At 70.4% G+C, this 110,590-nt stretch carries 114 protein-coding genes and 1 tRNA gene (2 of these 115 cut by a window edge); 76 read left to right on the forward strand and 39 right to left on the reverse strand.

The features are described 5' to 3' along the window. Both ACYVJS_RS07890 and ACYVJS_RS07895 read right to left on the reverse strand, forming a co-directional pair. Positions 1–371, reverse strand: partial view of a helix-turn-helix transcriptional regulator gene (locus ACYVJS_RS07890; RefSeq protein ID WP_460739338.1) — the 5' portion only. It extends 52 nt beyond the left edge of the window; 371 of the gene's 423 nt are visible here — the first part of the coding sequence; it begins with the start codon at positions 369–371; the stop codon falls past the left edge of the window. Between the two features lie 20 nt (positions 372–391). Next, complete coding sequence (locus tag ACYVJS_RS07895) at positions 392–1,264, reverse strand: DMT family transporter (RefSeq protein WP_460739340.1); 873 nt, start codon at positions 1,262–1,264, stop codon at positions 392–394. Between the two features lie 100 nt (positions 1,265–1,364). On the opposite strand from ACYVJS_RS07895, the gene ACYVJS_RS07900 reads away from it, so the two are divergent. Next, positions 1,365–1,712 (forward strand): iron chaperone, encoded by a 348-nt coding sequence (locus tag ACYVJS_RS07900; protein ID WP_460739342.1) that lies wholly within the window; start codon positions 1,365–1,367, stop codon positions 1,710–1,712. 4 nt (positions 1,713–1,716) lie between these two features. Here the strand turns inward: ACYVJS_RS07900 and ACYVJS_RS07905 are convergent, their stop codons facing one another. Next, complete coding sequence (locus tag ACYVJS_RS07905) at positions 1,717–2,529, reverse strand: shikimate 5-dehydrogenase (RefSeq protein ID WP_460739344.1); 813 nt, start codon at positions 2,527–2,529, stop codon at positions 1,717–1,719. Between the two features lie 114 nt (positions 2,530–2,643). On the opposite strand from ACYVJS_RS07905, the gene ACYVJS_RS07910 reads away from it, so the two are divergent. Further along, positions 2,644–3,279 (forward strand): acyl-CoA synthetase, encoded by a 636-nt coding sequence (locus ACYVJS_RS07910; RefSeq protein WP_460739346.1) that lies wholly within the window; start codon positions 2,644–2,646, stop codon positions 3,277–3,279. Beyond that, entirely contained in the window at positions 3,276–3,626 is a 351-nt protein-coding gene (locus ACYVJS_RS07915; protein ID WP_460739348.1) for an amino acid transporter, read from the forward strand. Before ACYVJS_RS07910 ends, ACYVJS_RS07915 begins: the two co-directional genes overlap by 4 nt. A 518-nt stretch (positions 3,627–4,144) precedes the next feature. Here the strand turns inward: ACYVJS_RS07915 and purB are convergent. Beyond that, positions 4,145–5,560, reverse strand: a complete 1,416-nt coding sequence (gene purB, locus ACYVJS_RS07920) for an adenylosuccinate lyase (RefSeq protein ID WP_460739350.1) — start codon at positions 5,558–5,560, stop codon at positions 4,145–4,147. Further along, complete coding sequence (locus ACYVJS_RS07925) at positions 5,557–6,060, reverse strand: low molecular weight protein-tyrosine-phosphatase (RefSeq protein ID WP_460739352.1); 504 nt, start codon at positions 6,058–6,060, stop codon at positions 5,557–5,559. Before ACYVJS_RS07925 ends, purB begins: the two co-directional genes overlap by 4 nt. A 114-nt stretch (positions 6,061–6,174) precedes the next feature. Here ACYVJS_RS07925 and ACYVJS_RS07930 point away from each other — a divergent pair, with 114 nt between their 5' ends. Continuing rightward, positions 6,175–6,465 carry a hypothetical protein gene (locus ACYVJS_RS07930; RefSeq protein ID WP_460739354.1) on the forward strand — a complete coding sequence of 97 codons (291 nt, stop codon included), beginning with the start codon at positions 6,175–6,177 and terminating at the stop codon, positions 6,463–6,465. Next, the gene (locus ACYVJS_RS07935) at positions 6,450–7,772 is read left to right on the forward strand and encodes a hypothetical protein (protein WP_460739356.1); all 1,323 of its coding nucleotides are present in this window, start codon (positions 6,450–6,452) and stop codon (positions 7,770–7,772) included. The genes ACYVJS_RS07930 and ACYVJS_RS07935 overlap by 16 nt, the downstream gene beginning before the upstream one ends. On the opposite strand, the gene ACYVJS_RS07940 is transcribed toward ACYVJS_RS07935, so the two are convergent. Further along, on the reverse strand, positions 7,744–8,136 hold the full coding sequence (locus ACYVJS_RS07940; RefSeq protein WP_460739358.1) for a phage holin family protein: 393 nt from the start codon (positions 8,134–8,136) through the stop codon (positions 7,744–7,746). The genes ACYVJS_RS07935 and ACYVJS_RS07940 overlap by 29 nt on opposite strands. Before the next feature lie 48 nt (positions 8,137–8,184). On the opposite strand from ACYVJS_RS07940, the gene ACYVJS_RS07945 reads away from it, so the two are divergent. The 4 genes from ACYVJS_RS07945 (at position 8,185) to ACYVJS_RS07960 (ending at position 12,943) form a co-directional block, all read left to right on the forward strand. After that, positions 8,185–9,282 carry a histidinol-phosphate transaminase gene (locus tag ACYVJS_RS07945; protein ID WP_460739360.1) on the forward strand — a complete coding sequence of 366 codons (1,098 nt, stop codon included), beginning with the start codon at positions 8,185–8,187 and terminating at the stop codon, positions 9,280–9,282. 55 nt (positions 9,283–9,337) lie between these two features. After that, positions 9,338–10,444: a thiamine pyrophosphate-dependent enzyme gene (locus tag ACYVJS_RS07950; RefSeq protein ID WP_460739877.1), complete on the forward strand. Its 1,107-nt coding sequence runs from the start codon at positions 9,338–9,340 to the stop codon at positions 10,442–10,444. After that, a complete protein-coding gene (locus ACYVJS_RS07955) occupies positions 10,441–11,424 on the forward strand; it encodes an alpha-ketoacid dehydrogenase subunit beta (protein ID WP_460739362.1) in 984 nt (327 codons plus the stop codon). The genes ACYVJS_RS07950 and ACYVJS_RS07955 overlap by 4 nt, the downstream gene beginning before the upstream one ends. A gap of 199 nt (positions 11,425–11,623) precedes the next feature. Further along, complete coding sequence (locus ACYVJS_RS07960) at positions 11,624–12,943, forward strand: dihydrolipoamide acetyltransferase family protein (protein WP_460739364.1); 1,320 nt, start codon at positions 11,624–11,626, stop codon at positions 12,941–12,943. Between the two features lie 59 nt (positions 12,944–13,002). Here the strand turns inward: ACYVJS_RS07960 and ACYVJS_RS07965 are convergent, their stop codons facing one another. After that, positions 13,003–13,824 (reverse strand): ornithine carbamoyltransferase, encoded by an 822-nt coding sequence (locus ACYVJS_RS07965; protein WP_460739366.1) that lies wholly within the window; start codon positions 13,822–13,824, stop codon positions 13,003–13,005. A gap of 249 nt (positions 13,825–14,073) precedes the next feature. On the opposite strand from ACYVJS_RS07965, the gene ACYVJS_RS07970 reads away from it, so the two are divergent. Genes ACYVJS_RS07970 through ACYVJS_RS08005 form a run of 8 tightly spaced genes read left to right on the forward strand, consistent with a single transcriptional unit; the run spans position 14,074 to position 21,070 of the window. Then, the gene (locus ACYVJS_RS07970) at positions 14,074–15,069 is read left to right on the forward strand and encodes a metal ABC transporter solute-binding protein, Zn/Mn family (RefSeq protein ID WP_460739368.1); all 996 of its coding nucleotides are present in this window, start codon (positions 14,074–14,076) and stop codon (positions 15,067–15,069) included. Further along, positions 15,066–15,887 carry a metal ABC transporter ATP-binding protein gene (locus tag ACYVJS_RS07975; protein ID WP_460739370.1) on the forward strand — a complete coding sequence of 274 codons (822 nt, stop codon included), beginning with the start codon at positions 15,066–15,068 and terminating at the stop codon, positions 15,885–15,887. Before ACYVJS_RS07970 ends, ACYVJS_RS07975 begins: the two co-directional genes overlap by 4 nt. Then, a complete protein-coding gene (locus ACYVJS_RS07980; protein ID WP_460739372.1) occupies positions 15,884–16,744 on the forward strand; it encodes a metal ABC transporter permease in 861 nt (286 codons plus the stop codon). Before ACYVJS_RS07975 ends, ACYVJS_RS07980 begins: the two co-directional genes overlap by 4 nt. Before the next feature lie 46 nt (positions 16,745–16,790). Next, positions 16,791–17,201 (forward strand): Fur family transcriptional regulator, encoded by a 411-nt coding sequence (locus ACYVJS_RS07985; RefSeq protein WP_309734003.1) that lies wholly within the window; start codon positions 16,791–16,793, stop codon positions 17,199–17,201. Next, positions 17,185–18,225 carry a permease gene (locus ACYVJS_RS07990; protein ID WP_460739375.1) on the forward strand — a complete coding sequence of 347 codons (1,041 nt, stop codon included), beginning with the start codon at positions 17,185–17,187 and terminating at the stop codon, positions 18,223–18,225. The genes ACYVJS_RS07985 and ACYVJS_RS07990 overlap by 17 nt, the downstream gene beginning before the upstream one ends. Beyond that, positions 18,218–18,982, forward strand: coding sequence for a TIGR03943 family putative permease subunit (locus ACYVJS_RS07995; protein ID WP_460739377.1), 765 nt, complete (start codon positions 18,218–18,220; stop codon positions 18,980–18,982). Before ACYVJS_RS07990 ends, ACYVJS_RS07995 begins: the two co-directional genes overlap by 8 nt. Then, positions 18,972–20,390 carry a hypothetical protein gene (locus tag ACYVJS_RS08000; RefSeq protein WP_460739379.1) on the forward strand — a complete coding sequence of 473 codons (1,419 nt, stop codon included), beginning with the start codon at positions 18,972–18,974 and terminating at the stop codon, positions 20,388–20,390. The genes ACYVJS_RS07995 and ACYVJS_RS08000 overlap by 11 nt, the downstream gene beginning before the upstream one ends. After that, positions 20,387–21,070, forward strand: a complete 684-nt coding sequence (locus tag ACYVJS_RS08005; protein ID WP_460739381.1) for a DNA-3-methyladenine glycosylase — start codon at positions 20,387–20,389, stop codon at positions 21,068–21,070. Before ACYVJS_RS08000 ends, ACYVJS_RS08005 begins: the two co-directional genes overlap by 4 nt. Here ACYVJS_RS08005 and ACYVJS_RS08010 read toward each other — a convergent pair. After that, complete coding sequence (locus ACYVJS_RS08010; protein ID WP_460739383.1) at positions 21,054–25,928, reverse strand: SCO7613 C-terminal domain-containing membrane protein; 4,875 nt, start codon at positions 25,926–25,928, stop codon at positions 21,054–21,056. The genes ACYVJS_RS08005 and ACYVJS_RS08010 overlap by 17 nt on opposite strands. A gap of 206 nt (positions 25,929–26,134) precedes the next feature. On the opposite strand from ACYVJS_RS08010, the gene rpmB reads away from it, so the two are divergent. The 5 genes from rpmB (at position 26,135) to ACYVJS_RS08035 (ending at position 29,524) form a co-directional block, all read left to right on the forward strand. Then, positions 26,135–26,371 (forward strand): 50S ribosomal protein L28, encoded by a 237-nt coding sequence (gene rpmB / locus ACYVJS_RS08015; RefSeq protein ID WP_137418587.1) that lies wholly within the window; start codon positions 26,135–26,137, stop codon positions 26,369–26,371. Beyond that, positions 26,371–26,541 (forward strand): 50S ribosomal protein L33, encoded by a 171-nt coding sequence (gene rpmG / locus ACYVJS_RS08020; RefSeq protein WP_005051772.1) that lies wholly within the window; start codon positions 26,371–26,373, stop codon positions 26,539–26,541. Before rpmB ends, rpmG begins: the two co-directional genes overlap by 1 nt. A gap of 3 nt (positions 26,542–26,544) precedes the next feature. Further along, positions 26,545–26,850 carry a 30S ribosomal protein S14 gene (gene rpsN, locus ACYVJS_RS08025; RefSeq protein ID WP_137418588.1) on the forward strand — a complete coding sequence of 102 codons (306 nt, stop codon included), beginning with the start codon at positions 26,545–26,547 and terminating at the stop codon, positions 26,848–26,850. Between the two features lie 258 nt (positions 26,851–27,108). Next, entirely contained in the window at positions 27,109–27,396 is a 288-nt protein-coding gene (locus ACYVJS_RS08030) for an HU family DNA-binding protein (RefSeq protein ID WP_137418589.1), read from the forward strand. Positions 27,397–27,490: 94 nt separating this feature from the next. Further along, on the forward strand, positions 27,491–29,524 hold the full coding sequence (locus ACYVJS_RS08035) for a cytochrome c oxidase assembly protein (protein WP_460739385.1): 2,034 nt from the start codon (positions 27,491–27,493) through the stop codon (positions 29,522–29,524). A 1-nt stretch (position 29,525) separates the two neighbouring features. On the opposite strand, the gene ACYVJS_RS08040 is transcribed toward ACYVJS_RS08035, so the two are convergent. Then, positions 29,526–30,590, reverse strand: coding sequence for a hypothetical protein (locus tag ACYVJS_RS08040; RefSeq protein WP_460739387.1), 1,065 nt, complete (start codon positions 30,588–30,590; stop codon positions 29,526–29,528). Positions 30,591–30,676: 86 nt separating this feature from the next. Here ACYVJS_RS08040 and ACYVJS_RS08045 point away from each other — a divergent pair, with 86 nt between their 5' ends. Continuing rightward, positions 30,677–32,023, forward strand: coding sequence for an ATP-dependent DNA helicase (locus ACYVJS_RS08045; protein ID WP_460739389.1), 1,347 nt, complete (start codon positions 30,677–30,679; stop codon positions 32,021–32,023). Between the two features lie 28 nt (positions 32,024–32,051). On the opposite strand, the gene ACYVJS_RS08050 is transcribed toward ACYVJS_RS08045, so the two are convergent. Both ACYVJS_RS08050 and ACYVJS_RS08055 read right to left on the reverse strand, forming a co-directional pair. Continuing rightward, entirely contained in the window at positions 32,052–32,705 is a 654-nt protein-coding gene (locus ACYVJS_RS08050; protein WP_243226374.1) for a biliverdin-producing heme oxygenase, read from the reverse strand. A 66-nt stretch (positions 32,706–32,771) separates the two neighbouring features. Then, positions 32,772–33,080, reverse strand: a complete 309-nt coding sequence (locus ACYVJS_RS08055) for a DUF2470 domain-containing protein (RefSeq protein ID WP_460739391.1) — start codon at positions 33,078–33,080, stop codon at positions 32,772–32,774. A gap of 76 nt (positions 33,081–33,156) precedes the next feature. On the opposite strand from ACYVJS_RS08055, the gene ACYVJS_RS08060 reads away from it, so the two are divergent. Both ACYVJS_RS08060 and ACYVJS_RS08065 read left to right on the forward strand, forming a co-directional pair. Further along, positions 33,157–34,407 (forward strand): serine hydrolase domain-containing protein, encoded by a 1,251-nt coding sequence (locus ACYVJS_RS08060; RefSeq protein ID WP_460739393.1) that lies wholly within the window; start codon positions 33,157–33,159, stop codon positions 34,405–34,407. After that, positions 34,404–35,276: an EamA family transporter gene (locus tag ACYVJS_RS08065; protein ID WP_460739395.1), complete on the forward strand. Its 873-nt coding sequence runs from the start codon at positions 34,404–34,406 to the stop codon at positions 35,274–35,276. The genes ACYVJS_RS08060 and ACYVJS_RS08065 overlap by 4 nt, the downstream gene beginning before the upstream one ends. Positions 35,277–35,280: 4 nt before the next feature. Here the strand turns inward: ACYVJS_RS08065 and ACYVJS_RS08070 are convergent, their stop codons facing one another. Continuing rightward, a complete protein-coding gene (locus tag ACYVJS_RS08070; RefSeq protein WP_460739397.1) occupies positions 35,281–36,234 on the reverse strand; it encodes a nucleoside hydrolase in 954 nt (317 codons plus the stop codon). Positions 36,235–36,344: 110 nt separating this feature from the next. Here ACYVJS_RS08070 and ACYVJS_RS08075 point away from each other — a divergent pair, with 110 nt between their 5' ends. The 5 genes from ACYVJS_RS08075 (at position 36,345) to ACYVJS_RS08095 (ending at position 40,573) form a co-directional block, all read left to right on the forward strand. Next, on the forward strand, positions 36,345–37,169 hold the full coding sequence (locus ACYVJS_RS08075) for a ribokinase (RefSeq protein ID WP_460739399.1): 825 nt from the start codon (positions 36,345–36,347) through the stop codon (positions 37,167–37,169). Positions 37,170–37,336: 167 nt separating this feature from the next. After that, the gene (locus tag ACYVJS_RS08080) at positions 37,337–38,173 is read left to right on the forward strand and encodes an alpha/beta fold hydrolase (RefSeq protein ID WP_460739401.1); all 837 of its coding nucleotides are present in this window, start codon (positions 37,337–37,339) and stop codon (positions 38,171–38,173) included. 110 nt (positions 38,174–38,283) lie between these two features. Then, the gene (locus ACYVJS_RS08085; RefSeq protein WP_460739403.1) at positions 38,284–39,324 is read left to right on the forward strand and encodes an aldo/keto reductase; all 1,041 of its coding nucleotides are present in this window, start codon (positions 38,284–38,286) and stop codon (positions 39,322–39,324) included. A gap of 71 nt (positions 39,325–39,395) precedes the next feature. Then, positions 39,396–39,683 carry a hypothetical protein gene (locus tag ACYVJS_RS08090; protein ID WP_344227622.1) on the forward strand — a complete coding sequence of 96 codons (288 nt, stop codon included), beginning with the start codon at positions 39,396–39,398 and terminating at the stop codon, positions 39,681–39,683. After that, a complete protein-coding gene (locus ACYVJS_RS08095; RefSeq protein ID WP_460739405.1) occupies positions 39,680–40,573 on the forward strand; it encodes an ROK family protein in 894 nt (297 codons plus the stop codon). The genes ACYVJS_RS08090 and ACYVJS_RS08095 overlap by 4 nt, the downstream gene beginning before the upstream one ends. Before the next feature lie 92 nt (positions 40,574–40,665). On the opposite strand, the gene ACYVJS_RS08100 is transcribed toward ACYVJS_RS08095, so the two are convergent. Continuing rightward, complete coding sequence (locus ACYVJS_RS08100; protein ID WP_460739407.1) at positions 40,666–41,592, reverse strand: DUF368 domain-containing protein; 927 nt, start codon at positions 41,590–41,592, stop codon at positions 40,666–40,668. Between the two features lie 87 nt (positions 41,593–41,679). Here ACYVJS_RS08100 and ACYVJS_RS08105 point away from each other — a divergent pair, with 87 nt between their 5' ends. Next, positions 41,680–43,167, forward strand: coding sequence for an SDR family NAD(P)-dependent oxidoreductase (locus ACYVJS_RS08105; protein WP_460739409.1), 1,488 nt, complete (start codon positions 41,680–41,682; stop codon positions 43,165–43,167). Positions 43,168–43,474: 307 nt separating this feature from the next. Here ACYVJS_RS08105 and ACYVJS_RS08110 read toward each other — a convergent pair. Beyond that, positions 43,475–43,545, reverse strand: a tRNA-Gly gene (locus ACYVJS_RS08110). A gap of 50 nt (positions 43,546–43,595) precedes the next feature. On the opposite strand from ACYVJS_RS08110, the gene dcd reads away from it, so the two are divergent. Beyond that, positions 43,596–44,201: a dCTP deaminase gene (dcd, locus tag ACYVJS_RS08115; protein WP_137418612.1), complete on the forward strand. Its 606-nt coding sequence runs from the start codon at positions 43,596–43,598 to the stop codon at positions 44,199–44,201. A gap of 6 nt (positions 44,202–44,207) precedes the next feature. Here dcd and ACYVJS_RS08120 read toward each other — a convergent pair whose 3' ends face one another. Then, on the reverse strand, positions 44,208–46,757 hold the full coding sequence (locus tag ACYVJS_RS08120; protein ID WP_460739411.1) for a phosphatidylglycerol lysyltransferase domain-containing protein: 2,550 nt from the start codon (positions 46,755–46,757) through the stop codon (positions 44,208–44,210). Positions 46,758–46,862: 105 nt separating this feature from the next. Between ACYVJS_RS08120 and ACYVJS_RS08125 the strand changes: the two genes are divergently transcribed. The 4 genes from ACYVJS_RS08125 (at position 46,863) to ACYVJS_RS08140 (ending at position 50,920) form a co-directional block, all read left to right on the forward strand. Next, the gene (locus ACYVJS_RS08125) at positions 46,863–48,044 is read left to right on the forward strand and encodes a sensor histidine kinase (protein ID WP_460739413.1); all 1,182 of its coding nucleotides are present in this window, start codon (positions 46,863–46,865) and stop codon (positions 48,042–48,044) included. A gap of 73 nt (positions 48,045–48,117) precedes the next feature. Then, complete coding sequence (locus ACYVJS_RS08130; protein WP_460739415.1) at positions 48,118–49,791, forward strand: BCCT family transporter; 1,674 nt, start codon at positions 48,118–48,120, stop codon at positions 49,789–49,791. Then, positions 49,788–50,246, forward strand: coding sequence for a GNAT family N-acetyltransferase (locus tag ACYVJS_RS08135; protein WP_460739417.1), 459 nt, complete (start codon positions 49,788–49,790; stop codon positions 50,244–50,246). Before ACYVJS_RS08130 ends, ACYVJS_RS08135 begins: the two co-directional genes overlap by 4 nt. A gap of 38 nt (positions 50,247–50,284) precedes the next feature. Further along, positions 50,285–50,920 carry an NADPH-dependent F420 reductase gene (locus tag ACYVJS_RS08140; protein ID WP_460739419.1) on the forward strand — a complete coding sequence of 212 codons (636 nt, stop codon included), beginning with the start codon at positions 50,285–50,287 and terminating at the stop codon, positions 50,918–50,920. Positions 50,921–51,035: 115 nt separating this feature from the next. On the opposite strand, the gene ACYVJS_RS08145 is transcribed toward ACYVJS_RS08140, so the two are convergent. Continuing rightward, on the reverse strand, positions 51,036–52,400 hold the full coding sequence (locus tag ACYVJS_RS08145) for an MFS transporter (protein ID WP_460739421.1): 1,365 nt from the start codon (positions 52,398–52,400) through the stop codon (positions 51,036–51,038). A 261-nt stretch (positions 52,401–52,661) separates the two neighbouring features. Here ACYVJS_RS08145 and dnaK point away from each other — a divergent pair, with 261 nt between their 5' ends. The 16 genes from dnaK (at position 52,662) to ACYVJS_RS08225 (ending at position 70,666) form a co-directional block, all read left to right on the forward strand. After that, positions 52,662–54,533 (forward strand): molecular chaperone DnaK, encoded by a 1,872-nt coding sequence (gene dnaK / locus ACYVJS_RS08150; RefSeq protein WP_460739423.1) that lies wholly within the window; start codon positions 52,662–52,664, stop codon positions 54,531–54,533. 11 nt (positions 54,534–54,544) lie between these two features. Beyond that, positions 54,545–55,117 (forward strand): nucleotide exchange factor GrpE, encoded by a 573-nt coding sequence (locus ACYVJS_RS08155; RefSeq protein ID WP_234073985.1) that lies wholly within the window; start codon positions 54,545–54,547, stop codon positions 55,115–55,117. 9 nt (positions 55,118–55,126) lie between these two features. Beyond that, positions 55,127–56,119: a DnaJ C-terminal domain-containing protein gene (locus ACYVJS_RS08160; protein ID WP_234073984.1), complete on the forward strand. Its 993-nt coding sequence runs from the start codon at positions 55,127–55,129 to the stop codon at positions 56,117–56,119. Between the two features lie 81 nt (positions 56,120–56,200). Then, complete coding sequence (locus tag ACYVJS_RS08165; protein WP_460739426.1) at positions 56,201–56,644, forward strand: heat shock protein transcriptional repressor HspR; 444 nt, start codon at positions 56,201–56,203, stop codon at positions 56,642–56,644. Between the two features lie 76 nt (positions 56,645–56,720). Next, positions 56,721–57,380, forward strand: a complete 660-nt coding sequence (locus ACYVJS_RS08170; RefSeq protein ID WP_137418626.1) for a GntR family transcriptional regulator — start codon at positions 56,721–56,723, stop codon at positions 57,378–57,380. Positions 57,381–57,528: 148 nt separating this feature from the next. Next, complete coding sequence (locus tag ACYVJS_RS08175; RefSeq protein ID WP_460739428.1) at positions 57,529–58,521, forward strand: phosphoglycerate dehydrogenase; 993 nt, start codon at positions 57,529–57,531, stop codon at positions 58,519–58,521. A 41-nt stretch (positions 58,522–58,562) separates the two neighbouring features. Continuing rightward, a complete protein-coding gene (locus tag ACYVJS_RS08180) occupies positions 58,563–59,870 on the forward strand; it encodes an ABC transporter substrate-binding protein (RefSeq protein WP_460739430.1) in 1,308 nt (435 codons plus the stop codon). A gap of 56 nt (positions 59,871–59,926) precedes the next feature. Next, positions 59,927–60,853 (forward strand): carbohydrate ABC transporter permease, encoded by a 927-nt coding sequence (locus ACYVJS_RS08185; RefSeq protein ID WP_460739432.1) that lies wholly within the window; start codon positions 59,927–59,929, stop codon positions 60,851–60,853. Further along, positions 60,850–61,743 carry a carbohydrate ABC transporter permease gene (locus ACYVJS_RS08190; RefSeq protein WP_234073979.1) on the forward strand — a complete coding sequence of 298 codons (894 nt, stop codon included), beginning with the start codon at positions 60,850–60,852 and terminating at the stop codon, positions 61,741–61,743. Before ACYVJS_RS08185 ends, ACYVJS_RS08190 begins: the two co-directional genes overlap by 4 nt. A gap of 1 nt (position 61,744) precedes the next feature. Further along, positions 61,745–62,482, forward strand: a complete 738-nt coding sequence (locus ACYVJS_RS08195; protein WP_460739435.1) for an SDR family oxidoreductase — start codon at positions 61,745–61,747, stop codon at positions 62,480–62,482. Positions 62,483–62,516: 34 nt separating this feature from the next. Then, the gene (locus tag ACYVJS_RS08200; RefSeq protein ID WP_460739437.1) at positions 62,517–63,386 is read left to right on the forward strand and encodes a dihydrodipicolinate synthase family protein; all 870 of its coding nucleotides are present in this window, start codon (positions 62,517–62,519) and stop codon (positions 63,384–63,386) included. Positions 63,387–63,393: 7 nt separating this feature from the next. Continuing rightward, entirely contained in the window at positions 63,394–64,299 is a 906-nt protein-coding gene (locus ACYVJS_RS08205) for a ribokinase (protein WP_460739439.1), read from the forward strand. Continuing rightward, complete coding sequence (locus ACYVJS_RS08210) at positions 64,296–65,927, forward strand: fucose isomerase (protein WP_460739441.1); 1,632 nt, start codon at positions 64,296–64,298, stop codon at positions 65,925–65,927. Before ACYVJS_RS08205 ends, ACYVJS_RS08210 begins: the two co-directional genes overlap by 4 nt. A gap of 29 nt (positions 65,928–65,956) precedes the next feature. Further along, positions 65,957–66,733, forward strand: a complete 777-nt coding sequence (locus ACYVJS_RS08215; RefSeq protein ID WP_460739443.1) for a potassium channel family protein — start codon at positions 65,957–65,959, stop codon at positions 66,731–66,733. A 91-nt stretch (positions 66,734–66,824) separates the two neighbouring features. Continuing rightward, positions 66,825–68,552, forward strand: a complete 1,728-nt coding sequence (locus ACYVJS_RS08220; RefSeq protein ID WP_460739445.1) for an ABC transporter ATP-binding protein — start codon at positions 66,825–66,827, stop codon at positions 68,550–68,552. Continuing rightward, positions 68,549–70,666 carry an ABC transporter ATP-binding protein gene (locus tag ACYVJS_RS08225; protein WP_460739447.1) on the forward strand — a complete coding sequence of 706 codons (2,118 nt, stop codon included), beginning with the start codon at positions 68,549–68,551 and terminating at the stop codon, positions 70,664–70,666. Before ACYVJS_RS08220 ends, ACYVJS_RS08225 begins: the two co-directional genes overlap by 4 nt. 32 nt (positions 70,667–70,698) lie before the next feature. Here the strand turns inward: ACYVJS_RS08225 and ACYVJS_RS08230 are convergent, their stop codons facing one another. Then, positions 70,699–71,292 carry a hypothetical protein gene (locus ACYVJS_RS08230; protein ID WP_460739449.1) on the reverse strand — a complete coding sequence of 198 codons (594 nt, stop codon included), beginning with the start codon at positions 71,290–71,292 and terminating at the stop codon, positions 70,699–70,701. A 109-nt stretch (positions 71,293–71,401) separates the two neighbouring features. Between ACYVJS_RS08230 and ACYVJS_RS08235 the strand changes: the two genes are divergently transcribed. Then, complete coding sequence (locus ACYVJS_RS08235) at positions 71,402–72,619, forward strand: glycosyltransferase (RefSeq protein ID WP_460739451.1); 1,218 nt, start codon at positions 71,402–71,404, stop codon at positions 72,617–72,619. Next, complete coding sequence (locus ACYVJS_RS08240) at positions 72,616–73,749, forward strand: glycosyltransferase family 4 protein (RefSeq protein ID WP_460739453.1); 1,134 nt, start codon at positions 72,616–72,618, stop codon at positions 73,747–73,749. Before ACYVJS_RS08235 ends, ACYVJS_RS08240 begins: the two co-directional genes overlap by 4 nt. A gap of 48 nt (positions 73,750–73,797) precedes the next feature. On the opposite strand, the gene ACYVJS_RS08245 is transcribed toward ACYVJS_RS08240, so the two are convergent. After that, positions 73,798–74,100, reverse strand: a complete 303-nt coding sequence (locus ACYVJS_RS08245) for a hypothetical protein (RefSeq protein WP_460739455.1) — start codon at positions 74,098–74,100, stop codon at positions 73,798–73,800. Positions 74,101–74,186: 86 nt separating this feature from the next. On the opposite strand from ACYVJS_RS08245, the gene ACYVJS_RS08250 reads away from it, so the two are divergent. Continuing rightward, entirely contained in the window at positions 74,187–75,164 is a 978-nt protein-coding gene (locus ACYVJS_RS08250) for a helix-turn-helix domain-containing protein (RefSeq protein ID WP_460739457.1), read from the forward strand. Here the strand turns inward: ACYVJS_RS08250 and ACYVJS_RS08255 are convergent. After that, complete coding sequence (locus ACYVJS_RS08255; RefSeq protein WP_460739459.1) at positions 75,110–75,412, reverse strand: DUF4870 domain-containing protein; 303 nt, start codon at positions 75,410–75,412, stop codon at positions 75,110–75,112. The genes ACYVJS_RS08250 and ACYVJS_RS08255 overlap by 55 nt on opposite strands. A gap of 222 nt (positions 75,413–75,634) precedes the next feature. Between ACYVJS_RS08255 and ACYVJS_RS08260 the strand changes: the two genes are divergently transcribed. Continuing rightward, positions 75,635–76,312 carry a TetR/AcrR family transcriptional regulator gene (locus ACYVJS_RS08260; protein ID WP_460739461.1) on the forward strand — a complete coding sequence of 226 codons (678 nt, stop codon included), beginning with the start codon at positions 75,635–75,637 and terminating at the stop codon, positions 76,310–76,312. On the opposite strand, the gene ACYVJS_RS08265 is transcribed toward ACYVJS_RS08260, so the two are convergent. Next, positions 76,264–76,851 (reverse strand): ECF transporter S component, encoded by a 588-nt coding sequence (locus ACYVJS_RS08265; RefSeq protein ID WP_460739463.1) that lies wholly within the window; start codon positions 76,849–76,851, stop codon positions 76,264–76,266. The two genes, ACYVJS_RS08260 and ACYVJS_RS08265, sit on opposite strands and share 49 nt — an antisense overlap. A 146-nt stretch (positions 76,852–76,997) precedes the next feature. On the opposite strand from ACYVJS_RS08265, the gene ACYVJS_RS08270 reads away from it, so the two are divergent. After that, complete coding sequence (locus tag ACYVJS_RS08270; RefSeq protein ID WP_460739465.1) at positions 76,998–79,205, forward strand: ATP-dependent Clp protease ATP-binding subunit; 2,208 nt, start codon at positions 76,998–77,000, stop codon at positions 79,203–79,205. A 51-nt stretch (positions 79,206–79,256) separates the two neighbouring features. Here the strand turns inward: ACYVJS_RS08270 and ACYVJS_RS08275 are convergent, their stop codons facing one another. Beyond that, complete coding sequence (locus ACYVJS_RS08275; RefSeq protein ID WP_460739467.1) at positions 79,257–79,763, reverse strand: small multidrug efflux protein; 507 nt, start codon at positions 79,761–79,763, stop codon at positions 79,257–79,259. Between the two features lie 150 nt (positions 79,764–79,913). Here ACYVJS_RS08275 and ACYVJS_RS08280 point away from each other — a divergent pair, with 150 nt between their 5' ends. From ACYVJS_RS08280 to ACYVJS_RS08300, 5 genes are all read left to right on the forward strand, one after another. Further along, positions 79,914–81,086, forward strand: a complete 1,173-nt coding sequence (locus ACYVJS_RS08280; RefSeq protein WP_460739468.1) for a sensor histidine kinase — start codon at positions 79,914–79,916, stop codon at positions 81,084–81,086. After that, entirely contained in the window at positions 81,083–81,685 is a 603-nt protein-coding gene (locus ACYVJS_RS08285; RefSeq protein ID WP_460739470.1) for a response regulator, read from the forward strand. The genes ACYVJS_RS08280 and ACYVJS_RS08285 overlap by 4 nt, the downstream gene beginning before the upstream one ends. Before the next feature lie 95 nt (positions 81,686–81,780). Next, on the forward strand, positions 81,781–82,383 hold the full coding sequence (locus tag ACYVJS_RS08290) for a class I SAM-dependent DNA methyltransferase (RefSeq protein ID WP_460739472.1): 603 nt from the start codon (positions 81,781–81,783) through the stop codon (positions 82,381–82,383). 9 nt (positions 82,384–82,392) lie between these two features. Next, positions 82,393–82,926 (forward strand): putative immunity protein, encoded by a 534-nt coding sequence (locus tag ACYVJS_RS08295; RefSeq protein WP_460739474.1) that lies wholly within the window; start codon positions 82,393–82,395, stop codon positions 82,924–82,926. 58 nt (positions 82,927–82,984) lie between these two features. Continuing rightward, positions 82,985–83,830, forward strand: coding sequence for a UbiA family prenyltransferase (locus ACYVJS_RS08300; protein WP_460739476.1), 846 nt, complete (start codon positions 82,985–82,987; stop codon positions 83,828–83,830). Between the two features lie 6 nt (positions 83,831–83,836). Here ACYVJS_RS08300 and ACYVJS_RS08305 read toward each other — a convergent pair whose 3' ends face one another. The 5 genes from ACYVJS_RS08305 to ACYVJS_RS08325 all read right to left on the reverse strand — a co-directional run bounded on the left by ACYVJS_RS08305 (position 83,837) and on the right by ACYVJS_RS08325 (position 88,151). Further along, the gene (locus ACYVJS_RS08305) at positions 83,837–84,349 is read right to left on the reverse strand and encodes a hypothetical protein (protein WP_460739878.1); all 513 of its coding nucleotides are present in this window, start codon (positions 84,347–84,349) and stop codon (positions 83,837–83,839) included. 57 nt (positions 84,350–84,406) lie between these two features. Continuing rightward, a complete protein-coding gene (locus ACYVJS_RS08310) occupies positions 84,407–85,537 on the reverse strand; it encodes an FAD-dependent oxidoreductase (protein ID WP_460739478.1) in 1,131 nt (376 codons plus the stop codon). Beyond that, positions 85,530–86,222, reverse strand: coding sequence for a methyltransferase domain-containing protein (locus tag ACYVJS_RS08315; RefSeq protein ID WP_460739480.1), 693 nt, complete (start codon positions 86,220–86,222; stop codon positions 85,530–85,532). Before ACYVJS_RS08315 ends, ACYVJS_RS08310 begins: the two co-directional genes overlap by 8 nt. Then, entirely contained in the window at positions 86,219–87,301 is a 1,083-nt protein-coding gene (locus ACYVJS_RS08320) for a type III polyketide synthase (protein WP_460739482.1), read from the reverse strand. Before ACYVJS_RS08320 ends, ACYVJS_RS08315 begins: the two co-directional genes overlap by 4 nt. 268 nt (positions 87,302–87,569) lie before the next feature. Continuing rightward, positions 87,570–88,151: a nitroreductase family protein gene (locus tag ACYVJS_RS08325; RefSeq protein WP_460739484.1), complete on the reverse strand. Its 582-nt coding sequence runs from the start codon at positions 88,149–88,151 to the stop codon at positions 87,570–87,572. Positions 88,152–88,316: 165 nt separating this feature from the next. On the opposite strand from ACYVJS_RS08325, the gene rraA reads away from it, so the two are divergent. Then, positions 88,317–88,784, forward strand: a complete 468-nt coding sequence (rraA, locus tag ACYVJS_RS08330; RefSeq protein WP_460739486.1) for a ribonuclease E activity regulator RraA — start codon at positions 88,317–88,319, stop codon at positions 88,782–88,784. A gap of 68 nt (positions 88,785–88,852) precedes the next feature. Next, a complete protein-coding gene (locus ACYVJS_RS08335; RefSeq protein WP_460739487.1) occupies positions 88,853–89,236 on the forward strand; it encodes a VOC family protein in 384 nt (127 codons plus the stop codon). Between the two features lie 7 nt (positions 89,237–89,243). Here ACYVJS_RS08335 and ACYVJS_RS08340 read toward each other — a convergent pair whose 3' ends face one another. Then, complete coding sequence (locus tag ACYVJS_RS08340) at positions 89,244–90,608, reverse strand: glucose-6-phosphate dehydrogenase (RefSeq protein ID WP_460739488.1); 1,365 nt, start codon at positions 90,606–90,608, stop codon at positions 89,244–89,246. A gap of 76 nt (positions 90,609–90,684) precedes the next feature. Here ACYVJS_RS08340 and ACYVJS_RS08345 point away from each other — a divergent pair, with 76 nt between their 5' ends. Further along, positions 90,685–92,478 carry a glycoside hydrolase family 15 protein gene (locus tag ACYVJS_RS08345; RefSeq protein ID WP_460739489.1) on the forward strand — a complete coding sequence of 598 codons (1,794 nt, stop codon included), beginning with the start codon at positions 90,685–90,687 and terminating at the stop codon, positions 92,476–92,478. A 119-nt stretch (positions 92,479–92,597) separates the two neighbouring features. Here ACYVJS_RS08345 and ACYVJS_RS08350 read toward each other — a convergent pair whose 3' ends face one another. From ACYVJS_RS08350 to ACYVJS_RS08365, 4 genes are all read right to left on the reverse strand, one after another. After that, complete coding sequence (locus ACYVJS_RS08350; protein ID WP_460739490.1) at positions 92,598–93,719, reverse strand: ABC transporter permease; 1,122 nt, start codon at positions 93,717–93,719, stop codon at positions 92,598–92,600. Beyond that, positions 93,716–94,597 (reverse strand): ABC transporter ATP-binding protein, encoded by an 882-nt coding sequence (locus ACYVJS_RS08355; protein WP_460739491.1) that lies wholly within the window; start codon positions 94,595–94,597, stop codon positions 93,716–93,718. The genes ACYVJS_RS08350 and ACYVJS_RS08355 overlap by 4 nt, the downstream gene beginning before the upstream one ends. 376 nt (positions 94,598–94,973) lie before the next feature. Then, the gene (locus tag ACYVJS_RS08360) at positions 94,974–95,636 is read right to left on the reverse strand and encodes a response regulator (protein ID WP_460739492.1); all 663 of its coding nucleotides are present in this window, start codon (positions 95,634–95,636) and stop codon (positions 94,974–94,976) included. Continuing rightward, positions 95,633–96,874 carry a sensor histidine kinase gene (locus ACYVJS_RS08365; RefSeq protein WP_460739493.1) on the reverse strand — a complete coding sequence of 414 codons (1,242 nt, stop codon included), beginning with the start codon at positions 96,872–96,874 and terminating at the stop codon, positions 95,633–95,635. Before ACYVJS_RS08365 ends, ACYVJS_RS08360 begins: the two co-directional genes overlap by 4 nt. A gap of 129 nt (positions 96,875–97,003) precedes the next feature. Here ACYVJS_RS08365 and ACYVJS_RS08370 point away from each other — a divergent pair, with 129 nt between their 5' ends. Further along, positions 97,004–97,405 carry a VOC family protein gene (locus ACYVJS_RS08370; protein WP_460739494.1) on the forward strand — a complete coding sequence of 134 codons (402 nt, stop codon included), beginning with the start codon at positions 97,004–97,006 and terminating at the stop codon, positions 97,403–97,405. A gap of 61 nt (positions 97,406–97,466) precedes the next feature. Here ACYVJS_RS08370 and ACYVJS_RS08375 read toward each other — a convergent pair whose 3' ends face one another. Next, entirely contained in the window at positions 97,467–98,312 is an 846-nt protein-coding gene (locus ACYVJS_RS08375; protein WP_460739495.1) for an exodeoxyribonuclease III, read from the reverse strand. A gap of 119 nt (positions 98,313–98,431) precedes the next feature. Between ACYVJS_RS08375 and ACYVJS_RS08380 the strand changes: the two genes are divergently transcribed. Together ACYVJS_RS08380 and ACYVJS_RS08385 are read left to right on the forward strand one after the other, a co-directional pair. After that, complete coding sequence (locus tag ACYVJS_RS08380; protein ID WP_460739496.1) at positions 98,432–98,914, forward strand: hypothetical protein; 483 nt, start codon at positions 98,432–98,434, stop codon at positions 98,912–98,914. A 57-nt stretch (positions 98,915–98,971) separates the two neighbouring features. Beyond that, positions 98,972–99,316 carry a DUF4190 domain-containing protein gene (locus tag ACYVJS_RS08385; protein ID WP_460739497.1) on the forward strand — a complete coding sequence of 115 codons (345 nt, stop codon included), beginning with the start codon at positions 98,972–98,974 and terminating at the stop codon, positions 99,314–99,316. Between the two features lie 33 nt (positions 99,317–99,349). On the opposite strand, the gene ACYVJS_RS08390 is transcribed toward ACYVJS_RS08385, so the two are convergent. Further along, on the reverse strand, positions 99,350–99,742 hold the full coding sequence (locus ACYVJS_RS08390) for a GNAT family N-acetyltransferase (protein WP_460739498.1): 393 nt from the start codon (positions 99,740–99,742) through the stop codon (positions 99,350–99,352). 79 nt (positions 99,743–99,821) lie between these two features. Here ACYVJS_RS08390 and ACYVJS_RS08395 point away from each other — a divergent pair, with 79 nt between their 5' ends. The 4 genes from ACYVJS_RS08395 to ACYVJS_RS08410 all read left to right on the forward strand — a co-directional run bounded on the left by ACYVJS_RS08395 (position 99,822) and on the right by ACYVJS_RS08410 (position 101,884). Then, positions 99,822–100,262: a hypothetical protein gene (locus ACYVJS_RS08395; RefSeq protein WP_460739499.1), complete on the forward strand. Its 441-nt coding sequence runs from the start codon at positions 99,822–99,824 to the stop codon at positions 100,260–100,262. A gap of 10 nt (positions 100,263–100,272) precedes the next feature. Beyond that, on the forward strand, positions 100,273–100,851 hold the full coding sequence (gene pyrE, locus ACYVJS_RS08400; RefSeq protein ID WP_243226451.1) for an orotate phosphoribosyltransferase: 579 nt from the start codon (positions 100,273–100,275) through the stop codon (positions 100,849–100,851). A 198-nt stretch (positions 100,852–101,049) separates the two neighbouring features. Continuing rightward, entirely contained in the window at positions 101,050–101,310 is a 261-nt protein-coding gene (locus ACYVJS_RS08405; protein WP_460739500.1) for a hypothetical protein, read from the forward strand. A gap of 130 nt (positions 101,311–101,440) precedes the next feature. Further along, complete coding sequence (locus tag ACYVJS_RS08410) at positions 101,441–101,884, forward strand: HTH domain-containing protein (RefSeq protein ID WP_460739501.1); 444 nt, start codon at positions 101,441–101,443, stop codon at positions 101,882–101,884. A 21-nt stretch (positions 101,885–101,905) separates the two neighbouring features. Here the strand turns inward: ACYVJS_RS08410 and ACYVJS_RS08415 are convergent, their stop codons facing one another. Continuing rightward, the gene (locus tag ACYVJS_RS08415) at positions 101,906–102,715 is read right to left on the reverse strand and encodes an HAD-IIA family hydrolase (protein WP_137418668.1); all 810 of its coding nucleotides are present in this window, start codon (positions 102,713–102,715) and stop codon (positions 101,906–101,908) included. 146 nt (positions 102,716–102,861) lie between these two features. On the opposite strand from ACYVJS_RS08415, the gene ACYVJS_RS08420 reads away from it, so the two are divergent. Continuing rightward, positions 102,862–103,815 carry an SDR family NAD(P)-dependent oxidoreductase gene (locus ACYVJS_RS08420; protein WP_460739502.1) on the forward strand — a complete coding sequence of 318 codons (954 nt, stop codon included), beginning with the start codon at positions 102,862–102,864 and terminating at the stop codon, positions 103,813–103,815. Between the two features lie 27 nt (positions 103,816–103,842). Here ACYVJS_RS08420 and ACYVJS_RS08425 read toward each other — a convergent pair whose 3' ends face one another. Then, positions 103,843–104,490: a metal-dependent transcriptional regulator gene (locus tag ACYVJS_RS08425; RefSeq protein WP_460739503.1), complete on the reverse strand. Its 648-nt coding sequence runs from the start codon at positions 104,488–104,490 to the stop codon at positions 103,843–103,845. Between the two features lie 9 nt (positions 104,491–104,499). Continuing rightward, positions 104,500–105,753: an Nramp family divalent metal transporter gene (locus tag ACYVJS_RS08430; RefSeq protein ID WP_460739504.1), complete on the reverse strand. Its 1,254-nt coding sequence runs from the start codon at positions 105,751–105,753 to the stop codon at positions 104,500–104,502. 87 nt (positions 105,754–105,840) lie between these two features. Between ACYVJS_RS08430 and ACYVJS_RS08435 the strand changes: the two genes are divergently transcribed. Continuing rightward, positions 105,841–106,482, forward strand: coding sequence for a TrmH family RNA methyltransferase (locus ACYVJS_RS08435; RefSeq protein ID WP_460739505.1), 642 nt, complete (start codon positions 105,841–105,843; stop codon positions 106,480–106,482). 62 nt (positions 106,483–106,544) lie between these two features. After that, positions 106,545–106,970, forward strand: coding sequence for a VanZ family protein (locus ACYVJS_RS08440; protein WP_460739506.1), 426 nt, complete (start codon positions 106,545–106,547; stop codon positions 106,968–106,970). Here ACYVJS_RS08440 and ACYVJS_RS08445 read toward each other — a convergent pair. Both ACYVJS_RS08445 and ACYVJS_RS08450 read right to left on the reverse strand, forming a co-directional pair. Next, on the reverse strand, positions 106,955–108,028 hold the full coding sequence (locus ACYVJS_RS08445; protein WP_460739507.1) for a sensor histidine kinase: 1,074 nt from the start codon (positions 108,026–108,028) through the stop codon (positions 106,955–106,957). The genes ACYVJS_RS08440 and ACYVJS_RS08445 overlap by 16 nt on opposite strands. Continuing rightward, a complete protein-coding gene (locus ACYVJS_RS08450; RefSeq protein ID WP_460739508.1) occupies positions 108,025–108,684 on the reverse strand; it encodes a response regulator transcription factor in 660 nt (219 codons plus the stop codon). The genes ACYVJS_RS08445 and ACYVJS_RS08450 overlap by 4 nt, the downstream gene beginning before the upstream one ends. 86 nt (positions 108,685–108,770) lie before the next feature. Between ACYVJS_RS08450 and ACYVJS_RS08455 the strand changes: the two genes are divergently transcribed. Beyond that, positions 108,771–109,364, forward strand: a complete 594-nt coding sequence (locus ACYVJS_RS08455; protein ID WP_460739509.1) for a M15 family metallopeptidase — start codon at positions 108,771–108,773, stop codon at positions 109,362–109,364. A 314-nt stretch (positions 109,365–109,678) separates the two neighbouring features. On the opposite strand, the gene ACYVJS_RS08460 is transcribed toward ACYVJS_RS08455, so the two are convergent. Then, a protein-coding gene (locus tag ACYVJS_RS08460; protein ID WP_460739510.1) for an MATE family efflux transporter crosses the window boundary here: on the reverse strand, positions 109,679–110,590 show its 3' portion. The gene runs 405 nt beyond the window's last position; the window shows 912 of its 1,317 coding nt (coding positions 406–1,317); its start codon lies off the right edge, out of view — the gene reads right to left on this strand; it ends in the stop codon at positions 109,679–109,681.

Raw genomic sequence — 110,590 nt, forward strand, 5'->3', positions numbered from 1 at the left:
AGCATCCCCTCGCGAAACGGCGGGTCCTGCGTGCGATACACGCTGGGAGGCACGCCGACGAGCTCGGTGAAACGCGTGCTGAAGGTGCCCAGCGACGAGAAGCCGACCGCGAAGCAGATCTCGGTCACGCTCAGATCGCCTCGACGCAGCAGCGTCATCGATCTCTCGATGCGCCGCGTCATCAGGTACTGGTACGGCGACTCGCCGAACAGTCGACGGAACTGCCTGCTGAAGTGACCGGCCGACATCAGGATGCTGCGCGCCAGCGCTTCGACGTCGAGCGGCTTCGCGTAGTCGCGGTCCATGCGGTCGCGCGCTCGCCGCAGCTGCGCGATCGTCGCCAGATCCGGACCCTCGACGCGTGTCGCCACGAGGCGATCATGCCAGCCGGTCAGCGCGCGCGGCTACGCACGGCGCCGGCCGCGCACAGGATCACGGCAGCTCCTCCGACCGCGGTCGCCCAGGTCAACGGCTCGCCCAGGATCAGCGCCGCCCACACGATCGAGAGCACCGGCTGTACCAGTTGCAGCTGGCTGACCCGCGTGATGGGCCCGATCGCGAGCCCGCAGTACCAGGCGAAGAAGCCGAGGAACATGCTCACCACCGCGAGATAGCCGAATGCCGCCCACTGGCCGGGCGTCGCCGTCGGCGGATCCGCGACCGCCGAAACCGCCGTCAGCGCCGCCATCACCGGAGCCGCCACCACGAGGGCCCACGAGATCGTCTGCCACGAGCCGAGCTCGCGCGCCAGCAGCGCCCCTTCCGCGTAGCCGATCGCGGCGGCCGCGACCGCGCCGAGCAGCAGCAGGTCCGACCAGTGGAAGCCGCCCCATCCGCCGCCGATGACCGCGAACACCGTCGCGGCGACGGCGCCCGCGGCGGTGAGAAGCCAGAACGTCCGTCCGGGCCGCTCGCCGGCGCGCAGCACCGCGGCGACCGCGGTCGCGGCGGGCAGGAGCGCGATCACGACGGCACCGTGGCTGGCCGGTGCGACCGTGAGCGCGTAGGACGTCAGCAGCGGGAAGCCCGCGACCACACCGCCGGCGACGACGACGAGCCGCATCCACTGTCCGCCGCGCGGGAGGCGCGACCGGGTCGCGGCCAGGGCGATGGCTGCGAGGGCGGCGGCCACGACCGCACGCCCCGACCCGACGAACAGCGGCGACAGCGAGGCGACGGCGACGCGGGTGAAGATCACCGTGAACGAGAACGCCAGCACGCCGAGCGCTCCCCAGAGCAGTCCGGATGCGGCGGATCGCGTCATTCCCCGAGTCTGCCCGCGCGCGGCTTGTCGTCACGGGGTCCAATCCGCAGCGCGTGGCCGCCTCCTTCCGCGCGCGTGCGGCGGCTGCCAGCATGGCGGCATGGACGACGACGCCACCGACATCGATGGCTTCCCGCCGGAAGTCGCGACGCGGATGCGGCAGATCCGCTTCGCGCTCCTGGATGCGGTGGGAGCGGACGCGGAGGAACGGATGCGGTACGGCATCGCCGCGGTCATGCTCGGCGGACGGTACGCCCTGCACTACGCCGGGTGGAAGAAGCACATCGGCCTGTACCCCGTGCCGTCGCTCGCGGAACCGCTCGAGAGCGAGGTTGCCCCGTTGCGCTCCGGTAAGGACTCCCTGGTTCTGCCGCACGCGCGGGAGCTGCCGCTCGAGCTCATTTCGCGCGTCGCCGCAGCGATCGTATCGATGCGCCGGGAGGCGTGAGGACTCAGGCGCGGGAGAACTCCGACGCCCGGGCGACCTGTTCTGGCGTGGGTGTGACGCCCGTGTAGCGCGCGAACTGTCGTGCCGCCTGGAGCGCGATGACCTCGGCGCCGGTGATGACCGCGACGCCGCGTTCCCGCGCGGTGCGGATGAGGGGGGTCTCGGACGGGAAGGCGACCACGTCGAACACGCGCTCCGCGGCTTCGATGTGCGCCTCGCTGAAGGCGAGCGCGTCCGCATCCGCCCCGTTCATGCCGAGCGGGGTCACATTCACGACGACCGCATGCCCGGGCGCCGGATCCTCGGTGACGCTCCGGAAGCCGTAGCGCTCCGCGAGAGCCTGGCCCGCCTCGGCGTTGCGAGCGACGACGGTGAGCTCGCGAAAGCCCGCGCCGTGGAACGCTGCCACGACGGCCTTCGCCATCCCGCCTGACCCCCGCACGAGCACGGATGCGGCCGGGTCGACGGCGTGCTCGGCCAGCAGCTGTGCGACGGCTTCGTAGTCGGTGTTCGAGCCGGACAGCCGGCCGCGGTCGTTCACGATCGTGTTCACGGAGTCGATCGCCGCGGCGGAGGGCTCGATCTCATCCAGCAGGGGGATGACGGCCTCCTTGAAGGGCATCGACACCGAGCATCCGCGGATCCCCAGGGCGCGGACTCCCGTGATCGCCCCGGCGATGTCGTCGGTGGTGAACGCCTTGTAGACGAAGTTGAGGCCCAGTTCATCGTAGAGGTAGTTGTGGAAGCGCGTGCCGATGTTCGACGGCCGCCCGGCCAACGAGATGCACAGGGTCATGTCCTTGTTGAGAATCGGCACACCTCATTGTGGCGCGCGCGGCCGTCGTCGTCCGTTCACGGCAGGCTCCTCACCAGCACGACCTAGACTGGAGGCATCCGTTCCGCCGCCGTACCCACCCCCACGAGTCGAGCCATGACCAGCAGTTCTTCCGCGCGCGCCTTCGAGCCGCGCCACGTTCAGTTGGTGCGAGCCCTCTTCGCGGCCGTGGCGGCCGTGATGATCACGTTCTCGCCCGACCACTCGGCCGCCGTCGGGCTGTCGGTGTTCAGTGGCTTCGCGATGGCGTCGGCGATCGTCTGGCTGCTCTCGGCGTGGCTCGTGTACGGACCCGGTCAGCGCCGGCTGCCCATCCTGCTGGGTGCTCTCACTCTGATCGCCGGGGGCGTCTCCGGCATCCCGACCCTGCGCACGACGCTGGCCTTCTTCGTGATCGTCATCTCGTGGGCGCTGATCACGGGACTCATCGAGGGCATCGCGGGCCTGCGGGCCCTCCGCGCCGCAGAACGCGGCAGCGCCGCTCGCTTCGAGGCGCGTGACGCTCTCACGGTCGGAATCGTGGGCGTGCTGCTCGCTCTCGGAACCCTTGCCGTGCAGCCTGCCTACGCGCTGCAGTACAGCATCGAAGAGGCCGGCTCGTTCACCCTTACCGGCATCACGATCGCCGTCGGACTCTTCGGCGGCTATGCGGCGATCGTCGCGGTCTACCTGGGGATCGCGGGCTTCTCCCCGCGCCGCGAGCCCGCCCCCGCGCCCGAGGAGGCGGCATGACAGACAAGCCCACCCGTCGCGACCTCATGAAGCCCGCTCAGCTGATCGGGCTCGCTCTCGCCGCCGCCCTCTTCGCCGGCGTCGTCACGCTCATCTCGATGGGTTTCTTCCAGAACCGAGTCGCCGGACAGTCGGGCCACGCCTTGATGGTCGGCGGCATCGTCGCGGGGATCACCTTCATCGCGACGCTCGTGATCATCGCGCTGCTGATGCTCGCCGTCGACCCGGCGCAGGTGAACCGCACGGTCGACCGCGCGGTGCTGCTGCCCAAGGACGAGTCCGAGGACGCATCCGGCGACAGCCCCGCATCCGACTCCGCCGACGGCGGCGCCCCGCCCCGCGCCTAACGCCCCGCGCTCCCGCGCCCCCTGCTCGTGTGGGCTTCCCGCTCGGGCGCGTGCGCCCGCTCGCGCGTGTCGGTGCCATCTCGCGAGACTGCATTTCCGTCACGAAATCACGGGTAAACACAGTGATCTCGTGCTGAGAATGCAGTCTCGGGAAGCGGGGGTAGGGGGGGAGCCCCGGATGCGATCGCGCTCTGCATCCGACCGCGTCTGCGGGCCAGGTGCGCGTCGCCGGATCACGAGACTGCATCTTTCGCACGAGATCACGGGTAAACACAGTGATCTCGTGCAGGAGATGCAGTCTCGCGGGCGGGATGGGATGGGCCCAAAGCCGTGGTGCCGAATGCGGTCAGCCCCGGATGCGGTGAGCCCCGGCCCCCCGGATGCGGCGCGTGCCGGATATGGTCCCGCCCCGGATATGGTCCCGCCCCGGATGCGGTCAGCCCCGGATGCGGTCCCGCCCCCGGATGCGGTGAGCCCCGGATGCGGTCCCGCCCCCGGATGCGCGCCGCCGCCGGCCCTCAGGCGCCGGCGACGAGGGAGGCGGCGAGGCCCGTGTAGGTGGCGGGCGTCAGGGCGAGCAGACGCTCCTTCGCCGCGTCGCCGATGTCGAGGCCGCGCACGAATTCCGCGAGATCAGAGCCGCCGACGCGGTGCCCGCGGGTGAGTTCTTTCAGCAGCGCGTACGGGTCGGTGATCTGCGAGCGACCCGCGACGACCTCGGCGCGGATGACGGTCTGGATGGCCTCGGCGAGCACCTCCCAGTTGGTGTCGAGGTCGGCCAGCAGCACCTCGCGCGAGAGCGAGATCTCGCCGAGCCCGCGCAGCAGGTTGTCGAGCGCGAGAAGGGAGTGACCGAACGCGACGCCGATGTTGCGCTGCGTGGTGGAGTCGGTGAGGTCGCGCTGCAGGCGGCTCGTGACGAGGGTCGATGCAAGGGTCTGGAACAGCCCGCTCGCGATCTCGAGGTTGGCCTCCGCGTTCTCGAAGCGGATGGGGTTGATCTTGTGCGGCATGGTCGACGAACCGGTCGCGCCCGCCACGGGGATCTGCGCGAAGTAGCCGAGGGAGATGTAGGTCCACACGTCGGTCGCGAGGTTGTGCAGGATGCCGCCCGCGTGCCGCGCGCGGTCGTAGAGCTCGACCTGCCAGTCGTGCGACTCGATCTGGGTGGTGAGCTCGTTGAACCCGAGCCCCAGGCCCTCGATGAAGCCGCGGGAGATCTCGACCCAGTCCGCATCCGGATCGGCAGCGAGGTGCGCCGACCAGGTCCCGGTCGCGCCGGAGAACTTCGCCAGGTACTCGGAGGACTCCAGCTGAGCGAGCACCCGCTCCAGGCGCCACGCGAAGACGGCGATCTCCTTGCCCATCGTGGTGGGGGTCGCGGGCTGGCCATGGGTGCGGGCGAGCATCGCCGCATCCGCCAGTTCGACCGAGACGGTTCGCAGGCGCTCGATGACCTGCCGCAGCTTCGGCAGCCATACCTCGGTCACGGCGCGCTGGACGGTGAGGGCGTAGGACGTCGAATTGACGTCCTCGCTGGTCAGAGCGAAGTGCGTGAGCTCGGCGATGCGGTCCAGCCCCAGAGAAGAGAGGCGGTCGCGCACGAGGTACTCGACGGCCTTCACGTCGTGGCGTGTGACGGCCTCGCGCTCGGCGAGCCAGTCGATCTCGGCCTGGCCGAAGTCGCGGTACAGCGCGCGGAGGGAGTCCTTCTCGGCGTCCGTCAGCGGCGACTGTCCGAACAGGCGCCGGTCGGTGAGGGTGATGAGCCACTCCACCTCGACCTCGACGCGGGCGCGATTGAGTCCCGCTTCCGACAGGAAGTCGCCGAGGGCGGAGACGGCGGCCTGGTAGCGACCGTCGAGGGGGCTGAGCGGCTGGGCGGGGAAGTTCGACACGGTACTCCGTCGAGGGCGGTGGGCCGCGCGGGTCATCCCGCGGAGCGGATGGCGGGTTCGAGTTGCCGGAAGAGCGCCCGGCACGCGCTCTCGATCATAGCGAGCACCTCGTCGAACGCCTCGGGGCCGGCGTAGTAGGGGTCGGGGACGTCGAGGCTGTCGTCGGGCTGCGGGTCGAAGGCGCGCAACAGCACGACCTTGTCGGAATCGTTCTCCGACCGCGCCCAGGCGCGCAGGTTCCGTTCGTGCGATCGATCGAGCGCGATGACCAGGTCGTTGCGCTCGTAATCCGCGAACTCGAACTGCCGGGCGCGGTGATGCCGGCCGTCGTATCCGTGGCGCTCCAGCGCCTCGACCGTGCGCGGATCGGCGGGCTCTCCGACGTGCCAGTCCCCGGTGCCGGCGCTCGTGGACACCACGCGGTCGCCGAGACCCACCGACTCGGCGAACCAGCGGAAGACGATCTCGGCCATCGGGGATCGGCAGATGTTCCCGGTGCACACGAAGACCACGCGGAACGGCGAGGACGCGGGCATGCGTCCATTGTGGTCCTGACGACCTCTCCTGCACAGCCACGATCTCGCGGCGAGCGATCCGCGGATCGGATGCGGCCGCACCTCGCCCCTCTGACGCGGAGCGAGCATCGGGGGATGACAGACACCCTCGACGATGTCGTCTTCTCCTTCGACGCGGCACGGCGCGACGTGCTCGCAGCCGTGGAGCTCATCGAGACGGTCATCCGCGATGCCACGGGCCTCGCCGCAGCGACGGCCTGGGCGTCGCCGGCGATGCGCGCCTTCCAGCTCGCACACGATGCGTGGACCGCCGCGCTCGCCGATGAGCGCCAGCGCCTTCTGGCCCTCGACGACGTGATCGCCGAGATCCGCAGTCAGGCCTTGATCACGGGTGGCGGCAACCTCTTCGGATGGTGGTCGTCGTGACCGACGAGGTCGGCATCTCCTCCGGTGGGGCGGTCGCCGTCGACACGGCGCGGCTGCGGGATGCGGCCGCTGTGCTCGTGGGGGCGGCGGCACGTCTGGACGAAGCCGTCGCCGACATCGCCCGCGCCGATGCGCGCATCAGCGCGCACACACTGCCGGTGCTGGGGCTGACCCAGGACGACCGCCTCCGCGAGGTGGGCGCGCTGGCGGATCGCGCACGTGAGCAGCAGGACCGGCTGCTCACGTGCGCGGCCGTGTACGAGATCGCCGAGATGCGCGCCGAGGCCGCTCTCGCATCCGCTGCGGGAGACGCGGGTGCCGTCGAGCGGGCTCGAGATCGGATCGCCGCCATCGAGCACGCCTATCCGGGGGCAACCGAGCTGCTGCGGGCGGATTCCGGCTTCGGCGACGGCTGGACATGGTTCACTCTGCTCATGCCGTTCCTGGCGGGAGCGAGCCTGGCCTCGGGGGCTGTCATCGCGCGCCTCACCGCGACGCGCGGCCGCATCCCGTTCGGCACGCATCCGTCACCGACGGGGCGACCCGTGCCAGAGATCGTGGCGCTGCCACCCGCGGAACACTCGGCCGCGGCCCCCACGGCGCTCGCGCCGGCCCTCGGGCGGATCCCTCAGGGCAGCGAGGCGCGGGTGCGCATCGAGAAGTACGCGACCGCATCCGGAACGGCGTACGCCGTGTACGTCGCCGGCACGAGCGGGCTCGGCGGCGACGAGGTGTGGGACATGGTCTCGAACGTCCAGGGGTACGGCGGTGAGCAGTCCGACGCCTACCTGGCACTAGCGGCGATGCTCGCCGAGGCGGGTGTGCAACCCGGCGACACGCTCTATCTGTACGGCCACTCGCAGGGCGGGATGCTGGTGGGCCAGGTCGCGGCGACCGGCGACTACGACGTGCGGGTGGTCGGGACCGCGGGCTCCCCGACCGCGGCCGATCCGGGCCCCGAGGCGATCGCCGTCGATCTGCGACACGGCGACGATCCGGTGGCGATGCTTGCCGGTGGGGGATTCGCGACCCGCGTGGGGGCGGAGGGAAGCATCGTGGCCACGCGGGTCGTCGACCCCGCGCCGGGTCCGCAGGATCTGGGCCTTCCCGCGCACCACCTCACCGCCTACGCCGAGACGGCCGGACTCGTCGATGCCTCGGCTGATCCGCGCGTCGCCCAAGTGCACGAACGGATGGCCGAGCTCGAGGGGGCCCGCCTCATCTCGGCGCAGGAGTTCGGCGCGCGTCAGGTCGACGCCGGACGCCGCGCCGGTGCTGTCAGTCCCGCCGCTTCGGGCGCAGGATGACGCCGAAGATGCCGTTGATGACGGCGATGACGAGGGCCGCGACGACGCCCCACCAGAAGCTCTCGACCCGCAGGCCCCAGTTCCAGAACCCGGTGATCCAGCTGGTCAGCCAGAGCAGGAACCCGTTCACGATGAGCGAGAACAGGCCGAGTGTGAGGACGTAGAGGGGGAAGGCGATCACCCTCACGACCGATCCGACGATCGTGTTCACCAGCGCGAAGACGAGTGCCACGATCAGCAGCGACAGTACGATCTCGAGCGTTCCGCCCGGCGGGAACGCGATGACGCTGACGCCGAGGACCGGGATGAGGGTGACGACCCAGATCGAGAACGCATTCACCACGATGCGGATGAGAAAGCCCATGCCGGAAGTGTGGCACGCGCCCCGCATCCGCGCTCCTAGACTCTCGGTGTGACTGAGCCGATTCCCGTTCGTGTGCGCCCAGAGATCGCGGCCCTGCCGGTCTACCGACAGGGAAAGCCGGCCGGTGCCGACGCGTTCAAGCTCTCGAGCAACGAGAACCCGTTCTCGCCGCTGCCGCGCGTGCTGGCGGCCCTCCGCGCCGCCGAGACGGTGAACCGCTACCCGGACGCGACCGCGGCGAGACTCCGAGTGCGTCTGGCCGAGCGCTACAACGTCGACGCCGACGAGGTGCACATCGGCGCCGGAAGCGCATCGCTGCTCTCGCAGCTGGTCCTCGCGGTCGCGGGCCCCGGCGACGAGGTCGTCTACGCGTGGCGGTCCTTCGAGGCGTATCCGAGCTTCGTCACGGTCGCCGGCGCCGACCGCGTCGAGGTGCCGCTGACAGCCGAGGGCCGTCACGACCTGGTCGCGATGGCCGAGGCGATCACCCCACGCACCCGCGCCGTGATCGTCTGCAGCCCGAACAATCCCACGGGCCCTGTGGTGACGCAGGCCGAGTTCGACACCTTCGTTACGGCGGTCCCCGCCGACGTGCTCGTCATCCTCGACGAGGCGTACGCCGAGTTCGTGACCGCGCCGGACGCGGTCGACGGCCTGCGCCGCACGGGCGTCACCCGCCCGAACGTCGTCGCCCTCCGCACGTTCTCCAAGGCCTACGGACTCGCGGGGCTGCGCATCGGCTACGCGATCGGTCACCGCCGTGTGCTGGACGCAGCGCGCGCCGTCGCCATCCCCCTCTCCGTCACCGCCACGGCGGAAGAGGCGGCGCTGGCCAGCCTCGACGCCGACGCCGAGCTGCTCGAGCGCGTGCGGGTGATCGCCGAGCGTCGCGACCGTGTCGCGGCGGGTCTCCGTGACGTCGGATGGCGGGTCCCCGACGCGCAGGGGAACTTCGTCTGGCTCGCCACGGGAGAGGCCACGACCGACGCCGCCGCGGCCTTCGACGAGGGCGGGCTGGTGGTCCGCGCCTTCGCGGGAGACGGCGTGCGGATCTCGATCGGCGAAGAGGAGTCTGTCGAGCAGATCCTACGAATTGCCGCATCCGTTGTGCGCGACCTCCCAGAGGGCCATCCCGCCAGCAGATAGCGTAGAGCCCGTGACCTCGCCCGACACGTTCTCTCCGGCCGACGACGACGCGCGGATGGTGCGGGTGCTGGCGGCGGACGGTTCGTTCGCGCCGACCCCCGCCGCCGAGCCCTACCTCGCCGCCGTCGCCGCGGTCGATGACGCCCAGCTCGAGACCTTCTACCGCGACATGGTGGTGGTGCGCGCCTTCGACCGGCAGGCGACGAACCTGCAGCGTCAGGGTCAGCTCGCCCTCTGGCCGCCGAGCTGGGGGCAGGAGGCCGCGCAGGTCGGGTCCGCCCACGCCGCGAGAGCGCAGGACCACCTCTTCCCCTCGTATCGCGAGCACGTCGTGTGCACCATCCGGGGCGTCGACCCGATCGACATCGTGCGGCTCATGCGCGGGCTCACGCACGGCGGGTGGAACCCGTACGACCCGAAGAACGGCAACACCCACATCTACACGCTCGTGCTCGGCTCGCAGACGCTGCACGCGGCCGGCTTCGGCATGAGCCTCGTCTTCGACGGCAAGACGGGCACCGGCGACGTCGATCGCGACGAGGCCGTCATGGTCTACTACGGCGACGGCGCGTCCAGCCAGGGCGATGTGCACGAGGCGATGGTCTTCGCGGCGAGCTACCGCGCGCCGCAGGTCTTCTTCCTGCAGAACAACCAGTGGGCCATCTCGGTCCCCGTCGCGACCCAGGCCTCGGCCCCGCTCTACCGACGCGGCGAGGGCTACGGCATGCCCAGCGTCCAGGTGGACGGGAACGACGTGCTGGCGAGCTTCGCCGTCACGCGCCAGGCCCTCGACGAAGCGCGCGCGGGCGGCGGTCCCCGCGCGATCGAGGCGATGACGTACCGCATGGGTGCGCACACGACCAGCGACGACCCGACCAAGTACCGCACCTCGGCCGAGGAGCAGTCCTGGGCCGAGCGCGACCCGATCGCCCGGATGGCGGCCTACCTGCGCTCGCGCGGTGCGTCGGACGCATTCTTCGCCGACGTGGATGCGGCCGCCGCCGACTACGCCGAGGACGTCCGCGCCCGCACGGTGGCCCTCGGCTCCATCGGCACGGAGATGATGTTCGACCACGTCTACAGCGAGCCGCATCCGCTCGTCGACGAGCAGAAACGCTGGCTGGCCGAGTACGAAGCATCGCTCGAGGGAGGCCAGGCATGAGCGAGATGACCACCCTTCCGATGAGCAGGGCCCTGAACGCCGGTATGGCCCAAGCCATGCGCGACAGCGACCGCGTGCTGCTGATGGGCGAGGACATCGGTCCGCTCGGGGGCGTCTTCCGCGTCACCGAGGGCCTGCAGGCCGAGTTCGGCAAGAACCGCGTGATCGACACCCCCCTCGCCGAGTCGGGCATCATCGGCACCGCGATCGGGCTCGCGATGGGCGGATTCCGCCCCGTCTGCGAGATCCAGTTCGACGGCTTCGTCTTCCCCGGCTTCGACCAGATCACGACGCAGCTGGCCAAGCTCACCAACCGTCACGAGGGCGCGCTGCGCATGCCCGTCGTCATCCGCATCCCGTACGGCGGGCACATCGGCGCCGTCGAGCACCACCAGGAGAGCCCCGAGGCGTACTTCACGCACACCCCGGGCCTGCGTGTGGTGAGCCCGTCCACGCCGAACGACGCGTACTGGATGATCCAGGACGCGATCGCCTCCGACGACCCGGTCGTCTTCCTCGAGCCGAAGAGCCGCTACTGGCCCAAGGGCGAGGTCGACCTGTCGGCGCGTGCGCTGCCCCTGCACGCGTCCCGCATCGTGCGGCGGGGCACCGATGTGACTCTCGTCGGTCACGGTGCGATGGTGTCGACCCTGCTGCAGGCGGCCGCGCTCGCCGAGAGCGAGGGAACGAGCTGCGAGGTCGTCGACCTGCGCTCGCTCTCCCCGGTGGATTACGGCCCCATCCTCGACTCCGTCGCCCGCACCGGCCGCATGGTCTACGCGCAGGAGGCGCCGCAGTTCACCTCGCTCGGATCCGAGATCGCCGCGACCGTCACCGAGCGCGCGTTCTACTCGCTCGAGGCGCCGGTGCTGCGCGTGTCCGGCTTCGATGTGCCCTTCCCGCCCGCCAAGCTCGAGGGGCAGTACCTGCCCGATGCCGACCGCATCCTCGAGGCCGTCGACCGCGCCCTCGCCTACTGACCCCCGCCCCTCGTCCCCATCCCCGCCCCTCACCCCCTCATGACCGCGAGACTGTCCCCACACCCTCTCCACGCCCGCTGCGCGGACGCGGAGCCTCTGGGCGCGTGGGCCCATTTCGAGCACGAGATCACGGTGTTTACCCGTGATCTCGTCACAAGGATGCAGTCTCGACGGTGAAGGAACGGCGAAAGGAACCGCAATGAGCACTCAGACCTTCCACCTCCCGGATGTCGGCGAGGGTCTCACCGACGCCGAGATCGTCACCTGGCACGTCAAGAGCGGTGACACCGTCGCCGTCAACGACGTGATCGTCGAGATCGAGACGGCGAAGTCGCTGGTCGAGCTGCCGTCGCCCTTCGCAGGCGTGGTCGGTGAAGTGCTCGTCGAAGAGGGGCAGACGGTCGACGTCGGCGCTCCCATCATCACCATCGCGGATGCGGCGGCTTCCGCGTCCGATGTCCCCGCACCCGGCGACCCGGGACTCCCGGCCCCCGCGGCCGAGCCTGAGGCGGGCGGTTCCGTCCTCGTCGGCTACGGCTCCGCCGGTGCCGTCACCTCGCGTCGTCGCAAGCCCGCCGCGGCACCGGCCGCATCCGCCGCCGGCGTCGTGGCGAAGCCGCCCATCCGCAAGCTCGCCCGCGACCTCGGTGTCGACCTGTCCGCCGTGACGCCCAGCGGTGCCGGGGGCGAGGTGACGCGCGACGACGTCGTCAAGCACGCGTCGCAGGCGAGCGTCTTCCGCAACATCGAGACGCCCGAGTGGCCCGAGGTGCGCGAGGAGACGATTCCGGTCGCCGCATCCGTCGCCGAGGCCGACCCGCGCGAGGAGTCCATCCCGGTGAGGGGTGTGCGCAAGGCGACGGCGGGTTCCATGGTGCGTAGTGCCTACTCGGCGCCGCACGTAACGGTGTGGACCGACGTCGACGCGACGCGCACGATGGAGCTCGTGAAGCGCCTGAAGGCGTCGCCGGACTACGCCGACACGAAGGTCTCGCCGCTGCTGATCATGGCCCGCGCGGTCATCTGGGCCGTGCGCCGCACGCCCATGGTCAACGCCGCGTGGGTCGACGGCGACGACGGTGCGCAGATCAACCTGCGCCACTACGTGAACCTCGGCATCGCGGCGGCGACGCCGCGTGGCCTGATCGTCCCGAACATCAAGGACGCCCAGAACCTGAGCATGCGCGAGCTCGCGAAGGCTCTGGAGCGCCTGACGCTGACGGCGCGCGAGGGCAAGACCCCGCCCGCAGATCAGCAGCAGGGCACCATCACGATCACCAACATCGGTGTCTTCGGGATGGATGCGGGAACCCCCATCATCAACCCCGGCGAGGCCGGGATCATCGCGATGGGAACCATCCGGCAGAAGCCCTGGGTGGTCGACGGCGAGGTGCGCCCGCGCTTCGTGACCACGGTGTCCGGTTCGTTCGATCACCGCGTCATCGACGGCGACGGCATGAGCCGCTTCATCGCCGACGTCGCGGCTGTGCTCGAGGAGCCCGCTCTCCTCGTGGAGTGACCCCCGCCTGGGCCCGCACCCGCCTGGCGTCCGCCCCCGGCCCGCAGCTGCGAACGCGGCTAGCCGATCCCGAGGCAGGAGGCCATCACGGCCTGGTGCACGGGCAGGAGTGCTCTCTTGAACGCGTGACCGACGAAGGCGGGATGTGACACCGCGTCCTCGCTGACCTCCCGCCCGCGGTTGAACGGCGGGCACGGGTTCAGCCGGACACCGCGAGGCGCGGCATCCAGCAGGGATGCGGTGATCCGATACGGCTCGAGGATCTCGGCGTGGCTCCCGGGGTCGTCGGTGATGATCACGTCGGCGGAGCGGATCGCCGTGTCGAGGTCCTCGACCCATCGCGCGCCGGGTGTGCGCAGCTGGGCCGGCGCGCACTGCGCCATGTCGAGCCCGAGCGCCCGAGAGGCTTCCTGCCACGCGCGCGAGATGTTGCCGTCAGGCCCGACGAACAGGAAACGTGTCGCGGCGAGATCGCGGTTCTGTCGCAGCATCCACAGGTCGGCGAGGACCTCGCAGGGGTGGTTGATGCCCGTCATCGCGTTCACGATCGGGAGCGCGCCCGGGGCCGCGAGCGCCTCCAGCACGCGGATGTCGCCGTGGCGGGCGACGACGAGGTCGGCCCAGCCGGCGAGATAGTTCGCGACGTCCGCGTGTGCCTCCGGCTTGTCGAGGGTGGACTCGGGAAGGACGACCGGCTGCAGTCCCATGAGCGCCGCGCCGCGCTCGAACGTGACGCGGGTGCGAAGACTCGTCGCAGGGAAGAACATGACCGCGCAGCCGGACGTCTTCGGCCCCCGCCCAGCCTCGTACGCGTCGGCGAGGGTGAAGACCTGCTCGATGTCGGCGGATGTCCAGTCGTCGAGGCGGATGAGCGAGCGCATCCCGCTACCGTATCGACGCGGATGCGGCCGGCTCGCCGCATCCGTCTGGCGCCTACCCATCCAGTGGCCACACTTCTGCGCAACTGCGCCTGTCAATGACTGGTGCATCTGCGCAGGAGTGGCGCAACTGCGCACATGCGACGCAACTCGGGCACAGGGAGGGCAGGTGCAGCTGGCGACAGCGCCCGGCACGGCAAGCGCTGCCTACCGATTTTGATAACGATTATCAGTAGGCGTAAAGTGATCGCCATGCCCCTGAAGACCCGACTTCTCCTCGCGCCCGCCCTCGTCGCCGGCGCCGCCCTCACGCTCGCCGGATGCGCGTCGGCCACGGCCGATCCGTCGCAGAGCGCCGCATCCACCGGCGCGATCACCATCGTCACCTCGACGAACGTGTACAGCCAGATCGCCGAGGAGATCGCGGGGGATGCGGCTACGATCACGCCCGTGATCTCGTCGGCCGCGCAGGACCCCCACGACTACGAGGCCACGGCCGCCGACCAGCTGACGGTGCAGAAGGCCGACCTCATCATCCAGAACGGCGGCGGGTACGACGCCTTCATGGATTCGCTCATCGACGCGAGCAAGTCCGAGGCGCCGGTGATCGTGGCCGCCGAGTACTCCGACAGTTGGCAGGGCACCGAGGCGACCGAGCACGACACGGACGAACTCGAGGCCAGCCCGCACTCCGAGCTGGAGCACGACCACGACCACATCGAGGGCTTCAACGAGCACGTCTGGTACGACCCGCACACGATCGAGCACGTGACGGAGGCCATCACCGAGGAGCTCTCGCGTCTCGTCCCCGACAAGGCGGAGACCTTCCAGGCGAACTCGACGGCGTTCCTCGCGCAGGTCGCCGGTCTCGAGAAGTCGCTCGACGACATCAAGGCGGCGCACAGCGGCGCCGAGGTCTTCGTGACGGAGCCGGTGCCGGGGTACCTGATCGCCGCCGCGGGGCTGGAGAACGCCACGCCCGACGAGTTCAGCGAGGCGGTCGAAGAGGGCCAGGACGTTCCCGCGGCCGTGCTGCTCGAGGCTCTCAACGAGGTCAAGTCGGGCGAGGTCAAGGTCGTGATCGCGAACGCGCAGGCGGGCGGCGCCGAGACGACGCAGATCATCGACGCGGCGGGTGCCGCGGGCATTCCGGTGCTCGAGTTCACGGAAACGCGTCCGGACGACCAGACTTACATCCAGTGGATGCAGAAGAACATCGAGGACCTCGCCGGAGCCCTCGCCAAGTGACGACCGAGCGCGACCCGCTCGTCATCGCGTCCGCTGCGCTTCGGCGCGGCGGACGCGACCTGTGGCGTGGGTTGGATCTGACCGTCGCGCCCGGCGAGCTGGTTGCCGTGCTCGGGCCCAGCGGTGCCGGAAAGACGACGCTGCTGCGGGCCATCCTCGGCCTCGACCGGCTCAGCGAGGGAACGATCACCGCTCTCGGCGCGCCGGTCACCCGAGCGGGAAACCGCCGTATCGGCTACATCCCCCAGCAGCGACCGCTGCCGCGCGACACCTCGATGCGGGGCCGTGACGTCGTCGCCCTCGGCGTGGACGGGCACCGCTTCGGTCTGCCGATCTCCCGCCGGCGCGACCGGGCGCGGGTCGACCAGCTCCTCGCCGCCGTGGGCGCCGAGACCTTCGGCGACCGCCCCGTCGGGCTCCTCTCGGGCGGGGAGCAGCAGAGGCTTCGCGTCGGGCAGGCGCTCGCCGACGACCCGCGCCTGCTGCTGTGCGACGAGCCCCTCACGAGCCTCGACCTCGCCAACCAGCAGGCGGTGGTGTCGCTCATCGACCGGCATCGCCGCGAGCGTCAGGCGGGCGTCCTGCTGGTGACCCACGACATCAACCCGGTGCTCGACACGGTCGACCGCATCCTCTACATCGCCGGCGGCACCTTCATGCTCGGCACCCCCGACCAGGTGCTCGACTCCACCGTGCTCAGCGACCTCTACGGCGCGCCCGTGCACGTGCTCCGCGCGGGCGGGCGCCTCGTCGTCGTCGGAGCGCCGGATGCGGAACAGTCGCACCACCACCATCACGACCACGAGGACCACGCATGAACTGGAGCGACGTCGGCGACGCGCTGTTCGGAGGCGTGGCGCAGTACGGCCAGATCCTCGAGCTCGTCCAGAACTCGGTGTGGGCGGGCGCCGTCCTGGGCATCGTGGGCGGTCTCATCGGCGTGTTCGTGATGCAGCGCGACATGGCCTTCGCGGTGCACGGCATCAGCGAGCTCTCCTTCGCCGGCGCCGCCGCGGCACTCCTGCTCGGCTTCGACGTCGTAACGGGATCCATCGTCGGCTCGATGATCGCCGCAGCCCTCATCGGCTGGCTCGGCTCCCGCGCGCGCGATCGCAACTCGATCATCGGTGTGCTGATGCCCTTCGGCCTCGGCCTCGGCATCCTCTTCCTCTCGCTGTACAACGGACGAAGCGCCAACCGGTTCAGCCTGCTCACCGGGCAGATCGTCTCCGTGCAGACGGGCCAGCTCGGCGTGCTCATCGCGATCGCGGCAGTGGTGCTGGTGGGCCTGCTGCTCATCTGGCGCCCGCTGCGCTTCGACTCGCTGGATCCGCAGTCGGCCGCCGCGCGCGGCGTGCCCACGCGGGCCGTCTCGCTCGCGTTCATGCTGCTGCTCGGGCTGATCGTCGCCGTCGCCGTGCACATCATCGGCGCGCTCCTCGTGCTCGCGCTGCTCGTGACCCCCGCGGCGGCCGCGATGCGCATCTCGACCGGCCCGCTCGCGGTTCCGCTGTGGGCGGCGCTGTTCGGCGTCGTCTCCGCCGTCGGCGGCATCCTGCTCGCGGTCGCGGGCACTCTGCCGGTGAGCCCGTACATCACGACGATCTCGTTCGTCATCTACCTCGTCTGCCGCGGGATCGGCGCACGCCGCGACCGTGTCACGCGTGCTGTCTGAGAAGACTGCCCGGCCCGCTGCCAGGGTGCGCGGGTAGGATTCGGGCATGGCTCAGCGCAACACCTGGCAGCGCGAGCGCGTCCGCGAAGCCCTTTCCGACGCGCAGGGTTTCGTCAGCGCCCAGACGCTGCACGCGCGGTTGCGTGACGACAACACCGGCATCGGCTTGGCCACGGTGTACCGCGCGCTCGCGGGGCTTGCCGCCGGCGGCGACGCCGACTCGCTGCAGAGTCCCGAGGGCGAGAACCTCTACCGCGCCTGCGTGACGAGCGGCCACCACCACCACCTCATCTGCCGTCAGTGCGGTCTCACGGTCGAGATCGAGGCCTCGGAAGTCGAGGAGTGGGCCCAGCGCACCGCCGCGAGCCATGGTTTCACCTCGGCCGAGCACGTCGTCGACATCTTCGGGCTCTGCGGTGCGTGCACCGCCGCCCGGACGAATGAGCGTGACGACTAGTCGCACCGAGCGCGCGAGGTCGGCGCCACCGCGGCGCTCGTCCGGCTCGCGTACGTCCGTAGCGCTGAGTCTCGGGCTGGCGCTCATCGTCGTCATGGCGGCGATCTACATCTTCGCGCCGCAGCTGCTTCCGGCGGACGTCCCGACGCGCCTTCAGGACGGAGTGACCCTCGCGCTCAGCGTGCTCATCGAGTCGTTGCCGTTCGTGGCGTTGGGAGTCGTGCTCTCGATCCTCGTCCAGGTGTGGCTGCCTGCAGGAGTTCTCGAGCGCTGGATGCCGCGTCGTGCCTGGGCGCGGAGGGCGGTGCTGTCGCTGCTGGGCATGATCGTGCCGGTGTGCGAGTGCGGGAACGTCCCGTTCGCGCGGGGCCTGCTCATGCGGGGCTTCAACGTCTCCGAGACCATGACCTTCCTGATCGCGGCGCCGATCGTGAACCCCATCGTCATCATCACGACGCACCAGGCCTTCGGCTTCAGCGACGGCATCCTCGTCGCGCGTCTGCTGGGCGGGTACGCGGTCGCGAACCTCATCGGATGGCTCTACAGCCGCCACCCGTCACCCGACGCGCTGCTGACCGACCGGTTCCGCGCGACGTGTGAGGTCGCCGTCCACGAGCGCGGCGGGCGCGGGCGCCGCTCCCTGGCGCAGTTCCTCGTCGAACTGCGCGCGGTCATGCCGGCCCTCGTCATCGGCTCGGCGCTCGCAGGTGCGGTGCAGGTGCTCGTGCCCCGCAACGCCCTGCTGGCGATCGGCTCGAACCCCGTGCTGTCGATCGTCGCGATGATGATGCTCGCGATCGTCGTCTCGATCTGCTCGAACATCGACGCCTTCTTCGCGCTGTCGTTCGCATCCACATTCACTCCCGGCTCGCTCGTCGCCTTCCTGGTGACCGGACCGCTGGTGGACGTGAAGATGATCGCCCTGCTGCGCACGACCTTCTCCTCCCGGGCGCTCGTCGGGATCGTCACGACGGTCCTGCTGTTCGCCTTCGCGCTCGGAGCGGTGGTGAATCTCCTTGCGTAGCGTTCTCACCCGCTGGCTGGGCGCGGGGCTCGCCGCAGCCCTCGCCGTCATCACCCTCGTGCTGGCTGTCACCGGCCGCATCGGCCTATACATCAACCCCGACGGCGCCTGGTTCGCCATCGGCATGGCCGTCGTCGTGCTCGTCGGCACGGCTCTGAGCTTCGTGCTGCCGCTGGGCGCGGAAGATGACCACGGTCACGATCACGGCGAGGTCCACGACGGCGACCACGCGCATCACGGTCACGAGCGCCGCGTGTCGCCGGGCGCCGTAGCCGCAGTGGCGGGCGGCCTTCTCGCCTCGGGCGTCGTGGTCACCATGCTGGCGCTTCCTCCGGCATCCCTCTCGGCGGAGCTCGCCGCTTCCCGCGACGTCGGCGCACCGCCGCTGTTCGCGGGATCGGATGTGATCTCGCTCGCCTCGACCGGAGACACCTCGAAGTTCGGAGTGGGGGACTGGGCGGCGGTGTTCGCCACGGCGACCAACCCCGATGCGTTCGAGGGCGATGCGGTGACACTCACGGGTTTCGTCAGCGGCGACACCGACGGCGGGTTCGATCTGAGTCGTCTCGTCATCACGCACTGCGTGATCGACGCGCAGCCCGCGAGACTGGCCATCTCGGCGGATGCGGCCGCGCCGTCCACCGGGCAGTGGGTCACCGTCTCGGGCACGGTGCGCGCGACCGGCTCCGGACAGTTGGCGATCGTCGCCGAACAGGTCACGCCGATCGACGAGCCGAGCGATCCCTATGAGTACTGACGCCGCGCGCCCCTCGCGGCGCGAGCAGTCCCGGCGCCGCCGCATCCGCGCGTACCTCGGAGCATTCGCGATCGTGCTCGCGGTTCTGGCGCTCGCGGGCGCCGCCGCGGGCGCGGTCGGAACCCTGCAAGGCCCGCGGGTGACGAACGTGCAGTTCGACCCGCAGGCAGCGGTGTCCACATCCGGCTCACGCCTGATCCTCACCACGACGCAGACGCTCACCTCGATCGACCCCTCGCAGGTGACGGTGAGTCCCGTCGCGGACTTCGCGGTGGAGACCTCCGGCCGCACCATCGGAGTGCGCTTCACGCTGCCCCTGCGCGACGACACCGACTACACGGTCTCCATCGCGGGTGTCACGGGGCAGGGATCGGATGCGGCTGTCACGCTCACCGAGAGCTTCCACACCCCGCCGCTGTCGGTCTACCTGCTCCAGCGCGGCGAGGACGGTGAACACGACACCGTCTTCCGCACCTCGCTGTCGGGCGAGGACGCGGTCCCCGTCTTCACGCACCGCCACATCGAGGACTTCCGGGCGACGAACGCCCACCTCGTGATGTCGGTCGTGGACGACGACGGCTCGAACGAGCTCATCGTGACCGATCCCGACGGGCAGGGACAGCGATCGCTGCCTCTGCCCGGCACGGGGCCGATCCAGGACCTGCAGACCGCCGACCGCGGCGAGACCATCGGCTACACCTACACGGACCCCGACATGACGGCCGCGGGGGCGCGGGCGAGCGTGCTCTACACCGCCTCGCTCAAACCCGCCGACGCCGACACCCCGCCGACCCGCATCGACGTGTCGGGCGAACCGGCGAGCGTGGCGCAGTGGAGTTTCGTGCCCGATACCGACAGCATCCTCATGCTCTCGTTCCAGGGCCGGTTGCTGCTCGCGCCGCCGTCGGGAGCGAACCCCGTCGACCTGGGAGCGGCCGCGCAGATCGAGGGCATCGCCCGCGGCTCGACCACGGCCATCGTGCTGCGCGCAGACGGGCTCGTCACGATCTCGCTCGTCGACGGTTCGGAGGAGCCGCTCGTGTCGGCGCAGGACGCGACGGGCTACCTCGGCGGCGTCGTTCCGCTGACGGGCGATCGGACGTTGCGTCAGTACACCGACCCGAACGGCGCCGGCTCCTCGCTCCTGCTGGTCGATGGTGAGGGCCACGCGAAACCGGTGTTCACCGTGGCGGCGAGCTCGGCGCTGCTGCAGACCTGCGTCTCGCCGTCCGGGCGGTACGCGGCCGTGCTCGTGCAGCCGGATGCGGCCAAGAACCCGTACGTGACGAGCTACGCTCTGCCGGTGCCCGAGACGGTCGAGACCCACATCCTGGATCTCGACAGCGAGACCGAGGTTTCCAGCCTCGGCGCCTTCGACATCTCGTGGTGCCAGGTTCCGCTGCGATGACGACCCACGTGCCGGCCACGCGCGAGGCGCTGACCGATCTGCCCGTGGAGGTCGCGCCGCGCCTGCTCGACGCGCTGCTCGAGGTCGAGCTGGACGGCGAACGCGTCGTGTTGCGCCTCAGCGAGGTCGAGGCGTACCACGGGCGCGGCACCGGTGACGTGCCCGACCCGGGGTCGCACGCCCGCATGGGGCCGACGCCCCGCAACGCCACGATGTGGGGCGAGCCCGGCCACCTCTACGTGTATCTGAGTCACGGCATCCACTCGTGCGTGAACGTGGTCTGCGGGCCTACGGGGGTCGCCGGCGGTGTGCTGCTGCGCGGCGCGGAGGTCGTCGAGGGTGCGGATGCGGCCCGTCGCCGTCGCAGCGCGCGCGGTGTCGTGCGCCATGACCGCGACCTCGCCCGCGGACCGGGCCGTCTCGGCGATGCGTCGGGGCTGCGCCATCCCGTGCACGACGGCATCGACGCGGTGACCGGTGAGACGCGGGCAGGAGCTCGCGCCCGACTCCTCCTGCCGGTGGGCCCCCGCCGAGACATCGCCACCGGACCGCGCGTCGGGGTGGCGGGTGTGGCCGGCGGCGACGAGTTCCCCTGGCGCTTCTGGATCCCCGACGACCCCACCGTCTCGGCGTTCCGTTGGGGACGCGGCGCGGGACCCGCGCTCAGCGCAGCGCGGTGACCGCGGCGAAGGCCGCCTTGAGCGCCCGCATCCGCTTCTCGTAGCGGGCCGCGAGGAAGATGAGCGCGACCCCGCCGAGACCCAGCCACAGCCACCAGAACGCCACGTAGGCGGCGGCGATCCACGGCCACAGCTGCGCGATCGCGTGCACGAGCAGCACCGCCGAACCCACCACGAGCGGCGCCTGGAGAGCGCGGACCGCTCCGATGATCACGAGGGCGATGGCTACGACGCCCAGGGCGATGACGCGCCACAGCGCTGCGTCCGGGTCGAAATCGTACGCGAGCGACGGCAGTGTCAGCAGCGCGAGCCACCCGCCGAGTGCGGGCCACGAGCGTCGGGCGGGTTCGGCCCGCATCCGGGCGATGCCCACCGCGAGTCCCGCGAGAGCGGGCGGCACCGTGATCACCTCGATCATCATGATGACCGCGGGCGCCGTGGACGCGGCGGTGACGAGGGCGAAGGCGCCGGCGGCGCCCAGCAGCACGAGACCGCTCCGGCGACGCAGCGCCCAGCCGGCCGTCCCCGCCGCGCTCAGCACGACCATGATCAACAGGACGCGAACCGTGATCTGCGCCGTTTCGAACACGGTGAGCTCGGCGATCGTGAACGCGCCGACCGCTGCCGAGAGCACGATCATCGCGGCGAGATCGACACCCGGGCCCGCGTGGGTGCGCAGCGCCGCGATCGCGATCGCGGCGACCAGCCCGAGCGCCGCGAGACTCCAGATCTCCGGTTCGACCGTGAACAGCGGTGCGGCCCGCTCGGTGAGAAGCAGGATACGGATCCCCGACGCCGTGGCCAGTGTCACCGCGCTCGCGACCGCCGCGACGGCCGCGACCCCGCGCCAGCGCTCGCGCCCCAGGACGAGAGCGGACGCGACGCCGACCAGCGCCGCGGCGCTCATCGCAACGGCGGTCGTCGCGGGCGCCCCGTCGAGTCGCAGGGCGACGGTTGTGACCACGAAGGCGGAGCCCACCGCAGCGACGGATGCGGGGACGCCTGCCCGCGCACCGATCCGGACGAGGCCCGCCGCCACGGCGACCGTGCCGACGCCGACGACCAGAGACGCGATCGTCGGCGCCGCCGCATCCGTTCCGGCGCTGCGGACCGCCATCGCCCAGGCGGCGACGAGGAGTACGAGCGCGGAGGGCGTCTTGAGGCGGCCGATGTCGGGCAGCGGGGCGAGCACGAGGATGAGGGCGGCTGCGAGTGCCAGCGAGATGACCAGCCATGTGCGCAGCGGCTCGACGGGGGCGAACACGCTCGGCAGAGCGGTGATCGCGAGGCCGACCAGCCACGCGGTCCGTTCGAGGGGGCGGGTGCGGTCGGCGCGCAGGGCGGCGACAACGGCCCCCGCCGCCAGCGCGACGCCGGCCGGAGCGAAGGCCAGCTCGACCTGGGTGAACACGCCGCTGGCGAGCATCAGGGAGCCGGCGATCAGCGAGACGGCCCATGTGGTCCAGCGCAGCGCCGGTGTCAGCGGGATGCGGCGCGCGCCGGCGGAGACCAGGTGCAGCGCGAGCAGGGCGAGCATGAGTGCCAGGCCCACCACGAACGAGTCGTGCGTCGCAACGGCGTCGACGACGGCGCCCGCGGCCACGAGGGTCGCGACGGGACCCGCAACGGTCGCGACGCTCACCGCGGCTGCGGAGCCCGCCCGCGCGAGGCCGACGCAGGCGATCAGCGTCACCGCCACGGCGGCCGCCGCCCACACACTCGCCACCTCGGGTCCGGTGAGGACGAGGCCGCTCACCGCGAGCAGCAGTGCGCCGAGCGCCGTGGCGGCCGCGGCGAGTCCGGGTGCGGACGAACGCAGCCGCGGCCAGAACGCCGACGTCCCGGCGATGGCCGTGGCGGTCGCGGCCACGACGACGCCGCGCACCGTGTCTGCGTCGAGCGCGGTGACCGCGGGAGGCAGAAGACCCACGCCCACTCCGAGCGCCGCCGCGACCGTCGCCTCGGGGATGCGGCCGAGCCGATTCAACAGGAGTGCGAAGACGACGAGCCCCGCGGCCGGTGGGACGACGTACGCCTCGAGGGCGGCTCCGGGCCACGCAGAGGCGAGCCACAGCCACAATGCGGCGGTCGCTGCCGCGAACGCCGGCCAGGCCAGCAGGCGCCGCGGCGCCGCTGCCACGGGCACGCCGCCCGCGGTCGTCGCCCGCCAGCCTCGGGTGATCGATGCGGCGCCGACCGCGATCGCGATGGTCGCGACGAACGCGCCGCCCCACTCCGCCGGCACGGGGAAGAGCACCCAACCGCCCGGGAGCGGCGTCGGCCACGCCGCTACCGCTATCACGATCGCCGCGCCCAGGTCTGACGCCAGTCGCACCCGAGGAATGCGGGTGCGGAGCGCGACCGCCGCAGCGCCCGCGACGACGAGCGCTGCCACCGCCGCCAGCACGAGCGCAGCGGTGAACGGCGGCGCGACGACGAGGGTGAGCAGAGCCGCCGCACCGGATGCTGCGGCGGGCGCGACGAAGAGGGCGCTCGCCCAAGAGATGGTGCCGTCGCGGTGGTGCGCGGTCAGCGCGATCAGCGCGACGACCAGCAGGGCCGCTCGCGCGATGCCCAGACCCGGCTCGAGCAGGGCGCGCTCGGCGAGGGGCGAGGCGCCCAGTGCCGCGGCGGCGGGGAGCGCGACCGCGAGCAGCACGGTCGTCGCGAGGGCGAGCGCCCGGCGCGATGCGCCCTCGCGCCAACCGAGCAGCGAGGCGAGCGCCGCCACCAGGGCGACCCACTGCAGCAGCACGAACGCGCAGCCCGCGGCGGTCGCATCCGATGCTCCGCCGAGCTGCACGGCCAGCGCGTTCGGCGCGATCGTCGCCGACACTGCGAGCACGCCGATTGGGAGCACGGCGAGAGCCATCGCGAGCCCGCCCGTGGCGCGCACGGCCAGCCGGTGAGCCACGGGCAGCAGCGCGGCGACGGCGACCGCAGCGACCCACAGCCAGACTGCCGACAGCCCGGTCAGGTAGGCGGCGCCGGGGCCGATGAAGCCCGCGACGACCCACCCCGCCGCGTCCGCACGCCTGCGCATCGCGACGACGGATACGGCCGCCACGACGACGCCTCCCGCGACCGCCGCCGCCGGGATCAGGGTGAGGGCCGCGGCGGAGGTCAGAAGGAGCGCGCCCACGATCGGACGGACGTGCCGCAGGGTGGCTCGTCGCGCCGTGGGGGCGAGGAACACGAGCACGCTGAGCACGGCCGCGGCGACGAGTGCGAGCAGCGGGATGTCGAGCGAGCCACCGGCGGCCTCGAACGCCGGCGTGCGCCACAGCGGCCAGTTCCCGTACATCGCGACCGCCGCTCGCGCCGACCACATCACCATGTGCGCGGCGAGCGAACAGACCGCGACGATCCCGGCGGCGATGGCCGCGGGGACCAGCCAGGGCAGCCGGGCCCGCAGACGATCCAGCGCGACCGCCGTGGCGACTGCCAGGACGGGCGCCACGAGCACGCCGAACACGGGCAGATCGCTGCGGGCAGCGAGCTGCCACCCGGCGGTCGCGAGGGCGAGGGTCGCCAGCACGGATGCCGCAGCGCCGAGCCACGGGCCGGCGACGCGCTCAGGCGCCGCCGGGCGCAGCACGAACGCGTACGCCGAACCGATCACGAGCACGCCGCCGTTGGCCCAGATTGCTGCGCCGATCCCCTCAGCGAACAGCGGCGTCAGCAGCGCGCTCGCCGCGAGGGCGGACAGGCCGACGATCGCGAGCACGAAGCGCTCGACGGCGCCGGCCTCGCCCGACCGCGCCGACGATGCGGGAGCCGGAAGCGCGTGCGCGAGCCCGCCGGCCGCGGCGCCCAGCAGTCCCGCGATCAGCGCCTCGGGCGACGGCAGTGCGACGGCGCCCCCGACCAGGAACCCGATCCCCGCGGGGAGTGCGAGGGACGCGGCGAGATCGGGGGTGCGCAGACGCGAGACGCGTGCCCACGCGCGGCAGACGACCGCCACCGCGAGGGCGCCGATGCCCGTCCACACGGCCGGTCGAAGGTTCGCCGTGCCGAACAGATCGTTGGCGTACACCGCCCAGGTGTCGAGTGCCAGCAGCACGACGCCGAGCGCGGCGATGCCCTCCGCCGTCGCCGTGAGGCCCCGGCGCCGCAGGAGCGACGCGCCGCCGATCGTGAGGAGCGTGATCGCACCCACGATCACCGCGCGCAACGCGATGCCGGCTACGAACCAGGCGAGCAGCAGGAAGAACACCGCCGCGACGCCGACGAGCGAGACGCCCACGATGAGCAGGAGCACCGGCACGGTGAGGCGGCGTCGGCGTGGCTCGGGCGCGGGAGCCGGCGACTGCGCCCCGGGAGGTGGGGATGCGGGGGCCGCGGCAACAGGTGCGGAGCGAACGGGATCCACGCGCGCGGCCTCGGCCTCGCGCCGGGGGACGTCCGGTGCCTCTGAAGGTGCGACGACGCCGGGCGCGGCGACGACGGCAGCCGGTGGGGCGGCCTGCTGCCGGGCGGCGAGAGCGGCCTGTTCGGCGAGGGCCGCCCGTTCCGCGAGGGCCGCCTGGCGCGCGGCGACGGCGCTCTCGCGGACGGCGGCCATGATGCTCTGGCGCGTGGCCTCCGCATCCGCCATCGTCTGGCCGATCGCAAGGACCTGGCCCATGCGCGGGTCGTCGAGAGGCTGCCCGCAGGCGGGGCACGGCGAACCGCTGATCACCGTGAAGCAGGAGGGGCACTTGTGGGGGTCGCCGAGCTCGCGCGCGGATGCGGGCCAGCGGCCGCCCTGCGGTGTGTCCGTCATCGTCTCCCCCGAATCGACGGCGTCGCAGCCGTCACGCCATCGTGGCAGTGCGGCACGCACCGCGAGCATCAGCGTGCGGTGCGCTGTGGACAACGGCGGTGCGGAGATCGGTGGGGGAGGGCCCCTCGTCAAGGCGACACGCCGCGCGTGCTAGACTGACTCCTTGTCTGTGCGCACTCCTGCGCGCAGTTCGTGTCCACATCCTCTTCCGGGTCGGAAACGGCCGGGTCGATCGTGGGCGCAGACAAGGGATCTTGGGTGGCGCCGTCCGGCGTCACGGTACAGAAGGAGACATCACCATGGCAGCAGTGTGCCAGGTGACTGGAGCGGTTCCCGGCTTCGGTCACAACATCTCGCACTCGCACCGCCGGACGAAGCGCCGCTTCGACCCGAACGTGCAGAAGAAGACGTACTACGTGCCCTCGCTCGGTCGTAACGTCAAGCTCAACGTCTCGGCGAAGGGCATCAAGGTCATCGACGCACGCGGCATCGAGTCCGTCGTCAAGGACCTCATCGCGAAGGGTGTGAAGCTCTAATGGCGAAGAAGGCACAGGACGTCCGTCCGATCATCAAGCTGCGTTCGACCGCCGGCACGGGCTACACCTACGTGACGCGCAAGAACCGTCGCAACAACCCCGACCGCATCGTGCTCAAGAAGTACGACCCGGTCATCCGCAAGCACGTCGAATTCCGAGAGGAGCGCTGATCCATGGCTAAGAAGAGCAAGATCGCGCGCAACAAGCAGCGCCAGGAGGTCGTCGACCGCTACGCCGCCAAGCGCGCCGAGCTGAAGAAGGCGCTCGTCTCGCCCGAGTCCACCGACGAGCAGCGCGAGGCCGCCCGTGTCGGCCTGCAGAAGCTGCCCCGCAACGCGTCGCCCGTGCGCCTGCGTTCGCGTGATGTCATCGACGGCCGCCCCCGCGGTGTGCTGTCGAAGTTCGGCATCTCGCGTGTGCGCTTCCGCGACATGGCCCACCGCGGCGAGCTGCCCGGTGTGACCAAGTCCAGCTGGTAAGCACCCGCATCCGCACGAAGGCCCGGAACCCTTGAGGTTCCGGGCCTTCGTCGTTCTCGGACGCCACGATGGGCCGATTCCGACCCGTTTGGGTGATTTCGGGTGAGACACGCCGTCGGATGTGGGCGGTTCACGCCCAAAATCCGCGGAATCACGGGGTTCGTGGGTATATTCGTGCTCGGTCGATCCGACCAACCGGGGCCGAGCCCCGGACCGAAGTCAAGAAAGCGGCGTACCGCCGCCTGGAGGACAACCCACATGGCCGACAAGTCCATCACCAAGACCGAGCTCGTCGCGAGCATCGCCAGCGCCACGGGACAGAGCCAGTCCACCGTGTCGAGCGTGCTCGACTCCCTCTTCTCCACGGTCTCCGAGGCCGTCGCCAAGGGCACCAAGGTCTCCATCCCCGGTTGGATCGCGTTCGAGCAGGTCGAGACCTCCGCTCGCACCGGCCGCAACCCGCAGACCGGTGCCGAGATCGCCATCCCGGCCGGCAAGCGCGTGAAGGTCACCGCCGGTTCGAAGCTCAAGGCTGCCGTCAAGTAATCGACGACCGTCTGTGAGGGGGGGAGCCGTGAGGCTCCCCCCTTCTCGTTGTCTAGGCGTGCTGACAGCGCAGCGCGCCTAGGCTGGAGCAGTGATGACGACCGCCTCCGCCCGCGCCGCCGGCCCCCGCTCGGGCGGGCCCGGAGCAGCCTCGGCGACCACGCTGCGCGTGGCGGGCCCGGTGATCCTCGGAGTCACCGCCCTCGTGGCTCTCATCGTCGCCCTGGCCTACGGCGGCGGTGCCGCGCCGCTCGTCATCGCCGACGCCGGACCCGTCGTCCGATGGGGTCTTCCGATCGCCACCCTCGTGCTGAATCTGGCAGCCGCGACCATGGTGGGCGCGCTCGTGCTCGCGCTGTTCGGTCTGCGGCCCGAGGATCGCGCGTTCGAGGTCGCGCTGGACACCGCATCCATCGGGGCCGCGCTGTTCACCGTCGCGGCCGCTGTCACCGGCTTCTTCACCTTCGTCAACGTCTTCAACGCGGCCCCGAGCGCGGATGCGGTCTTCGGACAGCAGCTGGGCCGTTTCCTCGTCGAGGTCGAACTCGGCCGTACGTGGCTCATCACCACCGTCGCCGGCGCCGTGCTCACGGTGCTCACCTTCGCGGTGCGTGCGTGGACGCCGACCCTGCTCGTCGCGATCCTGGCGCTCGCCTCCCTCGTGCCCATGGGAACGCAGGGCCACTCGGGGGAGCTGGAGAACCACAGCGTCGCGGTGACGTCACTCGTGCTGCACATCCTGGCCGCCGCGGTCTGGCTGGGCGGTCTCGTGCTGCTGGTCGTGATCCGACCGGTTGTGGCGCGCTCGGGTCAGATCGCCCTGCTGCGGCGCTACTCCAGCATCGCTCTCGTCGCGTTCATCGTCGTCGCGGTGTCGGGCTCCGTCCGCGCCTGGGTCAGTGTCGAGGCGCTGCCCGCCCTGCTGAGCCCCTACGGCGGCATCCTCGCCGTCAAGGTCGTGGCTCTCATCGGACTCGGCCTGCTCGGCGCCTGGTACCGGCTGCGGCTCATCTCGCGGATGAACGAGAACGCGAGCGCGCGGCGGTTCTGGACGCTCATCGGGGTGGAACTGGCACTCATGGGCATCGCGAGCGGGGCCGCCGCCGCGCTCGCGCGCACGCCCCCGCCCACCGACCAGCAGCCGCCGGTCGCCCGCACTCCCGCCGAGTTCCTCACCGACGCTCCCGTGCCGCCGGAGCTCACACCGTTGCGGTGGATCACGGCGTGGAACATCGACCTGCTCTGGCTGTTCGTCGTCGCCTTCGGGATCTTCTTCTACCTCGCCGGCGTGTGGCGCCTGCGTCGCCGCGGCGACCACTGGCCGCTGTACCGCACGATCATGTGGGTCCTCGGCATGCTGCTGCTGCTGTGGGTGACCTCCGGCGCGGTGAACGCGTACCAGGAGTACCTGTTCAGCGTGCACATGGTCGGCCACATGCTGCTGACGATGGCGATCCCGTTGCTGCTCGTGCCCGGTTCCCCGGTCACGCTGGCGCTGCGCGCCATCCGCAAACGCGACGACGGCACGCGCGGCGGCCGCGAGTGGATCCTGTGGGCGGTGCACACGCCCTTCGCGAAGGTCGTCACGCATCCGATCTTCACCGCACTCAACTTCGTCGCATCGCTGTGGATCTTCTACTACACCGACCTGTTCCGCTGGTCGCTCTACGACCACCTCGGACACATCTGGATGGTGACGCACTTCCTGATCACGGGCTACCTGTTCGTGCTGTCGCTCATCGGGATCGACCCGGTGCCGCTGCGCTTCCCCTACCCCTTCCGGCTGCTGACCCTCGTCGTCGTCATCGCGATGCACGCCTTCTTCGGTGTGGCGATCATGATGCAGACGGGCCTGTTCGCCGCCGAGTGGTTCGGCTCGATGGGTCGCACGTGGGGCGCGACGCCGCTCGAGGACCAATACGTCGGCGGCGGCGTCGCCTGGGGCATCGGAGAGATCCCGTCCCTCATCCTCGGCATCACGGTGGCTATCCAGTGGAGCCGCAGCGACGAACGTCTGCAGCGCTCCAACGACCGTCAGGCCGACCGCACCGGCGACGCGGAGCTCGAGGAGTACAACGCGCGCCTGGCGGCCATCGCGGCCCGCGACGCGCGCCGCGGCGAGGGCTGACTCAGAGCCCCGGGTCGTAACCGCCGACGCGGATCGACGCCGTGCCGTCGGGGAGGATGTCGATCGTGCCGTTCACCACGAACGGCACATCCTCGGACACCTCGCGCAGCGAACCGTCGGCCAGTGAGCGCACCTCGAGATCGATGTGCGCGACCGCATCCGCGTCGGGGATGACCCATCCCGCCCCGTTGGGAAGGACCTCGACGGTGGGCTGCTGCGTGATCGACCAGGTCGGGAGCTTCTCGACGCGGTTGCGCACGACGAAGCCGAACGGGCATCCCGTCGGCTGCAGCACCTGCTGCGTGCTGCACGCGGTGAGGAACTCCTCGACCCGCTGCTGGACGACCTTGACGAATTCGTCCGTCGGCTTGGTCTGCACCGTGACGGGGACATCGACCATCGGCGCATCCGCGAGAACGGCGAGCCCCTCGGAGGTCGAGAGCGCACTGTCGACCGTCACCGAGTAGAGGTTGGGCGAGAACACCAGCAGCGACACGGGGGCGACGGGATCGGCGTCGACGCCGTCGGGGGAGACCTGGCGACGGTCGACGCGGAATCCGTTGACGTCGAAGGTCGACGAGCCGAGGACCATGAGGTTCATGACTGCGAGGGGACTCTGGCTGAACCGCCACGTCGGGATGATGCCGAGCGTCCCGTTGCTGCGCACACGGAACGAGGTGGTCCCGTCGTGTCCGCCGGCGACGTAGCTGGCCGTCACGACCGTGTCGGCGCCGTCGACCTGCTCGGACACCACGCGGGCGTCGGTGAGGGAACTCAACGCGGCGCTGCGCAGGAGCGCGTCGGACGCGGATGCGGGCAGTCCCGCATCCGTCAGCTCGGAGGAATCGAGCGAGACGCCGGGCAGGGCCAGAGCGTCCGCGGCCCGTCCCGATTCGAGCATGTTCAGATAGCGCTGCACGAAGGCGGACGGGCTGTAGAACTCCTGGTACAGGGCCGCAGTTCCCGCCCCCAGGGCCGCGAGCAGGAGGGCGCCGATGAGGCCGAGCGTCGTGAGATCGAACGCCAGGCGCACGCCGGGGCGCCGGGATCGTCTCAAGCGGCTCACAGAGCAAGTCTAGGAAAGCGACCCCGCGAAAGCCCGGGGAGTCGCCGTCGGGCGTCATCCGGCCGCGTGGCGCCTAGCATGGATCGGTGAGCACCTCCGCCCTCTCCGCCGAGCAGCAGGCGCTGTTCCGGCTGATCGAGGACACCCGGGAGCACGTGTTCGTGACGGGCCGTGCGGGCACCGGCAAGTCGACGCTGCTGCAGCATCTGGCGTGGAACACGTCGAAGCAGATCGCCGTCTGCGCCCCGACCGGCGTTGCCGCCCTGAACGTCGAGGGGCAGACGATCCACTCGTTGTTCCGGCTGCCGATCGGTCTCATCGCGAACAGCGAACTCGACCAGTCGGATGCGACGCGCAAGCTGCTCAACGCGATCGACACGCTCGTGATCGACGAGATCTCCATGGTCAACGCGGACCTCATGGACGCCATCGACCGCGCGCTGCGCCAAGCACGGGGCCGGCGGGCCGAGCCCTTCGGCGGCGTGCAGATGGTCATGTTCGGCGATCCGTACCAGCTGGCGCCCGTGCCGCCGCGGGGCGACGAGTTGCGCTACGTGCGCGATCACTATCACTCGTTCTGGTTCTTCGACGCGCACGTGTGGGCGGGGGAGTCCAGCGGTGACGGGCTCATGGACATGGGGCGGTACGGCGCCGATCTCCACGTCGCCGAGCTGCGCGAGATCCATCGGCAGTCGGATCCGGGTTTCAAGGCGCTGCTGAACGCCGTGCGCTACGGCCAGGTCACCGCGGACATGGCGAAGATCCTCAACGACACGGGCGCTCGCACGCCGCCGGAATTCTCCGCCGACGAGCCCATCATCACGCTCGCGACCCGCAACGACCGCGTCAACGCGATCAACCGGCGCCACCTGGACGCCCTTGCCGGTCGCGTGCAGACCGCGCACGCCGAGGTCAGCGGCGACTTCGGTCGTGGAGAGGCCGCCTTTCCCGCGGAGCAGGAGCTGCAGCTCAAGGTCGGCGCGCAGGTGATGTTCCTGCGTAACGACACGCAGTCCTACGGGGACGGGCCGCGGTGGGTGAACGGGACGATCGGCACGGTCGTCAAGATCGCCGGGAGCATCGTCCGCGTGGAGATCGACGGCCGCGACTACGACGTCGAGCCCGCGGTCTGGGAACGTTTCCGTTACGCGTACGACGCAGCATCCCGCTCGCTCAGTCGGGAGGTCGTGGCCGAGTTCACGCAGTTCCCGCTGCGTTTGGCGTGGGCGGTCACGATCCACAAGTCACAGGGGAAGACGTACGACCGCGCCATCGTGGACCTCGGCGCGGGGGCCTTCGCGCCCGGACAGACCTACGTCGCGCTGTCTCGACTGACCTCGCTCGACGGCCTGTATCTGTCGCGGCCCCTCCGGCCCTCCGACATCCGCGTGGACCCCGACGTGCAGCGGTTCATGTCCCGCGCCCGCGCCTGACGCATCCTCTGCGGGATGCGGCGCGGAGTCAGGCGGCTGCTTCGGCCTTCGCTCGGGCCAGGTCCTCGAACAGCTCGGTGTTGAACCGGTAGGCCAGCAGCACCTCGTCGATCACGCGCTCCTTCTCGGCCTCGTCCCAGGGGGCGGCGTCGAGCTGCACGCGGTAGTGCTCCTTGAACTCCTTCGGGTCCGCGATGTCCGCGAAGATGTAGAACCCGATGCCGTTGGTGTCGAAGCCGAACCGCCGCTGCATGAGCTTGCCGATGAACAGCCCGCCCGACAGGTCGCCGAGGTAGCGGGTGTAGTGGTGGGCGACGAATCCGCCCGGCCACGTCGCCCCCACCTGGTTGATGCGATCGACGTAGCGCCGTGTCGTCGGCAGCGGCTCGATGCGCTCGCGCCAATCGGGACCGACGAGGAATTCGAGGTCGGCGGCGAGAGCGGGAAGGCGGGTGAGGCGCTCGCTGATGAACACCGCCGCCACCGGGTCGCGCCGCATCCGCTCGGCCGCCGACTCCAGCGCCTCGTAGATGAACCAGTGCTGCGCGACGAGCGCGACGTAGTCATCGCGCGTGCCCTCGCCCTTGATGAGGTCGGACATGAATCCGGCGCCCTCGCTGCCCGAGTGGGCACCGCTGGAACGCTCGCGGAGGGCTGCGGAGAACGGGATCGGGTCGCTCATGCGGCCCACTATACCTTCAGGTAAGCAGAACCTAAATCGTCAATTCGCCCAGGGGCTCGGATGCGGTCAATGAGGTCGCGGCTCGATGCCGAGTTCGGCGCACGCGGCGTCATAGAGCGCAACGATCTCCCGGCGTACCTCGCTCCGCTCGGTGATGGGGCCGCCGGGCCATGCCAGCCGCATGTCGATGCTCGCGCCACCGGCCGCCGTGATGACCCAGTCGCCGCCGTCGCCGTCGAATCCGACCATGCGGGCGCCGACGGGCGCCGGATGCGGGCCGAAAGCGCGCGCGAAGAGCATGTTGTCGTCGGAGTGATCGGAGTTCATGTGCCCGAGAACACCGGTCAGTGTCTCTTCGTCGAAAACGTGCGTCATGCAGCACAGCCTAAGAGCCGTGATGGTCTTGTGATGTGGGTGTGTTTGAATGCTGGAGCACGACCGCGGGGGTGAAATGCCGATCAGTTCCGGCTTCAAACGCGCTGCCGCCGCGATCGCCGGCGCAGCCGTCATCGTTTTCGCGCTCGCGGGATGCACGCAGGCCAAGAGCGTCGAGATCGACGTCCCCCCGCAGGTCGAGGGCGCGTTCCCCGCCGACACGCAGGCGCAGCTCGAGTCCGCGGTGAACTTCGCGATGGCCGCGACCGGTTCGACCGGCGCGATCGTCGGCGTCTGGGCGCCCTGGAGCGGATCCTGGGTGGCCGGAGTGGGCGACGCCTCGGCCGACGACGTGTTCCGGGTGGGCGAGCTGACCCGGCCGATGATCTGCGACGTGCTCTACGAGATGGTGGATGCGGGCAAGGTCTCGCTCGACGACGAGGTGCGCACGTACGTCCCCAGCGTCGCCGGCCTCAGCGGTGTGACCCTCGGCATGCTGTGCGACGGAACGAGCGGTCTGGGCTCCTACGGCGCTGTGCTGCAGGACGACGCGATCGGGCTGCCCTCACGCGAATGGAACGCTGCGGAGCTCGCCGCCTACGGCATCACCGGATTCGACCCGGCCACGGCCGGCACCGCGTGGCGCGACTCCGACACGGCGTACGTGCTGCTCGGACTCGCCCTCGAGAACGCCGGCTCCGAGACCGCCTCGGCCCTGCTCGACGAGCACGTGTTCGGCCCGCTGGGGCTGACGCACACGAGCCTTCCCGGGCGCACGGCCGCCAAGCCCGGACAGCCTTCGCTGAAGGGTCTGCTGTCGCAGCCGGGCCCCGACGGCGCCATGAACTGCGCCGAGCCACGCGACATGACCACGATGTCCTCCAGCTTCGGCTTCACGAACGCGGGAGTCGTCTCCACGATCGCCGACGTCGGCCGCTACACGCAGGCGCTCGCCACCGGGTCGTTCGGCGGTGAGGAGCGCTTCGCGTCCCCGATGCTCGTCTCGCCCGACCAGCCGTCGTGGCTCACCGCCACGGGCGGCGCCTTTCAGGCCGGTTCGCTCATCGGACAGTTCGGTTCGGTGCCCGGGTACATCACCGCATCCTTCGCCGACCCGGCCACGGGCATGACCGTCTCGGTCGTGCTCAACAACTCGGCCGCGACCGACTGGGTGGGCGCGTACCTGGCGTGGGAGCTCGCCTCCATCGCCTCCAAGGCGCCGGCGGCCAGCGGCCAGAGCATCCCGGATGCGGGTCTGCCCTGGACCGCGCAGCAGTATCACGACGCGATCGCCGCTGCGGCCGTGTGCCCGCTGCCCGCTTCGTGACCGCTCGCTCCGGATCCACCTCCGCCGTCGCCCTCGTCCTGGTCGGCCTCGCCTGCCAGGAAGTCGGCGCCTCGCTCGCCGTCCTGCTGTTCGATGAGGTCGGGCCCCTCGGCATGGTCATGCTGCGGCTCGTCTTCGCGGCGATCGTGCTGCTGCTCATCGCTCGGCCGAGCGTGCGGGGGCACTCGCGGGCGGCGTGGTGGGCGGTCGTGCGATTCGGGCTCGTGCTGGCGCTGATGAACGGGCTGTTCTACCTCGCTCTCGAGCGCCTGCCGCTCGGCGTCACCGTGACGATCGAGGTGCTGGGGCCGTTGACGCTGTCGATCGTCGCCGCGCGCCGGGCCTCCGCGTGGCTCTGGGCAGGGCTCGCGTTCCTGGGCGTCGTCGCGCTCGGCGGCGGCGGGTGGGACCGTCTCGATCCGCTCGGCGTGGCCTTCGCCCTGGGAGCCGCCGCGAGCTGGGCGCTGTACATCCTCGCCTCGGCGCGGGTCGGACGGGAGTTCGTGCGGCTCGACGGCCTCGCGTTGGCCATGGCCGTCGGCGCCGTGCTCTCGCTCCCCTTCGGCATCGTGGATGCGGGTGGCGCGCTGCTGCGGCCCGACCTGCTGGCGCTCGGGGCCGGGGTCGCCGTGCTCTCGTCGACGATCCCCTACGCGCTCGAGCTGTCCGCATTGCGGCGACTGGCCGCATCCACGTTCGCGATCCTCATGAGCCTCGGGCCGGCCACGGCGTCGATCGCCGGTTTCCTCCTGCTCGGGCAGCACCTGAGCGTGCTCGAGATCGCGGGCATCGCGCTGGTGATCGCCGCCAGCATCGGCGCCGTGCTCATGGCGCCACGTGCCCGGCGCCAGGACGAACCGGTGGCCTGAGTTCTCAGCCCGCGAGGATCGTGTCGATCAGGTGGTCGGCCACACCCGCGTCGACGTCGAGCACGATGCGCGTGCGCACGCCGTCGTGGTCTCGCATCACGACCCGCTGCCCGCGCAGGTCGGCGATCGTCTGACCGCGCCCCGGTCCGTCGGTGACGTCGACCGTCACCGGTACGCGGGGTGCGCGTGACGGGGTGATGCCGCCGACGATCGCGGCGGCGAGCGGGTCGTGCAGCGCGCACGTGCGGTGTCCGTAGGTGTCGCGGTAGAAGTCGAAGTAGTGATCGAGGATGTGTCCGATCGCCGAGACGAACGGGCGTTCGTCGGCGACGAGCCGCTCGCGCTGCTGCTCGCTCATGGTGTGCTCCATGGTGGCGTCCAAGGGCACGAGCGTGACATCCCAGTCGGCCGCGAGGAGGGCTGCCGCCGCCTGCGGGTCGTTGTAGACGTTCGCCTCGGCGGCTGCCGTGATGTTTCCGGGCGCGAGAGCAGCCCCGCCCATGGCCGTCACGGCGGCGACGCGCTCGGGCAGGGTCGGGTCCGCCTCCAGGGCGTGCGCGAGATTCGTCATCGGTCCGATCGTCAGCACGTGCAGGCGCCCGGCGTAGGCGTGCGACAGGTCGATCAGCAGCTCGACGGCCGTGCGGGAGTCCGCCGCCCGCGGGCTTCGCGGCAGCTCGACGCCGCCGATGCCGTTCTCGCCGTGCACCCACTGCGCGCCGCCCCCGTAGGGGTGGTCGAGATGATCATGTGCGCCCTGCGCCACGGGGATGTCGTCGCGACCGGCCAACGCGAGCAGGTCGAGCGTGTTGCGTGTCGCTTCGGCTGCGGAGATGTTGCCGCTGACGGTGCCGACCCCGACGAGGTCGACCGTCGGGGAGGCCAGCAGGTACGCCAGCGCGACGGCGTCGTCGACGCCGGTGTCGCAGTCGAGATAGACGGGGGTGGGCTCGGTCATCGTTCTCCTCGGTGGGTCGGGGCGCGACCCCCTCGTCCGCCTGTTCGGTTATATCTCGTCCCGGGCCGAGGCGCCGCATCCGGGGTCTCGGCCCGTGGTGGAATGGGGGGATGCTCGGTCCTCTCTGCGTCGTCGGAAGCATCAACGTCGATCTGACGGCCACCACAGGGCGGCTGCCCGGCGCGGGCGAGACGGTCCTGGGCGGACGGTTGCGGCGTGACCCGGGCGGCAAGGGCGCCAACCAGGCGGTGGCTGCGGCGCGTCTGGGCGCTCGCGTGCGCATGGTCGGCGCCGTGGGCGATGACACCGACGGACACGCGATGCTGCAGAACCTGCGGGATGCGGGCGTCGACACGAGCGATGTCTGGCTCGGCGACGATCCCACCGGGACCGCGCTGATCATCGTCGACGAGGCCGGCGAGAACCAGATCGTGGTCTGCCCGGGAGCCAACGACACCGTGCGGCTCGACGACGTGGAGTTTCCCGCGGGCGAGGCGGTCCTGGCGCAGCAGGAGATCCCGGTGTCCGCGATCGCCGCATTGGCCGAGGTGCCCGGTTTCCTCGCCGTGAACGCAGCACCCGCGCGCGAGGTGCCGACGGCAGTGCTCGAGCGTGCGGACCTCGTGATCGTCAACGAGACCGAGTACGAACTGCTGCCCGCGCTCGCCGCCGCTCGCCGCGTGGCGATCACCTACGGCTCTGCCGGCGCGGCGCTGCGAGAGGGCGGCCGCGAGGTCGCGCGGGTGAGTGCCCCGAAGGTCGACGCGATCAGCTCCGTCGGGGCGGGCGACGCGTTCTGCGCCGCTCTGACCCTGGCGCTGCATGCCGGATGGGACGACGTCGCGGCACTCACCGCCGCCTGCGCCGTCGGCGCGGACGCGGTGACCCACGAGGGGGCGCAGCCGCCCCTGCGGCGGCTCGACACCTACCGCTGACGCGCCCCGGCGACGCGGTGAGCGCGTCGAACCCGTGGGAATTGTCTGGACAGATGTCGAAGCACCCAGTGTGAGGCGCGGAGCTATCGTGAACGCACCCTCGGCCCCTGCGGCTCGAGAGCGCTCCCCCTCAACGACTGTGAAACAAGACACCCTGGAGGCTTCCCATGGCTTACGTGACCACCGAAGACGGCGCAGAGATCTACTTCAAGGACTGGGGCAGCACCGACGCCCAGCCCATCGTGTTCCACCACGGCTGGCCGCTCTCGTCGGACGACTGGGACGCCCAGATGCTGTTCTTCCTCAGCAAGGGATACCGCGTCATCGCGACCGACCGTCGCGGCCACGGCCGTTCCTCGCAGATCGGCACCGGCCACGACATGGACCACTACGCGAGCGACGTGAACGCGGTCGTCGAGCACCTCGATCTGCACAACGCGATCCACATCGGACACTCGACGGGCGGCGGCCAGGTGGCCCGCTACGTCGCGAAGTACGGCGAGCCCCAGGGGCGCGTCGCCAAGGCGGTGCTCGTCTCGTCGGTGCCGCCGCTCATGGTGCAGACGGACGCCAATCCCGAGGGCACCCCGGTCTCCGTGTTCGACGGCTTCCGCGACGCGCTCGCCGCCAACCGCGCCGAGTTCTACGAGGCCGTCGCGTCCGGCCCGTTCTACGGTTTCAACCGTGAGGGCGTCACGCCCTCGCAGCCCGTCATCGACAACTGGTGGCGTCAGGGCATGACCGGCAGCGCCCTCGCCCACTACCTGGGCATCAAGGCGTTCTCCGAGACCGACCAGACCGAGGACCTGAAGGCCATCACGGTCCCCGTGTTCGTCATCCAGGGCGACGACGACCAGGTCGTCCCGTACAAGGATGCGTCGCTCAAGCAGCACGAGCTGCTGCAGAACTCGACGCTGAAGATCTACGAGGGCTACCCGCACGGCATGCTGACCACGCACGCCGATGTGATCAACCCCGACATCCTGGCCTTCATTCAGGAGTGACCCGCTGACACCCGGCCCCGATCCCGCAGCCTGCTGCAGGGTCGGGGCCGGGTGTCGTCCGGGTGTGGCAGGCTTGCGAACAGCACCCCTTTCCCTCCCGAAGGATCGTCATGCCCATCGCCGCCGATGACCCCCGCCTGCTCTCCCCGTACATCGCGAAGGCGACCCGTTACGACGATGTGCCGTTCGCGCGCGCCGGCGCCAGCGGGGTGCGCCTGCCTCGTGTCTCGCTGGGGCTGTGGCAGAACTTCGGTCGCGGTCGCTCGATCGAGACGCAGCGCGAGATCCTTCTCCACGCGGTCGATCGCGGCGTGGTGCACATCGACCTCGCCAACAACTATGGCCCGCCCTACGGCGCCGCCGAGACGACGTTCGGCACCGTGCTCGAGAGCGATCTGCGGCGCTACCGCGACGAGCTGTTCCTGACGACGAAGGCTGGCTACGACATGTGGCCCGGGCCGTACGGTGACGGCGGGTCGCGCAAGTACCTCGTGCGCTCGCTCGAGCAGAGCCTCACGCGGATGCGCACCGACTACGTCGACGTGTTCTACTCCCACCGGGTCGACCCCGAGACGCCCCTCGAAGAGACGATGCAGGCGCTCGTCGACATCGTGCGCAGCGGCAAGGCGCTGTACGTCGGCATCTCCAACTACCCGGCCGAGCTCACGCGTCGCGCCCACGCCCTGCTGGCCGCCGAAGGTGTGCGCCTGCTCGTGCACCAGCCGCGCTACTCGCTGTTCGATCGCGTGCCTGAGGCGGAGCTCTTCCCCGCGCTGCGCGAACTGCAGGTCGGCAGCGCCGTCTTCTCGCCGCTGGCGCAGGGTCTGCTGACCTCCAAGTACCTCGACGGCACGGTCCCGGCCGACTCGCGCGCCGCGGACAGTCACTTCCTCAACAGCAGCGCACTCACCGACGACTACCTGCGCCGCATCCGGGGCATCGACGGCGTCGCGCGGGATGCGGGTCTGTCCATCCCGCAGCTCGCGATCGCGTGGGTGCTGCGCGACGACGTCGTCACCACCGCGATCATCGGCGCCTCGCGCCCGGGCCAGATCGATGACGCGATCGCCGCGAGCAAGGCCGAGCTCTCGCCCGAGGTCGTCGCCGCCCTCGACGAGTTCGCCGCACCCGTCGGCGGCACGGTCAACTGACGCGGGTAGCGTTCGACGCGGGTTCACGCGCGGGCACGTCGCCCGCGGCAGGATGGGACGCGGAGGCAGGAATGTCGCGAAACGACCAGAAGAAGCTGGCTCAGCACCGGCGGATCGTAGAGCTGCTCGAAACCGAGCCGCTCTTCGTGATCACCCGTGCGCTGCAGAACGTGCCGCGCAAACGCGAGACCACGGAGGGCGGAGCGCGTGCGGCCGTCGAGCGCTGGAACGCGCTGCTGCGCACGCATGACGTCGACGGCCTGCGGCAGGCGCTCCTCGGTGACGACGACGAGAGTCGCGCGATGCGCAACAACTCCGTGTTCGGCGGCGTCGTCTCCCGCGAGGAGAGCGAGGCGTGAGCCGGCTGCTCGTCGGCATCGAGACCGGCGGCACGAAGATCGTCTGCGCGGCGGCGCCGGAGGGCGATCCTCGCCGCATCCTGACTCGGACCTCGGTCGCGACCGGCGAGCCGGACACGACGCTGGCGGCGGTGGGGGACTTCATCCGGTCGCTCGACGACGAGATCGCCGGTGTCGGGATTGCGGCCTTCGGCCCGCTCGATCTCGACCGGGCCTCGCCGACGTACGGATCCATCACCTCCACACCGAAGGCGGGCTGGGACGGCGTCGATGTGCTGGGCCGCATCCGCGCCGCTGCCGTCGGCGCTCCCGCCCGCATCACCACCGACGTCACGGGTGCCGCCCTCGGTGAGCTGCAGTGGGGTGCGGCTCGGGAGGCGAGCGACGTCGCCTACGTCACCGTCGGCACCGGCGTGGGTGCCGGGCTGATCGCCGCAGGCCGTGTGCTGGTGGGCACCGGCTGGCCCGAGATCGCTCACCTCCCCGTCGCCCGCCACGCCGACGACACGTTCGCGGGCATCTGCCGCTTCCACGGCGACTGCCTCGAGGGAGTCGCGTCGGGCCCCGCCGTCCGTGCGCGCAATGGCGTGGACACCCAGGAGCTGGATGCGGCCGCCCGCGCGAAGAGCAACGAGATCACCGCGTTCTATCTCGCCCAGCTCGCCGCCACGCTGTACTTCACGCTGGGCATCGAACTGGTCGTGTTCGGTGGCGGCGTGCTCAAGACGCCCGGGTTGATCGAGGCGCTGCAGGAGGCCGCCGCGGTGCGCGTGGGTCCCGCCGGGGCGCGCGGTTCGTCGCGCGCTCTCGCCATCGCCCGCACTGAACTCGACGGCGAGGCGGGACTCTACGGCTCGCTGTTGCTCGCCGAGCAGGCTGCCGCAGGCTGAGCGGTTCGCGCGTTCGGGGCACGTTTCGTGCGTTGGGGCGCGCAGTTCGCGCCCCAACGCACGGAGCGCGCCCCAAACGCAGGGATGTGGGTCTACGCGGCGCGGGGTGCTCGCCGGTCGAGGGCGGCCTGTATCGCCACGACCGCCAGCACGGCGGCGGCGCCGGCGGCGGCCAACAGCACCGGGCCCATGACCTCACCCGACGGCGCGGCGGCGGTGCCTGCCGCATCCTGCCAGGGCCACAGGGCGCGCAGGGACCCGAGCATGAGGCCGGTCATGATGGCGAGCATCGCCGCGTGGAAGCGGGCGAGCAGCATCCGGAGGATGTTGACGAACAGGCTGAGGCCGACGATCGCGCCGATCGCGAAGGCGAGGATGTAGGGAACGTTGCGCTCGTTCAGGGCGACGAGCGTCGTCTCGTAGAGGCCGAACACGAGCAGCAGGAAGGCGCCGGACAGGCCGGGGAGCACGAGGGCGCAGACGGCCACGGATGCGGCGAGGGCGACGATCACGAGCGGCGGATCTTCGAGGGTTCCCGAGGGAAGCCCGGTGAGGAAGAAGGCAGCGACCGCCGCGGCGGCCGCGACGATGGCGAGGCGCCAGGTCCAGTCGCGTCCCAGCATCCGGATCGGGATGAGCAGGGATGCGGCGATCATGCCGCCGAACACCGCGCGGGTCTCGGTCGGGAACTCCTGCACCAGCGGGGCGAGGAGTTTCGCGCCCAGCACCACCGCGAGCACCATCCCGAGCAGCACCGGCGCGACGATCCGCCAGCGCACGGCACGGAAGTGGGATGCGGAGCGCGCCACGCCCTTGCGGCGGAAGACATCAGTGAGTGCGAGCGTGCCGCGCACCACGTGGCTGGCCGCTTCGATGAGCGTCGCGTAGACGCCCACGATGAGGGCGACCGTGCCGCCGCTGACCCCCGGAACCACCTCCACCGCGCCGATCAGCGTGCCGCGGACGAGATCCACAGCGGGTCGGAGGGGTGAACGTCGGTCGGCAAGGGTGTCGGCCATACCTCCCCACGCTACGGGAGGGGCCTGTGAGGGGGCTGCTCGGGCAGGATGGAACCGCATCCCGAACGCGACGAAAGGCGGGTGGTCATGGCTGTCGATGAGACCGCGGCATACCCCGAAGAGCCCTGGTATCTCGGCGGCTCTCTGGACGTCTCCATCTTCCTCGTTCCGGAGCATGAGCTTCCCGCGTTCGCGATGCCGCAGGGCCGTCGTCCGCTGATGGTCGGACGCCGGGTCGTCGTGGGCGTCGCGTCGGTGCGGTACGTGCCGGGCGGCGTGTTGGCCTACGACGAGCTGCTCGTCGCGATCCCCACCCTCGGTGCGGGCGGCGCGGCGGTGACGATCCCGCAGATCTGGGTGAACAGCGACACGTCGCGTCGGGGCGGGCGGGAGCTGTGGGGAATCCCCAAGGAGCTCGCCGACTTCGGCCGTTCCGGCTCCGTGACGACGATGCGCGTCGACGGAAGAGACGTCGTGAGCGTGCGGGCGCGCCGCGGATCGCCCCTCTTGCCGGGGATGCGGCAGATCCCGCTGCCCGTGCTGCAGATGCTCGACGGTGTGCGCACACGCTCGGTGAATCGCGTCATCTCGAAGGTGTCCGGGCTGCGGACGTCGTGGCGCTTCGCGGCCGACGGGCCGCTCGGATACCTGCGCGGCCGGCGGCCGATCATGAACATCGCGTTGCACGACGGGTCCGTGGTCTTTGGCATGGACGTCGAGCGGAGCGCAGAGAGCGCGGATGCCGCGCATCCGGTCGATCGGGGTGTCGCCGTCGTCACCGGTGGCGCGCGGGGCATCGGCTACCAGGTGGCGCAGGATCTGGGTGCGGCGGGCTACACCGTCGTGATCGGCGACCTGGACGAGGACGAGACGGTGGCCGCGGCGGAGAAGCTGGGCCGTGGTGCCGTCGGTCTCCGGCTGGACATCACCGACGCCGACCTCGTCTCCGCGGTGGTGGACTGCATCGAGACGGAGGTCGGTCCGATCTCCGTGTGGGTGAACAACGCGGGCATCATGCCGACGGGGCGGTTCGCCGAGCAGGATGCGGATGTGGCCCAGAAGACCATCGACGTCGACTACACGGCGCTCGTGCGCACCACATCCGCCGTGCTGCCACGGATGATGGCGCGCCGCGAGGGCACGATTGTCAACCTCGCGAGCGCCACCGGTCTGAAGCCGCTCGCCGGTCTCGCCGTGTACTCGGGCGCGAAGGCCGCCGTGATCGGGTTCAGTGACGCGCTCCGGCGCGAGCTGCGCGGCACCGGCGTTGATGTGCACGTCGTTCTCCCGAACCTCGTCTCGACGCCGATGGGCGCGGGCATCACTCCGCCGAAGGTGTCGCCGGCCGTGACCCCGGAGCAGGTGAGCCGCGCCGTGGTCGACGTGATCGGCTCGTCGCGCTTCGCGGTGACCGTGCCGCGGGTGCTGAGCCCGGTGCTCCGCCTCTCTAGGCTCCTGCCGACCGCGGTGCAGGACTGGCTGGACGACGTGATCGGCACCGACCGCATCGGCCTCGGCGGCGACCCCGAGGTGCGAGCCTGGTACCTCCGCGAGGTGGATCAGCGGCTGGGGTGAGCCGGCTCGGTCTTCGCGCCGGGTTTGGGGCGCGTTTCATGCGTTGGGGCGGGAGAATTGCGCCCCAACGCAGTGATCGTGCCCCAAACGGGAGTCGTAGGGAGGGGCTGACGGTCCCCGACGCTCCTCCACGTCCCGCTGCGCGGGCCGCGGAGCCTCTGACGGGAATCGTCCCCACCGCCTTCTCCACCCGCGGCTGCGCCGCGCGCGGAGCCTCTGGCGGCGTGGGCCCACCCAAGGGTTCGATTCGCTCAACCGATAGATGCACGAAGCGGCCCGGACAAGCCGGACCGCTTCGTGCATTCAGAGGGGCTGACGGGAATCGAACCCGCGCTGTCTGCTTGGGAAGCAGAAGTTCTGCCATTGAACTACAGCCCCGGGGGTACGCGGCCAGCATAGCAAAGGGCATTGCTCGCTAGGCTGGGCGGGTGCTGCTCTCGGATCGCGACATCAAGCAGGAACTCGCCGACGGACGCATCGGGCTGGAGCCCTCCGATCCTCAGATGGTGCAGCCCTCCAGCGTCGACGTGCGCCTCGACAGGTACTTCCGGCTGTTCGACAACCATAAGTACCCCTTCATCGACCCGGCGGAGGATCAGCCCGAGCTCACCCGGCTGATCGAGGTGCGCCCCGACGAGCCGTTCATCCTGCACCCGGGCGAGTTCGCGCTCGGCGCCACCTTCGAGCGCGTCACCCTGCCCGACGACGTCGCCGCCCGCCTCGAGGGCAAGTCGTCGCTCGGACGGCTCGGCCTGCTGACCCACTCCACGGCCGGCTTCATCGACCCCGGGTTCACGGGACACGTGACCCTCGAGCTCTCCAACGTCGCGACCCTGCCGATCAAGCTGTGGCCCGGCATGAAGATCGGCCAGCTCTGCTTCTTCCGCCTCAGCTCGCCTGCCGAGAACGCCTACGGCTCCGGCCCCTACGGCAACCGCTACCAGGGCCAGCGCGGACCCACCGCATCCCGCTCCTCGCGCAACTTCCACGTCACCGACGTGGGCATCACGGATGCGGGAGCCGCCGGCAGCTGACCCGGTTCAGCCTCGCGCGCGGTCGCGGCCGAGCGTCGCCGCCATCCGTGCGGCCTGCCGCAGCGTGAGCTGAGGCAGGTAGCACCGCACGAGCGCGAGGCCCGTCGCCGGCAGCGCCGCCGAATCGGCGACCACGAGCCACACGGGTGAGAAGTCCGGCTGGAACTTGCGCTTGAAGCTGTGCAGCGAGCGGAACCCGTAGCCCGGCTCCAGCAGCGATCCCGCGAGATCGAGCATGCGCTGCACCGCATCCGATTCCGCTCCCGCCTCGGCCGTGTACGCGAGGGGCGCGCCCGACAGGCTCAGCGTCTGCAGCCCCTCCTCCTTGAGCTGCACGACCACCGCGCCGATGACGAACTCCATCACGCCGTTGAACGCCTCGTGCCGCCGACGCATGACATCCAGCACGTAGCCGCGGGGCCCCTCGGGGCCGTACAGCGGCAGCCAGCTCGTGATCGCCTCGATGCGGCCGTCGTCGGCGATGGCGAGCATGAGTCGCACATCCGGATCGTCGACCTGGTCGAGCCCGCCGAGGGTGAACTCCATCTCGGGGAGCTCCTTGTCGGCCAGCCACGACTCCGACAGCGTGCGCAGCTGCAGGTGCTGCGCGATGCTGAGATCCGCCCAGCGCGTCCACACCGCTGTCACGCCCTCGCGCGCCGCCTTGTTCGTCGCCGTGCGGATGTCCTGCCGCTTCTTGCCCGCGGGGGTCCACTCCTGCGCGTCGAGCAGCGCCTCCTCGGCGATCCGCAGCCGGTACCAGCCCCGCGACGCGAGCTCGGAGCTCGGTGCGTCGCTCACGCTGTAGAACACCGGCCGCCATCCGTTGTCGCCGCAGAACGCGGCGAACTGTTCGAACACCCGCACGTCCGCGAACGCCGGGCCGAAGGGACCGCCCACCGTGACGGCGACGTTGTGGTGCACCTGATACGCGATCGCGGCGGTGCCGTCGGGCGAGAACCAGTAGGAGTTGCCGGGCCAGGTCGACATGAAGCTGAACGAGTCGCCGCCGCCCGCGCGCAGCAGCTCGCGTGCGCGGATGCGGTCGTCCCGCTCGCCGACGGCCGCCGGCGCGAAGATCAGGTACGCCGTCGCGAGCACCGCCCCGGCCCAGAAGATCGCGGGCGGCAGGTACCAGAAGATGCGCGCTTCGAAGGTCTCCGGCACGAACGAGACCACGTCGGGCGGCAGCAGCGTCGGAGGGATGAAGCGCAGCGGCAGAGCGAGCAGGATGTCGCCCAGATCGATCACCGGGGCATGGCCCTGGCGGGTGAGCACCTGTCCCGCGGTCGCGACGAGCGCGGTGAGCAGCGTCGCGGTTCCCAGCACCACGAGGTAACGCCGCCGCGCCGCGGGGCTCGACGTCACGCGGAGGTGCCGGCGCAGCACGAGCAGCGCGATCGTCGTGCCGAGCGGTGCGACGGCCGCAAGCAGCGCGCCCGAGATCGTCTGCCAGACGTACGTCTCCGCATCCGTCCCCTGATACGCGGCGATGTCGGCGACCGTCTCGGGCTGCAGCGTGATCCACTGCACGAGGATCCAGCCGAACACCGCCGCGTTGAGCACCACCGCGATCCACAGCGCCGCGCGCCGGCCGCGGAGGATGCCCCACGCCGCGATCAGCGCGATGATCATCGGCAGCAGCGCGATCCAGCCCGCCGCGGGGAACACCTCGGCCGCCGTCGTGTACTCGGACGGACAGTCGACCGCGGAGCCGAACGCGCACGTCGTGCCGTCGACCACGACGATGGGATCGATGCTGAGGAACCCGTAGAACGACAGCAGGCCGGTGCCCGATCCGAACCACGTCGCGATGACGGGTCCGATGCCGCCCACCGCCACGAGGGACGCGAGCAGCACGCGGATCTCGTGGTGCGAGCTGCGCACGACCAGGGTCCGCGCCCGCCGGCCACCGAGGAGGAAGCCCACGCCGAGCCCGACCGGCAGCGCCACGAGGATGAAGAGGCTGTCCGCGTCGCCGCGGTAGAGGAAGAGCACGCAGACGGCGAGAAGGGATGCGAGGCGCACCCGCCGTCGCCAGAGCGCACCGATGAAGCAACTGGCCGCCATCGCCGTGCACACGATCGCGGCCAGCGGGGTGAGCGTGAAGAAGAAGACGTCATTGAGCGGCAGGAAGGCCAGGAAGTGCTCCTCGAGCAGCCCCACCGCGATCGAGACGGAGGTGACGAGCAGCCCGCCGGCGATGTAGGAGATCGCGGCCCGCGCCGTGCCCATGACCCGTTCCGCCTGCCCGACCACGACAGTCGCAAGCACGAGCGTCGTGAGCAACTCGGGGATGGATCCCGTGACGAACATCGGGGTGATCGCCGACCACCAGCGGAAGTCGTCGAACGAATCATTCCAGGGCGGGAGCAGCCCGGTGTCGGCATCGGGGGCCGAGGTGATCACGATCTGCGCGACGCTCGTCACCAGCATCACGAGCAGAAGCCCGGTCGTGAACGGATGCCGCCGCAGCCACGCCGCCACCATCGCAGCGATGCCCCGCATCCGGACCAGAGGCGACTCCGAAGCGGATGCGGGTGAAGCTGTCGACATGGCGTCATTGTCGCAGGACGACCTTTCGACCTCCTTCGCGCCACGGCGCCGGCCGGAGCCCTAACCTGGAGCGAGAACGCGACCACGGGGCCGGGAGACGACACGATGACGGTGCAGGAAGTGCTCACGGAGTACGACGTGCTGGGAAACCCTCCCGACGCGCTGCGCTCGGTGGTCGAGCTCGCCGCCTTCGTCGCCGAGGTCCCGATGGCGACGATCAACATCATCACCGACGATGCGCAGCACCAGCTTGCCGCCGTCGGGTTCGACGCGGCCGTCTGCCGACGCGAGGACTCGATGTGCGCCCTCAACCTGCATCTGGGGCAGCCCGTCGCCGTCGAGGATGCGAGCGCGGATCCGCGCTACCGCTCGAACCCGTTCGTGACGGGTGACCTCGGGGCTGTTCGCTTCTACGCCAACCATCCGCTCGTGCTCGCGGGGGAGACCATCGGCACGCTCTGCGTCTTCGATACCGCGCCGCGCCAGGTCGACGAGCATCGGACGGCGCTGCTGGCCGTGCTCGCCGCGCGGATCGTCGACATCCTCGAGCTCGAGCGGCGCACGCGCTACCTGCACTCCGTGCTCCAGCGCGCGGACGAGTTGCGCGACGAGCTGCGTCGCTCGAACGACCATCTCTCCGCCTTCGCGGGCCAGATCAGCCACGACCTCGCCGGGCCCCTCACCTCCGTCACAATGTCGCTGCACCTGCTGCAGGAGCAGTTCGAGGAGGAGCTGAAGGTCCCCCCATCCGTGGAGAACTGGGTCGCCGCGGGCATCCGCGGCACGTCCCGGATGCAGGAGATGATCCGCGACATCCTCGCGTTCGCGCGCCTCGGCGGGGTGCTGAACCTCGCCCCCACCGACCTCGGTGCGCTCGCGCACGACGTGCGTGCCGACCTGGGCGTCACCGACGACGACCCGCGCATCACGATCGGCGAGCTGCCCGTCGTCGCCGGCGATGCCACTCAGCTGCGCGCCGTGCTGCAGAACCTCGTCTCCAACGCGCTGAAGTTCGGCGGCTCCGATCCTCGGGTCGAGCTGCGCTCGCACCGCACGCCCGAGGGATGGCGCATCGAGGTGGGCGATCGCGGCCCCGGCATCGACCCCGCCGACGTCGATCGCGTCTTCGACCCCCTCGTCCGCGCGAACACCGAGGTCGAGGGCACCGGCATCGGCCTCGCCACCTGCCGTCGCATCGTGCAGGCCCACGGGGGCTCCATCGGCATCCAGCCGCGCGAGGGCGGCGGCACGACCGCGTGGTTCGAGCTGCCCGCATCCCGCGACTGAGGCGGCCTTTACCCTGCGGCGCCCGGGGGCACAAGAGGTCAGAGGGCGTCTCGAGCCTCTTGTCTACGGTTGGGTGGTGAGCACCGCACCCGAATCGGCCACCCCGCCCGCATCCACGCCCACGCGAGGAATCGCCCGGTGGGTCTTCTGGCCCGCCGCCTCCGTCGTCTTGGTCGCCGCGGCATTCGCGATCGTCTTCCCGAGCGCAGCGGAGGTGTTCTTCGGCACCATCCAGACCGGCATCGTGAACACCTTCAACTGGTACTACGTGCTGATCGCGGCGTTCTTCGTGGCCTTCGCCCTGTTCATGGGCTTCAGCCGCTTCGGTGACATCAAGCTCGGGAAGGACACCGACGAGCCCGAGTTCTCAATCGGCGCCTGGTTCTCGCTGCTGTTCGCGGCCGGAATGGGTATCGGCCTCGTCTTCTACGGCGTGAGCGAACCGCTCAGCCACTATGTCGATCCGCGCCCCGGTGTCACCGGGACACCGGAGCAGCTCGCGCAGGGCGCACTCACTCAGACGTACCTGCACTGGGGTGTGCAGGCGTGGGCGATCTACGTCGTCGTCGGGCTCGCTCTCGCGTACGCGATCCACCGCCGCGGGCGCCCCATCTCCATCCGCTGGGCCCTGGAGCCCCTGCTCGGGCGCCGCGTGCGCGGCGGCTGGGGCAACGCCATCGACGCGATCGCGCTGTGCGGCACGATCTTCGGCGTCGCGACCTCGCTCGGCCTCGGCGTGCTGCAGATCGGCTCCGGGCTGCAGGCGGCTGGTCTGCCCGAGCCCGACACCCTGATGAACGTGTTGATCATCGGCGTGATCACCGTCTTCGTGCTCTTCTCGGTGCTCTCCGGCGTGACCAAGGGTATGAAGTGGCTTTCGAGCGCGAACCTCATCCTCGCTGCGGTGCTGCTCGTGTTCGTCCTGGTCTTCGGGCAGACCGAGTACCTGCTGCGCGAATGGGTGCAGTCGATCGGCGCCTACCTGCAGAACTACGTCGGCCTCAGCTTCACGGTGAGCGCCTTCCAGGGAACGGCCGGCGAGGAGTGGCAGGCGGCGTGGACCTCGTTCTACTGGGGGTGGTGGATCGCCTGGGCCCCGTTCGTGGGCGTCTTCATCGCGCGCGTCAGTCGCGGTCGCACGGTGCGCCAGTTCGTCATGGGCGTCCTCCTCGTGCCCACCCTCGTCGGCATCCTGTGGTTCGCGGTGCTCGGCGGTTCGGGGCTGTACCAGGAATTGCACAACCCCGGGTCGATGCTCACCGACGGTGAGGTCGACCTGCAGGGCGCGCTCTTCCGCCTGTTCGAGTTCCTGCCCGGCACCCCCGTGCTCACGATCGGCGCCATCGTGCTGATCGCGATCTTCTTCGTCACGTCCGCCGACTCCGGAGCCCTCGTCATGGCGATGCTCGCCACCGGCGGCAACCCCGAGCCGAAGCGGTGGGTGCGGGTGTTCTTCACCCTCGCCACCGCCGTTCTCGCCATCGCGCTGCTGATCGCCGGCGGCCTCACGGCTCTCCAGTCCGCCGCCATCCTCATCGCGCTGCCGTTCAGCGTGGTGATGCTGCTCATGTGCTGGGCGACGATCGTCGCCTTCCAGCGCGAGAGACGCGTGTACGACCGGGTGCAGCGCGCGCAACTCCTTGAGCAGATCGGCGACCACTACGGTCTCGAGGTCGAGCAGGAGAACGAGGGCGGACTGCGCATGCCCGCGTGGATGCGGCGGGCCCGCACTAACGTGAAGGAGTGACAGAGCTCTTCTACCGCTCGGCCCGCCTCGCGGACATCCCCGCCGAAAGGCTGTACCGGCTGATGTGGCTGCGCGTCACGGTGTTCGTGGTCGAGCAGGCCGCCGCGTACCCCGAACTCGACGGACGCGACCTCGAGCCGGATGCGGAGCTGTTCTGGGCAGAGCAGGAGGGTGAGGTCGTCGCGACCCTGCGCCTGTTGCACGACGCCGGCACGGGCCACGCGCGGATCGGACGCGTGGCGACGGCTCTGGCCGCGCGCGGGCGGGGTGTGGCCGCCGAGCTCATGACGCGCGCTGTGCTGCGCGCGGGGGAGCGATGGCCCGGCGCGGCGATCGTCCTCGACGCGCAGGAGCACCTCGCGCCCTGGTACGCGCGCTTCGGGTTCGTCGTCGACGGCGAGCGCTTCCACGAGGACGGCATCCCCCACGTGCCGATGCGGCGAATCGCCGACTGAGCGGGAATGCGCCGCATCCGTCCGCGTTCTCCTTCCCCATGACACGCGTCGGAATCATCGGAGCAGGACACATCGGATCGGCCCTCGCGAAGGGCCTCGTCGACCGCGGATACGAGGTGGCGATCGCCAACTCCCGCGGTCCCGAGACGCTGGCAGAGCTCGTGGCGGAGCTCGGTCCGAAGGCGCACGCCGCCACGGCAGCGGATGCGGCCGCCTTCGGCGAGTGGGCCGTCGTCACCGTGCCGCTCAAGGCCATCGACCAGCTGCCGGTCGCGGAGCTCGCGGGCAAGATCGTCGTCGACACGAACAACTACTACTGGGAGCGGGACGGCCGCATCCAGGCGCTCGAGGACAAGCAGACCACGACGAGCGAGATGCTGCAGGAGCGTCTGCCCGAATCCACCGTGGTGAAGGGCTTCAACCACATCATGGCCGCCCAGATCAACACCGACGGCACCCCCGCGGGAACCGAGAATCGCCGAGCGCTGGCGACGGCGGCCGACACCGACGACGGCCTCGCCTTCATCACGGCCCTCTACGACGAGTTCGGCTACGACACGGTCTCGACCGGTCCCCTCGCCGAGAGCTGGCGCGTCGAGCGCGATCAGCCCGCCTACGTCGTGCGCCAGAACGCCGACGAGCTGCGCGCCAACCTGGCCCGCGCCACGCGCTGACCCGCATCCGCCGCGCCGCCCTCCCTAGACCGCGAGACTGCATCTTTCGCACGAGATCACTGGATTTACCCGTGATCTCGTGACGGGGATGCAGTCTCGCGGTCTCTGGGGCGGGTTACGACGAGGGAGAGGCGGCGAGGCGGCGGGATGCGGCGCGCACCGGGATGAGCATCGCGAGGCCGATCGCGAGCACCAGGACGATCCCGAGGATGCCCCAGTACTGCTCGCCGCCGATGACCACGAACAGTCCGAACGCGCTGGGCGCGAGGAACACCGCGGCGCGGCCCGTGGTGGCGTAGAGGCCGAAGACCTCGCCCTCGCGTCCGGGCGGGATGAGTCGGGCGAGGAAGGTGCGGGATGCGGACTGCGCCGGCCCGACGAACAGGCACAGGATCAGGCCGAACACCCAGAACATGCTCGCGCCGCCGGCGTGGAAGATGAAGATGCACGAGCCGCTGACGATGAGTCCGATCAGCGCCACGAGGATCAGCGGCTTCGGGCCAAAGCGATCGTCGAGGGGTCCCGAGGCGATGGTCGCGAGACCGGCCACGACGTTCGCCGCGATGGCGAAGATGATGACCTCGCCCGGGCTGAAGCCGAAGGTGCCCGCCGCCAGCACGCCGCCGTAGGTGAAGACGCCCGTCAGACCGTCGCGGAACACGGCGCTGGAGAACAGGAAGTACACCGTGTGGCGGCTCTCCCGCCACAGCTTCGCGATGTTGCGGAACAGCAGCCCGTACGACGCGAAGAAGCCCACGTGCTCGGCCTCGATCGGGCGCAGGAGCGTGTTCTCCGGCACCGCGAACAGCACGGGGATCGCGGACAGGCCGAACCAGAGAGCCGCGACGATCATCGACACGCGCACGGCCCAGCCGTTCTCGCTCGTCACGCCGAACAGCCCGACCTCGGGATTGATGAAGCCGAAGTAGACGATGAGCAGCAGCACGATGCCGCCCAGGTAGCCCATGCCCCAGCCGAAGCCCGACACCTTGCCGACGGTCTTCGGCGTCGAGACCTGAGCGAGCATCGCGTTGTAGTTGACGGATGCGAGTTCGAAGAACACCGTGCCGACCGCGAGCAGCACGAGGCCCAGCCACAGATAGGCGGGATCGGGGGCGACGAGCGACATGAGTGCGAGCATCAGCACGACCACGGCCGTGTTGATGGCGAGCCAGCGCTTGCGGTGCGCCGATACATCCGAGCGCTGCCCGGTGACCGGGGCCGTGAGGAGCACGACGATGCCGGCCGCGGCGAGCGCGAACGACATGGCCGCCGAGGTCTCGGCCGTGCTCCCGAACGAGCTGCTGGTCAGGTACACCGTGAACACGAAGGTGGTCGCCACGGCGTTGAAGGCCGCGGATCCCCAGTCCCACAGCCCCCAGGCGATCACGGGCCCGCCGCGGGTGCGTGCGGGGGTCGGGGTACCAGCGGCGAAGGCCGCCTCAGCTTCCGCGGGGGCCGGCGCAGGCTTGTCGGACATATCGGGCACGGTAGGACCTCTCGGTGAACAGCCGGTGCCGCGGATGCGCCGGCCCTCGTCGTCGCGGTGCGCTCAGCGTAACCGTTGCCACCGGCATCCCCGAGGAGCAAAGTTGAGCGCATTCATATCAAGTTCACTTGACGCTCAGGTTCGATGTGTCTATCCTTGAGTCATCGCGGCTCAACCTGAGTCGGCGAGCAGATTTCACACACATCGGGCCGTCGCATCCGTGAGGGCCCTTGCAAAGGGAGAGGGAAACACATGCCCCGTGCAGTAGGTATCGACCTCGGTACGACGAACTCCGTCGTCAGCGTCCTCGAGGGCGGCGAGCCGAAGGTCATCGCGAACGCCGAAGGCTTCCGCACCACCCCGTCCGTCGTCGCCTTCACCAAGGACGGCGAGGTTCTCGTGGGCGAGACCGCCAAGCGTCAGGCCGTCACCAACGTCGACCGCACGCTCACCTCGGTCAAGCGCCACATGGGCACCGACTGGAAGACGCAGGCGATCGACGGCAAGCAGTACACGCCGCAGGAGATCTCGGCCCGCATCCTTCAGAAGCTCAAGCGCGACGCCGAGCAGTACCTCGGTGACAGCGTCACGGATGCGGTCATCACCGTGCCCGCGTACTTCAACGACGCCGAGCGCCAGGCCACGAAGGAGGCCGGCGAGATCGCGGGCCTGAACGTCCTGCGCATCATCAACGAGCCCACCGCGGCGGCCCTGGCCTACGGCCTCGACCGCGGCAAGGAGGACGAGCTCATCCTCGTCTTCGACCTCGGTGGCGGAACCTTCGACGTGTCCCTGCTCGAGGTGGGCAAGGACGACGACTTCTCGACCATCCAGGTGCGCTCCACCGCCGGCGACAACCGCCTCGGTGGTGACGACTGGGACCAGCGCGTCGTCGACTACCTCATCAAGCAGTTCAAGGACACGACCGGTGTCGACGTCTCCAGCGACAAGATCGCGCTGCAGCGCCTCAAGGAGGCCGCGGAGCAGGCGAAGAAGGAGCTGTCGAGCTCGACTTCGACCTCGATCAACCTCCCGTACCTGTCGCTGACCGACTCGGGTCCCGTCTCGCTGAGCGAGACCCTCTCGCGCGCCAAGTTCGAGGACCTCACCAAGGACCTCCTCGACCGCACGAAGAAGCCCTTCGACGACGTCATCCGTGAGGCCGGCATCAAGGTCGACGACATCGACCACGTCGTGCTGGTCGGCGGTTCGACCCGCATGCCGCAGGTGACCGAGCTCGTCAAGAAGCTCACCGGAGGCAAGGAGCCCAACAAGGGCGTCAACCCGGACGAGGTCGTCGCCGTCGGCGCCGCCCTGCAGGCCGGCGTGCTGAAGGGTGAGCGCAAGGACGTCCTGCTCATCGACGTGACCCCCCTGAGCCTCGGTATCGAGACCAAGGGCGGCATCATGACCAAGCTCATCGAGCGCAACACGGCCATCCCGACCAAGCGCAGCGAGACCTTCACGACCGCCGACGACAACCAGCCGTCGGTCGCGATTCAGGTCTTCCAGGGCGAGCGCGAGTTCACCCGTGACAACAAGCCGCTCGGCACGTTCGAGCTGACCGGAATCGCCCCGGCCCCCCGCGGCATCCCGCAGGTCGAGGTCACCTTCGACATCGACGCGAACGGTATCGTCCACGTGTCGGCGAAGGACAAGGGCACCGGCAAGGAGCAGTCGATGACCATCACGGGCGGCTCGTCGCTTCCCAAGGAGGACATCGAGCGCATGGTGCGCGAGGCCGAGGAGCACGCTGCAGAGGACAAGAAGCGGCGCGAGTCGGCTGAGACCCGCAACCAGGCCGAGACCCTCTCGTACTCCGTCGACAAGCTGATCTCCGAGAACGCCGACAAGCTGCCCGCCGAGGTCAAGGACTCCGTGCAGGCCGACGTCGACGCGCTGAAGGCGGCGCTCGCCGGTGAGGACGACGACGCGGTCAAGACCGCGTTCGACAAGCTCAACCAGAGCCAGAGCCAGCTGGGCGAGGCCCTCTACCAGGCCGCACAGGCCGAGGGTCAGCCCGCCGACCCGTCCGCCACCGACCCGGGCAGCGGCACCACGCCGAACCCCGAGGAGGACGTCATCGACGCCGAGGTCGTCGACGACGAGGACGAGAAGAAATAAGAGATACGACCATGACGGACAAGAACTTCGAACAGCCGGACGACGGCGACGAGGTTCGGCCCGGCGAGGAGGGGTCGGAGGCGCACGCCTCCGACCCCGCTTCGCAGGAGCCGGAACTGACGGTCGACGACATCCTGGGTGCCGAGCAGAACGCGGATGCGGCTGCGGAGGACCCCGACCTGCTGGGAGACCTCAAGCGCCTGCAGGCCGAGTACGCCAACTACCGGCGTCGCACCGAGGAGCAGCGGGAGGTGGAGATCGAGCGCGCGAAGGGCTCGGTCGCCAAGAACCTGCTGCCCGTGCTCGACGATCTCGACCGTGCCGCCAAGCACGGCGATCTCGCCGATGGCACCCCGTTCGCGGCGATCGCCGAGAAGCTGCGCGGCGTTGCCGAGCGCATGGGCTTGGTCACCTACGGTGCGGCCGGCGATGCGTTCGACCCCCAGCAGCACGAGGCGATCTTCCAGCAGCCGACACCCGGCCAGACCGAGGCGACGATCCTCGAGGTGGTCGAGGTCGGTTACCGACTCGGCTCCGTCGAGCTGCGCCCCGCGAAGGTCGTGGTCGCCGTGCCGGCGGACTAGGAGGAGAACGTGGCCAGTCAAGACTGGTTCGACAAGGACTTCTACGCGGTGCTCGGCGTCGCGAAGGACGTCTCCGACGCCGATCTGAAGAAGACGTACCGCAAGCTCGCCCGGCAGTACCACCCCGACTCGAACCCGGGGGATGCGGCGGCAGAGGCACGCTTCAAGGAGATCAGCGAGGCGTACTCGGTGCTCAGTGACAAGGAGCAGCGCGAGGAGTACGACCAGATGCGCGCCATGGGCTCGGGCGCTCGCTTCACGGCGGGCGGCGCGGGTGCGGGCGGCTTCGAGGACGTGTTCTCGCGCTTCGGCCAGGGGCGTGGCGGCAGCCAATTCGACTCGGGCGGCTTCGAGGACTTCTTCACGATGTTCGACCGCGGCGGCGGGGGCACGTTCGGCTCGGGCCGCTTCGGTCAGACGTCGGGCGGTTACCGCGGCTTCGGCGGCCCCACCAAGGGTGCCGACGTCACCGCGCGGACGACGCTCGATTTCGCGACGGCCGTGGGCGGGGAGACCATCACGCTCCAGGGCGAGGACGGCAAGCCGTTCAAGGTGAAGATCCCCGCCGGCGTCGCCGACGGGCAGAAGATCCGGCTCCGCGGCCGCGGGCGTCCCTCGCCCGACGGCGGCGAGGCGGGAGACATCGTCGTGCAGGTCTCGGTGCGGCCGCATCCGGTCTTCACCCGCGATGGGCTCAACCTGCGCCTGACCGTGCCGATCACCTTCACGGAGGCCGTGCTCGGCGCGACGATCGAGGTCCCCACCCTGGGCGGTGATCCCGTGCGCCTGCGTGTGGCCCCGGGCACACCGTCCGGTCGTGTCCTGCGGGTCAAGGGGCGCGGCGTCCACACCCAGAAGGGCACGGGCGATCTGCTCGCCGAGGTGCAGGTGGCGGTTCCCGCCCACCTCGACGACGCGGCCAAGGAGGCGCTCGAACGCTTCCAGGAGCTCGAGCCCAAGGAGAACCCACGCGCCGAGCTGATGGCCAAGGCGCGCAACTGACGAATGAACCGCGGGTGCCGCATCCGGATCCGGATGCGCACCCGCGGTTGACGACACGATCGGGGCAAGGAGGTGAGCGGGATGGACGAGAACGAGATCGACGACGAGGCGCCGGTGTTCGCGATCGCGACGGCCGCGGAACTCGCCGGCATGCACCCGCAGACACTGCGTCAGTATGACCGGCTGGGTCTGGTCGTGCCCGGACGCACCAAGGGCGGCTCGCGCCGGTACTCGGTGCGCCACATCGAACAGCTGCGCGAGGTGTCGCGCCTGTCGGCGGACGGCATGAGCCTGCCCGCCATCGCCCGCATCATCGAGCTCGAGAATCGCGTGCGAGAGCTTCACGGCCGCGTGCGAGACCTCGAGAACGCGATGCGCGCTGAGCTCGAGCGGCGGCCCGGAGCGCGCGTGTTCGCCGCCGGCCCCTCGGGCTCCGTGGTCCCGCTGCGCTCGGGCACGCGCGTGCGTCGCTCCACCGAGATCGTGGTGTGGAGACCCCGGCGCGAGCTGCCGCCCGGGAACTGAGTCCACCGCGCGGCGATTTGACCCGCGGACGAGCACGATGCAACGCTGACTGTTAACCGACGACAGTGAGGTGCTCGTGTCCGATCTCCGCCCCCTCGCCATGGGTGACCAGATAGCCCACCGTCTTCGCGTCGAGATCATCAAGGGGATCATCCCCGCCGACACGCACCTCGCCGAGGACGCCCTCGCGACGCGTTTCGACGTCAGCCGCGGCCCGGTGCGCGATGCCTTGCGGCATCTGGAGGCGGAGGGTCTGGTCGAGGACCGCCGCAAGCGCATCTACACGCGCGCTGTGGGCATGACCGACATCGAGGAGCTGTACATGCTGCGCGAGGTGCTCGAGTCCCTCGCCATCCGCCTCGCCATCGCCAACGCCAGCTCGAAGGATTGGGACAGGGTCCAGGCGATCGTCGACGACATGGCCGCCGCCGCCGAGAGCAATGACGGCGAGCGTTTCGCGGATGCGGACATGCAGTTCCACACGAGCTTCTACGTCAACGCGCGCAACCGTCGGCTCATGGAAGCGTGGCGCCCGTACCAGCGCATCTTCGCCATCTTGTTCGAGCTCAGCGACACGAGCGACATCGCCTCGGCAACCGCCGATCATCAGGGCTTTCTCGATGTGATCCGTACCGGGGACGCCGATGCCGCGGTCAAGCGACTGCACCTGCATCTGACGCTGGCCAAGGGGCACGTGCGCGACGCTCTGCGCAGCCTTCCCGACGCCGCTCACTGACGGCTACGTCGTCGATACCCGCGCCACGGGTATTTGACACGGCCCGTTTGCTGTCCTATGTTGACTGTTAACAGAAAACAGATCGTTCAACGGTGACCGGTCGCTCCGCCTGGAGCAGCCCTGACCCGTTTCGAGGAGGGGCTCCCAGATGGCAGGACACGATTCGACCGCACCGGTGGGTGCAGGTCGCACCGTCATCGTCGGACCGGTTCGCTACCCGGCCCTGTGCGCCTCCGGCCGCGCGCTGCTCCTCGAGCACGGCTTCACGCTCGTCGAGAACGAGTCCACCGTGCCGTGGACGGCCGAGGAGCTCCACGCGCGCATCGCGGATGCCGACGCCGCCGTCGCCGGCGTCGAGGTCTACGACGCCGCCGCGCTCGAGCGCGCCGGCCGGTTGCAGATCATCTCCCGCCTCGGCGTGGGGCTCGACAACATCGACCTCGACGCAGCCCGCGCCCGTGACATCCGCGTCGTGAACGTTCCCGGCGGCAACGCCGCGGCGGTCGCCGAACTGGCAATCGGCTTCATGCTGGCGCTGCTGCGCCGCATCCCCGAGCTGGACGCGGCGACCAAGAACGGTCGATGGGATCGCTACGTCGGCCGCGAGCTTGCGGGAAAGAGCATCGGCCTCATCGGCTTCGGCGCCATCGCGCAGACCGTCGCACGCCGCCTCGCCGGCTTCGACGTCGACCTCGTGGCCTTCGACCCGTTCGCCGACCGGCAGACGGCCGAGCGTCTGGGCGTGCGCCTCGTCGACCGCGTCACGGATGTCGTGCGCGACGTCGACATCGTCTCGGTTCACGCGCCCCACACCCCCGACACGCACCACACCGTCGACGACGACCTGATCGCCGGGATGCGTCCCGGCACCCTCCTCATCAACACGAGCCGCGGCGGCCTGGTCGATGAGGCGGCGCTCGTGCGCGGACTCGCGTCCGGCCGCATCGGCGGGGTAGGACTGGACGTGTTCGAGGTGGAGCCCGTCGCCGCGGACAACCCCCTCTTCTCCTTCCCCAACGTCGTCGTGGCCCCCCACGCCGCCGCCGACAGCGCGGAGGCGTACGAGCGCATCGGCCTCGCCACCGCGCAGGCCATCGTCGACGTCTTCGCGGGCCGTGTGCCCGCCGCCCTCGCCTTCTGACCCGAACCCCACGCACCACCCACCTCCTGAAAGGAACAACGATGTTCACGACACGCAGACCCCGTCGGCTGGTCATCGGTATCGCCGCCGGCGCCGTCGCGGCGCTGGGCCTCACCGCCTGCGCCAGCGGCACAGGCGACGCGGGCGATTCCGCCGACGTCTCCGAGATCACGGTCGTCGCCGCCAACAGCCCCTGGGTCGAAGGTCTGAAGACCCTCGGCGCCCAGTACGAGCAGGAGACCGGCGTCAAGGTCAACATCGAGGCCTACGGCAACGAGCAGCTCAACGACAACTACAAGGTCAAGCTCAACGCCCAGTCCGCCGACTTCGACGTCATGGCCTTCCAGGTGCAGGACGTCATGCGCGAGTTCTCTCGCAACGGCTGGCTCACCGACATGACCGAGCAGGTCGAAAGCGACGCCGACTGGAACTGGGAGGACTTCCAGTCCGCCGCCCGCGACGCCGTGGAGCTCGACGGGGTCGTCTACGGCGTTCCCGTCATGACCGAGCGTCAGATCGTCTACTACCGCACCGACCTGCTCGAGGCGGCCGGCATCGCCGTGCCCAAGACGCTCGATGAGCTGAAGGCGGCGGCCGCCGCCCTCAACGACCCGGACAACGGGATGTACGGAATCGCCATGCGCGGCTCCCGCGTGCCGCTGGTCACGCAGCTGTCGTCGTTCCTCTACAGCTTCGGCGGCGACTTCCAGGACGAGGACGGCAACGCCAGCGTCGACACCCCGGAGGCGAAGAAGGCCTACGAGTTCTACGGCGACCTGCTGCGCGAGTCGGGCCCTCCCGGAGCCACCAACATGGGCTGGGTCGAGGCATCCGCCCTCTTCGCGCAGGGCAAAGCGGCGTTCTACATCGACGCCGACAGCCAGGCGTACACCTTCCTGGATGCGGACAACAGCGCCGTCGTCGACACCGTCGGCTTCGCGCAGTTCCCCGAGGGACCGGCCGGCTCGAAGTTCTACAACATCGTCCCGCAGACCGTCGGCATCAACGCCTTCTCCAAGAAGAAGGAGGCCGCGTGGGAGTTCATCAAGTGGGTGACCAACGAGGAGAACACCAAGTGGCTGCTGGCCAACGAGACGGTTCCCGGCGCGCGTGAGTCGGCCTGGAACGACGCCGAGGCCACCGCATCCTTCCCCGCGGGTCTCGTCGAGATCATCCAGAACGTGGGCGACCACGGCGTCGGCCACGACAGGCCCCAGCTCGAGCAGGTCGCCGCGGCCCGTGAGATCGTCGGCGGTCCCGCCATCACCGCGATCGAGGGAGGCGACGTCGCAGACGCCGCCAAGACCGCGAACACGCAGTTCCAGGAACTGCTCGACTCCGAGAAGTGATCTCCCGGTCCCGGGCGGCGCTCGCCGCCCGGGACCACCCGGACCAAGGAGGCTCCGTGTCCTCGCTCACCGCGCGCAGGTCGACGTACGGCAACCGCGCTCTCAACTGGATCGACGCTCGTCTGAAGTGGATCCTGATCGTCCCGTCGGTGCTGTTCATCGCGCTGCTGATCGCGTTCCCGATCGGTTACACGGTCTTCCTCTCGCTCACCGACTCGGCGGGCGCCGTCACCCGGCCCTTCTCGTTCGTCGGCCTCGACAACTACGTCACCTGGCTCAGCGACACCGACCGGTTCTGGCCGGCGGTCGGCCGCACCGCCTACTTCACGATTCTGGCGCTGGGCATCGAGCTCATCCTGGGCCTGGCGATCGCGCTCCTGCTGCGCAAGACCTTCCGCGGTCAGGGCCTGGTGCGCGTGTTCATCCTGCTGCCGCTCGTGGCCACGCCCGTCGCCGTCGGCATGATGTGGCTGCTGATCTTCGAGCCGTCCATCGGCTTCGCCAACAGCGTCATGCAGTTCCTCGGCCTTCCGCGTCAAGGCTGGCTGAGCGATCCCTCGACCGCGTTGAACACCCTCGTTTTCATCGACGTGTGGCAGTGGACGCCGATGGTCATCCTGATCCTCCTCGCCGGTCTGTCGACCCTCCCGGAGGAACCGGACGAGGCGGCCCGTGTGGACGGCGCCAACGCGTGGCAGCGCTTCCGTCACATCACCCTGCCGCTGCTCGCCCCGGTGATCGGTGCCGCCGCCATCCTCCGTTCCATCGATGCGATGAAGACCTTCGACATCATCTACGCCACCAAGGGCATCGGAGGCGGATCGAGCCACGAGGCCGAGACGCTCAACATCCTCGCCTACGGGCAGGCGTTCCAGTTCTCGCAGTACGGCAAGGCATCGGCGCTGCTGATCCTCTTCTTCCTGCTGATCGTGGTGGTGCTGCTGGCCCTCGCGATCCTTCGCAAGAAAGGAACCCGGGTATGAGTGAGACCCGCGCCCTCGTCCAGCCCGTCGGCCGTCGCGGCCGTCGCGCTGCCGCCCCGAAGCGTCGCCCCCGCCGCCCGATCGACATCGCAGGCCAGACCGCGCGCGTCGTCGGAATCGTCCTGGTCGTGCTCGCCTTCCTCGTGCCGCTGGTGTGGATGCTGCTCGCGAGCTTCAAGCGCAACCTCGACGTCGTGAACCCCGATAAGATGTTCGCGTTCGAGCCGACGCTCAAGAACTACGAGACCGTCTTCACGGTGCAGAACTTCCTGCCGGTCATCGGCAACAGCCTGCTCGTCGGTGTCGGAGCCACCCTGCTCGCGCTCGTGATCGGTGTGCCCGCGGCCTACGGCATCGCCCGGTACAAGGTGCGCAGCACGACCGGGTTCCTGCTGATGGCGCGCGTGATCCCCGGTGTCAGCCTGCTGATCCCGTGGTACTTCCTCTTCTCGCAGGTGCAGCTCGTCGGCAGCTACACGGTGCTGATCCTCACGCACCTGTTCGTGACGATGCCGCTCGTGGTGGCGATCATGTCGAGCTTCTTCGACGGCATCCCGACGGAACTGGAGGAAGCGGCGCAGATCGACGGCTCGAGCAAGATCGGCGCCTTCGTGCGCGTCGTTCTCCCCCTGTCGCTGCCCGGCATCGCGACGGCGTCGATCCTGTCCTTCATCTTCAGCTGGAACAACTTCCTGTTCGCCCTGGTGCTCTCCAGTCAGTCCACGCGCACGCTGCCCGTCGCGATCGTGAACTTCACGAGCTACGCGTCGGTGGATTGGGGTGGGCTCATGGCCGCTGCGGTGGTCATCACGGTGCCGGTCATGATCGTGGCGCTGTTCGCGCAGCGCTACGTCGTCAGCGGCCTGACCGCCGGCGCGACCAAGGGCTGACATGGGTGAGGCATCACGCACCGCGTGGGTCGTCGGCGGCGGAACCGGCATCGGTCGCGCTGCGGCCCAGGCGCTCGCCCGCGACGGGTTCCACGTCGTCGTGTCGGGCCGTCGGGCGGCGGAGCTGGACACGACTCTCGATGCGGTCCATCAGAGCGGCGGTGCCGCATCCGCTCTCGTGCTCGACGTCACCGACGACGCCGCCGTGCAGGATGCGGTCGCGCGTCTCACCGAGAGCCACGGCCACATCGACACCCTGGTCTACTGCGCGGGCACGAACGTCGCCGGACGGTTCTGGGACCAGGTGTCGGCGACCGACATCGCGCACGTCATGGACGTGAATCTCCAGGGCGCGGTGCGCGCGGTCCACGCGGCGCTGCCCGGGATGCGAGCGGCGGGTGCGGGACTCGTCGTGCTGGTCTCCTCGTGGGCCGCGTGGCGCCACTCGCCCGGCGCGGGCGCCGCCTACGCCATGAGCAAGACCTCGCTCGGCGTGATGGCCGAGACGCTCAATGCCCAGGAGCGGCTGCACGGCATCCGTGCCACGCACCTGTGTCCCGGCGAGGTGGCCACCGACATCCTCGACACCCGGCCGAACCCGCCCTCCGCCGAAGCGCGCGCCCTCATGCTCGCGCCCGACGACGTGGGCGAGACCGTGGCCTGGATCGCCCGCCAGCCGACGCGCGTGTGCGTGAACGAGCTGGTCCTGACTCCCACCGCCAACACCTCCTACGCGTGAGCGGCTCGCTCCGCATCCTCTGAAAGGCACCGACATGACCCGTCGCGACATCGTGACCGCCATCCCCACCAGCTTCCACGCCGACGGCTCGCTCGACCTCGACGGCAGTCGCTCGATCTTCCGGTACGTCGGCGAGTCCGGCAACGAGGGCGCCTTCGTGCTCGGCACCACGGGCGAGTTCCCCGCGGTCGACGACGACGAGTTCGCGCAGCTCATCCGCGCCGCGGTCGAGGGCCTCGCTGGCCGCATGCGCGTCATCGCCCACGTCGGACAGCCGAGCGCCTACGAGGCCGTGCGCCGCGTGAAGATCGCGAAGGATGCCGGCGTCACCGAGTTCGCCGCCCTCACCCCCTACTACCTGCCCGCTGCCGAGTCGGCCGTCTACGACTACTTCGTGCAGGTCGCCGAAGCGGTCGGCGACGGTGCCCTCTACGTCTACATCTATCCGCGACGCAGCGGCATCACCGTGAGCCCCGAGTTGCTGGCGCGCCTCGCCCAGCTCGGCCCGGTGGTGGGCGCCAAGGTCAGCGAGCTCAGCCTCGACGAGCTCGCCGCGTACCGCGCGGTCGTTCCGGACGAATTCATCCTCTACACCGGTGCCGACAAGGATCTCGTGGCCGCAGGCAAGGTGGGTGCGCAAGGCGTCGTCTCCGGCGTCTCCTCGGTGCTCCCGAAGCCCTTCCGCGCGCTCGCTGCGGCGGCGGATACCGGCGATGCCCAGAAGATCGCGGACGCCCAGGCCGCGGTCGACGACATCGTCTCGGTCATCGGCGGGGACATGGCGCGGATGAAGGCCGCGTACCGGTCGATGGGCGTCGCCGACGGCACCTGCCGGATGGCTCTCGTGCAGCCCGACGAGGCGGCGCTCGCCGAGATCGAGCGCGTCATCGCGACGTACCGCTGAGTCTGCCGTGGCATCGTCCGTCGCCGTGCTCGGCAGCGCCAACATGGACCTCGTCGTCCGTGTCGCCTCCGCGGTGCGCCCGGGGGAGACCGTCAGCGGGTCGTCGTTCGCGACGGGGCCGGGCGGCAAAGGGCTGAACCAGGCTGTCGCCGCCGCGCGTGCCGGGGCGAACGTCTGCTTCCTGGGAGCGGTCGGCGCGGATGAGTTCGGGGGGCGCCTGCGCGGCTTCCTCCTCGCCGAGGGGATCGACGCATCCGGACTCGTGCCGAGCGCGGAGCCCACCGGAGTCGCGGCCATCACGGTCACCGACGACGGCGAGAACGCCATCGTCGTCGTCGCGGGGGCGAACGGGGGCGACCGGCTGTCAGACTCCGACCGGGCCGCGATCGCCGGCGCCGGCTACCTCGTCCTCCAGTTGGAGCGGCCGGTCGTGCTGGTGCTGGAGGCCATGCGGTGGGCCCGCGGACACGGCGTGACGACGGTGCTGACGCCGGCGCCTGTGCCCGATGCCCACATCGACGAGCTGGTCTCGCTGAGCGACATCCTTCTGGTCAACGAACACGAGGCCGCCGCGCTGAGCGGCGATGCGGATGCGGCGGGCGCTGCCCGCGTGCTCAGCCGTGCCGCCGGGACGGTCGTCGTGACCCTCGGTGCCGAGGGCGCGCTGGTCGCGCAGGGCGGCGAGGTCACGGCCACCGTGGCCGCGCGTCCTGTCACCGCCGTCGACACCACCGGTGCGGGCGACACCTTCGCCGGCGTCCTGATCGCTTGGCTGGCCGCCGGCGCCACGTTCCACTCCTCGCTCGAGGCCGCATCCGCTGCGGCCGCTCTCACCGTCACCCGTCCGGGGGCCGCGGCGTCGATGCCGCGACGCGCCGACATCCTCACCGCTCTGCAAGGAGAACGATCATGACCTACATCCTCCCCACGGCACCTGCCGCTCTCGTGGCGCCGCCGCACACCGCGTACCTGATCTCGTCGGGCGACCTCCGCGAGTCGGCGAACACCGCCGGCTGGCCCGCGCAGGTCGAGCTGGAAGCCGCCGTGACCCGCGTGCTCGGCGATCTCGGCTGGAGCGTGATCAGGGCCAACGACGTCGACCCCGCCACCGGTCACGGCTTCATCTCGAGCCAGCGCATGGGCATGGAGGTGTTCAAGAGCATCCCGGCCGATGCGCCGCTCATCGTCGCCGAGGCGGTGTGGCAGTACTCGCACCACGTGCTCGCGGGGCTGCGCACCCACCGCGGTCCGATCCTCACGGTCGCGAACTTCGCCGGCGAGTGGCCGGGCCTCGTGGGCCTGCTGGGGCTGAACGCGGGCCTGACGAAGATGGGCACGCCGTACGCGACGATCTGGTCGGTCGACTTCGCGGACGACTGGTTCCGCGAGGGGCTGCTCGAGTGGACGCGCACCGGCCGCATCACCCACGACACCTCCCACGTGCGGCCGCTGCCCGCGCTGCCGGAGAGCCCGGAGCGGGAGCTCGGCGAGGCGATCGGCCGACAGCTGCGCGAGGAGAAGGCCATCATCGGCGTCTTCGACGAGGGCTGCATGGGCATGTACAACGCGATCTTCGACGACGAGCTGCTGAACCCGACCGGCATCTACAAGGAGCGGCTGTCGCAGTCCGCGCTCTACGCCGAGATGCTCGCCGTCACGGATGCGGACGCCGACGCCGCGTTCGACTGGCTGATCGAGCGGGGGATGACGTTCCGCTTCGGCGAGGACCCGGCCACCGAGCTCACCCGCGACCAGGTCCAGTGGCAGCTGAAGATGTACATCGCCGCGCTGCGCATCGCGGACGACTTCGGTCTGGATGCGGTCGGCATCCAGTACCAGCAGGGCCTGAAGGACCTCGTGCCCGCATCCGATCTCGCCGAGGGCATCCTCAACACGAGCGAGCGGCCGCCGGTGTTCTCACGCGACGGCCGCCGGGAGCTGCACGCCGGCCGGGCGTTGCCGCACTTCAACGAGGCCGACGAGGGCGTCGCGGTCGACGCGCTCGTGACCGACCGCGTGTGGCGCGCGATGGGACTCGTGCCCGACAACACGCTGCACGATGTGCGGTGGGGCGAGGAGTTCGACGGCGAGTTCGTGTGGGTCTACGAGATCTCGGGGTCCGTTCCCGCATCCCACCTCGGCGGCTGGGACAAGGCCGAGGGGTGGCGTCAGGGACACGTCTTCTTCCCCGCGGGCGGCGCGACGATCAACGGCGTCAGCAAGCCGGGCGAGCTCGTCGTCTCGCGGGTGTTCATCGCCGAGGGCGTGCTGCAGGCCGACATCTTCCGGGCGAGCGCGGTCGAGCTGCCCGAGGAGGAGTCCCGCCGGCGCAAGGAGGCGACGAACCCGGAGTGGCCCATCGCCCACGTCGTGCTGCACGGCATCGGCCGCGACCAGTTCATGGCCCGTCACAAGGCGAACCACGCTCAGGTCGTCTACGCGCCGGACGCCGAGACGGCCGACCGTGCGCTGATCGCGAAGGCCGCGGCCTTCGACGCCATGGGCATCCGGGTCAACCTGGTCGGCGACGTCGCCGTGTGAGGCGGCCGGGTGCGCTCTAGAGTGCAGGTGTGCACGGGGACGGGCGGCAGCAACGCGGCGCGGGGGTGAACCCGCGCGGTGAGACCGCGGCCACCGCCAGGTGGGAGCGGATGACGTACTGGCCGCTGACGGTGGCGGCGCTCGTGTTCATCCTGACCCAGACTGTGCACGTCATCGCGGACGTGTCAGGAGTCGCCGCGATCATCACCTCGTCGATCCTCGCGATCACCTGGGTGATGTTCATCGGCGACTACCTCGCGCGGCTGTCCATGTCGCGGCCGAAGGGGCGATGGTTCCGCACGCACCTCTTCGACCTCGCCGTGGCGCTGCTTCCCTTCCTGCGTCCCGTGCGCCTGCTCGGGGCGCTCACGCGCGTCGCTTCTTTCACCCGCACCGCCGCCAGCTCGCTACGGGCAAGGATGCTCGTGTACGGCATCGCCGCGGCGCTGCTGTTGATCTGGACGGCGGCCCTCGCCGTGCTCGACGTGGAACGTCGCGCGGCGGGCAGCAACATCCGAAGTTTCGGGGACGCGGTGTGGTGGGCGTTCTGCACCGTGACGACGGTGGGCTATGGCGATTTCACCCCCGTCACCGTGCCAGGGCGCACGGTCGCGGTCGCGCTCATGGTGGGCGGGGTCGTGCTCGTGGGACTCATCGTCGCCACCTTCTCGTCGTGGGTCATGGAGCGCGTCACCCGCGGCCATCCGGAGCAGCTGCCCGCCACCCGCGCCGACGTCGCGCGGCTCGAGCAAGAGCTGGCGGCAACACGGGCGGCGCTCGCCGCCGCGGAGAAGCCCACGCCCTGAGCGAAATCCTCCCGCCGGTGGATGCGGGGTGTCGGAGCTCGGGCCTAACCTGTGCACGGCGTGTGAACCGCGCCCCGCCCGGGGAGGCATCGTGCTCGTAAAACTCCTGCTGCGCTATCTCGCGCCCTACCGCTGGTGGCTGCTGGGTCTGCTGGTCTTCCAGTTCGCCTCAGCCATGGCATCGCTGTACCTGCCGCGTCTGAACGCCGACATCATCGACAAGGGAGTCGCCCGCGGCGACACCGGCTACATCTGGTCGACCGGCACGCTCATGCTCGTGATCTCGCTCGGGCAGATCACCGCATCCGTCATCGCGACCTTCTTCGCCGCCCGCGCCGCGATGTCCGCGGGCCGCGACATCCGCCGTGACGTGTTCCAGAAGGTCAGCGGCTTCTCCGAGCGCGAGGTGTCGCAGTTCGGCCCCGGGTCGCTCATCACCCGCAACACCAACGACGTCCAGCAGGTGCAGATGCTCGCGATGATGGGCTCCACGATGCTCGTCACCGCGCCTCTGCTGGCCATCGGCGGCATCGTCATGGCGGTGCAGCAGGACGTGGGGCTGAGCTGGCTGATCGCCGTGGCGGTGCCCGCGCTGCTGATCGTGGCGGGCCTCATCATCGCCCGCATGGTGCCGTTGTTCCGGCAGTTCCAGAAGAAGCTCGATGCCGTCAACCGCGTGATGCGCGAGCAGCTCACCGGCGTGCGTGTCGTGCGCGCGTTCGTGCGCGAGTCGATCGAGGCCGAGCGCTTCCGCCTCGCGAACACCGACATCATGATCATCGGGCGCAAGGTCGGGTCCCTCTTCGTCCTCCTGTTCCCGCTCGCGATGCTCGTGCTCAACGTCACGGTCGTCGGAGTGATCTGGTTCGGCGGCCGTCAGATCGACGCCGGGGGCGTCGAGGTCGGAACGCTCTTCGCCTTCATGCAGTACGTCGGGCAGATCCTCATGGGTGTGCTCATGGCGAGCTTCATGACGATCATGATCCCGCGCGCCGCCGTGTCGGCCGAGCGCATCGGCGAGGTGCTCGACGCCGAGGGCGGGCTTGCCCGCCCCCCGCAGCCCGTCACAGTGTTCCCCGCGGCCGGAACCCTCGAGCTCGACGACGTGTCGTTCAGCTACCCCGGCGCGAACGCCCCCGTGCTGCAGGGCATCTCCTTCCACGCGGAACGGGGCGAGACCGTCGCGATCGTCGGTTCGACCGGCTCCGGCAAGTCCACCCTCGTCTCGCTCATCCCGCGGCTGTTCGACGTCACCGGCGGTGCCGTGCGGGTGGCGGGCGTCGATGTGCGCGAGGCGGATCTCGACCTGCTGTGGAAGGGCATCGGCCTCGTGCCGCAACGCCCGTTCCTGTTCAGCGGAACCGTCGCCTCCAACCTGCGCTTCGGTCGGGAGGAGGCGAGCGACGACGAGCTGTGGGAGGCGCTCGAGATCGCCCAGGCCAGGGACTTCGTGTCCGAGATGGCCGGCGGGCTCGAGGCGACCATCGCGCAGGGCGGCACGAACGTCTCGGGCGGCCAGCGTCAGCGCCTCGCGATCGCCCGGGCCATCGTGCACCGCCCCGACCTGTTCGTCTTCGACGACTCGTTCTCCGCGCTCGACCTGCGCACGGACGCCAGGCTCCGCCAAGCGCTCTGGGAACGCCTGCCGGAGGTGACCAAGATCGTCGTCGCGCAGCGGATCTCGACTGTCACGGGCGCCGACCGCATCGTTGTGCTCGACGGAGGTCGCATGGTGGGTGCGGGCACGCACGAAGAACTGCTCGCCGACAACGACACGTATCGAGAGATCGTCGAATCGCAGCTGGGGGTGGACGCATGAGCACGCCCGATGCACCGACCGAAGAAGAGCGCCTCGAACTGGAGCTCGCCGAACAGGCGCGCCAGAACTCGGGCAGCTGGGACTCCGTCGCACCCGGCAAGGCCGCGAACTTCGGCAAGTCCTTCCTGCGGCTCATCGGGCTGCTGAAGCCCCATGCCCTCGCCTTCACGCTCGTCTCGCTGGCGGGTGCCGCCGGCGTCGTGCTGGCCGTCATCGCCCCGCGCGTTCTCGGCGAGGCGACCAACGTCATCTTCGAGGGCGTGGTCTCCGCCGGCCTCGGCGGCCAGTTCCCGGCGGGCACCTCGCAGGCCGACGTGGTCGCCGCCCTGCAGGCGGCGGGCCAGGGGGACATCGCCAACATCGTCGGAGCCATGCCGAACTTCGAGGTCGGCGCGGGCATCGACTTCGAGCGACTGCGGGTGGTCACCATGGCCGCCCTGGCGATCTACATCGCCTCCGCCGTGCTCACCTGGTTCCAGGGCTACGTGATCAACGTGATCATGGTGCGCACGATGTGGCGCCTACGCGAGTCCGTCGAGGCGAAGATCAACCGTCTGCCGCTGTCGTATTTCGACCGGGTGCAGCGCGGTGAGCTCATCTCCCGCGTCACGAACGACATCGACAACATCACGCAGACGATGCAGCAGTCGCTGTCCACCGTGGTGACGTCGGTGCTGACGGTCGTCGGCGTGCTCGTGATGATGTTCTCCATCTCGTGGCAGCTCGCCCTCGTCGCCCTCGTGTCACTGCCGCTCATGGCGGTGATCTTCGGCGTCATCGGACCGAAGTCGCAGAAGTCCTTCGCGTTGCAGTGGCGCAAGGTGGGGCGGCTCAACGCACGCGTCGAGGAGTCCTTCTCGGGCCACGCGCTCGTCAAGGTCTACGGACGCGAGGCGGATGCGCGCGAGAAGTTCCAGGCCGAGAACGAGGAGCTGTACCGGGCGAGCTTCCGGGCCCAGTTCCTCTCGGGCATCATCATGCCGGGCATGATGTTCGTCGGAAACCTCACCTACGTGGGCATCGCGGTGCTCGGGGCGTTGATGGTGGCGTCGGGGCAGCTGCGTCTCGGCGACGTGCAGGCCTTCATCCAGTACTCGCAGCAGTTCACGCAGCCGCTGTCGGAGCTGGGCGGGATGGCGGCCGTCATCCAGTCGGGCACCGCATCCGCCGAGCGGGTGTTCGATCTGCTCGACGCCGAGGAGCAGGAGCCCGACTCCGACGACGCTCCCGCGCCCGCGGGCGGCCGGGGCGTCATCGAGTTCCAGAACGTCGCGTTCTCCTACTCGCCCGACAACCCCCTCATCACCGACCTGTCGTTCCGGGTCGAGCCCGGACAGACGGTGGCGATCGTCGGACCCACCGGCGCCGGCAAGACGACGCTCGTCAACCTGATCATGCGTTTCTACGAGCTCGACGGCGGCCGCATCCTGCTCGACGGCCAGGACATTGCCGAACTCACGCGCAACGATGTCCGCTCGCGCACCGGCATGGTGCTGCAGGACCCATGGCTGTTCGCGGGGTCCATCCGCGAGAACATCCGCTACGGCCGCGCCGATGCCACCGACGAAGAAGTGATCGAGGCCGCCGTCGCGACGCGCGTCGATCCGTTCGTGCAGACGCTCCCGGACGGCTACGACACGGTCCTCGATGAGGATGCGGCGAACGTGTCCGCGGGCGAGAAGCAGCTCATCACGATCGCCCGCGCGTTCGTGGCACGCCCCGAGGTGCTGATCCTCGACGAGGCCACCAGCTCGGTCGACACCCGCACCGAGCTGCTGCTGCAGCACGCGATGGCGGCGCTGCGCGAGGGACGCACCTCGTTCGTGATCGCGCACCGGCTCTCGACGATCCGCGACGCGGATCTCATCCTCGTGATGGAGCACGGCGACATCGTCGAACAGGGCACGCACGAGCAGCTCATCGCCGCCGAGGGCGCCTATTGGCGTCTGTACCGCTCGCAGTTCGAGCAGGCCGCGACCGAGCTGGTCGAAGAGGCGTCCGGGGCCCCTGCGGCGACGGCCGAAGCGGCGGCGGAGTCGGTGACCGCCGAAGACGTTCCCTCGGCCCCCGTCCCGCCGTCGGCGCCGCCCGCCCCCGGCGTTCCCTCGAGCTGAGCCTGACCGCCCGGTCCGTCGGGACCGGCCGGTCAGGTCGGGTCGATGCGCAGGATGTCGGGCGACTCGCCGATCGGCAGGTCATCGACCGCTCGCAGCGTGCGGGCGAGCGCATCCACCGCCGGGACGGCGGTCTTCACGCGCTCCCGGTCGCCGAAGACGGCGGTCAGCGTGACGAGGTGCGTTCCGATGTCCCACGTGTAGGTCGCGAACGGCGGCGACTTCGGGTTCGACGGCAGATCCATCAGCAGACGCTCGCCCGTGCCGAGGTGCGGATTGCGGAAATCCTCGGTGTCGTCGTACTCCATGGGCATCATGGCGCGCGCCGTACGCAACTGCGGCGTGGCCTCCTGCACCTGCGCGAGGACGACGACGAGCTCCGGGTCGGCGCGCCACATCCACGCCAGGACGCGTCCGGCGGCGCGTCGCATGAGCAACGGCGTCGCCTGGCTCATGAGCCAGGCAGCGAAGCCGCTGCCCGTGCGCTGCTCGGCGCCCGCTGCGAGCGAGCCCTGTGCCATCAGCATCCGCAGCGCCTTCTTGCGGTGACGACGGCCCCGCAGCCCCAACGAATCGGTGACGGGAACCCACTGGGCCTCATCGGCGTCGGCCTGCAATCGCATCATGACAACCAGAGTAGGCGGGGTGCCTCGGTGGTGCTCGGGAGGGCTCCGGTAGACTCGGCATGCCTGCGCACCCCGCAAACGACCCCCCCCAGAGAGGCAGCCACCACACGTGACTACCCCCTCGACGCCCGATGTCCCCGAACCGGCGCCCGATACCGACCGCCCCCTCACGATCGTCATGGGCTGCGACACGTTCGCTCCCGACGTGAACGGTGCCGCACGTTTTGCCGAGCGCCTCGCCGCCGGTCTGACGAGCCGGGGCCACGATGTGCACGTCGTCGCCCCTGGCCTCAAGTACCGCACGTATCCGCCGGCGACCGAGATCATCGAGGGCGTGCCGGTCATGGTGCACCGGCTGCCGGCTGTGCGCTGGAAGCCGCACGACTGGCTCCGTTTCGTGTGGCCGTGGCGCTCCAAGCACTATGCGCGTCAGGTTCTCGACAGCGTGAAGCCGGATGTCGTGCACATCCAGTCCCACATCGTCATCGGTCGCGGCCTCGCGCGAGAGGCGCGCAAGCGTGGCATCCCGGTCGTCGCCACCAACCACGTCATGGCCGAGAACATCCTCGACTTCACGACGCTGCCGCCCGTGCTCGACAAGGTCTTCGTCAAGCTCGCGTGGGATGACGCATCGCGCACCTTCGACATGGCGCGCGCAGTCACCACCCCCACACGCCGTGCGGCCGACTTCCTCGAAGCGACGATCGACATCCACGGTGTCATCCCCATCAGCTGCGGCATCGACGCCTCCGGGTACACGGCGGATCTGTCCCCGCGCGACGGCAACCGCATCCTGTTCGTCGGGCGCCTCACCACCGAGAAGCACGTCGACACCCTGCTGCAGGCCCTGACCAAGCTCGACCCCGCTCTCAACGCCACCGTCGAGATCGTCGGCGGCGGCGACCAGCGCAGGTCGCTGGACGCGCTCGTGCAGCAGCTGGGACTCACCGACCGCGTGACGTTCCACGGTCGTGTGGAGGAGGAGGAGCTGCGCCGCATCCTCAGCCGTGCGTCCGTCTTCGCGATGCCCTCGATCGCCGAGCTGCAGTCGATCGCCACGATGGAGGCGATGGCGTCGGGTCTGCCCGTCGTGGCCGCCGACGCGCTCGCCCTCCCGCACCTCGTGCACGACGGCGAGAACGGCTGGCTCTTCCGGCCCCAGAACGCCGCCGACCTCGCCGAGAAGCTCACGCGGGTGCTCACCGCATCTCCCGAGGAGTATCGCGCGATGCAGGAGGCATCCCTGAAGGGTGTCGAGATCCACGACATCGCGCGCACCCTCGACACCTTCGAGAAGCTGTACCGGGGCCAGCCGGTCGAGCCGTGACGGCAGCCGGGCCGCTTCGGCTGTTCTTCGACGCGCGGTACATCCGTACGGACTTCCACGACGGCATCAGCCGTTACTCCGCGGAGCTCGCCGCCGCGGTGGCGGCGGCCGCGGCGGATGCCGGTGTCGAGGTCACCTTCCTGGTGCACGACGCCCGGCAGATCCCGCTGCTGCCGGCCGGTGCGCAGACGCTCGCAATCCACGCGCCGACCTCGTGGCGCGAGCCGTTCACGGCTCGGCTCCTCAACCGATTCGCGCCGGACGTCGTCTTCTCGCCGATGCAGACGATCGGCACGGGCGGGCGTCGCTACCGCGTCATCCTCACGCTGCACGACACGATCTACTACCGCCACCGCACGCCTCCGAGGGATCTGCCCACCCCGGTGCGTCTGGGCTGGCGACTCTTCCACCTCAGCTACCTTCCGCAGCGGCTCACCCTCAACGCGGCCGATGTGGTGGCCACGGTCAGCGAGACGAGCAAGCGGCAGTTCGCGGACGTGAACCTCACGTCCCGCCCCGTCGTCGTGATCCCCAATGCCCCGCAGCGCCTGGCCGACCGCCTCGACGGCGTCGCGGTGGATGCGAGCGGACCCGTGCGCAACATCGTCTATATGGGCTCGTTCATGCCGTACAAGAACGTGCGCAACCTCGTGCGCGCGATGGCGTCGCTTCCGGGTCGCACCCTGCACCTGCTCAGCCGCATCTCGACCGAGCGCCGCGCCGAGCTCGAGGCGATCACGCCCGCCGGCGCCGACATCGTGTTCCACAACGGCGTGAGCGACGAGGAGTACGCGCGCCTGCTCGCCGACCGCGCGGTGCTCGCGACGACGAGCCTCGACGAGGGCTACGGCCTGCCGATCGCCGAGGCGCTGGAACTGGGCGTGCCCGCCGTCGTCACCGACCTCGAGATCTTCCGTGAGGTGGCCGGCGACGGCGCCCTGTACGTCGATCCGCACGACCCGCGGGCGTTCGCCGCGGCCGTCGCGAGGCTGGACGATCCCGACGTGCACGCCGCGACCATCGCCGCCGGTCGGGACCACGTGGCCCGGTTCTCCTGGGAGCGCTCGGCCCGCATCCTGCTCGACACCGTGCGGGCGATGACCCCCCACCCGCGCGCCTCGCGTCCCTGACCCCGTCCCGCGGGACTGACCCGCATCCCGCGCGCGCCGGCCCGGGAGTTACGCGCGGGCGGTGGCGCCGGCGTGCTCGAGCGACGCGCGATGCGGCGTCTCGGGCGTCGGGGCCGCAGCTCGGGTCCCTTGACCAGGAGCCGCGGGGACGACGGGCCCGGCGTGCGCGGTGGGGGTGGTGGTTGGGGCGGGGGCGGTGGCCGCGCGGGCGGAGGGGGCGACGGGGTCGTCGCGGTCGGGGAGGCGGCTCCAGTCGGTGCGCACCGGGCCGTAACCGTCTCGCGCGACGGCGATGACGGTGGCGGTGATGGCCACGATCGAGAGGATGCCGAGGACGATGAGTGCGATCATGGCAGAAAAGCTACGTGTTGTGCGATCGTGCCACGACTGGCAGGATTGCCCATAAGCGCGTTAATCCTGCCAACCCGGGAGATCTGATGAGAACTGTCGCCGTCGTCGTCCAGCACGGGTTCACCCCGTTCGAATTCGGCTTGGCGTGCGAGGCGTTCGGCCTCGATCGCACCGACGACGGCATCCCGATGTTCGACTTCCGCGTCTGCGCCATAGAGCCGGGCGCCATCATGTCCAACCTCGGCTTCTCGATCAATGTCGAGCACGACCTCTCGTTCGCCGACGAGGCCGACCTGGTGGTCGTCACGCCGGTCCCGCGCGACACCTGGGGCACGATCGACGCGCGGCTTGCCGACGTGCTACGTCGGGCGGAGCGCCGCAACGCCTGGCTGCTGAGCGTGTGCAGCGGGTCGTTCGTGCTCGCCGCATCCGGCGTTCTCGACGGACGCCGCGCGACGACGCACTGGAAGTACACGGATCGCATGTCCGAGATGTACCCGAGCCTCGACATCGACCCGGACGTGCTCTACGTGCAGGACGGCAAGGTCATCACGAGCGCGGGGACGGCGGCAGGGCTGGATGCGTGTCTGCATCTGCTTCGGCAGGAGCTCGGCGCCGAGGCGACCAACACCATCGCGCGCCGCATGGTCGTGGCCCCGCAGCGCGAGGGCGGGCAGGCGCAGTTCATCTCGCGCCCGCTCGCGCAGACCGCGTCGCTTTCGCTGGCTCCCGTGACGGAGTGGATGGTGCAGAACCTCCGCCAGGATCTGTCGGTCGAGCAGCTCGCGGCGAAGGCGCACATGTCGCCCCGCACATTCGCGCGGCGGTTCAAGGCCGACCTCGGCGCGACACCGGCCTCCTGGCTCGCCCGCCAGCGGGTGCTGCACGCGCAGCGCCTGCTCGAGCAGACGGACTACGGTCTCGACCGCATCGCCGCCGAGTGCGGGTTCGGATCCGCGGCCGTGCTGCGGCAGAACTTCACCCGCGTGCTGTCGACGACGCCGACCGCCTACCGGGCGCGGTTCGCGTGCCCCGCCGACGAGCCGATCGCCGCCGTCGCCTGAGTCCCGGGCCGCGCGCTGGCGCGCAGCCCGGTGCCGCTCCCGGCCACGACCATCCCGAGGGCGACCGTGATCTGCAGGTTGAGCGCCTCCTTGGCCTGCTCGTAGAGGCTCGAGCCCGTGCCGCGCTGCACGAGGAAGACGATGAGGCTGGGGATGAACGAGAACAGGATGCCGCCCAGGTGCGTCAGCACGGCCAGCGTGTGGGACGTGGAGCCGGTCTCAGCGGTGGGCTGGGGCATGGAGGTCATGGGGGGATGTTCCTCTCGGAAAGCGGATGCGGGTACGCCCGACGGGTAGCGGGCCGACGTGAGAGTGCGGCCCCGCCGGCGGAGCAGGGGCGCATCGCTGAGCGATCGTCACCTCCTGCCCCGCAAGATTGACGTCCGCGATGCGGGGCGCGAGCATCGAAGGCGGATGGGATCGCCCATCGTCGTGATCGCGCACCACCGCGGCGAGGGGAGGAGGTCCGTATGCCCCACAGTCTGAGTCGGCCGACGCCGGTCACCCGCCTGCGCCGGCTTCCCGTTCAGGAGCGTTCGAACGAGCGGGTGGAGGGGCTGCTGCGCGCCGCCGCATCCGTCGTCGACCGGGTGGGCTCGATCGAGCTCACTCCTGCCCTCGTCGCCGAGGAGGCGCATACCTCCGTCGGCACCGTCTACCGCTACTTCCCGGACGCCAAGGCCGTCATCGTCGCGCTCGGCGAACGCAACTTCCGGCTGTTGCGGCGTCTCATCGCGACGGCGCTCGCGCAGCCGCATCCGGATTGGCAGAGCGTGTTCCACGCGCTCGTACGGTCGCTGCTCACGGCGTACCGCACCATCCCCTCGTTCCGGGCGATCCGCACCGCTGGATGGCTGCTCGTGGATATTCCGGCGCGGGAAGCGCCTGCCGACCTCACGATCCTCGACGACGTCATTGCAGCGCTCGAGCGCCAGGATGCGGTGACGCTCACGCCGAACGCGCGCGCGGCGCTCGGGCGCGCGTTCGTGGTGGTCGACGCCCTGGTGCTCGCGGCGTTCCAGCGGGCCGCCACCGGTGATGCGGAGACGCTGCACCTGGCCGTGCGGCTCGGGACGCGGGAGGCGGCCACCGCCTTCGCTCAGGCGGACGGCTCGGCGCGGCTGGATGAGGCCCCGCTCGCGGACTGACCGCCCACGCCACTTCGCTGCAATCGCCGCGCCAGGGCCACGCCGCCGAGGGCGGCGACGGTCGGCGCAACGAAGGAGAGGGTGATCGTGAGCAGTTGCGCGGCGAGCGGCATGGGCGTCATCACACCCGTCGTGTACGACACGGCGATGCTCGCGAGTCCGGCGACGATGCCGCCGCACACGTGCAGCACGAGCGTCCAGCGGTGGTAGCGCGTGACGAGGAACGGGAGCTCGCAGGCCGCGGCCCACCAAAGGGTCGCGACGATGACGGATGCGCCCTGCGGGCTGAACGGCGTCATCGCCAGGCCCGCGATGAGACCCGTGAGAACGCCGACACCGGGGCGGCGAAGCAGCGCCAGCGCGAGCGTCGCCGGCACCGCCCAGAGCCCGGCGAGGACGTACGCCGACGGCGGGAAGACCGGGATCATCAGCTTGGCGGTGAGGTTCGCGACCGTCAGGAGCACGGCGGCGGCCGCGCCGATCGCGGCGCAGCTGAGGAGCACGCGGGTCGTCAGGGGTGTGCGTGAGGCTCGGATCACCGCAGCACCGTAGCCGCTGCGTCGACCGCCCGGGCGGCTACGTGACGAACGCTCATCTGCGGCGCCCTCTGGTGCCCGAGGACCCGCGGTGATAAACTTGAGCCCGTGAGACTCAAGTTTGAGTCCCGGAGATTTCAGGAGAACACATGAACGCCACACAACAGCCCGGACAGGAGGAGTCGCAGAGCGCCCTCGAGCAGTTCGGCATCAACCTCACCGAGCGCGCCCGTCAGGGCAAGCTCGACCCCGTCATCGGGCGCGACAGCGAGATCCGGCGCGTCAGCCAGGTGCTGACCCGTCGCACCAAGAACAACCCCGTCCTCATCGGCGAGCCCGGCGTCGGAAAGACCGCCGTGGTCGAGGGGCTCGCTCAGCGCATCGTCGCGGGCGACGTCGCCGAGAGCCTCAAGAACAAGGAGCTCGTCTCCCTCGACATCTCGGCGCTCGTCGCAGGTGCCATGTACCGCGGCCAGTTCGAGGAGCGCCTCAAGAGCGTGCTGAAGGAGATCACCGAGTCCGACGGCCGCATCATCACCTTCATCGACGAGCTGCACGTGCTCATGGGTGCCGGTGGCGGCGAGGGCTCGGTCGCCGCATCCAACATGCTCAAGCCCATGCTCGCTCGCGGCGAGCTGCGCCTGATCGGCGCCACCACGCTCGACGAGTACCGCGAGTTCATCGAGAAGGATGCGGCCCTCGAGCGCCGCTTCCAGCAGGTGTACGTGGGCGAGCCCACCGTCGAGGACACCGTCGCGATCCTGCGCGGATTGAAGGAGCGCTACGAGGCCCACCACAAGGTCGCGATCGCCGACGGCGCCCTCGTCGCGGCTGCCGCGCTGTCGAACCGCTACATCCCGTCGCGGCAGCTGCCCGACAAGGCGATCGACCTGATCGACGAGGCCGCGTCGCGCCTGCGCATGGAGATCGACTCCGCGCCGCTGGAGATCGACGAGCTGCGTCGCCACGTCGACCGCCTGAAGCTGGAGGAGCTGGCTCTCAAGAAGGAGAAGGACGCGGCCTCGAAGGAGCGCCTCGAGAAGCTCCGGGAAGACCTCCGCGTCGAGCAGGAGCGCCTCGGCGAACTGCAGGCCCGGTGGGAGCACGAGCGCGCTTCGCTCAACCGTGTCGGTGAGCTCAAGACCCGATTGGATGCGGCCCGCATCGACGCCGAGCGCGCTCAGCGCGAGGGAAACCTCGAGCGTGCGTCGCGGCTGCTGTACGCGGAGATCCCGGCGCTCGAGCGCGAGCTCGGCGTCGCCGAGCAGGCGGAGTCGACCGGTGATCGGATGGTTAACGACCAGGTCACCGACGAGGACATCGCCTCGGTGATCGCGGCGTGGACCGGCATCCCGGTGGGGCGTCTGCTGCAGGGCGAGAGCGAGAAGCTCGTGCGCCTGGAGGCGGAGCTCGGCAAGCGTCTGATCGGTCAGAAGGAGGCCGTGAAGGCGGTCTCGGATGCAGTACGCCGCTCGCGCGCGGGCATCAGCGACCCGAACCGTCCGACGGGGTCCTTCCTGTTCCTCGGGCCCACCGGTGTCGGCAAGACCGAGCTCGCGAAGGCTCTCGCGGAGTTCCTCTTCGACGACGAGCACGCCATGGTGCGCATCGACATGTCCGAGTACGGCGAGAAGCACTCCGTCTCGCGCCTCGTCGGTGCCCCTCCCGGGTACATCGGCTACGAGCAGGGCGGTCAGCTGACCGAGGCCGTGCGTCGTCGTCCCTACTCGGTCGTGCTGCTGGACGAGGTGGAGAAGGCGCATCCCGAGGTCTTCGACGTGCTGCTGCAGGTCATGGATGACGGACGCCTCACCGACGGTCAGGGGCGCACGGTCGACTTCCGCAACGTCATCCTGATCCTCACCTCGAACCTCGGCTCGCCGATCCTCATCGACCCGATGCTCACGCTCGAGCAGAAGCGTGAGCAGGTGCAGGTGCTGCTGAGGCAGGCGTTCCGGCCCGAGTTCCTCAACCGTCTCGACGACATCGTGATGTTCCAGGCGCTGAGCCAGGACGATCTCGCGCAGATCGTGGAGCTGTCGGTGGATGCGCTGCAGCGCCGGCTGAAGGATCGCCGCCTCACGCTCGCGGTCACCCCGGACGCCCGGGCCTGGCTCGCCGAGCGCGGCTACGACCCGGTGTTCGGTGCCCGGCCGCTGCGCCGGCTCATCCAGTCCGAAATCCAGGACCGCCTCGCGATGGCGATCCTCTCGGGCGGCGTGCACGACGGCGACGTCGTGCGGGTGGATGTCGCCGCCGACGGCTCGCAGCTCGTGCTGACGAGCACCGGCCCGGCCGCATCCGAGTCCGCTCCGGACGATGACGATGTCATCGAGGCCGAGCTGCTCGACGACTGATCGACGAACGAGAGGCCCCGCATCCCGACGGATGCGGGGCCTCTTTCGTGCTCAGAGGATGCCGGCGAAAGCCCAGACGCCGGTGACGATGAGGGCCGCGATCGTGGTCCACATCGTGATGGCGATGGCCTGCCACACGAGGATCCGGCCCTTGGAGACACCCGCGCCGGCGAGCATCGCGGACGTGAGCTGCGTCGGAAGCAGCAGCGGTCCCAGCAGGCTCACGCCCGGCACGCCGTAGCGCACGAAGGCCCGCTGGAACTTCTCGCGGCGCGGCGACGTCTCCGTGACCTGGCCGCCGGCGGTGGCGACGCGACCGGAGGTCACGGCCGATCGGACGCCCGCACCCACCAGAACCACGATCGCGACGCAGACGAAGTTGCCGACGGCGGCAGCGACGGCGGCGACGATCGGGTGGATGCCGCCGACGATGCCGATGACCGTCGCCCCCTCGCCCTCGACGAACGGGACGGCGCCCGCGAGTGCGACGATCAGCGGCTGCACCAGCTCGGGGACGGTGGCGATGAGATTCTGGAATCCTGCGATGAGATCGTGCATGTCGGCTCCGTCTTGGTGGGATGCGCGGTCGGGGGAACGTCTCCATCCCACCGGGCCGCGTCCTTCGTCGGCAGTGCCGCCGCGTCACCTCCGCCGAGGAGGAAATGGCGGGTCGGCCGTGACTTTTGTCATGCCCGTAGCCTGGTCGGCGTGAGTGCTTCATCACCCCTGGCCGCCGCCGAGCCCGCCGTCGGCCGCGGCGTGCGCGCGACGTGGTGGTACACGTTCTCGTCCGCCGTGTTCTTCGCTGTCGGAACGCTCACGGTATGGGCCATCCCGACCTGGGCCACCGAGCCCGCCACGGAGCTTGTCGTGTTCGCGGCCGCCGCCGTCGCGTGGCTCGTGGCATTCGTCATGACGGGCCTCGACTATTTCCGGGCGGATGCGGCAGGAAGCCGCCGGTGGATGCGCCTCGCCGCCTTCGCCCTCGGTGCCGCGGCGGCCATCGCGATCGGGCTCGTGACCAGCAGCATCACGCTGCCGCTGGCGCTGGTGGGAGCGCTCGTGTGCACCCTGCCGTGGCCGCGGGGCGTGCGCGCGCGGGTCACGGGACTCGTGACCGTGGTGCTCGCCGTGATCGCGGTCATCGAGTACCTGCGGGCGGTGGAGGGCGAGGCGACCCTCGTCTACGGTCCGATCTTCGTGCTCTTCATGTTCCCGGTGGCGTTGCCGATCACCGTCGTCAGCATGCTCTGGTGGTGGGACATCGTGCGCGAGCTCGACCGCGCCCGCCTCACCGAGGCGAACCTCGCGGCGACCCAGGAACGGCTGCGCCTGGCGAGCGATGTGCACGACCTGCAAGGCCACCATCTGCAGGTCGTCGCGCTGCAGCTGGAGCTCGCCGAGCGCTTGAGCGCCGATCCGCCCGCCGCCCTCGAGCACATCCGCGCGGCGCGCCGCGAGGTCGACGAGGCGCGCGTGGGTACGAGGGCGCTGGCCGCGCGCTTCCGCGGCGTTCCGCTCCCGGACGAGCTGGCCAACGCCGCCGACCTCCTGCGCGCGGCGGGGCTCAGCGTCGAGCTGACCGTGAGCCCGGATGCGGCCGGTGCGCCCAGCGACGCGCTCGGGCCGGTCGTGCGGGAGAGCACGACCAACATCCTCAAGCATGGCGGCGGCCGCTTCGCCCGGCTCTCGCTGGAGCGGGACGCCGGCGGCTGGCGGTACCGGGCCGAGAACGACCGCGGCGGTGCGGCCGTGGGGAAGGGCGCGGGGATCGACGGCATGACGGCGCGTCTGGCCGAGGCGGGCGGATCGCTGGTGACAGAGCTCGACGGCGACGTGTTCGTCCTGGACGCGCGCGTGCCGACGGGGGTGAGCGCATGATCCGGGTGCTTATCGCTGACGACGAGGACATGATCCGCACGGCGCTCGCCGCGCTGTTGCGGTTGGAGCCGGACATCGAGGTGGTCGGCGAGTGCGTCGACGGCGAGCAGGCGGTGGCGGCGGCGCTGCGCCTGCATCCGGACGTCTGCCTCTTCGACGTCGAGATGCCGGGCCTGGACGGCATCGATGCCGCGGCGAGGGTGCGCAAGCAGACACGCTCGCGGGTCGTCGCGGTGACGCGGCACGCGCGGCCGGGCGTGCTGCGGCGTGCGCTGCAGGCGGGTGTCGACGGGTTCCTGCCGAAGTCACGGCCGGCGCAGGACGTCGCCGACGTCATCCGTCAGGTCGCCGCGGGGCGCCGGTACGTCGATCCCGAGATCGCCGCCGATGCGGTCGCCGACGAGCGGAGCCCTCTCACCGACCGAGAGCTCGACGTGCTGCGGGCAGGTGCCGAGGGGCAGACCATCGCCACGATCGCCCGCACCCTGCACCTGTCGCCGGGCACCGTGCGCAACCACGTCTCGTCGATCCTCGGCAAGTTGCACCTCGAGACGCGGCAGCAGGCGCTGCTGCGCGCCCAGGAGCGCGGCTGGATCTGATTCGGGGTGCCCGTCCTGCAGGGCTGCGGCCCCGGGCGTTCGTTTCGTCTTGCTGCGCTCGCTCAACGGCCGGGGCGCCCGGATACGCTCGACGGGTGACGGATGTGGCCGAGGCGTACGACCGGCGGGCCGCCGAGTACACGCGGGTGCTGGGGACGATGGCAGCCGCGCACCCCTCCGACCGCCAGCTGGTCGAGACCTGGGCCGACGGCATCCACGGCCGGGTCCTCGATGCGGGATGCGGGCCCGGCCACTGGAGCGCGCACCTCGCCGAGCGCGGCCTCGACGTGCGGGGCATCGACCTGGCGCCGGAATTCGTCGAGACGGCCCGAGCGAATCACCCCGGCATCCGGTTCGATGTCGGCACCATCGACGCGATCGACGAGACCGACGCGGCGCTCAGCGGCATCCTCGCGTGGTTCTCGACGATCCACCACGCGCCGCCGGCGATCGACGTGCCGTTCGCGGAGTTCGCGCGCGTGCTGCGCCCGGGCGGCACTCTCGTGCTCGGATTCTTCGATGCGGATGCGGTCGAACCGTTCGATCACGCGGTCGTCGGCGCGTGGCGCTGGCCCGCCGCGGAGCTGGAGCGGCGGCTCGAGCGGGCGGGTTTCGACATCCTCGAGACGCACAGACGCGCGACCCGCGGCGAACGCCCGGTCGGTGCGATCGTGTGCCGACGGACGGATGCGGTGTAGACAGGAACGGTGCCTTCTCCGCAGTCGCTCGACGACACCGACCGCCGGTTGGTCGCGGCCTGGGCGGCGGAGTGCGCCGAGCGCGTGCTCGCCCTGTTCGAGGCGGAGGCTCCCGGTGACGACCGGCCTCGCGATGCGATCGCCCGTGCCCGTGCGTACGCGCGCGGTGAGCTGGACGCGGCGGGGGAGATCAAGCGGCGTTTCGTCCCCGGCCGGGCCGCACATGCGGTGACCGGCGCCGCGGCGATCGCAGCCGCCCGCTCCGCGGCGCAGGCCGCCGGCGTCGCGCACATGGGGGCGCATGCCCTGGGCGCGGCCGCCTACGCCGCGGTGGCGGCGGATGCGGCGACCCCCGGTTCGTTCGACGGCGAGATCGACGGGCAGCTCGCTCTTCTCACCCCGGACACGCGTGCCGCGCTGCGCCTGCTGCCGTCGGTCGGTCGCGACGCATCGGGCCCGCTGGTCGCGGGCGGACTTCTCGCGCGGGGCCGGCTGGGCGAGGCGATCGCCCGCATCCAGGCGCAGACCGCCGCGACCGGATGAGCGGCGCGTCGTCGTCAAGCCGCGAGGCAAGACGGATGAGGCAGCTTACGGTCGGAGCATGACCCGTGCCCTGGCGACCGTGCGCGCGCTGTGGGCGTCCACGCACCCCGGCCCTGCGCTGATCGTCACGGTGCTCACCCTGGCCCTCGGCGTCTCGGCTGGACTCGACGCGTGGCGCATCGCGTTGCTGACGGTCGCCGTCTTCGCCGGTCAGGTCTCGATCGGCCTGTCGAACGATGCGATCGACGCCGGCCGCGATCGGGCCGTGGGCCGCACCGACAAGCCGCTCGCTCGCGGCGATGTGAGCCTGCGCGTCGCCTGGACGGTGGCTGCCGCATCCGTCGCCTGCGCGCTGGCGCTGTCGGCGCCGCTCGGATGGGGGCTGGTCGCCGCTCAGGCGGTGACGATCGCCTCGGCGTGGCTGTACAACGCGCCGTTGAAGGCCACGCCGTTCTCGATCGCGCCCTTCCTCGTGAGCTTCGGGCTCCTGCCGTCCCTCGCGACCCTGTCGGCCGCGGAGCCGGCGCTGGCGGCGCCGTGGGCGAGCGCTGCCGGCGCGTCGTTAGGGGCTGCTGTGCACCTGGCCAACGTCCTGCCGGATCTCGACGACGATCAGCGCACCGGCATCCGCGGTCTTCCGCACCGGATCGGAGCGCGCTGGTCGGGTGCGTTGGCGGGGGTCGGGATCATCGGCGGTGCGGTGGCGGTGCGGCTGGGCCTGGCGAGGGATGCGGCGCCGATCGTCTCGTGGGTCTTCTTCGCCGTCGTCGTCGGTGTGGCGGTCGTGGCTGTGGGGTGCGCGTGGGCGCGCCGCCCGGGACGCATCGTGTTCCGCCTCGTGATGGGTGCCGCGCTCCTGCTCGCCGCGCAGCTCGTGGCGACGGGCGGCTCGCTCACCGCCTGAGCGGTTCTACCCGGCGCACTCCCGCGACTCGTCCGTGATGATCCAGGATGCGGCGTCGCGGTGCATCACGACGGTGCCGCAATCGCCGCCGGAGTATGTGACGAACAGGGTGGCGTCGGTGGCCGTCTCGGACTGCACCTGCACGTCGACGTCGGCATTCTGCCCGGTGGCGCGGTAGAGCTCCGAGGTGGTCTGGATCATCTCCTCGCAGGTGGTGAGGCCGAGCCCGTTCTGATTGAGCTCGGCGAGCATGCGCTCCGCGAGGGCAGGCGACAGTGCTGCGCACGCCGCGGCGGGGTCGGGGGTCCGGGTGGCCGCGAACCAGGCACGAAAACTCTCGACGGGGCCCTCGGTGTCATCGGATGCGGCGGGAGCGGGGGTCGTGGCCGGCGCTTCGGTCGAAACCGCGCTGGACGATCCGGCCGGCTCGGGCGGAGCGCTCGGAGCGGCTGTGCACGCCGTCAGCGCGAGCGCCGCCGCAGCCAGGGTCATCGTGCCGAGGAGTCCGAACCGTCGCATGCTCACGGATGAATGCTGTCAGATCGGCTCGCGCGCCGCGGGCGCCTGTGAGCAACCTCAGCGCGCATCGGCGTCGAAGCCCATCGCATAGGCGCGCGTCAGCACGGCCCCGACGGGGCTGCGCAGCAGCATCCCGAGCGCCGTACCGCGGATGCGGTGGGCCGCCGCGCCGGCCGGGCGCCCGAGTGCGGTGTTCACGCTCGCCATCGCGGCCGCGAGCCGCGCGGAGCGCACGCGGCGCCGTTCCCACCGCTCGAGATCGGCGGAGGAGGAAGTGCCGATGCGGAGCGCCTCGGCGATCAGCGGGGCGAGCGTCGCCGCATCCAGCAGCCCTAAGTTCATGCCCTGCCCGCCGATCGGGCTCACCTCGTGCGCCGCGTCACCCACGACGACGAGGCCGCCCCGCCGCAGGCGCGGGGCGACGAGGCGCCGCACCCGGAAGGAGGTCACGACCTCCATGCGGTCGGCGGCCTCCTCCTCGCCGCGCTCGCGCAGCGCGCGCCGCATCCGCTCATGTCGTGCGTCGGGCTCGTCCGGGCCCCCTTCCGCGTCGTGCAGCACGAAGCGGCGGGCGGAGCCGGGCAGCGGGAAGGACTCCATGACGCCGGCGGCGTCGAGTCGGATCACCGCCACCGGGTCGGAGGCGGTGAGCGCCGTGTCAGTCATGAGATAGCGGTCGCGGTACTCGTGCACACGCAGGGCGGCGGGGCGGTAGGCGAGCTCCCGGCCGCCCCAGCCGCTGGCAACGATGACCACGGGCGCGGTGAACTCGCGGCCCTCGACCGAGCGCACCCGCATCCGGTCGCCCTCGCACTGCACGGCGGTCACCGTGACCCCGCGCTCGACGGGCCCAGCAAGATCGGCCAGCACGCCCTCGGTCATGCGTTGGGGCAGGGTCGCGACGAAGGGGAAGCGGGCGGACAGTCGGCGGAAGTCGACCGTGCCCAGCAGTCGGCCGCCGGCGCGTGCTTCACCGCGCTCGACGCGCACGGCGTCCTCGAGCAGCCGCGCCGTCGCGCCGGAGGCCTCGAGTGCTGCGAGCGTCGGCGGATGAATGCCGATCGCCCGTGTGCCGTCGCCCGGGCCGGGACGCTTCTCGAGCGCGGTGACATCCACCCCGAGCCGGCGCAGCTCCGCCGTGAGCAGCAGCCCGACCGGACCCGCGCCGACGACGACGACGTCAGGCACGTGCGTCCCTGACGGCCAGCACCCGGAAGCGGGCCGGGCGCTCCACGCGCCACCCCTCGGGCAGGCGCGACGCGAGCTCGGCCGCCCGATAGCTGCGCCGGATGGAGCGGAGCCCGTCGGTGCGCAGGAAGGTGCCGGGGGCCAGAGGCAGGATGCCGGCGTTGTAGAGCGCGTACGCCAGGCGTCCCCGCTCGATGTCGCCGTGCAGGACGAGGCCGGTCGACAGCGCGGCGGAATCGTCGATGAACGCGGCGAGCTCTGCCGCATCCAGATGGTGCAGAACGTGGTTCGAGATCACCGCATCGAAGCGCTCCCCGCTCTCGCGCAGAGCACCGGAGTCGGTGCAGACGAAGGACACATCGGATGCGGTGCGTGCCGCCGCGGCCTCGATGGCGCGCGGGTCGGGATCGGCGCCGATCCACTGCAGCCGCAGTCCGTCGGCCCGGGCGAGCGCGGCCAGATGCGCCGCCACGTCCCCGCCGCCGCACCCCAGATCCAGCACGCGTGCCGGGCGTCCGAGGCCAGCCAGATACGGACGGAGCGTCCGCCGGTAGACGCCGGCCCACCCTGCGACCAGCCGATTCACGAGACCGAAGCGGCGGTACGTGGCCGCGAGAAGCCGCGGGTCGCACGCCGGATCGTCCATCAGCTCGCGGAGCGACGCATCGCGCTCCGCGAGGTTCACGCGTCGCCTCGCACGAGCAGACGCCCGGACTCGACGGTGAGACCGGGCCCGAAGGCCAGCAGTCCCAGTGTGGTGCCGTCGACGAGGGCGGGATCGCGCCGCATCCGGTCGAGGATGAACAGCACGGTCGCGCTGGACATGTTGCCGAATGCGCGCAGCACCTCGCGGGACGGGGACATCTGCTCCTCGGTGAGCCCGAGTCCGGTGGCCACCCGATCCAGCACGCTGCGTCCGCCCGGGTGGATCGCCCAGGCGGTGGCGCCGTCGAGGTAAGCGACCGCCGCGGCGACCTCGCGCCCCACGATGCGGGGCACCTCGGGAGTCAGCGTCATCTCGAAGCCGTGGTCGCCGACGGTCCACACCATGTCGTGCTCACCCTCGTCGCTGAGCGCGGTGCGGAACTCGTCCAACTCGAAGCGGCGCCCCGCGTGCTCTCGCGAGGTCACGACAGCCGCCGCGGCTCCGTCTGCGAAGAGGGACGCGGCGACGATCTGCTCCGTGTCGTCGCTGACGCGCAGGTGCAGGGAGCACAGCTCCGCGCAGACGACGAGAACCACGGCGCCCGGCTGCGCGACGGCGATGCGATGCGCCGCGCGCAGCGCCGGCACGGCGGCCGCGCAGCCGACGAACCCGTGGTGGTAGCGCTCGGTATCCGGACGCAGGCCCAGATCGCGCACGAGCAGCATGTCGGGGCCGGGGGCGAACAGTCCGGTGCAGCTGACGGTGATGACATGCGTCACCTCGCCGGGCGTGACCCGGGCATCGGCCAGCGCCGCTCGGCCCGCCCGCGCGAACAGGTCGGGCACGAGTCGGCGGAACTCGGCATTGCGTGCGGCTGTGGTGGGGTCCAGGAGTCGGTCGCCCTCGCGCACGACGAGAGCCTCCGGCGGGGCGTCGCCGGTGAGGGATGCGAGGACGGTGTGGCGCGTGTCGATGGCCGCGGCGTCGAAGGCGGCACCGAGGATCCGCTGCGCCCGGCGGTCGAGGTCCGGCTGCGCGAGGAAGAGGTCGCGGATCTGCGACTGGGTGAGTCGGGTGTCCGGCACGGCCGTGCCCACTCCGACGATGCTCGGGACCATGCCTCACGATAGGCACGTCCGGTGTCGACGTGGCGCAGGCTGGTGCCCGGATGTGGCGGCGTCTAGAGTGCCTCGCCCCGAAACGACAGCTCGCCTGTCACAGATCGACCGCGGAGCGTCGATCTGTGACAGGCGAGCCGGGGGGAGCGCGGTTCCCCTGTCACAGATCGAGCCTCGGGAGGCGATCTGTGACAGGGGAGCGACGGGGTGCGGGCGGGCTGCTCACGCGGGCGCGCCGCGCGCGGGGAGTGCCGCGGGGCGGAGGGGGTCAGTCGTTGACGACGACCGACTCCTCGATGGGGCGACGGACGCGGGGAGCGCGCTCGCCGTCACGGGCGAATTCGGGGGCGTCCTCGATGGTGCCGAGGTTGCCGACGGCCATGATCGAGAAGGGCGTGAACTCGGGGGCGAGCTCGAAGGCCTCGGAGACCGCGGCCGCGTCGAAGCCGGTCAGCTGGTGGGTGTACAGGCCGTTGGCGTGAGCCTGCACGGTGAAGTGCGCGGCGGCCTGGCCGAGGTCGTAGAACGCAGAGGGGAACTGGTGCTCGCCGCGCGAGGTCTCGGCGATGAAGACGACGAGTGCGCCTGCGGGGGCGGCCCAGGCCTGGTTGAACTCGACCATGCTGGCGACGACCTTGGCGTGGGTCTCGGTGCCGCGGCGGGCCACGATGAAGCGCCACGGCTGGTTGTTGTAGGCCGAGGGGGACCAGCGGGCGGCCTCGAGCGCGCCGCGCAGGGCGTCCTCGTCGATGGGGGTCACGCTGTCATAGGCGCGGGTGCTCCAGCGCTGCGAGAGCACGTCGAGAATGGGCGCGTCGGTGGGTGCGGTGCGGTCGAGAGTGTCAGACATGAGGATCTCCTCGGGGGTCGAATATGCGGGGGGACGTCATCGGCCCGATCCATGCAACGGTATACAGAGGCGGAATGTTCCCGGATCCGAGCCGGGTGTGAATGTGGAAAGAACTTCACGGCGCCGACCACGTACCCGCGGCATCCCACGCCCTACCGTGGACGCATGGTGATCGCGACGGCCGATGTGTATGACGAGCGGGGTGAGCAGCTCGACTCGCTTGCGCTGCAGCTGCGGGACCTGGGCGGAAGGCGGGCGTTCGACGGCCCCGTACGCACGGTGCGCTGCCACCGCGACAACGCGCTCGTGAAGTCGGTGCTGCAGACGCCGGGAGACGGCGCCGTGCTCGTGGTCGACGGCGGCGGGTCGCTGGAGTCCGCGCTGGTGGGAGACATCATCGCCGGCGCCGCGGTCGAGAACGGCTGGGTCGGCATCGTCGTGTTCGGTGCCGTCCGTGATGCGGCCGTGCTCGCGACTCTCCCGCTGGGAGTGAAGGCCCTCGGCACGAACCCCCGCAAGAGCGCGAAGGACGGCGTCGGCGAGGTCGATGTGCCGGTCGAGATCGCGGGCGTCGTGTTCGTGCCCGGCCGCCACGTCTGGGCCGACGAGGACGGCGTGCTCGTCGAGCGCTGATCCGCATCCGCCCTCGACAGCCGCGCCCCGTGGGAGCAAGCTGAGCGTGACGATCGAGGGGGATCACGATGTTCACACCGGATGCCGCGTTCAGCGGTTTCAGCATCGACGACACGGATGCGGCCCGCACGTTCTACGGCGATGTGCTCGGCCTCACGGTCGTCGACAACCCGATGGGCTTCCTGGAGCTCGAGCTCTCGTCGGGGGCGCGCGTGCTGTTGTACACGAAACCGAATCATGAGCCCGCGAGCTACACCGTGCTGAACTTCCCCGTCACCGACATCGACGCGGCCGTCGACGACCTCCGCGCCCGAGGGGTGGAGACGAAGATCTACGCCGACGAGGAGTTCGCGACCGACGAGCGCGGCATCCTCCGCGGCGACGGGCGCGGTCCCGACATCGCGTGGTTCACCGACCCCGCCGGCAACGTCCTGGCGGTGCTGCAGGCCTGAGACCCGGTCAGGGCAGCCGGGGCCAGGTGGCAGGGCCGGCCGATCCGGCCGGGTACTCGTCCAGCGGCGTCTCGCCGCGTCGCCACGCATCCAGCACCGGCTGCACGATGCGCCAGCACTGCTCGGCCGCGTCGCCTCGCACGGCGAGCGCCGCATCCTGGTCGAGGATGCTGGAGAGCACCTCGCTGTAGGCGAGAAGTGCGCCGTCGCCGAGCGTCACCTCCACGTCCTCCCGCACGAGCGAGAACGGTTCCTCGTTGCCGTTGACGTTCAGGCCGAGCGAGATCTTGTCGGGGCCGAGCGAGAATCGCAGGGTGGAACCGGGCGCGTGTCCGGTGAAGCCGGCCGGCAGATGGCGCACCGGTCGGAACGTCAGCACGATCTCGGTGTCTTTGCGTCCGAGTGCTTTGCCCGAGCGCAGGGTGAAGGGCACGCCCTCCCACCGTGCCGTGCGCACCTCGAGGGTGACCTCGGCAAGCGTCTCGGTCTGGCGCGCGGGGTCGACGCCCTGCTCCTCGGCGTAAGCGGGGAGCTCCTCGTCGCCGACGGTGCCCGCCGTGTAGCGCGCGCGGCGGGCCGAGCGCACGGCGTTGTCCTCCCACAGTGACGTGGCCCGCAGCACGGCCGCGGTCGCATCGCGCAGATCGGTCTCGTGCAGCGTGGCCGGCGGCTCCATCGCCACGATCGCCATCACCTGCAGCAGGTGGCTCTGGATCATGTCGATCAGGGCGCCCGCCTGGTCGTAGTAGCCCGCGCGATCCTCGAGCCCCAGCGTCTCGTCGAAGCGGATGACGACGGCCTCGACGTCTTCGGCCGACCACGCCGGCTCGAACAGCCGGTTGGCGAAGCGCAGACCCAGCACGTTCAGCACGGTGGAGCGGCCGAGGAAGTGATCGACCCGGAAGATCTGGTTCTCGGGCACCACGCGGCGCAGGGTCTCGTTCAGCGATCGGGCGCTCGCCTCATCCGTGCCGAAGGGCTTCTCGAGCGCGAGAGTGAGCCCTTCGGGGACGTCCATGCCCGCGAGTTGCTCGCACGCGGCCTTCGCGACCTGGGGCGGGACGGCGAAGTAGAACACCGGGCGACCCTCGACCGCATCCAGCACGCTCTTCAGGTCTTTGGCGTCGGTCGGATCGGCGACGATGTAGCGCGCGTCCGCGACGAGACGGTCCACCGCCTCCCCGTGTCCGTCGCCGACGCCTGCCTTCAGCAGGTCCCGCCACTGCGTGTCGCTGAGCTCGCGTCGGGCGGCCCCGAGCAGGTGCACGGTGCGGCCGGGTTCTCGATCCAGCAGCTGAGCGAGCGCGGGAAGCAGCAGCCGGGACGTCAGGTCGCCGGTTGCGCCGAAGATGACGAGCGTGGTGTCGGTCACGCAGGCCACGTTAGTCCCCGCTATGAGTTGCCGCGCCGGACGCGGCGAAGGCCCCGCCACGCGGCATGATCGGAGCATGAGCGTCCCCATCGAGGACTACGCCGTCCTCAGCGACTGCCGCACCGCTGCCCTGGTCTCGCGCGAGGGCAGCATCGACTGGTTCTGCGCACCGCGGTTCGACTCCGCCTCCGTCTTCGGCGCGGTCCTCGGCGAGAACGAGCAGGGCACGTGGCATCTGCGACCGGAGGATGCGGATGCCGTCGCGAGCCGGCACTACGACGGCGACACCTTCGTGCTCGTGACCCGGTGGGAGAGCGGGAGCGGCATCGCCGAGGTGCACGACTTCCTGCCCATCGACGGGGGACGCGTCGACATCGTGCGCCGCATCGTCGGTATCAGCGGCGTCGTCGAGTTCACGACGCATCTGCGGATCCGCTTCGATTACGCGCGCGCGATCCCCTGGGTGCGTCAGGTGGGGGATGCGGACGCTCCCGCCCTCCACGCGATCGCGGGCCCCGACGCCCTCGTCGTCCGCGGCGTCGCGCTCACCCCGCACGGGCGCGCGCACCGCGGGCGCGTGAGCGTCGCCGCGGGCGAGACGGCCGACCTCGTGGCCACCTGGAACCCGTCCTACCTGCCCACGCCGGAACCGCTGGACGTGGATGCGGCGCTCGCGCACACGCGAACCTGGTGGACCGGCTTCGCCGCATCCATCGATCACGACGGACCGCACCGGGACGAGGTCGTGCGCTCCCTGCTCGTCCTGCGGGCCCTCAGCCACCAGGACACCGGCGGGATCGTCGCCGCAGTCACCACCTCGCTCCCGGAGCAGATCGGGGGAGAGCGCAACTGGGACTATCGGTACGTGTGGCTCAGGGATGCGGCCCTCACCCTCGAGGCGCTCGTCGCGCACGGATTCCTCCAGGTCGCCGAGCAGTGGCGGTCCTGGCTCATCCGTGCGATCGCGGGAGATCCGCGGCAGATGCAGATCATGTACGGCGTCGCCGGGGAGCGCGACCTGCCGGAGCGCCAGCTGACGAGCCTGCCCGGCTATGAGGGCTCGGCGCCGGTGCGCGTCGGGAACGGTGCGGTGAACCAGTACCAGGCCGACGTCGTGGGTGAGGTCATGGTGTCGCTCGAGGCGGCCCGCGTCGCAGGAGTCCCCGACGACCCGCTCGCGTGGGCCCTGCAGCGCGCGCTGCTCGACGGCGTCGAGGACCGGATCGACGAACCCGACAACGGCATCTGGGAGGTGCGCGGCGATCCGCAGCGCTTCACCCAGTCCCGCGCGATGATGTGGGCAGCGTTCGACCGCGGCGTGCGCGCGGTGCGCAGGTACGGGCAGGACGGACCGGTCGCGAAATGGGAGGCGCTGCGTGACCGGCTGCGCGACGAGATCGACACCCACGGGGTGGATCCCGCATCCGGAGCGTTCGTGCAGCACTACGGCTCCACCGAGGTCGACGCCTCGCTGCTGCTGCTGCCGCAGGTGGGTTTCTGCGAACCGGACGATCCGCGCATGGCAGCCACGGTCGCCCGCATCGAGGCGGAGCTGATGCCCGACGGGCTCGTCAACCGCTACCGCACGCAGACGGGCGTGGATGGGCTGGCGGGCGGGGAGCATCCGTTCATCGCCTGCACCTTCTGGCTCGTGGAGCAGTACGCCCGCATGGGCCGGGTCGGCGATGCGCAGGCGCTCATGGACCGCGCCTGCGCGACCGCGAACGATCTGGGACTGTTCTCCGAGGAGTACGACCCCACGGCTCGCCGCCAGATCGGCAACACACCCCAGGCGCTGTCGCACCTCGCTCAGGTGCGCGCGGCCGATGCGATGGGCGGACACGGCGGCCGCGCCGCCCACCGCACCTGAGGTCGCGTTTCGTCTCCTCGCTGCGCTCGTCGCTCAACGACCGGCGGGGCCCTACCGGTCGTTGAGCGAGCGCGGGGGCTACCGGTCGTTGAGCGAGCGGAGCGAGACGAAACGGGGGATCAGCTGCGCGAGAGTGCCTCCGACAGCTTCACGCGTGCCCCCATCCGCAGCAGCGAACGGCTGTAGATGCGCGAGCCGACCCAGATCGCCAGGACGCACGTGATCGCGAGGACGACGAGCGAGACCAGCGGCTCCCACCACATCGCGTCGCCGAGGTAGAGGCGCAGCGGCATCGCGACCGGAGCGGAGAACGGCACATACGACATGATCGTCAGCACGAGCGGGTTGTCGTTGAAGAAGATGACCAGGAAGTACGGCAGCATCACGAGCATCGTGAGCGGCGCGGTCGTCGAGCCGATGTCTTCCATGCGCGACACCATGGCGCCGGCCGCGGCGAACAGGGCCGCCAGCAGGATGAAGCCGAGGAGGAAGAAGATCGCGAACCACACGATGGGCCCGCCGAGGCCGGTGAGCACGAGGTCCTGCCCCGTCACCGAGAGTCCGACGATCGCGATCGCCGCGAGCACCACGATCTGACCCATCGCGAGGATCGTGTTGCCGATGATCTTGCCGGCCATGAGAGCCCGCACCGGGATGGCGGAGATCAGCAGCTCCACGACGCGCGTCTGCTTCTCCTCGACGACCGACTGCGCGATCGTGCCGCCGAAGGTGGATGCGGCCAGCAAGAACACGATGCCGAATCCGAGAGCCACGAAGTACCGCAGCAGGAAGTCGGTGCTCGAGGGGTCGAGCAGGTGCACCGGCGGCGACTGGCTGAGGAGCGGGAGCAGCCCGGAGGGTAGATCGTCCTTGCCGACGATCGTGTAGTCGAACGCGCCCGAGGCGGTCGCATCCGGAACGTCCGCGCTGGGGACGAGAGCCGCCTCCACGGTGCCGTCGGTGACCAGCGCCATGGCGGCGTCGGAGGAGTCCGCATCCGTCACGTCGAGTCCTGAGGCACCCGCGACGACGGATGCGGTCGCCGGTGTCACGGCCACCTTGATGCCGCTTGTGTCGCTCGCCGTGAACCCGCCCCAGACGACCGCGCCGAGCGCGAGCACGAAGAGGATGACGGTGGAGATCACGAACGACTTGCTGCGCAGCTTGGAGCCGATCTCGCGCTCGGCGACCAGCCAGACGCTCTGCGCGGTGGTGGGGGCTGTGGGGACGTGCGCGTTCATCGGATGACCTCCCGGAAGATCTGCGTGAGAGTGGGGCGTTGCGGCGAGAAGGCGTCGACGTCGCCGGACGCCGCCGCGCGGGAGAGGACGGCGCGGGCGACGTCGGGGGAGGCCTCGAACACGGCCTCACCGCCGGCGAGCTCGACGACCGTGACGTCGGGCACGTCGCGGAGCCAGCCCAGGTCGCCGCCGGTGACGAGCTCGTAGCGGGGCGAGCTGTACTCGGCGCGGAGCTGCTCTCGACCGCCCGCCGCGCGGATCGTGCCGCCCGCGATGATGACGAGGTCGTCGCAGAGGCGTTCGACGACGTCGAGCTGGTGGGACGAGAAGAGTACGGCGACGCCCGCCGCGGCGCGCTCCGCGAGCACGCCCGCGACCACCTCGACCGCGAGCGGATCCAGGCCCGAGAACGGCTCGTCGAGGATGAGCACCTCGGGCTCGTGCACGAGGGCCGCGGCGATCTGCGCGCGCTGCTGGTTTCCGAGCGAGAGGGTCTCGACCGTATCGCCGAGGCGCTCGCCGAGTCCGAGGCGGTCCAGCAGCTTCTCGGCGTTCGCGGTGGCCGCGGCCTTGCTGTAGCCGTGGAGGCGGGCGAGGTAGGCGATGTGCTCGCCGACCTTCATCTTGGGGTACAGGCCCCGCTCCTCGGGCATGTAGCCGAAGCGGCGGCGGTCCTCGCTCGTGATGGGCGTGCCGTCGATCTCGACCGTGCCCGCATCCGCCGCGAGCACACCCAGCGCGATGCGCATTGTCGTGGTCTTGCCGGCGCCGTTGCCGCCGACGAAGCCGGTGAGTCGGCCGCTCTCGACGGTGAACCCGACATCGTCGAGCACCCGGCGTGTGCCGTAGTTCTTTGTCACTCCTGACAGGCGCAGCATGCGTCCTCCTTGGTCCGTGCTCCGACGTTACGTCCGCAGCATCCCCGCGCACCTCCCTCCCCGGAGGGGTTCGCGTCCTCCCCCTTCCGGCGGAGCACCTTCCGGCCGAGGGTCCCGCGGGACCCGGGGGTGGGCCGATCTGGTGGAGTCGCGCGACATCTGCACGACCCGTGGGGCGAGAGTTGTCTGCCGGGGCGGATGGGGCGGCGGTGAGGCCATTCGCCGTGCAGATGTCTCCGCATGCGCGCCAGACGAAGCCGTGTCCGCGCGGGCGGTACGGCGACATCTGCACGACGCGCGGGGCAGGAGTGACCTGTCGGGGCGCATGCCGCACATGCGGATGCGACGCAACTCGGACGAAGAGAGGGGGGCGGGGTCAGGCGAGGCCGTGGCGATGGGCCAGGACGACGGCCTGCACCCGGTCGCGGGCGCCGAGCTTGGCCAGCACGTTGGACACGTGGGTCTTCACGGTCGCCTCACCGATGTACAGCCGCTCGGCGATCTCGCCGTTGGACAGCGCATCCGCCATGAGGTGGAGCACCTCCTCCTCGCGCTCGGTCAGCGGGCTCGAGACCGGCAGCGGATCCGGAGCGGATGCGGAGACCGCGGGGTTCGCGAAACGCGCGATGACGCGCCGGGTGACCTCCGGAGCGAGCAGCGCGTCGCCGGCGGCGACGACCCGCACCGCGGCCGTGAGCTCCTCGGGACCGGCGTTCTTCAGGAGGAACCCGCTCGCGCCGGCGTCGAGAGCAGCGAAGAGGTAGTCGTCGCGATCGAAGGTGGTCACCACCAGCACGGCCGAGGGGATGTCGGGGTCGGCGATGATCTGCCTCGTCGCCTCCAGCCCGTCGAGGTCGGGCATCTGCACGTCCATGCACACGACGTCGGGATGCAGGGCGCGGGCCTGCGCGATCGCTTCGGCGCCCGTCGCCGCTTCGCCGACGACCTCGATGCGATCGTCGAGGGTCAGGATGGTGCGAAAGCCCGCCCGCATCATGGCGTGGTCGTCGGCGAGGACGACCCGGATGCGGCCGCTCACCGGGCGTCCACCGTGACGAGCGGGGTGAGGGGAACGCGAACGCGCACGACGAATCCTCCACTGGATCGGGCCGCCGCCTCGATCGTGCCTCCGGATGCGGCGGCGCGCTCCCGCATCCCGATCAGGCCCATGCCGGGGGTGATCTCGGCCACCGGCCGGCCGGTGTTGGCGACTTCCAGCTCCACCCCTTCGGGGGCGTAGCGCAGGCGCACGTCGGCGCGCGCGCCGGGCCCGGCGTGACGGCGGGCGTTGGTGAGCGCCTCCTGCGCGATCCGGTACAGGTTGACCTGGACCGTATCGGGCACATCGCGTTCCTCGCCGATGACGCGCAGCTGCGAGGCGACCCCCGCCGCGCTCGCCTCGGCGACCAGCTTCTCGAGCCCTTCCAGACCGACGGATGTCTCCTCGTTGGTGTCGCCCGGCGTCCGAAGCGTCTCGAGCAGATGCCGCAGCTCGCTCAGCGCTGAGCGAGCCGACTCCTCCACGCGCGCCAGCGTCTCGCCCGACGCCTGCGGATCCTTGTTCAGCATCATGCGTGCCGCGCCCGCCTGCACGCCCATGAGGGAGACGTGGTGGGCGACGACGTCGTGAAGCTCGCGGGCGAGCCGCACCCGCTCCAGCGCCACCGCCTGCTCGGCGCTGCGTTCGCGTTCGCGTTCGAGCTCCGCCGTGCGCTCCTCGAGCAGCGCGCGCTGTTGCCGGCTCGCCCAGGTGCGCTCCCCGAAGAGGTACGCGCCGCCGAAGTAGAGGGCGTTGATGAGGAGGGTCAGCAGCATGGAGGCGACGTAGGGCGAGAAGGCGCCCGCGCGCGAGACGCCCTCGATCTCGATGTCGCTCGTCGCATCGACGAACATCGTCACCGTCAGCCACACCGCCATCCCGGCGATGATGCCGATGCGCGTCCACATCGCCCGGCGCCGGTGCGGCGACCAGGCGCCCACCGTGTAGATCGCGATGAACATGGCGATGTTGCCTGCGTAGATCTCGGGGACGCGGAGGGTCACGGCGGCGAAGTACGCGGCGCAGACGACGACGGCGACCGTGGCGGGCCAGCGTCGGCGGAGCGCGAGCGGAATGGCGAGCACGAAGGCGTAGGCGACGGCGGCGGCCATCGAGCCCTGGTGCTCGCCGTAAATGCCGACGACGGAGGAGAGTGCAGCGCTGATCAGCGCGCCGATGCACATGGCGGCGGCCAACAGGAGATCACCGCGCTGTTGCGCGGGCGTGAGCGGCAGCATCCTCCCAACCTAGAGCGGGCGCTCGGATGCGGCATCCCCCGTCAGGCGGAGAGCATTGACGCTCCAGGGCGGCGGTGCGAACATCCACCCAGAGCGCGGCGATCGGCCTCGCCGATCGAAGGGCACGGCATGGCCTCCACCAGCGTCTTCATCAACCTGGTCACCACCGATCTCGAGCGCAGCAAGGCCTTCTACCGGGCGCTCGGCTGCGACATCAATCCCGACTTCTCGGACGAGAACGCGGCGTGCGTGGTGTGGGACGAGAACATCTTCTTCATGGTCTTGATGCGGGACTTCTTCGCGTCGTTCACCGACAAGCCGATCGCCGATTCCCGCACCAGCGCGCAGGTGTCGGTCTCCTTCTCGCTCGACTCGCGCGAAGCGGTGGACGCGATCGTCGAGCGCGGGATCGCTGCCGGGGGCACCGAGCCGAAGGAGCCGCAGGAGTACGGATCCATGTACTCGCGTGATCTCGACGACCCCGACGGCAACTCCCTCGGCTTCCTGTACCTCGCCGACGACGCGGACTGATCCGTCCCCCTGTCCCAGATCGACGCCGCGGCGTCGATCTGGGACAGGGGAACGGATGCGGTCAGCCGAAGATCATGGGGCGGTCGTCGTCGTCCTCGTCGCCCGCGAAGTCCAGGTCGACCACGACGGGAACGTGGTCGCTGGGGATCTCGCCCTTGCGCTCGTCGCGGTGGATGGCCGCGCCCGCGACGGCGTCCGCGAAGGCGTGCGAGCCGAGGATGAAGTCGATGCGCAGGCCCTCGTTGCGGGGGAAGCGCAGCTGCTTGTAGTCCCAGTACGTGTAACCGGTGGGCACCAATGGGCGCACGGTGTCGCTGAGGCCCGCATCCAGCAGGGCGCGGAACGCCTCGCGCTCGGGAGGTGAGACGTGCGTGGTGACGCCCTCGATGACGGTCGGGTCGCCGTTGTCGGCATCGGTCGGTGCGATGTTGAAGTCGCCGACGAGGGCGAGCGGCAGATCGGGGGTCGCCGCGAGGGTCTCGCGGGTGTATCCCGTCAGCGCGGCCAGCCAGTCGAGCTTGTAGAGGTAGTGCGGATCGTCGAGCCCGCGACCGTTGGGGACGTACAGGCTCCAGACCCTCACGCCGTCGATGGTGGCGCCGATGGCGCGGGCCTCCTGCGGGAGGTCGGGGCCCTCGTGCCCCTTGAGGAACCCGGGCATGCCCGGAAAGGCCGTCTCGACCTCGGTGATCGGCTCACGACTGGCGATCGCGACGCCGTTCCACTGGTTCAGGCCGTGTGCGACGACGTGATAGCCGGCCTCTTCGAAGGCCGCATAGGGGAACTGATCCGGCTTGCACTTGATCTCCTGCATGGCCAGCACGTCGATGTTCTCGCGGACGCAGAACTCCACGGTGCGAACGACGCGTGCGCGGATCGAGTTGACGTTCCAGGTGGCCAGGCGCATGCCTCCAGCCTAGAACCCGGGCCCGACGCCGCATCCCGGAGGCCGATGAACTCTACACCTTTGGACTGGTTGTCCACAGCGGTGAATCGCGCCTGACGGCGGCGGGGTATCTTCCTGGCATGCGCACGCCGCTTGCCGAGTTGCTCACTCGTGTCGACGAGCTGAACTCTCCCGATTCACCGTTCGTCTTCCGCGCCGTCGGCGACCGCATCCAGGGCACTTGGGACATCGCCGACGTGCAGTACGTCGCCCTCCTCGGGGCGGGTCAGATCGACGACGCCTACTCCATCGAGGTGACCTTCGATGAGGACGGGGGCACGTTCGACACGGACGAGACGCAGACCACCTCGAAGACATCCGGCGGGTTCTCGACCGACGGGTCCTTCCACTTGGGTGGGAGCACCGCCACGTTCAAGGGCAAGCAGTCGCGGATGACCCGTAGCTTCGTCGCCGGCACGCGCGTGACGACCCCGGAGGGCGAAGGCACCTCCGCCCGTTGGTCCTTCGACACGGACCGCATCACGCAGCCCCTGTTCGACTTCCTCGCCGCGAACGGCTGGGAGAAGAAGAAGGGGTTCTTCGGCCGCCTCTTTGGCGGCTGATCCCGCTCGTCCCCTCATCCGTCGAACCCTGAAGTCGAACCCCGAAAGAGGAGCATCATGACCCAGCCCATGCCCCCCATGTCTCAGCCGCCGCAGCAGCCCGTGGCTGCTCCGAACGGCTCCTACCCCGGCAAGACCCTCGGAATCGTGGGCCTGATCGTCTCGTTCTTCGCGAGCCTGATCGGCCTGATCCTCTCGATCGTCGCCTACTCGCAGTCGAAGAAGGCCGGCTACAAGAACACCCCGGCGCTCATCGGCATCATCCTCGGCGCGGTCTTCCTGGTGATCGGCATCATCGTGGCGATCAGTCTGGGAGCCGTCTTCGCCAACCTCATCTCGCAGTGCGCCGACCTCGGACCGGGAACGCACTACGTCGACGGCGTCACCTACACCTGCTCCTGAGCGGTGTGACCTCGCCTGAGCACGTCCCGCGGCTCAGGCGAGGTCCATCCCCGGCGCATCGGCCGGTCGAGGCGTGAATCCGTTGCGCTCATAGAAGGCGGTCCGGCCGCGGGCGGCGAACAGCTGCACGTCCTCGACTCCCCGTCGCCGTGACTCCTGGACGAGCGCATCGAGGATGAGCGCTCCCGTTCCGCCTCCTCGCGCCTCGGGCGCCACGATGAGTTCGGTGACGAACGCGTGCAGCACGCCGTCGCTGATCAGGCGTCCCATGCCCACGAGCGAGCCCGCCTCATCGCGAGCGCAGCACACGACCCAGCTGCCAGCCAGCGCGGCGGCCAGTTGCTGCGCCGTGCGCTCGCCCCATCCGGTGCTCGCGTAGAGGGCGGCGAACTCGTCGGCCGTGGGCGGTGTCAGGGTGAGGTGCACCATCGGACGCTATCGTGCTCGGTGTTAGTCCCGGCGCGCACGGGGCCGGATGCGGTGCGCTGCGGCGTAGCCTGCGCCCATGACGGTGCCCAGAGCGCTTCGCGTCACACTGTTGGTCGTGGCGTGGTTCAACCTCGCCTCGGCGCTGGCGGGGATGATCGGGCTGACCGTGGGCGGTGGCATGGGGTTGCCTCTCGAGTGGCTCGACGCCACACCGTTCGCCACGTATTTCTGGCCCGGCATCATCCTCGGTGTCGTCGTCGGCGGGGCGCAGGCGCTCGCCGTCATCGCGCAGTACCGGCGTTACGCCCTGGCGTGGGGGCTGCAGGCGGCTGCGGGGCTCGTCATGATGATCTGGATCTTCGTCGAACTGGCGATGCTGCTGGTCTGGTCGCCGCTGCACGGCGTCTATTTCGTCACCGGCCTCGTGCAGACCGTGCTCGCGGTGCTCGCCCTCGGCGCGTGGCCCCGTCCTTTCCTCCCGCGCACGCCCGCGGTGCGGATCGGTCCTCGCCCCTAGACTCGACGGTGTGACCGCCGCATCCACTCCCGAACTCGAATCCGACCGCCAGGCGCTCATCGCGCTGATCGGCGCCGAGGCCGTGTTCCACGGCGACTTCACCCTTTCCAGCGGCAAGAAGGCGTCGTACTACGTCGACATGCGCAAGCTGACGCTCGATCACCGGGCGGCCCCCGCGATCGGCCGGATCATGCTCGATCTGATCCGCGACGTGGACGGCGTGGTCGCCGTCGGCGGCCTCACCCTCGGTGCCGACCCGATCGCCAACGCGGTCATGCACGAATCCGTGCACGCCGGCACGCCGCTCGACGCGTTCGTCGTGCGCAAGGAGCCCAAGGACCACGGCCGCGGTCGTCAGATCGAGGGCGCGGATGTGGCGGGCAAGCGCGTCGTGGTCGTCGAAGACACCTCCACGACCGGCCAGTCTGCGCTGAAGGCGGTCGAGGCGCTGCGCCGTGAAGGCGCCGAGCCCGTTGCCGTCGCCGTCATCGTCGACCGCAAGACCGGAGCTCAGGCCGCCGTCGAAGCCGAGGGCCTGCAGTGGCTCGCCGCGATCGACCTCGACGATCTGGGTCTTCCCGCGCAGTGATGGACGACCGCACCGCGGTTCTGCTGGTCGCGCTCGTCATCACGGCGGGCTCGCTCGTGACCTTCATCCTGCAGTGGGCGCGCATCCGCCGCCGCGACCGCGACGAGGACTGACGCGCGGCCGAGCTGTGGATAATCTCTGCGCTGTCTGTGGGCCGCGTGGCATCCTTCCGGGGCACCCCTCGGAAAGGACACGCACATGAAGAAGCGCACTCGCCTCGCTGCCGGCCTCCTCGCCGCCGCGACTCTCACCGGAGCCGGTGTCGCTGCGGCCGCTCCCGCCTTCGCCGCCGATAACAGGGTCACGTTGTACGGATTCCCCACCAAGGGCATCTGTCAGGTCGTCGAGCAGGCGACCGGGTGGGCGATCAATGCCTCTGGTCACCAGGTCTACGCCGGCGACGCGTGCGGCTACTGGGGCCCCGACAAGCTTTACGGCTTCAGCATGCTCTACAACTGATCCCCGACGAGAAGATCCCTCGGCGCTTATGGGTGCCGGGGGATCTTCTTTGCCATCGCCGCATCCCACTCCATGAGACACGTGGGGAAGTCCGGTTCCGGAGTGATCGGACCGGAGCCATCATGGATGGATGACGGTTCACGGGCACGACGTCGCGGCGGACGCCAGGCGGCTCATCGCAGAGGGTCGTATCTCAGAGCACGCTCTGCAGGCTGTGACGCGGATCGCGCCGGAGAGAATCACGGCGTTCCTCACGAGCAGTGGGGCGGCAGGGCTCTCCTCGCAGGAGCCCTCGCTTTCGCCCGAGGAGAACACGCGCGTCTCGACCCTGGTCGCGTATCTGGCGTACGGCTCGGATGTCGCCGACGACGAGCATCTCCGAGCGATGCTGGAAGCTCTGACGGGTGAGTGCGGCTTCACGGTGCAGAACATCAGCCGATTGACGGAAGTGCCGGTGGAAGAGGTGACGACCGCTCTTCACGATCCCGGAACGCTTCCGGCCGAAACCAGGTACACGCTCGCGCTGCGAGTGTCGCACCTGATCAATGCCGCCAACCAGGCGCGAGCACGTTAGCGGGCGCTGCGCATCGCGTGATCAGATGCCCTCGGGCATCTCCGACTCGACGGGCTCGGGGGCGATGAGCTCGGCCACGGAGGTGAGCACCTCGTCGGGGCGGAACGGGTAGCGCTCGATCTCGGCCGGGTCGCTGATGCCGGTCATGACGAGCACGGTGTGCAGGCCCGCCTCGATGCCCGCGACGACATCGGTGTCCATGCGGTCCCCGATCATGCCGGTGTTCTCGGAGTGCGCTCCGATGCGGTTGAGCGCGGAGCGGAACATCATCGGGTTCGGCTTGCCGACGACGTACGGCTCCTTGCCCGTGGCCTTCGTGATCATGGCGGCGAACGATCCGGTCGCCGGCACGATGCCGTTCGGGGTGGGGCCGGTCGCATCCGGATTGGTGACGATGAACCGCGCGCCCGCGTTGATGAAGCGGATGGCCTGGGTGATCGCCTCGAACGAGTACTGCCGCGTCTCGCCGACGACGACGTAGTCGGGCTGCGTCTCGGTCATGACGACACCCGCCTCGTGCAGCGCGGTCGTGAGCCCCGCCTCGCCGATGACGAAGGCGGAGCTGCCGGGCATCTGCGACTTCAGGAACTCGGCCGTAGCCAGCGCCGACGTCCAGATCCGCTCCTCCGGCACATCCAGCCCCGAGCGCTTCAGTCTCGCGCTCAGATCGCGGGGGGTGAAGATCGGGTTGTTCGTGAGCACCAGGAAGGGTGTGCCGGTGTCGCGCCACTGCGCGAGCAGCTCGGCCGCCCCCGGGATCGCCTGGTTGTCGTGCACCAGCACGCCGTCCATGTCGGTGAGCCAGCATTCGATGTCATCGCGCGTGCGCATGGCCTCAGCCTAGAGCTCCCGAGGGCGGTATCCGAGTCTGCGGAGCCAGGTCATAGCGGCGCCCGAGGGGCGGCCAGGCTACCCGGGCGCGAAGGACCGCTCAAGAGTGAAGGGGGTACCTCGTGCAGCGCACTAGGGTCGTACGCGTGAGCGCTCGCGAGGCGGATTGGAATCCGCACCGGCTGCCGGACCTGACGGGCCGGACCTACCTGGTGACGGGCTCCAACGCGGGTCTCGGGTACTTCGCGAGTGAGCAGCTCGTGAACGCCGGAGCGCGCGTCATCATGACCGGCCGCAACCCCAACCGGCTCGCCGCCGCCCGGGCCGCCGTCTCGGCGCGACTGCCGCACGCGACCGGTACCGCCGAGACGCTGCTGCTGGACACCAGCAATCTCGGCTCGGTGCGCGCCGCTGCCGCCACGGTCCGGCAGCGCGGACGTCTCGACGGCCTGCTGCTGAACGCCGGGATCGTGCATCCGCCCGCGCAGCGCGAGACCACGCGCGACGGCAACGAGCTCGTGCTCGCCACGAACGCGCTCGGCCACTTCGCCCTGGCGGGCGCGCTGCTGACCACGCTTGCCGCCCGTCGCGGCCGGATGGTGTGGCTCGGCAGCATGTCGACCTCGATCTCGAAGTACGACCCCACCGATCCGCAGCTCGTCGAGCGCTACTCGCCCTGGCGCGCATACGTGCAGTCGAAGGCCGTCACCACGGTGGTCGGCCTCGAGGCGGACCGGCGGTTGCGTGAGGCCCGCGTTCCCGTGACGAGCGTGATCGCCCACCCCGGCTACTCCACGAGCGGCCGCACCGTCGGCATCCGCGGCGTCAACGAGCCGTCCCGCTGGGGGCGCTTCCTCGACAATCTGCAGGCTCCTTTCACGCAGTCCAAGGAGGCCGGCGCCTGGCCGCTCGTGCGCGCACTCGTCGACCCGGACGTCGAAGGCGGCGAGATGTGGGGTCCCGGACGCATCGTGACCGGGCAGCCCCGAGCAGCGCAGCCGACGGCGTTCCTGCGAGAGCCGGCCATCGGCGAACGGCTGTGGCTCATGTGCGAGGCGGCCACGCGGATGCGATGGCCCTTCGAGGCAGCCCGCCGCTGAACGCGGCGGGCGCCGTATCCGATCGCGTCAGGCGGAGAGCCAGATCGCGTCGTGCGCCGCGGGAGGGATGCTGATCTCGGTGCCGTCCACGCGGACGCGTAGGTCGGGAGCGGGCTCGAGCACTTCGACGCGGTGGTCGACGTCGAGACCGCGCCGTTCGAGCTCGCGCAGCAGGTCGGGATCGCGGTCGTTGACCCTCAGCACGCGGCCCACGTGCCCCGCCGCGGCATCGGCGAGGAGCACGAACGGCACACGCTCGACCCGACCCAGCACGTCAGGAATGGCGTCGCCGTGCGGGTCGAAACGCGGCCGTCCGAGGCGTTCGTCGATGCGATCGAGCAGCCGATCGCTCAGCGCGTGCTCGAGGATCTCGGCCTCATCGTGCACCTCGTCCCAGGTGTAGCCGTACTCGCGCACGAGCCACGTCTCGACGAGGCGGTGTCGACGCACGATCGCCGCCGCGCGCGCGAGGCCCTTCTCGGTCAACGTGATCGGGCCGTACCGGCGATGGCTCACAAGACCCGCAGCGGCGAGCTTCTGCACCATCTCGGTGACACTCGACGGCGCGAGCCCCAGCTGCTGTGCGAGCTGCGAGGGCGTGATCCGCTCGTCCTGCCATTCCGTGTGCTGGTACACGACCTTCAGGTAGTCGTCGACGGCTGCGGATGTGGGCACCCCGTCAGGCTACCCGCCCGTGATGACGAGCCAGATGAGCAGCGCGTTGAGAGCGACCAGGAACACGGACGCGGCCGCCCCGGCGACCGTCGTGGCCATCCGATTGCGGTACGTGCCGAGCAGGCCGCGCTGCGCCGTCAGCCACACGAGGGGGATGAGGGCGAACGGGATGCCGAAGGAGAGCACGACCTGGCTGAGCACGAGCGCGAGCGTCGGGTCGAGGCCGAGTCCCAGGATGACGAGGGCGGGGACGAGGGTGACCAGCCGCCGAGCCAGCAGCGGCACGCGCACGTGCAGCAGCCCCTTCATGATCTCGGAGCCGGCGTAGGCGCCGACCGAGGTCGAGGCCAGTCCGCTCGCGAGCAGGCCCACCGCGAAGAGCGTCGCGATGACGGGGCCGAGTCCCGCCGACAGCGCCGCGTACGCGCCCTCGAGCGAGTCGGTGCCGGGAACGCCGGCGAGGCTGGATGCGGCCAGCAGCAGCATGATGAGGTTCGTCGTGCCGGCGACGGCCATCGCGATCGTGACATCCCACCGTGTCGCGCGCAGGAGCCGGCGCTCGCGATCGGCGGGGGCGGCATCCGTCAGTGGAAAGCGGTCGCGCGCCAGCGAGGAGTGCGCGTAGATCGCGTGCGGCATCACGGTCGCGCCCAGGATGGATGCGGCCAGCAGCACAGAGTCGGTGCCCTCGAAGCGCGGCACGAGACCCTGCACCAGACCGTCCGCATCGGGCGGCGAGAAGACGATCCCGGTGCAGAAGCCGATGACGATGACGATGAGCATCGTGATGACGACGGTCTCGAACGCGCGGGCGCCGCGGCGCGACTGCACCGTCAGCACGACCATCGACACGACACCGGTGATCACACCGCCCCACAGCAGCGGGATGCCGAAGAGGAGATTGAGCGCGACGGCGCCGCCGATCACCTCTGCCACATCCGTCGCCATCGCCACGAGCTCGGCCTGGAGCCAATAGAGCCGGCGGGCCCATGGGCGGCGGATGCGGCGGCCGAGGAGGTCGGGCAGGCTCTGGCCGGTGACGATTCCGAGCTTTGCGGACAGGTACTGGATCAGCCAGGCCATGAGGTTGCCGAGCACCACGACCCACACCAGCAGGTAGCCGAACGTCGCACCGGCGGTCATGTTCGCGGCGACGTTGCCCGGATCGAGGTAGGCCACCCCGGCGACGAGCGCCGGTCCGAGCAGCCACGCCATCCGACGCGCGGGCGCCTGCACGGGCGCGGCGGTCAGTGTTTTCGGCATGCCGAAACCGTACCTCATTTTTCGGGACACCGAAAAGTGCTGTTCCCATGGGTGAGAAGCGCCGGCGGGCGCGGCTAGCCTGGGTGGATGACGGATGCGGGCGAGCCGGAGGACACCACCGCGGACACCGCCCCCGAGCACGGCGTCGGACCCTGGGAGGGGCCGTGGCCGGACGACGCCCACTTCGATCCGGACCTGCTCGCCGCGGGCGATCGCCGAAACGTGATCGATCGCTATCGCTACTGGCGCATGGAGGCGATCGTCGCCGATCTCGACGCGCACCGCCACGGCTTCCACGTGGCGATCGAGAACTGGCAGCACGACATGAACATCGGCTCCATCGTGCGCAGCGCCAACGCGTTCGCCGCCGCCGAGGTGCACATCATCGGCCGTCGCCGATGGAATAAGCGCGGCGCCATGGTCACCGACCGCTATCAGCACGTGCGTCATCACGACGACGTCGCGTCGTTCGCGGCGTGGGCGGCGGCGGAGAACCTCCCGGTCATCGCCGTCGACAACGTGCTCGGCTCCGTCCCCGTGCAGGATGCGGAGCTTCCCGAACGCTGCGTACTCGTGTTCGGTCAGGAGGGTCCGGGCCTCTCGCCCGAGGCGGTGGCGGCCGCATCCGGGGTCGTGGAGATCTCGCAGTACGGCTCGACGCGCTCGATCAACGCGGCCGCGGCCGCCGCCGTCGTGATGTACGAGTGGTGTCGGCGGTGGGCGCGCTGAGGCGCATACGCTCCCGCAACATCGTGTGACGTGGACTGATCCTCCCGAACCTCGGAGGACGCATGCCTCGCACCCACATCTCACCCGCCCGTCTCGTCGCCGCCGTCGTGGCCGTCGCCGTCGTGGTGCTGCTGACACTCGCGCCCTGGGCCCTCGTCCATCCGCTGCGCGGGCGCATCGTGTGGCTGCTACAGGATCTCGCCGAGCCCGTCATGTCGTGGCTCCCGGGCGGTCCGGACCAGGTGCTCAACACCCTGTTGTTCATTCCGTTGGGTGCGACCCTCGCGCTGCTTCTGCCGCGTCGGGCATGGCCGGTCGCGATCGTCGCCGGATTCGTGCTGTCGGCGCTCGTCGAGATCGTCCAGGAGTCGATCCCCGGCCGCGTACCGGACGCGGGCGACGTGCTCTGGAACACCTGCGGCGGCGCGATCGGCGTGATCACGGTGACGCTCATCCGCGCGATCGGATCGGTTCAGCGCGGCAGATGAACCGTGACCTGCAGTCCGCCGGTGGGTCGTGCCGCCACGGCCAGCATCGCCCCGTGCGCGCGCGCGATCGAGGCGACGATCGCGAGTCCCAGGCCCGCCCCGGAACGACCGTGTGTCCCGCGGGTGCGGCCAGCGCCGCGCACGAAGGGCTCGATGAGGGTCGCGGCGACCTCGGGCGTCAGCTGCTCGCCGCCGTTCTCAACGATCAGCGTGCCCTCGCGCACGCGCACCAGCATCCAGCCGTCGTCGACGTTGTGGACGACGGCGTTGCGCAGAAGGTTCGCGGCGAGTCTCACGAGGAGCGCCTCGTCGGCGGTGACGACGGAGGGCCGCAGATCGGTGTCGATGCGGATGCGGGCTGCTTCCGCATCCGGGCGAACGTCCGCCAGAGCCGTCTCGGCCACCGCCGCCAGGTCCACCCGCTGCAGGGCGAGGGGTGCACCGCGACCCACCCGCGCGAGCGTGAGCAGGGCCTCCGTCGCCTCGATCGCGCGGTCGTTCGTCGCGCCGATGCGGGCGAGCGTCACATCGACGTCGCGTCCCGTGGGATCCGCCTGCGCCACCTCGACGAGCGTCCGGATGACGGCGTGAGGCGTACGTAGTTCGTGTGACGCGTTCGCGGCGAATCGTCGCTCCTCGTCGAGCGTGCGCTCGATGCGGTCGAGCATCGCGTCCAGGGTGTCGGCCAGCTCGGTCAGCTCGTCGCGGTGTCCGGGCAGCGCGACCCGATGGTCGAGGCGGCCGTCGCGCACGAGGGCGAGCGCATCCGTCATCCGGCGCAGCGGACGAAGCACGATGCCCGCCAGGATCCAGCCGCCGACGAGGCCGAACAGCACGAGCGCGATGATCGCCCAGACGGCGTACCGTGTGAAGACCTCGAGCAGGTCGGCGCGGTTCGGTGCCCAGTCGCCGTCCATGCCGAACAGCGCGCCCTCGGGCACGAAGCGCAGCACGAGAAGCCCGACGACCACCAGTGCGCCGCCGGCGACGATGAGGAATCCGGCGTAGCTGAGCGCGAGCTTCAGGCGGATCGATACGCCGACGCGCCGGGGCGTCACGGCAGCATCCGGTAGCCGACGCCCGGCACGGTCTCGATGACCCACGGTTCGCCGAGACGCTTGCGCAGCGTGGAGATCGTGATGCGCACGGCGTTCGTGAAGGGGTCGGCGTTCTCATCCCACGCGCGCTCCAGGAGGTCCTCCGCGCTGACGACTCCGCCGTCGGCGCTCATCAGCACGTCGAGCACCGCGAACTGCTTGCGGGTGAGGGCGACGTAGCGACCGTCGCGGAAGACCTCGCGCCGGAACCGATCAAGGGTCACCCCCGCGCGTTCGGCCGTGGGAGGCGCGCCCGCGGCGGGCCGGCGCCCCAGGGCGCGCAGCCGGAGCACGAGCTCGCGCAGTGCGAACGGCTTGGTGAGGTAATCGTCGGCGCCGCTCGCGAAGCCGGTCTCCTTGTCGTCGAGTCGGTCGGCGGCGGTGAGCATGAGGATGCGGGGCGCCGCGGCCTCGGTCGTGAGGCGGCGGGCGATCTCGTCGCCGTTGGGGCCGGGGATGTCGCGGTCGAGCACGACGACGTCGTAGGAGTTGACCGCGAGCTGCTCGAGCGCCGTGTCGCCGTCGCCGGCGATATCGGCGGCGATCGCCTCGAGGCGCAGCCCGTCGCGGATCGCTTCGGCGAGGAACAACTCGTCCTCGACGATCAGCACCCGCATGCCGCGAGTCTAGGTGGGGGTACATATCGCGGACATATCCGATTGTGCTGACGCTGTGATAACACCCACCCGCATGGGATGTGGGCATGCACAGTTCCGTCGCACCCGCATCCGCCATCGCTCCGGCGCGGTCCCACCGGCTCGCGTTCGCCGTCCTGGGACTGGTCGCCGCGATCCTGCTCGCCGCGCTCGCCGGCGTGTGGCTGCGCGCCGTGCTCACCGCGGACGGGTCGTTCGCGCCCGACGAGGCGAGCGGGCTCATCCGGGGCGACCAGGCCGTCACCGTCGCCGACGATCACCTGCCCGCCATCGCCGGGCTCGATGCGGGGCTGCGCGACGCGATGCGCGCCGCCACGACCGACGCGGCCGACGATGGTGTGGCGCTGCTGATCTCCAGCGGTTGGCGCAGCGAGGCGTACCAGCGATGGCTTCTCGGTGACGCGATCCGCTACTACGGCGACGAGGCGACCGCCCGTCGCTTCGTGGCGGCTCCGGAGGCCTCGCAGCACGTGACGGGTGATGCCGTCGACATCGGGCCGCTCGACGGTCAGCTCTGGCTCGGGGAGCACGGCGCCGCATACGGCCTGTGCCAGACCTACGCCAACGAACGCTGGCACTTCGAGTTGGCGACCACTCCCGGCGGCACCTGCCCCGACATGCGCGCGGATGCCACATCCTGACGTGGGGGGCATGACGGTGCAGGTGCCGCCGGGCGCTGGTTCTGGCGCTGGGGCCGGCCCTGGGTCTGGGGCGGCTGCTGGCGCTGGGGACGGTGCGGGCGGGGGATGCCGCGGCTGAAGTGCGTGCCCGCATCCCCCGCACCCTCTGCGTGTCTCACATGTGCGCGTCGAGCGCGGTCCACTCGTGCATAAGTAAGACACGAAGGGGGTGTCCGGGCATGCGTGTCTCACTTGTGCACAGAACAGCCCGCGTGAGGGTGAACGTTTGAGACACGCAGGGTGAGCGCCGGTGCAATGCGCGGGATGCGGGGTGCTCAGGCGGGGATGCGCATCCAGGCTCCCGTGCGCACCCGCCAGCCGAGGGTGATCGCGCGCGCCAGCATGTAGACGCCGAAGAAGGCGACGGCGAGCCAGGCCAGGCCCGCCGCCCCCGTGGCGCCCGCCCACATCACCACGAGGAGGGCCGGAACGAACGGCACGAGGTTGGCAAGCCCCGCGAGGGCGAGGTACTTGCCGTCGCCGGCGCCGATGAGCACGCCGTCGAGCACGAACACCACGCCGCAGAGCGGCTGCGCGACGGCGAGCACGATCAGCGCGGGCTGCACGAGTGCGGCGATCGCCGCATCCGACGTGAAGACGAGGCCGATCACGCCCGAGAAGCCGCCGATCAACGCCCCCACGATCACGCCGAACCACACGCCCCACGCGACAGTGCGGCCGAGCACCCGGCGCACGAAGGCGGGGTCGTCCTCGCCGAGCCCGCGGCCCACGAGGGCCTGCGCGGCGATCGCGAGCGCATCGAGGGCGAACGCGGCGGTCGAGAAGATCGTGAACGCCACTTGCCAGCCCGCGAGTTCCGGTGTGCCCAGCGCCGTCGCCACGGCGACCGTCGCCAGGAGAGCTGCGCGCAACGAGACGGTGCGCAGGAACATCCAGCCGCCGCTGCGCGCGGCGCCCGACACGCTGTCGCGCCGCGGACGGATGGATGCGTCGTGCCGCCGGGCCAGGCGTCCCACCACCAGCGCGTACACGGCGACCATGCCCCACTGCGCCACGACGGTTCCGACCGCGGAGCCGGCGATGCCCCAGCCGAACCCGTAGATGAACAGCCAGTTCAGACCCGCGTTCGCGGTGAAGCCGGCGCCGGCGATCCACAGGGGAGTCACGGTGTCCTGCATCCCCCGCAGCAGACCCGTCGCCGCGAAGACGATCAGCATGGCCGGCAG

It is taken from the genome of Microbacterium neimengense (genome assembly GCF_054782995.1).

What these genes read in the sequence shown, in the direction of transcription:
- ACYVJS_RS07895 (WP_460739340.1), bottom strand. Translation starts at nt 1,264, where the DNA reads ATGACGCGATCCGCCGCATCCGGACTGCTCTGGGGAGCGCTCGGCGTG.
- ACYVJS_RS07900 (WP_460739342.1), top strand. Translation starts at nt 1,365, where the DNA reads ATGGACGACGACGCCACCGACATCGATGGCTTCCCGCCGGAAGTCGCG.
- ACYVJS_RS07910 (WP_460739346.1), top strand. Translation starts at nt 2,644, where the DNA reads ATGACCAGCAGTTCTTCCGCGCGCGCCTTCGAGCCGCGCCACGTTCAG.
- ACYVJS_RS07915 (WP_460739348.1), top strand. Translation starts at nt 3,276, where the DNA reads ATGACAGACAAGCCCACCCGTCGCGACCTCATGAAGCCCGCTCAGCTG.
- purB (WP_460739350.1), bottom strand. Translation starts at nt 5,560, where the DNA reads ATGACCCGCGCGGCCCACCGCCCTCGACGGAGTACCGTGTCGAACTTC.
- ACYVJS_RS07925 (WP_460739352.1), bottom strand. Translation starts at nt 6,060, where the DNA reads ATGCCCGCGTCCTCGCCGTTCCGCGTGGTCTTCGTGTGCACCGGGAAC.
- ACYVJS_RS07930 (WP_460739354.1), top strand. Translation starts at nt 6,175, where the DNA reads ATGACAGACACCCTCGACGATGTCGTCTTCTCCTTCGACGCGGCACGG.
- ACYVJS_RS07935 (WP_460739356.1), top strand. Translation starts at nt 6,450, where the DNA reads ATGGTGGTCGTCGTGACCGACGAGGTCGGCATCTCCTCCGGTGGGGCG.
- ACYVJS_RS07940 (WP_460739358.1), bottom strand. Translation starts at nt 8,136, where the DNA reads ATGGGCTTTCTCATCCGCATCGTGGTGAATGCGTTCTCGATCTGGGTC.
- ACYVJS_RS07950 (WP_460739877.1), top strand. Translation starts at nt 9,338, where the DNA reads ATGGTGCGGGTGCTGGCGGCGGACGGTTCGTTCGCGCCGACCCCCGCC.
- ACYVJS_RS07955 (WP_460739362.1), top strand. Translation starts at nt 10,441, where the DNA reads ATGAGCGAGATGACCACCCTTCCGATGAGCAGGGCCCTGAACGCCGGT.
- ACYVJS_RS07960 (WP_460739364.1), top strand. Translation starts at nt 11,624, where the DNA reads ATGAGCACTCAGACCTTCCACCTCCCGGATGTCGGCGAGGGTCTCACC.
- ACYVJS_RS07965 (WP_460739366.1), bottom strand. Translation starts at nt 13,824, where the DNA reads ATGCGCTCGCTCATCCGCCTCGACGACTGGACATCCGCCGACATCGAG.
- ACYVJS_RS07970 (WP_460739368.1), top strand. Translation starts at nt 14,074, where the DNA reads ATGCCCCTGAAGACCCGACTTCTCCTCGCGCCCGCCCTCGTCGCCGGC.
- ACYVJS_RS07980 (WP_460739372.1), top strand. Translation starts at nt 15,884, where the DNA reads ATGAACTGGAGCGACGTCGGCGACGCGCTGTTCGGAGGCGTGGCGCAG.
- ACYVJS_RS07985 (WP_309734003.1), top strand. Translation starts at nt 16,791, where the DNA reads ATGGCTCAGCGCAACACCTGGCAGCGCGAGCGCGTCCGCGAAGCCCTT.
- ACYVJS_RS07990 (WP_460739375.1), top strand. Translation starts at nt 17,185, where the DNA reads ATGAGCGTGACGACTAGTCGCACCGAGCGCGCGAGGTCGGCGCCACCG.
- ACYVJS_RS08000 (WP_460739379.1), top strand. Translation starts at nt 18,972, where the DNA reads ATGAGTACTGACGCCGCGCGCCCCTCGCGGCGCGAGCAGTCCCGGCGC.
- ACYVJS_RS08005 (WP_460739381.1), top strand. Translation starts at nt 20,387, where the DNA reads ATGACGACCCACGTGCCGGCCACGCGCGAGGCGCTGACCGATCTGCCC.
- rpmB (WP_137418587.1), top strand. Translation starts at nt 26,135, where the DNA reads ATGGCAGCAGTGTGCCAGGTGACTGGAGCGGTTCCCGGCTTCGGTCAC.
- rpmG (WP_005051772.1), top strand. Translation starts at nt 26,371, where the DNA reads ATGGCGAAGAAGGCACAGGACGTCCGTCCGATCATCAAGCTGCGTTCG.
- rpsN (WP_137418588.1), top strand. Translation starts at nt 26,545, where the DNA reads ATGGCTAAGAAGAGCAAGATCGCGCGCAACAAGCAGCGCCAGGAGGTC.
- ACYVJS_RS08030 (WP_137418589.1), top strand. Translation starts at nt 27,109, where the DNA reads ATGGCCGACAAGTCCATCACCAAGACCGAGCTCGTCGCGAGCATCGCC.
- ACYVJS_RS08035 (WP_460739385.1), top strand. Translation starts at nt 27,491, where the DNA reads ATGACGACCGCCTCCGCCCGCGCCGCCGGCCCCCGCTCGGGCGGGCCC.
- ACYVJS_RS08050 (WP_243226374.1), bottom strand. Translation starts at nt 32,705, where the DNA reads ATGAGCGACCCGATCCCGTTCTCCGCAGCCCTCCGCGAGCGTTCCAGC.
- ACYVJS_RS08055 (WP_460739391.1), bottom strand. Translation starts at nt 33,080, where the DNA reads ATGACGCACGTTTTCGACGAAGAGACACTGACCGGTGTTCTCGGGCAC.
- ACYVJS_RS08060 (WP_460739393.1), top strand. Translation starts at nt 33,157, where the DNA reads ATGCCGATCAGTTCCGGCTTCAAACGCGCTGCCGCCGCGATCGCCGGC.
- ACYVJS_RS08070 (WP_460739397.1), bottom strand. Translation starts at nt 36,234, where the DNA reads ATGACCGAGCCCACCCCCGTCTATCTCGACTGCGACACCGGCGTCGAC.
- ACYVJS_RS08075 (WP_460739399.1), top strand. Translation starts at nt 36,345, where the DNA reads ATGCTCGGTCCTCTCTGCGTCGTCGGAAGCATCAACGTCGATCTGACG.
- ACYVJS_RS08080 (WP_460739401.1), top strand. Translation starts at nt 37,337, where the DNA reads ATGGCTTACGTGACCACCGAAGACGGCGCAGAGATCTACTTCAAGGAC.
- ACYVJS_RS08085 (WP_460739403.1), top strand. Translation starts at nt 38,284, where the DNA reads ATGCCCATCGCCGCCGATGACCCCCGCCTGCTCTCCCCGTACATCGCG.
- ACYVJS_RS08090 (WP_344227622.1), top strand. Translation starts at nt 39,396, where the DNA reads ATGTCGCGAAACGACCAGAAGAAGCTGGCTCAGCACCGGCGGATCGTA.
- ACYVJS_RS08100 (WP_460739407.1), bottom strand. Translation starts at nt 41,592, where the DNA reads ATGGCCGACACCCTTGCCGACCGACGTTCACCCCTCCGACCCGCTGTG.
- ACYVJS_RS08105 (WP_460739409.1), top strand. Translation starts at nt 41,680, where the DNA reads ATGGCTGTCGATGAGACCGCGGCATACCCCGAAGAGCCCTGGTATCTC.
- ACYVJS_RS08120 (WP_460739411.1), bottom strand. Translation starts at nt 46,757, where the DNA reads ATGTCGACAGCTTCACCCGCATCCGCTTCGGAGTCGCCTCTGGTCCGG.
- ACYVJS_RS08125 (WP_460739413.1), top strand. Translation starts at nt 46,863, where the DNA reads ATGACGGTGCAGGAAGTGCTCACGGAGTACGACGTGCTGGGAAACCCT.
- ACYVJS_RS08140 (WP_460739419.1), top strand. Translation starts at nt 50,285, where the DNA reads ATGACACGCGTCGGAATCATCGGAGCAGGACACATCGGATCGGCCCTC.
- ACYVJS_RS08145 (WP_460739421.1), bottom strand. Translation starts at nt 52,400, where the DNA reads ATGTCCGACAAGCCTGCGCCGGCCCCCGCGGAAGCTGAGGCGGCCTTC.
- dnaK (WP_460739423.1), top strand. Translation starts at nt 52,662, where the DNA reads ATGCCCCGTGCAGTAGGTATCGACCTCGGTACGACGAACTCCGTCGTC.
- ACYVJS_RS08155 (WP_234073985.1), top strand. Translation starts at nt 54,545, where the DNA reads ATGACGGACAAGAACTTCGAACAGCCGGACGACGGCGACGAGGTTCGG.
- ACYVJS_RS08165 (WP_460739426.1), top strand. Translation starts at nt 56,201, where the DNA reads ATGGACGAGAACGAGATCGACGACGAGGCGCCGGTGTTCGCGATCGCG.
- ACYVJS_RS08175 (WP_460739428.1), top strand. Translation starts at nt 57,529, where the DNA reads ATGGCAGGACACGATTCGACCGCACCGGTGGGTGCAGGTCGCACCGTC.
- ACYVJS_RS08180 (WP_460739430.1), top strand. Translation starts at nt 58,563, where the DNA reads ATGTTCACGACACGCAGACCCCGTCGGCTGGTCATCGGTATCGCCGCC.
- ACYVJS_RS08190 (WP_234073979.1), top strand. Translation starts at nt 60,850, where the DNA reads ATGAGTGAGACCCGCGCCCTCGTCCAGCCCGTCGGCCGTCGCGGCCGT.
- ACYVJS_RS08195 (WP_460739435.1), top strand. Translation starts at nt 61,745, where the DNA reads ATGGGTGAGGCATCACGCACCGCGTGGGTCGTCGGCGGCGGAACCGGC.
- ACYVJS_RS08200 (WP_460739437.1), top strand. Translation starts at nt 62,517, where the DNA reads ATGACCCGTCGCGACATCGTGACCGCCATCCCCACCAGCTTCCACGCC.
- ACYVJS_RS08210 (WP_460739441.1), top strand. Translation starts at nt 64,296, where the DNA reads ATGACCTACATCCTCCCCACGGCACCTGCCGCTCTCGTGGCGCCGCCG.
- ACYVJS_RS08225 (WP_460739447.1), top strand. Translation starts at nt 68,549, where the DNA reads ATGAGCACGCCCGATGCACCGACCGAAGAAGAGCGCCTCGAACTGGAG.
- ACYVJS_RS08230 (WP_460739449.1), bottom strand. Translation starts at nt 71,292, where the DNA reads ATGATGCGATTGCAGGCCGACGCCGATGAGGCCCAGTGGGTTCCCGTC.
- ACYVJS_RS08245 (WP_460739455.1), bottom strand. Translation starts at nt 74,100, where the DNA reads ATGATCGCACTCATCGTCCTCGGCATCCTCTCGATCGTGGCCATCACC.
- ACYVJS_RS08250 (WP_460739457.1), top strand. Translation starts at nt 74,187, where the DNA reads ATGAGAACTGTCGCCGTCGTCGTCCAGCACGGGTTCACCCCGTTCGAA.
- ACYVJS_RS08255 (WP_460739459.1), bottom strand. Translation starts at nt 75,412, where the DNA reads ATGACCTCCATGCCCCAGCCCACCGCTGAGACCGGCTCCACGTCCCAC.
- ACYVJS_RS08260 (WP_460739461.1), top strand. Translation starts at nt 75,635, where the DNA reads ATGCCCCACAGTCTGAGTCGGCCGACGCCGGTCACCCGCCTGCGCCGG.
- ACYVJS_RS08270 (WP_460739465.1), top strand. Translation starts at nt 76,998, where the DNA reads ATGAACGCCACACAACAGCCCGGACAGGAGGAGTCGCAGAGCGCCCTC.
- ACYVJS_RS08275 (WP_460739467.1), bottom strand. Translation starts at nt 79,763, where the DNA reads ATGCACGATCTCATCGCAGGATTCCAGAATCTCATCGCCACCGTCCCC.
- ACYVJS_RS08285 (WP_460739470.1), top strand. Translation starts at nt 81,083, where the DNA reads ATGATCCGGGTGCTTATCGCTGACGACGAGGACATGATCCGCACGGCG.
- ACYVJS_RS08300 (WP_460739476.1), top strand. Translation starts at nt 82,985, where the DNA reads ATGACCCGTGCCCTGGCGACCGTGCGCGCGCTGTGGGCGTCCACGCAC.
- ACYVJS_RS08305 (WP_460739878.1), bottom strand. Translation starts at nt 84,349, where the DNA reads ATGCGACGGTTCGGACTCCTCGGCACGATGACCCTGGCTGCGGCGGCG.
- ACYVJS_RS08320 (WP_460739482.1), bottom strand. Translation starts at nt 87,301, where the DNA reads ATGGTCCCGAGCATCGTCGGAGTGGGCACGGCCGTGCCGGACACCCGA.
- ACYVJS_RS08325 (WP_460739484.1), bottom strand. Translation starts at nt 88,151, where the DNA reads ATGTCTGACACTCTCGACCGCACCGCACCCACCGACGCGCCCATTCTC.
- rraA (WP_460739486.1), top strand. Translation starts at nt 88,317, where the DNA reads ATGGTGATCGCGACGGCCGATGTGTATGACGAGCGGGGTGAGCAGCTC.
- ACYVJS_RS08335 (WP_460739487.1), top strand. Translation starts at nt 88,853, where the DNA reads ATGTTCACACCGGATGCCGCGTTCAGCGGTTTCAGCATCGACGACACG.
- ACYVJS_RS08345 (WP_460739489.1), top strand. Translation starts at nt 90,685, where the DNA reads ATGAGCGTCCCCATCGAGGACTACGCCGTCCTCAGCGACTGCCGCACC.
- ACYVJS_RS08350 (WP_460739490.1), bottom strand. Translation starts at nt 93,719, where the DNA reads ATGAACGCGCACGTCCCCACAGCCCCCACCACCGCGCAGAGCGTCTGG.
- ACYVJS_RS08355 (WP_460739491.1), bottom strand. Translation starts at nt 94,597, where the DNA reads ATGCTGCGCCTGTCAGGAGTGACAAAGAACTACGGCACACGCCGGGTG.
- ACYVJS_RS08365 (WP_460739493.1), bottom strand. Translation starts at nt 96,874, where the DNA reads ATGCTGCCGCTCACGCCCGCGCAACAGCGCGGTGATCTCCTGTTGGCC.
- ACYVJS_RS08370 (WP_460739494.1), top strand. Translation starts at nt 97,004, where the DNA reads ATGGCCTCCACCAGCGTCTTCATCAACCTGGTCACCACCGATCTCGAG.
- ACYVJS_RS08375 (WP_460739495.1), bottom strand. Translation starts at nt 98,312, where the DNA reads ATGCGCCTGGCCACCTGGAACGTCAACTCGATCCGCGCACGCGTCGTT.
- ACYVJS_RS08380 (WP_460739496.1), top strand. Translation starts at nt 98,432, where the DNA reads ATGCGCACGCCGCTTGCCGAGTTGCTCACTCGTGTCGACGAGCTGAAC.
- ACYVJS_RS08385 (WP_460739497.1), top strand. Translation starts at nt 98,972, where the DNA reads ATGACCCAGCCCATGCCCCCCATGTCTCAGCCGCCGCAGCAGCCCGTG.
- ACYVJS_RS08395 (WP_460739499.1), top strand. Translation starts at nt 99,822, where the DNA reads ATGACGGTGCCCAGAGCGCTTCGCGTCACACTGTTGGTCGTGGCGTGG.
- ACYVJS_RS08405 (WP_460739500.1), top strand. Translation starts at nt 101,050, where the DNA reads ATGAAGAAGCGCACTCGCCTCGCTGCCGGCCTCCTCGCCGCCGCGACT.
- ACYVJS_RS08410 (WP_460739501.1), top strand. Translation starts at nt 101,441, where the DNA reads ATGACGGTTCACGGGCACGACGTCGCGGCGGACGCCAGGCGGCTCATC.
- ACYVJS_RS08415 (WP_137418668.1), bottom strand. Translation starts at nt 102,715, where the DNA reads ATGCGCACGCGCGATGACATCGAATGCTGGCTCACCGACATGGACGGC.
- ACYVJS_RS08430 (WP_460739504.1), bottom strand. Translation starts at nt 105,753, where the DNA reads ATGCCGAAAACACTGACCGCCGCGCCCGTGCAGGCGCCCGCGCGTCGG.
- ACYVJS_RS08435 (WP_460739505.1), top strand. Translation starts at nt 105,841, where the DNA reads ATGACGGATGCGGGCGAGCCGGAGGACACCACCGCGGACACCGCCCCC.
- ACYVJS_RS08440 (WP_460739506.1), top strand. Translation starts at nt 106,545, where the DNA reads ATGCCTCGCACCCACATCTCACCCGCCCGTCTCGTCGCCGCCGTCGTG.
- ACYVJS_RS08450 (WP_460739508.1), bottom strand. Translation starts at nt 108,684, where the DNA reads ATGCGGGTGCTGATCGTCGAGGACGAGTTGTTCCTCGCCGAAGCGATC.
- ACYVJS_RS08455 (WP_460739509.1), top strand. Translation starts at nt 108,771, where the DNA reads ATGCACAGTTCCGTCGCACCCGCATCCGCCATCGCTCCGGCGCGGTCC.